The following is a 111,198-nucleotide window of genomic DNA, read 5'->3' on the forward strand; positions in this document are numbered from 1 at the left end:
TACCAGCGCCTGTGCCTGGAGGTGCTGGAGCGACCCGACCTCGCGAACGACCCGGCGCTGGCCGGGCGCGACGGGCGCATGGAGCGCCGCCTCGAACTGTTCGACATCCTGCAGGACATCTTCAAGACGCTGCCGTGGTCGTATTGGCAGCCGCGCCTCGTGAAGGCCGCCATCCCGAGCGCGGAGATCCGCACGCTGCCCGATGCGCTGCGCTCGCCCGAAGCGCGCGGGCTCGACCTCGTCACCCGCATTCCGCACCCCGTGCTCGGCTGGATCCCGCACGTGCGGCTGCCGCTGCGCATGGGCGCCACGCCCGCGGCCGACCCCCGCCCCGCCCCCTCCGTGGGGCAGGACACCGACGACGTGCTGGCCCGCACGCTCGGCTACCCCGCCGATCGCATCGCGCAGTTGCGCGATGGCGGCGCGCTCGGCTGAACCCACCCATCGCTTCCCTCACCTGGAGACACCATGCACAAGCTGCTGAAATCCGTCCTCATTCCCATCGCCGCGGCGGCGGCGCTGATCGCGACCGGCACCGCGCGAGCGGCCGACGACTACCCCACGAAGCCGATCCGGATGGTGGTCCCCGGGCCGGCCGGCGGCCCGACCGACCTGATGGCGCGCGACCTCGCGGCCAAGCTCTCGGAGTTCCTGCCGCAGCCCATCGTCATCTTCAACCAGGCCGGCGCGGGCGGCATGATCGCTGCCGGCGCCGTGGCCAAGGCCGCGCCCGACGGCTACACGGTGCTGTTCGGCAACCAGGGTCCGCTGGCCGCCAACTACGCGCTCTACGACAAGGTGCCGTACAACGTGCAGACGGACTTCGCGCCGGTGTCGCGCTGGGCGGTGATCCCCAACGTGCTGCTCGTCAACGCCAAGGTTCCGGTCAACACCGTGCAGGAACTGGTGGCGCTGGTGCGCAAGGGCGATCGCGCGTGGAGCTTCGCTTCGGGCGGCAACGGCACCAGCACGCACATCGCGGGCGCGGTGTTCGCCAAGCGCGCCAACCTGAAGATGACCCACGTGCCCTACAAGGGCGCGCCGCCGTCGCTGCAGGACCTGATGGGCGGCCAGATCCCGGTGGCGTTCTCCGGCACCGTGGACTCGCTCGCGCTGATCCGCGCCGGGTCGGTGAAGGCGCTGGCCGTCACGTCGCTGCAACGTGTGCCCTCGCTGCCCAACGTGCCGACGGTGGCCGAAACGGTCATCCCCGGCTACTCGGTGGCTCCGTGGTTCGGCGTGGTCGCGCCGGCCGGCACGCCGCCCGACGTCATCGAGAAGCTGAACGCGGCGATCGCGAAGGCCGGACGCTCGCCCGACCTCGTGAAGAAGATCCAGGACCTCGGCGGCGCGATCGCCACCAGTTCGTCGGCCGAATTCGGCGAGCTGATGAAGAAGGACGTGGAGCACTGGGCCACGCTGATCAACGAGTCGGGCGCGAAAGTCGACTAGGTGCTTTGGATCCCCGCCTTCGCGGGGATGACGAGCTTCTACGCCGGCAGCACGATGCCCCAGCGGGCCCGCAGTTCTTCGGCACCGGCCTCGCGGCCGGGCTCCGGTGTGCCCGCTGGCGTGCGCGTGAACCGCGGCGCCGGCGCGGGCTGCACCACGCCGTCCACGTCCACGAACGTGCCGCGCGCGCGGTTGTGCGGGTGCCGCGGCGCTTCGTCCCAGTCGAGCACCGGCGCGAAACAGGCGTCGCTGCCTTCCAGCAGCGCGCACCACTCGTCGCGCGTGCGCGTGGCGAACACCTCGGCCAACCGGTGCTTCATGAGCGGCCAGCGCTCGCGGTCCGGCTGCGCGTCGAACAGCGGGTCGGCCAGGCCACAGCGCTCGCGCAGCAGCGCGTAGAACTGCGGCTCGATCGCGCCCACGGCGATGGATTTGCCGTCGGCGCAGGCATAGGTGCAATAGAACGGCGCGCCGCCGTCCAGCAGGTTGGTGCCGCGCTCGTTCGTCGCGCGGCCGGCCGCGTGGCTGGCGTACATGTTGGTGCACAGCAGCGCCGCGCCGTCGGTCATCGCCGCGTCCACCACCTGCCCGCGGCCCGAACTGCGCGCTTCCAGCAGCGCGGCGAGCAGGCCCATGCCGAGCACCATCGCGCCACCGCCGTAGTCGCCCACCAGGTTGAGCGGCGGCACGGGCTGCCCGCCGGCAGGGCCGATGGCATGCAGCGCGCCGGAGATGGCGATGTAGTTGATGTCGTGCCCGGCCGCCGTGTGCAGCGGGCCGCCCTGGCCCCAGCCCGTCATGCGGCCGTAGACCAGCCGCGGGTTCGCGGCCAGGCATTCGCCCGGGCCGAAGCCGAGCCGCTCCATCACGCCCGGGCGAAAACCTTCGATCAGTGCGTCGGCGCCGGCAATGGCCGGCATCAGCGCCGCCACGGCGCCCGGTGCGCGCAGGTCGACCTGGACGGTGGCGCGGTTGCGGCAATTCACGTCGAACCGGCCGGGAGCAGCGCCGGGCCGCGCGATGCGCAGCACCTCGGCGCCCATGTCGGCAAGCACCATCGCGCAGAAAGGCGCCGGGCCGAGGCCCGCGAACTCGACGACCTTGATGCCCTGCAGCGGTCCGGCCATGGCGTTGCCTCCTTCGCGATTCAAAGCGCCCGCGCGATCACTTCCTTCATGATCTCGCTGGTGCCGCCGTAGATGCGCTGCACGCGCGCGTCGGCGTACATGCGGCTGATCGGATACTCGTCCATGTACCCGTACCCGCCGAAGAGCTGCAGGCATTCGTCGACGACGCGCCCCTGCGTCTCGGACGCCCAGAGCTTGGCCATCGACGCCGTGGCGGTATCGAGCTTGCCGACAAGCAGCTTCTCGACGCACTGGTCGACAAAGGCGCGCCCGGCCATGATCTGCGTGGCCACCTCGGCCAGCTTGAACCGCGTGTTCTGCTGCTCGATGAGCGGCTTGCCGAACACCTGGCGTTCGCGCACGTACTGCAAGGTCGATTCGTAGGCCCCCTCCATCGCCGCGAGCGCCATGACGCCGATGATCAGCCGCTCGTACGGCAAGTCACCCATCAGCTGGTAGAAGCCCTTGCCCTCTTCGCCCCCGAGAAGGTTCTCCGCCGGCACTTCGACGCCGTCGAAGAACAGCTCGGACGTGTCCTGCGCCTTCAGCCCCATCTTGGGCAGCACGCGGCTGACGCTGTAGCCTTTGGCCTCGGCCGCCTCCACGATCAGGATCGACGTGCCTTTCGCGCGCTGCGCAGGGTCGGTCTTGCAAACCACGAGCACCAGGCCCGCGAGGAAGCCATTGCTGATGAAGGTCTTGCTGCCGTCGATGCGGTAACCCAGCTCGGTCCGGACGGCACGTGCACGGATCGCCTGCAGGTCCGAGCCCGTGCCCGGCTCCGTCATTGCAATGGCGCCGACGAGCTCGCCGCGCGCCATGCGCGGCAGGTACTTGCGCTTCTGCGCCTCGGTGCCATGGTTCAGGATGTAGTGCGCAACGATCGCGTGCACCGACGTGTTCATGCCCGTGAGGCTGCGCCGTAGCATCTCCTCGTACACGACGGCTTCGTGGCGGAAGTCGCCACCGCCGCCGCCGTACTCGTCGGGGATGTCGGCGCACAGCAGGCCGAGCTCGCCGGCCTTGCGCCACACCGCGTGGCCCACGTGGCCGCGCTTGCGGGCCTCTTCGTCACCCGGCGCGAGTTCTTCCTCGATGAAGCGCACCACCGTGTCGCGGTACAGCTCCAGCTCGGGGTCGGACCAGCTGCGCTCGAACCTCACCGGCATCGCGTCAGGCCTCGGCACGCGCCGTTTCGGCCGCGCCCCACGCGCGCAGGGCGTCCGCTGCCGCTTGCGGCGCGGCAGGCTCCGGCTGGGCGTTCGGCGTGCGCGAGAAGCGCGGCGCGGGCGCCGGCTGCACAACGCCCTGCACCGTGACGAAGGTGCCGCGTGCCTGGTTGTGCACGTGCTGCGGCGCCTCCTCGAAATCCAGCACCGGCGCGAAGCACGCGTCGGTGCCCTCCAGCAGCGCGCACCACTCCTCGCGCGTGCGGGTGCGGAACACATCCGCCAGCCGCAGCTTCATCATCGGCCAGCGCGAGCGGTCCATCTGGCCTTGGGTGAATTCCGCTTCCAGGCCGCACAGCTCGCACAGCTGCGCGAAGAACTTGGGCTCGATCGCGCCGATGGCGACGAACTTGCCGTCCGCGCAGGCATAGGTGTCGTAGAAGTGCGCCGCGCCGTCGAGCAGGTTGTCGGCGCGCTGCGCGGTCCAGCGGCCCGCGGCCTTCATGCCGTAGAACACCGACGACAGCAGCGCGGCGCCATCCGTCATCGCCGCATCGACCACCTGCCCCTGGCCCGAGCGGCGCGCCTCGTGCAGCGCGGCCAGCAGGCCCACGGCGAGCAGCATCGCGCCGCCGCCGTAGTCGCCCACGTAGTTCAGCGGCGGAGGCGGCGCGTCGCCGGCGCGGCCGATCGCATGCAGCGCACCCGTGACGGCGATGTAGTTGATGTCGTGGCCGGCCGCGGCGGAGAGCGGCCCCGTCTGGCCCCAGCCCGTCATGCGGCCGTAGACCAGCTTCGGGTTGAGCTTCATGCAGGCCGTGGGGCCCAGGCCCAGCCGCTCCATCACGCCGGGGCGGTAGCCCTCGATCAGGACGTCCGCCTTCACGATCAGGCCGAGCGCGGCTTCCACGCCTGGCGCCGTCTGCAGGTCGAGCGCGACGTGGCGCTTGCCGCGAGCGGTGACGTCGGTGGCGGCATGCGTGGTGCCGGGGCGTGCGATGCACACGACGTCCGCGCCGAGATCCGCCAGCACCATCCCGCAGAACGGCCCCGGGCCCATGCCCGCCATCTCCACCACGCGCAATCCATCCAATGGGCCGGGCATGTCGATCTCCCTGTGAGTTTGGTTGTCCAGATGCTAGGGGGCGGGCCCGCGCGGTGAATCGTCCGTTCGGACGAAACGGTTCAGGCCCCGCGCCCCGGTTGGGACGCCTTGCCGCGTGCCTGCACGGCTTCGCGCCGGGCGGCGATGGCGGAACGGTCCAGCGATGCCGCCCACTCACGCGAGCGCTGGCCTTCGAGGCGAAGGCCCTGCTCCAGCGTGCCGGCGAGGCCGTCGTCCACCAGGCGCTTGTACTGCGCGAGCATCCCCGGCGCGGCGGACAGCATGTCGCCCGCGAGACCCAGCGCGGTGGCGAGCAGCTCCTCGTGCGGCACGACGCGATTCGCCAGCCCCCACGCCTGCGCCTGCTGCGCACTGACGAAATTGCCCGTCAAGGACATCTCCAGCGCGCGGGCGCGGCCGATCAGGCGCGGCATCCGCTGCGACATGCCCCAGCTGGGGATCACGCCGACGCGCGCGTGCGTGTCCGCGAACGTCGCGCGGTCCGACGCGATGAGCAGGTCGCACGCGAGCGCCAGTTCGAGCCCGCCCGTGACGGCCGGCCCGTTCACGGCCGCGACCACCGGGCCGGGGAAGCCGAGCACGGCATGCACGGGGTCGTCCACCGCACCGCTGACGGCCAGCTCGGCCAGGTTCTCCGACGTGGAGAGCTCGCGCAGGTCGAGGCCCGCGCAGAACGCCCGGCCGGCGCCCGTGAGCACCACCACCTGCGTGCCCTCGGCCGCGAGCTGCGCGAATGCACGGGCGAGCTGGGTGCGCATCGAGCGAGTCAGTGCATTCAGCGCCTGCGGCCGCTGCAGCGTGACGACGGCGCAGCCGTCGTCACGCATCTCGACGGTGACCAGGGATTCGGCGGTGTCCATCGCAACCCTCAGGCGTGAAAGCGCGGCTCGCGCTTCTCGAGGAACGCGCGCACGCCCTCGTCGAACTCGGGCCGGTCGAGCAGCTCGCGCTGGCGGTCGGCTTCGTATTGCAGCTGCGCGCGCAGGTCGTTGCGCGACGCGGCCTCGTAGGCACGGCGCGTTTCGAGCGCGGCGCCGGCGGGCAGCTTGGCCAATTGGCGCGCGAGCTGCGTGGCCTTGTCGGCCAGGTCGGCGTCGTCCATGCACGCCCACACCACGCCCCACTGCTCCGCCTTTTCCGCGCTCAGGCGGTCGCCGAGCAGCGTGAGCGCCGCGGCGCGGCCGCGGCCCACCAGCTGCTGCAGGAACCACGTGGTGCCGAGGTCGGGCACGATGCCCAGCTTGGGGATGAAGGGCAGGTAGAAGTACGCGGAGCGGGCCGCGACCACGATGTCGGCCGCGAGCGCGATGCCCACGCCAGCACCGGCTGCAACGCCGGGGATGGCGCACACCACCGGCACCGGCAGCTCGCGCAGGCCGGTGATGATGGGGTTGGAGACCTCTTCCATCACCTTCTGCGTCGCTTCGCCGCGCGACAGGTGCTCATGCCCGGCGGGGATGGCGTTGCCCGCGAGATCGGCGCCCGCGCAGAACGCGTTGCCGCTCGCCGTGAGCAGCACAGCGCGGACGGATTTGTCTTCGCGCAGCTCGTGGATGATGGCGAGCAGCCCGTGCTGCATGTCGCGGCTGAGCGCGTTGCGGCGGGCGGGGTTGTCGAGGGTGACGACGGCGATGTCGCCGTCGCGCTTGAGGGTGACGTGCCGGTGTTCCATGGTGATTCTTCTCAGCTCAGGATCGTCTTGGCGAGCACGTCCTTCTGCACCTCGCTCGTGCCGCCGTAGATCGACGAGGCGCGGGTGAAGAAGTAGCGCGTGGCGGGCACGCCATTCTCATCGTCGTGGCGCGCGAGCGCTGAGGGCCCGGCGACGCGCAGCATGAGCTGCGCGATCTGCTGCTGGATCGCCACGCCCTTGAGCTTCAGCACCGAGGCGAAGGCGGGGTTCTCGTGCTGCGCCTGCGCGGACAGCAGCAGCCGCAGGTTGGTGACCTCGAGGCCGCGCAGTTCCGCATCGAGCCACGCGATCTCGGACTGGATGAGCGGGTCGCGGTCCACACCCAGCTCGCGCGCAAGTTCGATCGTGCGGTCCAGGCGATCGCGGCTTGCGCCCACGTAAGCGAGACCCGTGCGTTCGCTGCCGAGCAGCGTCTTCGTCACGTCCCAGCCCTTGTTCTCTTCACCCACGATGTTGGCCGCGGGAACCTTCACGTCGTCGAAGAACACCTCGTTGAGGTGGTGCTCGCCGTCGATTGTGTGGATGGGCCGGATGGTGATGCCCGGCGTTTTCAGGTCGATCAGCAGGAAGCTGATGCCCTCCTGCTTGCGCGCCGCGTCGGGGTTCGTGCGTACGAGGCAGAAGATCCAGTCCGCCATGTGCGCGTACGTGGTCCAGATCTTCTGGCCGTTGACGATGTAGTTGTCGCCTTCGCGGCGCGCGCTGGTGCGCAGCGAAGCGAGGTCGGAGCCGGCGCCGGGCTCGGAGAAGCCCTGGCAGAACCAGACGTCGAGGCGCGCGAGCCGCGGTAACCAGTCGCGCTTCTGCTCGGGCGTGCCGTACTTCAGGAGCACGGGCCCGAGCATCGTGACGTTGAAGTGCAGCGGCAGCGGCGCGGGCGCGAGCTGCAGCTCGTCCATCAGGATGAGGCGCTCCATCTGCCCGAGGTCCGCCCCGCCGAATTCGCGCGGCCAATGTGGCGCGGCCCAGCCGCGCTCGTGCAGCACGCGCTGCCACTGGACGACCTGTTCGCGCGAAGGGCGCAGCCCCTTGCGCATGCGCTCGCGCACCTCGGGCGGCAGGCGCTCGCGCAGGAAGGCGCGGACCTCTTCGCGGAAGGCCGTTTGGCCCGGATCGAGCTGCAATTCCATGTCAATCCGCTTTGATGCCCGTGATCTGCACGACGCGCTTCCAGTACTCGATGTCCGCGCGCATGTTGCCCGCGACGTCCTCGCGCTCCGCGGGCGCGGGGTCGATGCCCATCGAGATGAGCTGCTCCTGCACCTCCGGCGCCTTCAGCACGTTCAGGATCGACGTGCGGATCTTCTCCACCGTCGCGGGCGGCGTGCCCTTGGGCAGCATCAGCCAGTAGCGGCCGGGTTGCGAGACTTCGCTGTAGCCCAGCTCGGCGAAGGTCGGCACGTCGGGCACCAGCTTGTTGCGCTTGTTGCCCGTGATGGCCAGAGCCTTCAGCTTGCCGGCCTTCACCTGGCCCATCGTGTTGCCGAGGTCCACGACGGCGGTGTTGATCTGGCCGCCGATCAGGTCGGTGATCAGCGGCGGCGTGCCCTTGTACGCGGCGTGGACCATGTCCAGGTTGTTGCGCTTGTTCACCAGCTCGCTGTAGATGTGCGAGGTGGTGGCGTTTCCATAGCTGCCGTAGCTGCCTTTGGCCCCCTTGAGCCTGGCCACGGCGTCCGCCATCGTCTTCACCGAAGGGTCGGCCGTCAGGTACAGCATCGGCAAGTCGCAGATGCGGGCCACCGGGATGAGGTCGTTCAGCGCGTCGTACGGGCGCTTCTGGTTGAACGCAATGGCCTGTGTCAGGTGGCTGTAGCCGAGCAGGATGGTGTGGCCATCCGGCGCGGCGTTGACGCCGTGCACCGTGCCGACCACGCCGGCCGCTCCCGGCTTGGCGTCGACGATCACCGGCACCTTCCAGTCTTCCTTCAGGCGCTCCGCGAACATGCGCAGCACGCGGTCGCCCGTGGAGCCGCCGATGGCGGGCAGGATCAGCGTGACCGGCTTGTTCGCGATCGGGAACGCGTCCTGCGCTTGCGTTCCGAATGCGGCCGCGAAGGCGAGCGTCGCCATGCAGGCGCGGCGGGTGAAGCGGAAGTTCATGGGCGGTGTCTCCTGGGGCGTTGGTGAGAGTTGGATGCGGCCCATGCTAGGCAGCGGTGGCAAGGCGGCCATCGTCGCTTGCGACGATTCCCGCGCCGAGCCGCGCTGCATGGCTGGCGCCGTCGCCGAACAGCATCTCGAGGACGGTCATGCGGCGCAGGCAGTGGCCGGCGGCGTATTCGACGGTCATGCCGATGCCGCCGTGCAGCTGGATCGCCTGCTGGGTGATGAAGGTGCCGTGGCGCGAGGCGAGCATCTTGGCGCGAGAGAGTTCACGGGCGCGCTCCGTCTCGTCGTCGATCTCCAGCGCGAGCAGCGCGATCATGGCGGCGCTGCGCAGCGTGTCGAGCGACACCCGCATCTCGGCGATGCGGTGGCGCAGCGACTGGTTGGCGCCGATTGCGCGTCCGAACTGCTGGCGGGTCTGGACGTATTCGGTGGTGAGTTCGTACGCGCGTTCGGCGACGCCGAGGGCTTCGGCGCAGGCGGCGGCGGTGCCGGCATCGATCGTCGCTTTCAGGGCGGCGAGGCCGTCGCCCGCCAGGCGTTCGGCGCGCGCGCCGGCCAGCGTGATGTCTGCTGCCGGGGTGTCGTCGACGAGGCGGGTCGGCGCGATGCGCACGGGTGCTTGCGATGGATCCACCAGGAACAGCATCACGGTGTCGTTCTCGCCTCGCGCGCTGACCACCAGCGTGGCGGCATCGGCACCGAAGAGCACGTTCTGCTTGCGGCCATCGAGCAGCCATTGCCCGTCGACGCACCGGGCGCGCGTGCCGATCGACAGCGGGTCGTGGCGCGCGGCACGTTCATCGTGGGCGAAGGCGACGATTCGCGTGCCCTGCGCAATGGAAGGCAGGTGCGCTTCGCGCTGGGCGTCGGTGCCCGCGCGCGCGATCGCCGACGATGCCAGCACCGCCGTGGCAAGGAAGGGTTGCACGGCGAGTGCATGGCCCAGCGCTTCGAGAACCGGCAACAGGGCGACCGGCCGCTGCCCGAAGCCGCCATCCGACTCGGGCAGCGTGAGCGCGGTCACGCCGAGCCCGGCCAGCGCGGGCCAGAGGTTCACGTCCCAGCCGCTCTCGGTGGCGACGGACTTGCGGCGCTGCTCGAAGCTGGCTTGCGATTGCAGCAGGCGTGCGACGCTGTCCTGCAGCGCCACCTGGTCGTTGTCGAGTTCGAAATTCATGCTCAGAGCCCACTCACGAGGTGACCGCCATCGGCGGCGATGGCCGTGCCGGTCATGTACCGGCCTGCGTCGCTGGCGAGCAGCAGCAGCGGGCCGTCGAGGTCGCGCGCCTCGCCGAAGCGGCGCTGCGGGATGCGCTTGCGCATGCGGTCGCCGTCTTCGCTGGCGAGGAAGTCGCGGTTGATGTCGGTGGCGATGTAGCCCGGGCAAAGCGCGTTGACGCGGATGCCGTGGCGGGCCCATTCGAGCGCGAGCGCTTTGGTGAGGTGCGTCAGGCCGGCCTTCGACGCCGCGTACGGCGCGACGAAGGCGCCCACGCGCTCGCCGAGGATCGAGGCGATGTTGACGATGCTGCCCTTGCGTTCGGCTGCGACGAGCCGGCGGGCGGCTTCCGTGGCGGCGAGCCACGCGCCCTTGAGGTTGGTGTCGACCACCTGGTCCCAGTCCTGCTCGGAGGTCGAAAGCGCGGGCGTGCCGAGGCCGACGCCGGCGTTGTTGACGACGATGTCGGGCACGGCGCCGGCTTCGCGCATCGTGTCGAAGGCGTGCTGCACCGAGGCGGCGTCGGTGACGTCGAGTGCGACGGTTTCCGCTTTGCCGCCTTTGGCTCGAAGTTCGGATTGCAGCGCTTGCAGCTTGTCGACGCGGCGCGCCCCGAGCCAGACCTGCGCACCTGCGTCGGCAAGCACTTCGGCGAAATGCGCCCCGAGGCCGGCCGACGCGCCGGTTACCAGCGCAATCCGCCCGTCAAGCGAAAACAGTTCATTCATTCGTGATGCCCTTCCTCGGCGTCATTGCGGGCTTGACCCGCAATCCATGCCAGCGCTTCGACGCGCCAACATGGATCCCGGGTCGAGCCCGGGAAGACACCACTCATGACACGCGGTAGAAACGGCGGCCCCTCGCCGCCATCTCGCGCAGGAGCGGCGGCGATTGCAAGCCGAGCGCCTCGCAGCGCGCCAGCACCTTGTCCAGCCCCAGCCAGTCGGCGTACTGCAACGGCCCGCCCAGGTACTGCGGAAAGCCCACCCCGAGCAGCATCGCCATGTCGAGCTCGGCGGCACTCCCCACCACGCTCTCTTCGATGCAGCGGACTGCTTCCAGCAGCATCGGCAGCATCATGCGTTCGACGATCTGCCCGTCCGTGAACTTCGCGGAAGCACCGCCTTGCACCTGCGCGATCAACTCACGCGCAGCGGGCGAAGAACTGCGCTTGGGCTTGCCGCCGGCCGCGTCGTAATCGTAGAAACCGCCACCACTCTTCTGGCCCAGCCGCTTTGCGGCAACGAGCGCACGAATCGCGTTGCGCTCCGGCGGCCGCATGCGGCCCGGATACCCTGCTGAGATCACGTCGATCACGTGGCTGCCCGTGTCCATGCCCACGACGTCCTCGAGGTACGCAGGACCCATGGGCCAGCCGAACGCTTCCATCGCGCGGTCGACCTGCTCGTAGTCGGCGCCTTCCGCGACCAAGTCGCAGAACGCAATGATGTACGGCGTGAGGATGCGGTTCACCAGAAAGCCCGGGCAGTCCTTCACCACGATGGGTGTCTTGCCGAGGCCACTCGCGTACGCCGTGGCGGTCGCCACCGCTTCTGCGCTGCTGCGCGAACCACGCACCACTTCCACGAGCGGCATCACCGGCACCGGGTTGAAGAAGTGCAGGCCCGCCACATCCTCGGGACGCGGCAGCGGCGCAGCGATGTCGTCGATGCGCAGGCTCGACGTGTTGGAGGCCAGCACGGTGCCGGGCCGCAGCGCCTGCTGGAGGGCAGCCATCACCTCGTGCTTGACGCCGAGGTTTTCCACGACGGCTTCGACGGCGAGTTCCACCTCGCCAAAACCGCTGTCGTCGGTTTGCGGCGTGATGGCTGCGAGCACCTTGTCGGCCTTTTCCTGCGCGAGTCGGCCGGACTCGACCTGCTTCGCCAGCTGGCGCCGTGCCTCGCCCATGCCGAGGTCGAGCGCGCCCTGCGCGATGTCCTTCATGCGCACCGGCGTGCCGCGCAGCGCCGTGGTGTACGCGATGCCGCCACCCATGATGCCGGCGCCGATGACCGCGGTTTGCGCTGGCTTGCGCCCGCCCTCCGCATGACGGCGCGCGAACTTCTTGACCGTCTGCTCGTTGAGGAAGGTCTGCACCATCGAACGGGCAGCTTGCGTCTGCGTGACCGCGCCGAAAGCCGCGGCCTCCAGCTCCAGCGCGCGCGTACGGTCGCACTGCGCCGCTTCGCGCATCATGCGCACGGCGATCTCGGCCGCGGGCTGGTGCTTGCTGGCTTGCCTTGCCAGCTGCGCGAGCATGTCGTCGAACACTTTCGCGTCGAAGGGGCTGACGGCAGTGCGCTTGCGCTCCTGTGCCGCACGCCAATCCACCTGGCCTTCCACGCAACGCCACAGCAGGGCCAGCGCTTCCTCGCGCAGCTTCTCGGGCGCAGCCACGGCATCGACAACGCCGGCACGCTGCGCATCGGCAGCCTTCGCAGGCTTGCCACTCACCACCCAATCCACAGCTACCTTCGGGCTCGCCACGCGCGCGAGACGAACGGTACCGCCGAACCCCGGGAACAGACCCAGCTTCACTTCCGGCACGCCCACCTGCGCGACTTCGGACATCACGCGCTGCGACGCCGAGAGGGCCAGCTCCAGCCCTCCGCCCAGCGCGAATCCGTTGATGGCCACCACCGTTGGCACGTCGAGGTCTTCAAACGCGACGAAAATCTGGTTGGACTGCAGCACGCCGCGCGCAACCTCTTGTGCGGCCTGCTGGAACTTGCGCCCGAACTCCGTGATGTCCGCGCCGACGATGAACACGTCTTTCGCGCTCGTCACCAGCACGCCGCGCACGTTGCCGTCGGCGGCGATGGCCTGCACCGCCTGCCCGAATTGCGCGACCGCCTTGTCGTCCAGCTTGTTGATCGCCTCGCCCGCGCGGTCGAAGCACAGCTCGACGAGGCCGCCTTCGAGCGGCGTGACCCGCACGCAATCAGCCGCGAACAAAGGGGCGGCCGTCCCCATGCTGCGATCAGCCGCGGCCATTGCCTGCCCCCTCGGCCCAGCCGGATGCGATGTGCAGCCGCTGGCGGCAATCGGCCACCATGCGCTCGATGAGTTCGGCGCAGGTCGGGATGTCGTCGATCAGGCCGATGCTCTGGCCGGCGCTGACGATGCCGTTGTCCACTTCGCCGCTCTGCAGCGCCGCGCGCCCGCGCGTGCCGATCACCAGCGGCTTGATGTCCTCGAACTGGCAGCCGCCCGGGCGGTACTCCAGCTCGCGCACTTCGTGGGCGATCTGGTTGCGGAACACGCGCGCGGTGTTCTTCATCGTGCGGAAGATCAGCGCCGTGTCGCGCTCGGTGCCCTTCACCAGCGCCTGCTTGATGTTGTCGTGGATGGGCGCTTCCTTCGTCGCGCAAAAGCGCGTGCCCATGTTGATGCCCTCGGCGCCCAGCGCCATCGCACCGGCCATGCCGCGGCCATCGGCGATGCCGCCGGAGGCGATCACCGGGATCTTCAGCGCGCGTGCCGCAGCCGGGATGAGCACCAGGCCGCCCACGTCGTCCTCGCCGGGGTGGCCGGCGCATTCGAGGCCGTCGATGGAGACCATGTCCACGCCGTTGCGCTCGGCCGAGAGGGCGTGGCGCACCGTCGTGCACTTGTGGATGATCGTGATGCCGTGGTCCTTGAAGGTCTTGATGAAGTCCTTCGGGCTGTTGCCCGCGGTCTCGACGATGCGCACGCCGCTGTCCACGATGGCCTGCACGTACTCGGCGTACGGGCGCGGCGTGGCCGAGGGCAGGATGGTGAGGTTGACGCCGAACGGCTTGTTCGTCATCGAGCGGCAGCGCTCGATCTCTCGCCGGAGGTCGTCGGGGGTGGGCTGGGTCAGGCCCGTGAGGATGCCCAGGCCGCCGGCGTTGGAGACGGCTGAGGCCAGCTCGGCGAGGCCGACCCATTGCATGCCGCCCTGGATGATGGGGTAGGCGATGGCCAGTTGTTCGGTGACGCGGGTTTTCATCATGCTGGGCATTCTTTCGCCGCGTCACGGCGGGGGCATCGTCGCATGCGACGAATTTGTTTTTTTGGGGGGGCGTCCGTAAGCGTAGTCTCGGTTTCGACTGGCGTCGGGCCGTTGTTCTCCCCATTCCTCCCCCCGCCCTCCTCTCCCCTCCGGGGAGAAGAGGGAGCTAAATCGGACAGCCGATTTGGGCTCGTCCTCGTGGACAGGGCCGAATCGGGAGACGTCGGGGGGTACTCAAGCGCCGTTGGCGCTATCGTCGAGAGACGGGTCCACCCGTTGCTGGGTGCTACCCAGCCCAAGAAGATGATGAGGTGATGGTGTGGCGGTGGTTTGGGCTGCGTAGCACGCAGCAAACTGTCCGCTCGGGTCTGGACGATAGCGCTGGCAGCGTTCGCCCGCCACCCGACGTCCCCGAATTGGGCCCTCACAGTTCGGACGAGCCCAAATCGGCTGTCCGGCTTAGCTCCCTCTCTTTCCCGGAGGGGAAGGGAGGGCGGGGGGAGGGATGGGGAGAGCAACGCACTTAAGAGTGGCGAGCTCGAGACTACGCTTACGGACGCCCCCAAAAACAAATTCGTCGCAACCGACGATTGCCCACGGCCAGGTGCTACCTAGACTGCACAACCATGGCCACAGAGCACATCACCACCGCCCTCTCCGAGGGCATCCTCACCATCACCCTCAATCGCCCCGAGGCGTACAACGCGTACACGACCCAGATGGGTCAAGAAATCGGCGGAGCGCTCGACCGCGCCGACCGCGACGACGAAGTCCGCGTGGTCATCTTCACGGGCGCCGGCAAAGGCTTTTGCGGCGGCGCGGACATCGCCACCGGTTCGGTGAGCGCCGGTTCCGGCATGGAGCGCAAGGGCCTGCCGCCCGGCGGCATCGGCCAGCGCCTGTTCGAATCGCACAAGCCCATCATTGCCGCAATTCATGGCTCGGCCGTGGGCGTCGGCGTGACAATGACGCTCCCCATGGACTTCCGCATCTGCGCCGAAGGCAGCAAGTTCGGCTTCGTCTTCACGCGCCGCGGGCTGGTGCCCGAGGCCGGCAGCTCATGGTTCCTGCCGCGCATCGTGGGCATGACCAAGGCGCTGGAGTGGGTGTACGCGGCGAAGACGGTCACGGCTGAGGAAGCCAAGGCCGCCGGCCTCGTCAACGATGTCGTCCCCGCGGACAAACTGCTCGACCGCGCCCGCGAGATCGCGCGCGAGATCGCGCAGAACACCTCGCCGATCGCCACGGTCGTCACGCGCCAGCTCATGTGGCGTGCGTCCGCCGCGCCCGACCCTTTCGGTGCGCTGAAGGTGGATTCGGCGCTGAACCTCGAACTCTCCAAGGGCCCCGACGTGAAGGAAGGCTTCACCGCCTTCCGCGAAAAGCGCGCCCCCGACTTCCCGGGCCGTCCCAGCAAGGACCTGCCCGCCCTCTTCCCCTGGTGGTGAAACCATGACGACCCATGACCTCGTGATCCGCGGCGGCCGCATCGCCGACGGCCTCGGCTCGCCCCTGTTCGAAGCCGACGTCGCCATCAAGGACGGCCGCATCGTCGCGGTCGGCAAGATCGAAGGCGACGCACGCGAAGTGCTCGATGCGAAAGGCGCGATCGTCGCGCCCGGCTTCGTCGACATCCACACCCACTACGACGGCCAGGCCGTGTGGGACTCGCAGCTCGCATCGTCCAGCTGGCACGGCGTGACCACGGTGGTGATGGGCAACTGCGGCGTGGGCTTCGCGCCCGTGAAGCAGCACGACCGCCAGCGCCTCATCGAGCTGATGGAAGGCGTGGAGGACATCCCCGGCGTCGCGCTGCACGAGGGCCTGGACTGGGCCTGGGAAAGCTTCGCCGACTACCTGCAGGCGCTGGAGCGCCGCCCGCACGACGTGGACCTGTGCGCGCAGCTGCCGCACGGCGCGCTGCGCGTTTACGTGATGGGCGAGCGCGCCGCACGGCTCGAACCCGCGACCGAGGACGACATCGCCCGCATGCGCGAGATCGCCGCCACGGCGATGCGCGCGGGTGCACTGGGTTTCAGCACCTCGCGCTCGATCAACCACCGCACCATCAAGGGCGACCCGACGCCGTCGCTGCGCGCAAGCGAAGCCGAGCTCACCGGCATTGCCATGGGCCTGAAGGATGCGGGCCGCGGCGTGCTGCAGCTACTGTCGGACTTCGACACGCCTTCGCTGGAAGAAGAGTTCGCGATGCTGCGCCGCGTGGTCGAGAAGTCCGGCCGCCCGTTGTCGTTCACCCTCGCGCAGAAGCACGACGACCCGCAGGGCTGGCGCAAGCTGCTCAAGCTGGTCGACCAGGCGGTGAAGGACGGCCTGCCGATCCGCGCGCAAGTCGCCCCGCGCCCCATCGGCATGCTGCTGGGCCTGCAGGCCAGCCTGAACCCGTTCACCGGCTCGCCGATGGTGCGCGAGATCGCCGACAAGCCGCTTGCCGAGCGCTATGCCATCATGCGCGACCCGGCGTTCAAGGCCTCGGTGCTGGAGCACCTGGCGAAGGGCACTCGCAAGCGCCTGGACCTGAAGCTGCTGTTCCCCTTCGGCGACCCGCCGAACTACGAGCCCGATCCTTCCACGTCCATCGCCGCGCAGGCCGAGCGCACGGGCCGCAGCGCGGACGACCTCGCCTACGAGCTGACGCTGCAGGACGAAGGCCGTGCCTTCCTCTACACGCCGTTCGCCAACTATTCCGACGGCAACCTCGAAGCCTGCCGCGAGATGATGGCCGACCCCAACACCGTGATCGGCCTGGGCGACGGCGGTGCGCACGTGGGCATGATCTCAGACGCGAGTTTCCCCACCTTCCTGATGACGCACTGGGCCAAGGAGTGCGGCCGCGACGACGGCTTCGACATCAGCTGGCTGATCAAGCGCCAGACGTCGGACACGGCGCGCACGGTGGGCCTGCTGGACCGCGGCGTGATAAAACCCGGCATGAAAGCGGACATCAACGTGATCGACGTCGACAAGCTCGTCCTGCCCGCGCCCCGCATGGCTTTCGACCTGCCGGCCGGTGGCAAGCGCTTGCTGCAGAAGGCCGAGGGCTATCGTGCGACGGTGCTGTCGGGCGTCGTGACGTATCGCGACGGTGAGGCCACCGGTAATTTCCCGGGCAGGCTGGTGCGTGGGCCGCAACAGCCTGCTGTGACCGAGGCGGAGGCCGTGACCCAGTGAGCTCAGGAGCGCTCCAAGGCAAGGTCGTCGTCGTCACCGGCGCTTTCGGGCAGCTCGGGCGTGCGGTGGCCGAAGAGGTGCGTGCGCAAGGTGGCCGTGTTGCGATGCTCGACGTCGCAGCGGGCAACGCACCCGAGGGTTCGCGGGCCTGGAAGGTCGACCTCACCTCGCTGGCCGACACGACGCGCGTCTTCGAAGAGATTGCCGACCACTTCGGGCGCATCGACGGCCTGGCCAACATCGCCGGCGGCTTCCGCTGGCAGACGCTGGGCGAGAGCGAAGACTTGCACGAGTGGGCCGCGTTGCATGCGATGAACGTGCAGACGTGTGTGACCGCTTCCAAGGCTGTGCTGCCGTGGCTGCAGCGCTCCGGCGCCGGCCGCATCGTCAACGTCGGTGCAATGGGTGCGGTCAAGGGCGCGAGCGGCATGGGCGCCTACGCGGCTTCGAAGGCCGGCGTGATGCGCTTCACCGAAGCGCTGGCCGATGAGGTGAAGCTGCAGGGCATCACTGTCAACGCGGTGTTACCAAGCATCATCGACACGCCGGCCAACCGCGCCGACATGCCGAAAGCGAACCACGACCGCTGGGTCAAGCCGCAGCAGATCGCCGGCGTGATTGCTTTCCTGCTTTCGGATGCGTCCGCCGTCGTGACGGGCGCGCTGATTCCGGTCACCGGCCAGACCTGAGGCGGCGCGATGGCGCACCTCATGTTCTGCCTGCGCCGCCTGCCGCACCTCACGCGCGAGCAGTTCCAGGATTACTGGCGCAACGTGCATGGGCCGCTGGTGCGGTCGCATGCGGAGGCCATGGGCTTGTCCGCCTACGTGCAGAGCCATTCGCTGCCGGAAGCTACGCAGACACGGCTGGCTCAGGTTCGTGGGTCGCCGCTTGCATTCGACGGGATCGCGCAGCTGTGGTGGCATGACCGCGTGCTGACGCCGGAGCAGAAGGACGCCGCGCGCCGCGCGAATGCGGAGTTGCTGGAGGACGAGCGCAAGTTCATCGACCTCGCCGCGTCGCCGATCTTCCTGGTGGAGGACCACGAGATCCTGCGGCTGTTCACGGAGACCCGTGCATGAGCGAGTTCATCATTGTGGCGCGCGAAGGCGCGCTCACGATCGTCACCATCAACCGCCCCGAGGTGATGAATGCCATGCACCCACCGGCGCAGGACGAACTGTCCGCAGCGCTCGATGCTTTCGCTGCGGACGACTCGCAGTGGGTCGCCATCCTCACCGGTGCCGGCGACCGTGCCTTCAGCGCCGGCAACGACCTCAAGTACCAGGCCTCCGGCGCGCGGATGTGGCGGCTGGACAAGGGCTTCGGCGGCCTCACGTCACGCTTCGACCTCGACAAGCCGCTGATTGCGGCCGTGAACGGCATCGCGATGGGTGCCGGGCTGGAGATGGCCTTGGCTTGCGACCTGATCATCGCTTCGGAGAACGCCAAGTTTGCGTTGCCGGAGCCGAAGGTGGGTCTCGCCGCGTTGGCCGGCGGCATCCAGCGTCTCGGGCGGCAGATCGGGGCGAAGCGGGCGATGGGGATGATCCTGACGGGCCGGCATGTTGACGCTCGCGAGGCTCTCTCGCTGGGCTTCGTCAACGAAGTCGTTCCCGCCGGCGAGGCGCTTGCCGCTGCGAAGCGCCGGGCCGCACAGATCCTCGAGTGCAGCCCGCTTTCGATCCGCGCGTCGAAACAGGCAATGATGCGCGGCTTCGACGAGCCGTCGCTGGCAGACGCCATTCGCAATGGCCGCGAATACCCCGCGTCGAGAGCGATGTATGAGTCGCAGGATTACATCGAAGGCCCGAAGGCCTTTGCCGAGAAGCGCAAGCCGAAATGGCTCGGACGCTAGGCCTCGCCGCGTCCCAGCGCCGTCGTCAGCACGATTTTCCCGATCGCCTCCCGCGCAGCAACAACCCGCAGCGCCTCAGCCGCTTCCTCGAGCGGATAACGCGCAGTGATCGCCGGGCGAACGCGCCCTTCCGCCAGCCACTCGACAAGTTCAGCGCGCAGCTCGGCATACCGCTGCGGAAACCTCTTCGCGAAAGCTCCGTAGAACACACCGACGATGCTGCAACCCTTCAGCAGCGGCAGGTTCAACGGCAGCTTCGGAATCCCGGCCGTGAACCCGATCACCAGGTACCTTCCGCCCCACGCCATCCCGCGCAGTGCAGGTTCGGCGTAGTCGCCACCAACAGGGTCGTAAACGACATCGACACCGTCCGGCGCAAGCCGCTTGATCTCTTCCTTCAAATTCTGCGGCGTGTACAGGATCGTCACATCCGCACCGCGCTCGCGGCACAGCGCCAGCTTCTCCTCGCTCGACGCGGCAGCGATCACGCGCGCGCCCATGAGCTTGCCCAGCTCGATGGCGGACAACCCCGTGCCACCGGCGGCGCCGAGCACGAGCAAGGTTTCACCGCGAGCCAGATGCGCGCAATCCTGCAACGCATACTGCGTCGTGCCGTAGGTCATCATCAGCGACGCGGCCGCTTCCATGCTCACCCCACGCGGCACCGGCACCAGCCGGTCGGGCGTGATCCGCACTTCCTCGGCGAACCCACCCCAGCGGCAAGCCGCGATCACGGGGTCACCCACCGCAAAACCGGTGACGCCCTCGCCCAGCGCCTTGACCACACCGGCCACTTCGCCCCCGGGAGAAAAAGGCAACTCGGGCTTCAGCTGGTACTTGTCCTCGATGATCAGCGTGTCGGGGAAATTCACCGCCGCGGCATGCACGGCGACGATCACTTCGCCCGCGAGCGGTTTCAGCGACGGCAGGTCCTCGACCGTCAACGATTCAGGCGGCCCATGGCGCCGCGCCAGCACAGCCCGCATCGACTCAAGCGCCCTTGACCTCGAGCCCGGCCTTGGTCAGCAACTGCTTCCACACCGGCTTCTCGTTCTGGTACGTCGCGAAGAACTGCTCGCCGGTGCTGCCCACCGGGTCCATGCCGTTGTCCACGATCTTGTCGTAGACCTCCTGCGTCTTCAGCGCCGCCTGGTACTCGGCCGACAGGCGATGCACGATCGCGGCCGGCGTCTTGGCCGGAGCGATCACGCCCACCCAGCCCGGGTTCATCTTGAACACCGGCGCGGCCCAGCCCTGCTCGGCCAGCGTCGGCACGTTGGGCAGGTTCTTCAGGCGCTTGGTGCCCGACACGCCGATCATGCGCAGCTTGCCGCCGTCGGCCTGCGGCTTGGCGGTGGAAGGCGCGAAGAACGCGAAGTTGATCTGGCCGCCCAGGAAGTCCTGCATCAGCGGCGTCTCGCCCTTGTACGGCGAATGCACCATGCCGGCGTTGAGCGAGTCGCTCACTTCCATCAGCGCAACGTGGGCATAGTGGCCGACCGCCGTCGAGCCGTAGCTGAGCTTGCCCTTGTTGGCCTGCACGAACTTCAGGAACTCGGCCGCGTCCTTCACGGACGAGGAAGCGGGCACGCACAGCACCATCGGCACGGTGGCCAGCAGGCTGATGTACGCGAAATCCGTGGCCGCGTTGTACGGCACGTCGGCGTTGAGCAGCGGGCTCGCGATGATGCTGGACGACGCCGTGGCGCCGATGGTGTAGCCGGTGGGCTGCGCCTTCGCCACCGCCGTCACGCCGAGCATGCCGCCGGCACCCGCGCGGTTGTCGATGACGATGCTCTGGCCGATCTTCGACTCCACCTGCTTGCTGACGGTGCGCATGACCAGGTCGGTCACGCCGCCGGGGGCGTAGGGCACGATGAACTTGATCGGCTGGTTGGGGAAGTCGGCCTGCGCGAAGGCGGCGCGGGGGCCCAGGCCCAGCAGCGCGCCGCCGGCGGCGGCCCCGAGCAGTTGGCGGCGATTGAGGTGGTCCATGGTGTCTCCTGTGGTTGATCGCATCCTAGGAAGCACCCGCCCCGCGGCCATCGTCGCTTAAGACGATTTGGCGGATTCGTCGGTTGCGACGATGCCCCGGAAGACCCCGGTTCCTAGCATTGACCCCAATAGCAGGAGACCGACTTTGGATTTCGACATCCCCGAGGACATCCGCAGCAAGCTGCGCGAAATCGACGCCTTCGTCGAGCGCGAGCTGGTGCCGCTGGAGCAGGCCCACCCCCAGTTCTTCGACCACCGCCGCGAATTCGCCCGCACGGACTGGGAACGCGACGGCATCCCCAGCGCCGAGTACGAGGCCGTGTGCCGCGAGGCGCGCAACCGCTGCGACCGCGCCGGCTTCCTGCGCATGGGCTTGCCCAAGTCGGTGGGCGGGCAGGAAGCGTCCAACCTCACCGTCGTGATCATCCGCGAACACCTGTCGGCGCGCGGCATCGGCCTGCAGGGCAACCTGCACGACGAGCAGTCGGTGGTGCCCAGCATCCCGATGGTCCACCTGATGAACAAGTACGGCACGGCCGAGCAGAAGGCGCGCTACCTCGAAGGGCTCGTCACCGGCGACGACTTCCTGGCGTTCGGCCTGACCGAGCCGGACCACGGCAGCGACGCGACGTGGCTCGAATCGACGGCTGTCCGTGATGGCGACCACTGGGTCATCAACGGCAAGAAGCGCTTCAACAGCGGCGTGCACAAGGCCACCGCCGACCTGATCTTCGCGCGCACGTCGGGCCAGCCGGGCGACGCCGACGGCATCACGGCCTTCCTGGTGCCGATGAAGACGCCCGGCCTCGACATCGACTACTACCACTGGTGCTTCAACATGCCCAGCGACCATGCCGAGGTGAGCGTCAACAGCGTGCGCGTGCCGCACACCGCCATCGTGGGCGAGGAGGGCAAGGGCCTGGCCGTCGCGCAGAACTTCGTGCACCAGAACCGCATCCGCCAGGCCGCGCAGAGCGTGGGCGTGGCCCGCTACTGCGTGCAGGAATCGGTGAAGTACGCCCGCGAGCGCAAGACCTTCGGCAAGCCGCTGGCCACCCACCAGGCCATCCAGTTCCCCATCGCCGAGATGCATGCGGAAGTGGAGATGGTGCGCAATTACGTGTTCAAGGCCGCTCGCGAGCTGGACCGCAAGCCGGCCGAGAGCGTGAGCGACATGGTCGCCATCGCCAACTTCCGCGCCAACCGCCTTGCGTGCAATGCCGCCGACATGGCGATCCAGGTGCACGGCGGCATCGGCTACACGCGCGGCAAGCCGTTCGAGCACATCTACCGGCACTTCCGCCGCTACCGCATCACGGAGGGGTCGGACGAGGTGCAGATCCGCAAGGTCGCTGCCTACCTGTTCGGCTACGCCGGGCCGAACAAGAAGTCGAAGAAAGCCGAAGCATGAAGGACACCACCCAGCGCGGCCCGCTCACCGGCATCAAGGTGCTGGACCTGGCCTCGGTGATCATGGGCCCGGTGGCCTGCCAGCACCTGGCCGACATGGGCGCCGACGTCATCAAGGTCGAGGCGCCCGAAGGCGACCTCACCCGCTCGCTCGGCCCGCGCAAGTCCAAGGACATGGGCGCCGTGTTCATCACGTGCAACCGCAACAAGCGCAGCGTGGTGCTGGACCTGAAGAAGCCCGACGCGCGCGCGGTGCTGCACCGCCTGGTGGCAGGCAGCGACGTGCTGGTCCACTCGGTGCGCACGGAACCCGCGCGCAAGATCGGCCTGACCTACGAGGACCTGCGCAAGTTCAACGAGCGGCTCGTCTACTGCCACGTCAAGGGCTACTCGGACGACGGCGCCTATGCAGGCCAGCCCGCATTCGACGACACGATGCAGGCCGAGAGCGGCCTCGCGATGCTGCAGACGGCGGTGGCGGGCGAGCCGCGCTATGTGCCCTCGTCCATCGTCGACAAGATCTGCGCGATCCACGCGGCGTATGCGGTGGTGTTGGCCCTCTTCGAGCGCGCGCAAAGCGGCAAGGGGCAGGAGGTGGAGCTGCCGATGTTCGAGACGATCACGGCGTTCAACCTCACCGAGCACCTGTGGGGCCAGGCTTTCCAGCCGCCGCTGGGCAACATGGGTTACGACAGCGTGCGCCGCGGCGTGCGCAAGCCGTACCCGACGAAGGACGGGCACCTCGCCTTCCTGCCGTATTCCGACCTGCACTGGGGCAAGTTCTTCCGCGTGGTCGGCAAGCCCGAGCTGGTGGACGACCCGCGTTTCTCCACGTTCGCTGCGCGCCAGAACAACTACGACGCCGTCTTCGGCTTCGTGCGCGACACGCTGAAGGAGCGCACCACGGCCGAATGGGTGGCGCTCTTCAAGGACATCGACATCCCGATGGCCGCGGTGAACCAGATCGACGACATGATCGAGCACCCGCACCTGAAGAGCGTGAACTTCTGGAACGAGATGGAGCACCCCACCGAGGGGGCGCTGCGCATGATGTCCAACCCCATCGGCCTGAAGCGCACGCCGCCTTCCATCCGGCGCCTGCCGCCGCGGCTGGGCGAGCACACGCGCGAAGTGCTGCGCGAGTTCGAATACCGCGGCGACGAGATCGACGGCCTGCTGGCCGGCGGTGTGGCGAGGCAATGGACCTGAGTTTCGAACAGCAGGTCGATGCGCTCGCGCGTCGCCGCCTCGGCACGACGGGCGTGGAAGCGCTCGAGACGCTGACCGCGGGCGCCAACAAGGGCACGTGGGCGTTTCGCGCCGACGGCCAGGGCTTCATCCTGCAAAGGCAGGCACCCTCGGGCGCGCCCGATCCCGATGCGGGCCCCGACGACTGGGTGCCCCACCTCGACGGCACCGAAGAATTCAAGGTGATGCTCGCCGCGCAAGCCGCGGACGTGCCGGTGCCGCACGTGCGGCACATCCTGGTCGAGGAAGACGGCCTCGGCGAAGGCGCTGTCACCGAACGCGTGGAGGGCGAGACGATTCCCGCGCGCGTGCTGCGCCAGCCCGAGCTGGTCGAGGCGCGCAAGCGCATGGCCGGGCAGTGCGGCCGCATCCTCGCGCAGATCCATCGCGTGCCGACCGGCCAGCTCGGCTTCCTGCGCCACTTCGACGCGGCCGAGACGCTGGCGCTCTTCGAGCGCACGCTCGACCGCGTGGGCCTGCCGCTGCCACCGCTCGAGCTGGCGCTGCGCTGGGCGCGCGAGCGCCTGCCGAGGCAGGCGCGCACGACGCTCGTGCATGGCGACTTCCGCACTGGCAACTTCATCGTCGGGCCGGAAGGGATCCGCGCCGTGCTCGACTGGGAGATCGCGCACGTCGGCGACCCCATGGAGGACCTCGGTTACCTCTGCATGCGCACGTGGCGCTTCGGCGGCGCGGGCGCCGTGGGTGGCTTCGGCGCACGCGAGGACCTGTATGCCGCCTACGAGAAGGCCTCGGGCCTGGCCGTAGACCCGGAGGCAGCGCGCTTCTGGGAAGTGGCCGGCGCGATGCGCTGGGCGCTCGGCTGCGTGCGGCGCGCGCATGCGTGGCGCCACCAGCAGGGGCGCAAGCTGGAATTCGCCGCCGTCGGGCGGCGCATCGAAGAGCCGGTCTACGATCTGCTCAATGTCATCGAAGGGCTCGATTGAAGCCCGCCGCAGGAGACAACATGCACAGCACTCACTCTCGCCGCCAGTTCCTCGCGCAGGCCGCCGCCGGCGGAGCCGCACTCACGCTGGGCCCCGCCGTCTTCGCGCAATCGGACTGGCCGAAGCAGCCGATCAAGCTGATCGTGCCCTACGCGGCCGGCGGCGCGAACGACGTCACGCTGCGCCTCGTGAGCAAGCACGTTTCCGAAAAGCTCGGCCAGCCCATCGTCATCGACAACCGCCCTGGCGCGGGTGGCGTGGTCGGCACCAGCGTCATCGCGAAAGCGGCGCCCGACGGCTACACCATCGGTGTGGGCGCCACGTCGACGCTCATCGCCACGCCGCTGACGAACCCGCAGTCCACCGTGGACGTGACCAAGGACCTCGTCTTCGTGTCGCTGCTCGCGGCGGCCCCGATGGTGCTGGCCGTGAACACGTCCGTGCCGGTGAACAGCGCGAAGGACCTGCCGAAGTACCTGCGCGACAACAAGGGCAAGCTCAATTACGGCTCGATGGCCGTGGGCCACTTCGGCCACGTCGTCATCAAGGAGCTGAGCGACCTCTATGGCGCCGCGATGGTGCACTCGCCGTACAAGGGCGAGGCGCCGCTGGTGCAGGACCTGGTGGGCGGCCAGATCCAGATGGCGATGGTCACGCCCCCGGGCATCCGCGGAATGGCCGAAGCCGGGCGCGTGAAGCTGCTGGCGGCGACGGGCACCAAGCGCATCAAGGTGTTCCCCAACGTGCCGACTTTTGCGGAGCAGGGTTTCGACGACCCGGTGCTCAAGATGTATGCCGGCTGGATCGGCATCATCGCGCCGGCGGGCACACCCGCTGCCGCCGTGAAGCGCCTCGAGGCCGAGTACGCGGCGGCGATCCACGACCCCGAGGTGAACCAGAAGCTCGGCGAGATCGGCATGGAGCCGATCGGCGCCAATGCCGAGACGTTCGCGGCGACCTACGCGCGCGAGCGCCCGGTGTGGCGCGACCTGCTCGTGAAGGCCGGCGTGGAAGTCAGGAGCTGACCAGCAGTTGCTGCTGGAGCTTCGCGCGGCGCTCGGGTGAGAGCGCCGCTGCTTTTTGCAGGTAGGAATCCGTGCCGCCGAATTCGGTGTCGATGGTGTGGAAGGCCGCTTCGAGGAATTCGGGTCGGACGGTGCCGAGGACTTCCATCACCTCGCGCGGATAGCGGTCGCTCTCCTTCACCTTCATGCGCTGGTTGGTGAGCAGGTAGTCGTCGATGATGGCTTCGCGTGGCACGTCCAGGGCCGACAGCAGCATCGCGACCATGAAACCGGTGCGGTCCTTGCCGGCCGTGCAGTGCACGAGCAGCGGACGTCCTTCGCGGGCCAGTGCGTGCTCGAACAGGGCGGCGAGATAGCCGAGCGAATTGCGCGCGAAATTGCGGTAGGCCTCGGCCATGAGTTGCGCGGTGATCGGGGCCAGGCGTGTTTCGCCGTTGGCGATGAGTCCGTCGAGTTTCTGCGCGACGGAGGGTTCGATCGGCAGCGAGTGCACGGTGGCCCTCGGCCATGCGCAGACGCGCTTGGCGCGCTCGGTGGTACCGCGCAGGTCGATCACGCAGACGTCGGTGCCGAGCCATCGTTCGAGGGCTGCGATGTCTTCTTCGTGCAGCTCGGCCAGATGGCCGGAGCGCAGGATGCGGCCACGCGCGATGACCCGGCCGTCACTCGTGCGCAGGCCGCCGACGTCGCGGAAGTTGGGTGCACCGAGCAACCTCATCGCGTGCGATTCACCAGCCACTTCGGGTTGTTGATTCGCAGCGCGTCCTCGATCGAGGTGCGCAGATGCGCAAGAAGCGTCGGGTTGTCAACCGCGATGTCGCCCGCGCGAATCGCCTTGGCCAACGCGGTGTTCAGCTCGTCGAAGGAGCCTTCGCGGCGCAGCAGCGCCTTCAGGCGTTCGGTCTCGGCCGAGTTCAGCTGAGGCGCCAGCTCCATCTCCCGCTTCACCGTCGAAAGCACGCGCGCGACGATCTTCAGCTGGAACTGGTGCACCGGCGAAACCTGCGGCGAGATCTCGTTCTCCAGGTACTCCTGCACGATGGCGAGCAGGTCGGTCGCGAGGGGTCGGCTGTTGGGCATGTCGTCAATCCTTCCACTGGTACAGCGCGGGCTGCTTCTCCACGAACCGGCGCGCGGCCTCCTTGTGGAACTCGCTCTGCGCGCACAGCGCCTGCGCCAGCGCCTCCTGCGCGTACACCTCGCGGCGTTCGCTCTCGAACGCATGGTTCATCACGGTCTTCGCAATGCCGATGGCAGCCGTCGGCGCATCGCGATAGCGGTCCGCATGCTCCACCGCGGCCTGCAGCACGTCACCTTCGCAGATGCGCTGCACGAGGCCGATGGAGAGCGCCTCCTGCGCCTCGACCACACGTGCGCTGAACACCATGTCCTTGGCGCGCGGCAGGCCGATAGCGCGCGGCAGCAGGTACATGCCGCCGGCATCGGGCACGAAGCCCAGCCGTGCGAACACGCAGCAGAAGCGCGCACGCGGCGTGGCGAAGATGAAGTCGGCCGCAAGTGCCAGAGACAGGCCGGCGCCGAACACGGAGCCGTCGACGGCCGCGATCACGGGCTTCTCCAGGTCCACGAGCTCGTCGAACCAGCGGTCGAGGTTGAGCAGGCGCTCGCGCGTGCCGAACACCTTGTCCTGCGCGGGGCTGGACGGCTTCATCGCCTTGACGTCGCCGCCCGCGCAGAAGTGGCCGCCCGCGCCGGTGATGACGATGGCCTTCACTTCCGGGTCCTCACGCAGCTGCGGGATCGCGGCGGCAAAGGCCTCGCGCAGCGTCGGGTCGAGCGCGTTGCGGGCCTCGGGCCGGTTGAGGGTGAGCACGGCCGTGGTGCCGCGGCGTTCGATGAGCAGGACGTCCATGGTTGCCGAGTCTGGCGCGGCGCGACCGCTTGCGCGTCGTCGCAACCGACGATGCCGGTTCACGGGCAGGCCCCTAGAGTGGCCGCATGATCCCCCAGACCGTCGAAGTCCCACCCCAGAACCGGCTGGACGAAGCCGCGCTCGACGCTTTCCTGGCCGAGCACCTGCCCGAATACGCCGGCGGGCTGCGCGTGGCCCAGTTCCCCAACGGCTACTCGAACCCGACCTACGCGCTCGACGCTATCGACAAGGACGGCCGCACGCGCCAGTACGTGCTGCGCAAGCGGCCCGCTTCCGCCACCCTGCCCTCGGCGCATCGCGTGGACCGCGAGTTCCGCGTGCTGTCCGCGCTGCAGGCAACCGACGTCCCCGTGCCACGCGCCCGCGCCTTCTGCGACGACCCACAGGTGCTCGGCTCCATGTTCTTCGTGATGGACCGTGTGCAGGGCCGCCTGTTCTCCGACCCCACGTTGCCGGGCTGCACGCCCGAGCAGCGCAAGGCGATCTACGCGAGCATGGTCGACGTGCTCGCGCGCCTGCACGCTGTCGACTACAAGGACATCGGCCTGGCCGACTACGGCAAGCCCGGCGACTACCTCCAGCGGCAGGTGGAGCTGTGGACTCGGCAGTTCCAGGCCGCGCAGACGGAGGACCTGCGCCCGATGCAGCAGCTGGGTGACTGGCTCGCCGCCAACGTGCCCGCCGAGGGCCGCACGAGCATCGTGCACGGCGACTACCGCCCCAACAACCTGCTCGTCCACCCCACCGAGCCGCACGTGCTGGCCGTGCTGGACTGGGAACTGAGCACGCTGGGTGACCCGCTCTGCGACCTGGCCTACACCTGCTTTTGCTACTACATCCACGAGAAGCCCGTGGGCTTCGGCGGGGCGGACCCGGTGGCGCTGGGCATCCCGGCCGAAGACGAGTACATCCGGCTCTATTGCGAGCGCACGGGCACTTCGGTGCGCGACTGGACCTTCTACCTCGCGCTGCAGCTTTACAAGAGCTCGTCGATCCTGCAAGGCGTGGTCAAGCGCGCGCTGCAGGGCGCGGGGCCGGCGGCGTGGCTGGAGAAGCGGCCCGTGGTGGCGCAGCGGGCGGAGCTCGCGCTGGCCTTGATCGAGAAGTCGAAGCAGTAGGCTGCGGCGCCGCGGCCCGGTACGATCCGGGGCGAGAGCCATGCCCTACCGAATCGCCGTCCTCGACGACTGGCAGCGCAACGCGCTGCTACTAGCCGACTGGTCCGCCGTGCAGGCGCGCGCGGACGTGGTTGTTTTCCACGATCACATGCAAGACGACGAAGCCGCGCAGCGGTTGCGCGACTTCGATGCCTTGTGCCTGATGCGCGAGCGCATGGCGATGCCGCGCGCGCTGATCGAAGCGCTGCCGCGGCTGAAGCTGCTGTGCACGACGGGGCCGCGCCATCGCACGCTCGACTACGACGCCGCGGCCGAACGCGGCATTCCGGTCCTGGCCGCAGCCGGCACGGAAGACGGCAACTCCTCCACCATCGAGCTGGCGTGGGGGCTGATCCTCTCGCTCGCGCGACGCCTGCCCGACGAAGTGCAAACCATGCGCAGCGGCGGCTGGCAGACGCGCCCCGGCCGCGTGCTGCGCGGCAAGACGATCGGGCTCGTTGGGCTCGGGCGGCAAGGCAAGCAGATGGTGCCGGTCGCGCAGGCCTTCGGCATGAAGGTGCTGGCGTGGAGCACCAACCTCACGCCGGAGGATGCGGCCGCTGCCGGGGCCGAGTACGCGACGAAGGAGGAGCTGTTCTCGCGCAGCGATGTGGTGAGCCTGCATCTCGTCCTGAGCCAGCGCTCGCGCGGCATCATCGGCCGCGACGACCTGCAGCGCATGAAGCCGGACGCAGTCCTCGTGAACACCGCTCGGGCCGCGCTCGTAGATGGCGACGCGCTCTACGAGCATCTCTCGCAGTCGCGCATCGCCGGCGTGGCCATCGACGTGTTCGAGCAGGAGCCGCTGGCCGCCGATCACCGCTTGCGCGCGCTGCCCAACGTGATCCTCACGCCGCACCTGGGCTATGCGACCCAGGAGCAGCTGGCCGGCTTCTACCGCGGCACCGTCGCGAACCTGCTCGCGCACCTGCCCTGAGTCACCACCCGATCGCGGCGCCGTCGCTGCGCGGGTCCGAGCCGCCGCTGAGGGCGCCCGTCCGCGGGTCGATCGTGATGCCGTGTGCATGGCCCGCCAGCTCGTTCCAGTCGCCCCAGCGGTCGAGCAGGTGGCCTCGCGCCTCGAGCTCGCGCAGCGTGTCGGCTGGGAATCGTGCCTCGATATGCAAGGTATCGCGCTCTTCGCCGAGCGCGAAGCGGCCGGAGAGAAAGCGCGGCATCTCGATGGCTTCCTGGATGTCCAGCCCGAAATCCACCAGCGCGGAATACAGCTGCAACTGGATCTGCGGCTGCCCGTCGGCGCCCATGCAACCGAGCACGGCCCACAGCTTGCCGTCTCGCTTGGCCATGGAGGCGATGAGCGTGTGCAGCGGGATCTTGCCGGGCTCCAGCCGATTGGGGTGCGCCGGGTCGAGCGAGAAATACGAACCGCGGTTCTGCAACACCACGCCCGTGCTGCCTGCCACGCGGCACGAGCCGAAGATGCCGTAGAGGCTCTGGATCAGCGACACCGCATTGCCATCGCGGTCCACCACCGCCATGTAGACCGTGTCGCCCGCGAGACTGCCCCACGACGGCAGCTCGTCCCAGCGCAGGGCGCGGCGCATGTCGATGAGGCGGCCGCGCTCGCGAGCGTGCTCTTTGGAGATCAACCGCTCGATCGGCACGTCGGCGAATGCGGGATCGGCCAGCACGCGGTCGCGGTCGTGATACGCCACCTGCTTGGCCTGCACGAGCAAGTGAACGTGGTCGGCGCCGAGGTGCTGCATGCGGTGCGGCTCGTGCGGCTCGATCAGGTTCAGCATCTCGACGACGGTGAAGCCCTGCGTCGGCGGCGGCGTGTTGTAGATCGTGACGTCGCGATAGTGGCCTTCGAGCGGCGCGCCCCACGCCGCGCGCTGCTTCGCGAAGTCTTCGCGGCGGAAGAAGCCGCCTGATTCCCGCGCATAGCGCTCCATCTCGGTTGCGACGGCGCCTTCGTAATAACCGGACCAGCCATCGCGCGCGATGGACTCGAGCGTGGCGGCGAGTCCCGGATTGCGCAGCGTCGCGCCGGCGCGCAGTGGCGTGCCGCCCGGCAGGAAGAGCGCCGCGGCTTCGGGTTGCTGCGCGAGCTCGTCGCGCATCACCTCGATGAAGCCAGCGAGGCGCCGCCCGATGGGGAAGCCGTCGCGTGCATAGCCGACGGCGCTTGCGAGCACGCGCGCAAGAGGCAAGCGCCCATGTGCTTCGTGCGCCGAGATCCAGCTCGCGACCGCGCCCGGCACCGTCAACGTCGCCGGCAGTTCGCCGATGAGGGGAATCTCCGGCAAACCCCGTTGCGCAAAGGCTTCGAGCGTCGAGCCCGCCGCAGCCTTGCCGCCGCCATTGAGGTACTTCACCGCGCCGCTCGCACCGTCGTGCACCAGCCAGAAGGCGTCCCCGCCCAAGCCCGTCATGTGCGGGTAGACGACGGCGAGCACGGCGCTGGTCGCAATCGCCGCATCGACTGCGCTACCGCCCGCGCGCAGCACGTCGACACCCGCCGCTGTTGCGAGCGAATGCGGCGAGGTGACCATGCCATTGGAGGCCAGCGTGGCCGGCCGGCCCGTTCGGATCTGGTGGTACTTCGTTCGATCCATGTCCTTTTTTCCTTCTCCTAAGCCTGTGCGGCGCGCACGCGCCCCGCGACCACGCGCACGCTGCCGGGCGCAGCACGCCAGATGGCGAATGCCGACACCACGCAGCACCCGATGGCGACCCAGAACGCCGGCGCGTAGCTGCCGGTGCGGTCGTACACGAAACCCATGAACCACGGGCCCGCGGCACCGCCGGCGAGTGCACTGAGCATCAGCGTGCCGAAGATCGGCCCGTAGTGCTTGCTCTCGAAGATCTCCGCCGGGATCGCACCCACAACCGACGTGAGGCCGTAGCCGAGCGCGCCTTGCGCAATGACCATCGCGTAAAGCAGCGGCAGGCCCGGGTACGAGGGCAAGGCGAGCAGCGCAACGTACGTGAGCAGGAAGCCGAGGCTGCCGATCGCCCACACGGGCTCGCGCCCGATGCGGTCCGAGAGCCACCCCAGCGCGATCTGCCCCGGCACGCCCGCCAGGCTCACCGCGCCGAGCGCCCAGGCGGCCTGCTGCGCGTCGAAGCCCGTCTCGATGAGGTACTTGGTCTGGTGCACCTGCACCGCGTACCAGGCGAAGAGCGCCGCGAAGTACGCCACGGCGACCCACCAGAAGCGGGCGGTGCGCATCGCGCGTACGAGTGTCCAGTCGATGGCGGCCCAGGCGGGGTCCACCACATTGACGCGGCGCGCTTGCGCGGCAGCCGGCGTGTCGGCATCGCCGTCCGGCGCGAGGCCGATGTCCTCCGGCCGCCTGCGCAGCAGCAGGTTGAGCGGCACGAGCACCACGAGCGCGACCACGCCCAGCAGCGTGCACCCCGCACGCCAGCCGCTGCGCTCCACGAAGGTCTGCAACGCGGGCAGCATCACGATCGAGCCGAAGCCCACGCCGGCGAACGCGATGCTCATCGCGAGCGCCCGGCGCCGCACGAACCAGTTCGGCAGGAACAGCGCCTGGCCCGTGTAGCCGGTGAACGTGGTACCTGCGCCGACCAGCATGCCGAGCGTGAGGTAGATGTGCCACGGCTGCCCCGCAAAGGTGGCGAGCAGCAGACCCGCGGCGGTGGTGACGACCCCGACCTCCATTACGAACCGCGGCCCGCGGCGGTCCATCACGCGCCCCAGCAGGGGGCTGAGCACCGCGGACACGACGAAGCCGAACGAGAACGCGCCCGCCGTCACGCCCCGCTCCCAGCCGAATTCGCCCAGGATCGGCGGGAACAGCAGCGAGAAGGCCGTGCGGGCGTTGACGCAGATGGCCATCGTCACGAAGACGACGCCGACGACGAGCCAGCCGTAGAAGAACGGCAGGCGGCGTGCGAGTTTCTCGACCAAGCGGTACTTCCTTCCTGGGCGGGCTGACGGGGTGTGATCGTATACCGGCCGAGCCGCACTGCTATGCTGGGCCGATGTTCCTCGGGCACTTCGCAGTTGCGTACGCCGCCAAGCCGCTCGCGGCGCGTATCTCGCTGGGCACCGCCTTCCTCTGCGCCCAGTTCCTCGACCTGCTCTGGCCGACACTGCTGCTGGCAGGTGTCGAGACCGTTCGCATCGCGCCGGCCGGTTCAACGGTGCCGCTGGTCTTCGAAAGCTATCCGTACTCCCACAGCCTGGTCGCCGCGCTCTTCTGGGCGGCACTCGTGGCCCTGGTGCACTTCGCGTTCAGGCGCAGCAAGGTCGGCGCGCTGGTCGTCGGTGCACTCGTCGTGAGCCATTGGCTGCTTGACCTGGTCGTCCATGTGCCCGACCTTCCGCTGGTGCCGGGTGGCGACGTGAAGTGGGGGTTCGGGCTCTGGCAGTGGAAGGGCGCGGCACTCGCCGTGGAACTCGCGCTCTTCGGATGCGGGGTGTACCTCTATACCCGCGCCACGCGGCCGCTGGACGGCACCGGCCGCTGGGCGCACGTCGCGCTCGTCGCCTTCCTGGCCGTCATCCAGTTCGCCAACGTGTTCGGCCCGCCCCCACCCGGCGTGTCGCCCATCGCGTGGGTCGGCCAGGCGCAGTGGCTGCTCGTGGCGTGGGCGTATTGGGTGGACTCGAGGCGCAGGCCGGTTGCCGCCGCGCCGGCCTGCCCAGGCGCGCCGACCCTCACTCCTGCTGGATACCCGCCTCCTGCACCGCATGCCCCCACGCCGAGTCCTCGGCGAGCGCCCTGAGCAGCAGCTGCGATCTTTCTCGCAGGCAATGGACACGCAATTGCCTCAGCGGGCCCGGCTCCTCGTCGAGGGCGCGCTCGGTCTGCGCCCAGAGCGCGCGGATCTGGTCCCAGTCGGCGCAAAGGCGCGCCGCATCGTCGTGGTGTTCCATGTCCCGGCTTCCTCGCGTTGCGTCAAGCAGCGCGAATGGTGGGCGAGGCGCACCGCCCGCTTATGAAGCCCGTGTAAACCGCCGGCGAGGCGAGCGGGTGCGTGATTTATTACGCCACGCCGCCAGCGCTTGTATGCGGCTGCGCGCACAGCACTGAACTTCCTTTCACGTTGACAACCACGCGCGCGTGTCCTTAAAACAGCCGTCATCGAGGAAAGGAGGCTGAGCATGGAACGACGTGCCATCCTGGCCGGCGCCGCCGCGCTGGCATGGGCGCCCGGCGTCCTGGCGCGGACGCCGGTGCTCGGCATCATCTTCACGCGCCCCCGGTCTTCGCCGGACATGATCGCGTTCCTTCGCGAGCTGCAACGCCTGGGCTATGAAGAAGGCCGCACCATCCACATCGAATACCTCGAAGGCGAGCCGGCGCGCGTGGCGGAGATGGCGCACGAGATGGTTGCGCGCAAACCCGACATCCTGTTCGCGGGCAACACGGCGTCCGCTGTCGCGCTGAGGAAGGAAACCAGCACGCTGCCCATCGTGTTCGGCAGCGCCCACGACCCGGTCGAAGCGGGTCTCGTCGACTCGCTGCCCAAGCCCGGCGGAAACGTCACCGGCGTCACGGTGTTCGCGTCCGAGCTCCCCGGCAAGCGCCTGCAGCTGTTCCGCGACCTCGTGCCGCAGCTTGCGCGCGCCGCTGTGCTGCGCAGCCCGTTGAACCGGCAGACACAACCCGCGTGGGACGCGCTGGTAGCGGGCGCGCGCAGCGTCGGCGTGGCGCTGCAGCCCTTCGACGTGCCCTCCCGCGCGGACCTCCCCGCCGCCTTCCAGGCGATGCGCTCCGCCGGCTTGCACAACATGCTGGTCCACGACGACGCGTTCACCGGCTCGCTGTGGCGCGCCATCGCGCCGCTGGCGATCGAGCACGGCATCGCTTCGAACACCACGTGGGACGAAGCGGTGCGCATCGGCCTGCTGTTCTCGTACGGGCCGAGCCTTGTCGGCAACTACACCCGCGCGGCGCAGTACGTGGACAAGATTCTGAAGGGCGCGAAACCGGCCGCGATACCGGTGGAACAGCCTTCGAAGTTCCGGCTGGTCCTCAACCGCAAGACCGCCCAGGCGCTGCGGCTGACGCCGCCGGACTCGTTCCTCGCCTTCGTCGACGAAGTGATCGAGGCCTGACCTCGCCGGCTAACCGGCCTGCAGCACCCGGATCAACGCATCGATCACGTCGTCGCCGTCGGGCGACTTCAACCGGTGTTGCTTGAGCGACCGCGACAGTTCCCCCTGGCCCAGCACGCGGTGGTCGGCGCGGATCAACAGCGCGGCGATCGCGCGCTGCACCTGCAGCGACTTCGCCTGCGGGAACAGGCGCGCGATCTCGCGCAGGCTCTCGGGGTCGGACACGCGCTGCTGCGCGAGCGTCTCGATCGCGCGGACCTGCGCGCCGCTCGCGGGCATGCGGCCGATGGCGGTGGCGACAGCGCGCACTTCGGACGCATCGGCCAGCGGGCGCTGGCGCAGGTAGGCGCGTGCGATGGTGATCTCGTCGGTGTCGTCGCTCGTGACGGCTTTCACCACGCGAGCACGCGCCTGCGCGCTGCCCAGGCAGGCGAGCGCCGCAGCGGGGCCGACCTTCGCGTAGCGCAGCGCGCCACCCACGAGCGGTTGCACCGTCGGGTCGCGCTCGCCGTCGCCGCCGCGCGCGCAGGCGAGGTTGACTTCCTCCATGCCGACGGAGTCGCGCGCCATGCGCTCGGCGATCATGCGCACGAACTCGGCCTGCTCCTGCGCGGGGGTGAGCCAACCGAGTTTCGTGGCCAGCGCCATCATGCGCGTGCGGATCGCCGGTTCGTCGGCATCGCGTGCGAAGGTGAGGTAGCGCTCGCGCGTCGCCTGGTCGCCGGCGATGGCGTTGAATCCGGAGGCAATCTCGGGTTGCAGCCGCTGCGCCAGCGGGAACGACGACGTGAAGCGCTCCAGGTCGCCGATGAACATCCGCACCTCGGACATGTCGCGCTTGAGCATCTGGTGAACGAAGTCCACCTTCTGCGTCGGCGACACGCGGTCATCGACGAAGCGGCACGCATCGACGCGCGCACTCGCCTGCATCTCGGAGTCGCGCAGGCCCGTGGTCACCGTCATGGAGCTCGGGCCGAACAGTTGCAGCAGCTTCTGGCTCACCTGCCCGCTGCCCACCTCACCCGCCGGCGCGGTCTGGAAATACTTCTCCAGCAGCGGCCCGGCGTACTTGCCCAGCGGCGCCTTCGACGAGAAGCCGTAGATCACCGGCACGTCCTTGAAGATGTGCCGCATGCGGTCCCTGTTGCTGCGCGCGTGCTTCTCGCCGAGCAGCGCGGACAGCTTCGCCGCCTCCGCCGGCGACTGGCCGGCGCGCAGCAGTGCGCGCGTGATCTCGCCGCCGGCCACCTGCCGCGGCTCCGTCTTGAGCGTGTTGCAGCCGAAGAGGTAGACCTCCTTCAGCTGCGAGAACACGCCGGGGCACGAGTCGCTGCACGACGCGCGTTCCATCTCCAGCACGGTGAGGTACTCGCTGACGTCGAAGCGGTCGGTGTAGAACTCGTCGCCGTCGTCGAAGTGGCCGGAGATGATGAGCGAGTCGCACTGCACCTTCTGCTCGCACGCGGAGCGCAGCCAGTCCTTGCGGCCGCGCTCGACGAGTTCGACGAAGCGGTAGTCGCCGGGCGGCAGGTTGCGGCGAAAGACCGCCTGCTCGTCCGGCGAGTTGACCGTGATGGTGCAGATGGTCTTGGGCGCGGCGGTTGCCGCGAAGGGCAAGGCACCGAAGCACGCGCCCAGGAGGGCGAGGCGGAGAAACGACTTCGTGATGGACATGGACTGCTATGTGCAACAACTGCTGCGCTGGAGCGCGCGGGCAGTATTGCACGGCTGCAGCCCGTGGCCCAGCTGTTACACGGATGTGCCGGTAAACGGCTGAGCCTGCGGAGAATTCCTCAGGAAGATTCCTGCAGGCGCGAGATCAGCGCGTCGACCATGTTGTCGCCAGGCGACGCGCGCAGGCGATTTTCACGCAGCGTGCGCAGCAGGTCCGGCGAGCGCACGGAGCGGTCGGCGCGGATCAGCACGCCGGCGATCGCGTTCTGCACGGCCATGGACCGCGTACGCGCGAAGAGCTGCTTGAGCGTGTCGACGCTCTCGCGGTCGGAGACGTAGTGGCGCGCGAGCACGTCGAGCGCGCGGGTCTGCGCCTCGGGCGCGCTCATCTTTGCGATCGCACGCGTCACCACCCGCAGTTCGTTGGGGTCGGTGATCGGGCGCTGGCGCAGGTACGCCTGCGCGATGCGCACTTCGGCGTCCGAAGCGCTGACGAGCCCCTCCAGCACGCGCTCGCGCGCTTCGGTGTGGCCAAGGCACGCCAGCACCGCGGCCCGGCCGACGTCCTGCGTCACGTCGCCGCGCACCGCCAGCTTGGCGGCAGCGCCGTGCAGCTCGCCGTTCTTGTTCAAGGTGCAGGCCAGGTCCACGTCCGGCGCGCCGATGTCCTTGCGCGCGATCATGTCGGCGAGCATGCGCGTGTTCTCCTCCCGGCGCTGCTCGGGCGTCAGCCACGTCAGGTCCTGCGCCACTTCCGTCATGCGCGCGCGGGTGATGAACTGGTCCGCGTCGCGCGCGTAGGAGAGGTAGCGTTCACGCGTGCCGTTGTCGGCGGCGATGCGCTCCAGCGCCTGCGCCACTTCGGGCTGCTTGCGCGTGTCGGCGGTGAGTGTGTCCGTGAAGCGCTCCATGCGATCGAGCAGCAGGCGCGACTCGGCCACCGGGCGCTGCAGCAGCTTGTGCACGGAGTCGAGCCGCTTCGCCGTCGTCATGCGGTCGTCCGCGAACATGCAGATGTCCTGCCGCAGCGGCATGAGCGCGTCGTTCGCACCGATGCCGGACACGGCCACGAGGCCGTGCTGCGAGAACTGGCGCAGCAGGCTGCCGTTGACGCCGCCCGTGCCCACGTGGCCCGCACCCGAGCTGCGGAAGTGGCGGTCGAGCACCGAGCCCGCAACCGGGCCGAGCGGTGCGACACCCGAGAAACCGTAGATCGCCGGCACGTCCTTGAACAGCAGGCGCATGCGGTCGCGGCTGCTTTCGCCGCGTGCCTGCCCGAGCAGGCGGGCGAGCCTTGCGGCTTCATCGGGCGACTTGCCGTCGCGCACGAGGCTGCGCACCGCCTCGCCGGAGACCGAATGGAACGGCTGCGCATTGAGCGTGTTGCAACCGAAGAGGTAGACCTCTTTCAGGTTCGCGAACAGGCTGTCGCAGGAGCCCGAGCACGACGCGCGCTCCAGCTCCTTGATGTCCAGGTGCTCGCCGCGGTCCAGCGCGTCGGAGAAGAAGACGTTGCCCTCGCCGTGGTGGCCCGAGACGATGAGCACGTCGCAAGAGACCTTGGCCTGGCACGCGGACTCGAGCCAGTCGGAGCGCTTGCGGTCCACCAGCTCGACGAAGCGGTACTTGTCTTGCGGCAGGAAGCGCCGGAAGCTCTGCTTTTCGTCGGCGGAGTTGACGGTGACGGTGCACACCGTCTGCTGCTGCTGCGCCGCGAACAGCGGTGCAACGGCGCAAACGGCCAACAGGCCGGCGAACCGGCGGATACGCCTGGCAATGCGCATGGCGCGGACCTCCCTACTTCGAAGGCCCAACTGTGCGACGCGGCAATGGTTCAGGTGTGTAGGAACGCGCGCGATGGCGCGTGTCGGCATGGATGCCGATGCGTGGAAGGCGGATCACGACGTGCCTTGCCCGTCCGCGCGAGCCCGGCTCGGCTGTACGCAGGGGCGTCGTGCTACGCCGCGAGCAGGGAGTCGAGGAGCTCGTCCTTCTCCTGCCAAAGCTGCGCCAGCCACTGCTGGAAGCGCGCGCGATAGGCGGCGTCGCTCGACCAGTCGCCCGTGCACAGCGCCTCGGGGACCGGCAGCTCGCGGATGTTCACGCCGATGCGCTCGACGCGGCCGCAAAGGAAGTCCCAGAAGCCGGGCACGCCCGGCGAGTAGGCGATGGTCACGTCGATCATCGAATCGAACTTGCTGCCCATCGATTGCAGCGTCAGCGCCAGCGCGCCCGCCTTCGGCTTGAGGAGGTGCCGGTACGGCGAGTGCTGCTTGCGCTGCTTGTCCCGCGTGAAGCGCGTGCCCTCCGCGAAATTCATCACGCTGGTGGGCACCAGCTCGAACTTGCGGCAGGCGCGCCGGGTGGCCAGTGCATCATCGGCGCGCCGCTCGGGGTTGCGGCGAAGCGTCGCCTTGCCGTGGCGCTTCATGAAAGGGAAGTCGAGCGACCACCAGGCGAGGCCGATCACCGGCACGTAGATCAGCTCCTGCTTCAGGAAGAATTTCAGCATCGGCACGCGCCGGTTCAGCAGGTGCTGCAGCACGAAGATGTCGGCCCACGACTGGTGGTTGCAATTCACGAGGAACCACCCGTTGCGGCGCTTGCCTGCCGGCAGGCCGTGGACGTGCCACACGCTCGACTGGGTCAGGCGCATCCAGCCGCTGTTGCAGGCGATCCAGCAGCTGGCGATCGAGTTGAGCAGCGGGTCGATGCGCTTGCGCACCGGCGCGAGCGGCAATGCCAGCTTCACGAGTGCGAGCGCGACCAGCGGGATCGTCCAGAAGAGCGTGTTGGTGCAAAGCAGCGCGAGCGCGATGGCGCCGCGGATGGGAGCGGGAAGGAAGGAGAGAGGGGCGCGTGGGTTCACCACGCGGATGGTAGGTTTGGGAATGCGAGACGACTTTGGTCGAGATCAAGGCTTGAACGGATCGACGATCCGCAGGCGCTTTTCCAGCAGCAGCCCGTGCTGCATATCCTCCGAATAGAGCACGTTGCATCCGGCCAGCAGCGCCGAGGCGGCGATCATCGCGTCATAGACGTTCAACGAGTAGCGCTGAGCGAGCCTGCAACCCGTCTCATGCGTTTCCTCCGTGAGCGATTCCATCGCGCAGCTCGCCTTGATGGCTGCGAGCGACTCGTCGACCTCGTCCCAACCCATCGAAAGCTTTCGCAGCGCGACGCTCGTGAACTCGTTGAGAACCTGCACGCTGATAGTGGGCCGCTCCAGCAGCAGTGCCTCCGCGCGGTCCGCCTTGCCGGTTTCGCCGGAGAACAAGTAGAGCAGGACGTTCGTATCGAGGAAGAACCTAGCGGCGGGCGTTGGCTTCGTCACGGTCGAACTTGAAATCGGCTGGAAGCCGCCCACGGAAGCGCCGCACGCGCGCGAGGAGCGCAGCCGCGCCGGGCTTCTTCTTCAACTCGAAAGCACGTTCACCTGCCACGATGACCTCCACGTCATCCCCCTCCTGGAGCTGTAGAACCTCCACGACTGCCGCGGGAAGCCTGATGGCCAGGCTGTTGCCCCATTTGGAGACCTGCATCGAAACCGCCGATGGATATACAACGCTTGCAATGTATATCCGAGAGGCAGCGCTGTCAAGCAGGCCGGGTCACGCGTGTTCGGCGTCCCAGACCCCGTCCACATTGCGCGGCAAGTCCTTTTTCCGGATCCGCTGCGTCGGCGTCTTCGGGAACTCGTCGATGAACGCCACATACCGCGGCACCTGGAAGTGCGGCAGCCGCGGCTTGCACCATTCGACGAGCGCGGCGGGATCGAGGCTCACGCCGTCGGCGACGCGCACGAAGAGCTTCAGCTCCTCGTCGCCCAACTCGCTGGGAACACCCACCAGCGCGCATTCGGCGATGGCTTCGTGTTCGCCGACCACGCGCTCCACTTCCCACGCCGAGATGTTGATGCCGCGGCGGCGCACGACGTCCTTCGCGCGGCCCGCGAAGTAGTAGAAGCCCTGCTCGTCACGCCGCGCGAGGTCTCCGGTGCAGTACCAGTCGCCCTTCATCGCGCCGCGCGTTGCTTCCTCGTTGCGGAAATAGCCGAGGAAGTGCAGTCCCGGCACGCGCGAGCGGAACTGCATCTCGCCCGATTGCCCCACGGGGACGTCGTTGCCCTCCTCATCGACCAAGCGCATGTCGTACCAGGACAGCGGCTTGCCGATGGAGAACTTCGGCCCTTCAGGGTTGATCGTGGTGAACGTGAGCAGCTCGGACATGCCATAGCCCTCGCGGATCTCCACGCCGAAGCGTTTCGCGAACACTTCCCAGATCTCCGGCGGGCAGCCGCCGCCCCACGCGATGCGCACCTTGTGGTCTCGGTCGTCGGGTTTGGGAGGTTGCCTGAGCAGCATCGCGAGCACACCACCGAGATAGTGGATGTGCGTGACGCCGAAGCGGCGGCACTGGTCCCAGAACTGCGAGGCGCTGAACTTCTCGACCATCGCAAGCGTGAGCTTCTGCAGGATGGCGGCCGTCACGACGCCGACGCCGGCGCTGTGATGCAACGACTCCCACAGCAGGAACACGTCGCCCGGTTGCGCGCCCGTGAGGCGCAGCGTGGCCATCGGGCCCGCACGCTGGTTGCGGTCCGACTTCTTCACGCCCTTGGACGGGCCGGTCGTGCCGGAGCTCGGGGTGAGAGCGGTGATGTCGTCGGCCTTCGGCCTGGCCTTCGGTGGCGACGCATCGGCGAATTCGAGCAGCGCTTCGAAGGCATGGTCGCCGCCGCTGCGCCAGAGCACCTGCTCCACGCCCGACTTCGGCAGCACTTCTTCCAGCACCTCGCGGTACTCCGCATCCGCGATGAGCGCACGCGGCGAGAACGCCTCGAACGGGTACGCCAGCGACGCACCCTTGAACGCCGTGTTGATCGGCACGCGCACCATGCCCACCTTCGCCAGCGCGAGGATCGCGATGATGTGGTCCGGATGGCTGGGCAGCATCAGCGCCACGCGGTCACCTGGCTGCAGCCCGCGCGCGAGCAGGCCATTGGCGACGCGGTTGATCAGCACGTCGATGTCGCCGAACGTGAAGTCGCGGCCCTGGAATTTCAGGAAGACGTGCTGCGCGTCTTCGACCGCGCGGCGGTCGAGGATGTCGCGCAGCGTCTCGTCGCCCACCACCGGCATGTCGATCACGTCGCTCACCATAGCCATTGCCCCATGTCCTCGACTTCCCAGATTTCCTGCTCCACAGGGCCCAGCGCCGGCATCACCGACCGCGAGATCTTCAGGCGGCCGTTCAGGATGCGGCCACCCATGCGATGGAATTCGAAGTACGCATCGCGCACGCGCTCCGGCACTTCCCAGTCGAACGGCTTGTAGCTGTGCAGCACGATGCGCGCGCGTGTCGGCGACACCTTCTCCAGCTCGAAGTCCTGCCGGCAGGCGGTGAGGATGCGGGCATACAGGGCAGCAACCGAATGGACGTCGTTGCCTTCGATGCCCGCGTCGGCCTTGAGCTCGTGGATGTACTGGATGGCGATGCCGCGCATCGTGTGGCCCACGAGATACGCCGCGACGTCGACGCCGAAGCGGTCGACCAGCACGCGGATCGAGCGGCTCACATAGCCCGCGGAGTAATTCGCGCGCGCCTTGAGCAGCCGCTCCTCGGGCCAGAGCTCCGGGTCGAGCTTCGGCGCTTTCGCGGGGTCGAATTCCGGCGACCGGTTCACGGCCTTGTCGATGAAGGCCTCGTCCGGCGGCACGGGCTTGTCGTGCTCGATGAAGTAGCCCTCGTCGTACGGCTCGCCCTCGGTGATCGTCTTGGTCTTGACGTACTGCAGCCGGTCGTTGCCCAGCAGCAGCCCGTTGCGCGCATGCCAGGAGCGGCCGTTGTACCGGCGCACGTGGCTGGGCACGGCCAGCATCGCGATGCCGGGGTAAGTCCACATCGGCGCGAGGTAGCGCACCCAGCACTTCTTCGGCGACTCCTCGATGTACTCCATCTTCAGCCCGCCGATCATGTTGGTGAAGTAGTGGTACTTGCACGCCTTCACCGCGGCCGGCTCGTCGTCGCGGATGCCCAGCTTGCGCAGGCCCTCTAGAAAGTTCGCGTCCTGGTGCGTGCGCAGCGTGTCCGCCCAGAGCTCGGCCAGCGCGCGTTCGCCGCGCTCGCGGTTCGTGACGGCGGCAAGCCCGCCGAAGGTGCGGCCCCAGTACTTGCCGGCCAGCGCCGTGTCGGCGCGCAGTTTCTCGAGGGGGGTCATGTCAGTACATCGATTCGCCACCGTTCAGGTGGATCAGCTGCCCGGTCACCCAGGACTCGGGGCTTGCGAGGAACAGGCAGCACTGCGCGGCGTCCTCGTCGGTGCCCAGGCGGCGCAGCGGCATCGTCTTGACGGCCTCCGCCCACAGGGCCTTGTAGTTGGGGTAGTTCTTCTCGTCGCGCACCGTGTCCATCTTGCCGGGCGCGATGGTGTTCGCGGTGATGTTGTATTCGCCGAACTCCACCGCGATCGCCTTGGCCAGCGCATGCAGGCCCGCCTTGGCGGTGACGTTGTGAGCGCGGTTCGCGTACGTGAAGAAACCGTCGCGGCCCGACATGTGGATGATGCGGCCCCAGCGCTTGTCGCGCATGCCGGGCAGCACGCAGCGCGCCAGGTAGAAGGCGGAGCTCAGGCTCGTCTCGATCACGCGCTTCCAGTCGTCGGGCGTGATCTCGAGGAAAGACTGGCGCGGCCGCAAGCCGACGTTCTGCACCGAGATGTCGATGCTGCCGAAGCGGTCCACCGCCTCGTCAACCATGCGCTGCACGTCGTCCGGATTGGACACATCCGCCAGGACCCAGTGCGCCTTGACGCCGTAGCTTTCCGCTTCGGCAGCGACCGCCTTCAGGGCATCGACGTCGTTGCGGCCATTGAGCACCACATTAGCGCCCGCTTTCGCGAATGCGAGCGCGATGCCCTTGCCGAGGTTACGGCCCGAACCGGTGACGAGCGCCGTGCGCCCGACGTGCGGGCGCGGATCGATCGTGTACGCCACTCGCTCAGTTCTCCGCCTTGATGTCGGCCGCCTTGATGATGGCGCCCCAGCGCGGGATGTCCGCCGACAGGCGCTGCGTCATGTCTTCGGACGTGGAGCTGACCGCGTCTACACCGAGGCTGCGGAACTTCGCCTTCACGTCCGCGTTGCCGAGGATCTTGACGAGCTCGTCGTTCAGCTTCTTGACGATGGCGGGCGGCGTGCCCGTCGGCGCGAGCAGCCCGTAGGTGGAGCGCACCTCCAGGTTCTGCAGGCCCACTTCCTTGGGCGTGGGCAGGTTCGCGAGAGCGGGGTTGCGCTCCGGCGTGGTCACCATCAGCGTCTTCACGCGGCCGGTGTTCATGTGCTGCACCACCGTCGGGGCCGTGGCGAAGTACACCTGGATCTGCCCGCCGATCAGGTCCGTCATCGCGGGGCCGCTGCCGCGGTAGGGCACGTGCACCATCGAAATGCCGGCGCTGCGCTTGAACATCTCGCCCGCGATGTGCTCGAGCGAACCCGGGCCGGTGGAGCCGAACGTCAGCGCGCCGGGCTTCGATTTCGCATACGCGATGAGCTCCTGAACGGTGTTGGCCGGCACGGCGGGGTTGATCATCAGCGCCATCGGCTGGAAACCCAGCGTGGAGATGCCCACGAAGTCCTTGTCGAGCGCGTAGCCCACGCGCTGCGTGCCGTACAGCACGGTGTTGATCGCGTACGTGGTCCAAGGCGCGACTAGCAGCGTGTAGCCGTCGGGCGCGGACTTGGCGACGTACTGCGCGCCGATGTTCCCCGAGAAGCCGGGGCGGTTGTCGATGACGAACGCCTTGCCCATGCTTTCCTGCAGCTTCTCGCCGATGAGGCGGCCGATCGCATCGGCACCGCCGCCGGGCGGGTAGGCCACGACGAGCGTCACGGGCTTGGTGGGGTAGTCCTGCGCGACGGCGGCCGCCGGTACAACCAGCGAAGCGACGAGGGAGAGGAGAAGAAGCGTCTTTTTCAACTGCGGCTCCTGGGGGTGGGACGAAGGAAGTCGTTGGATAATATCAGCTAATGTTAAGGATTAGCAATACTTAAACTCAGGCGCCCTCGGTGATGTCCGCCCAGGGCGCGAGCTTGTGCAGCACCGGGATCCACTGGTGCTTGAGGATCGTGCGCGCGGTCGCTGCGACACGCTCCCACAGCGCCGAGTGCTCGTCCTTGTACGCAACCACACGCAAGGTGCGCGACGAAGAGGCGGGCTTCAGGGGAAGGAACTGGTAGTCCGCGGGCGCGGCCTGTGTCTTGGCCACGCACAGCGGCGTGGTCATCGTCCAGCCCATGCCGGCGCGCACCATCGCGAGCACCGCGTCGGAAGTGTCGAACTCGTACTCGCGCGGCAGGTCGAGCTCGTGGTGCCGCAGGAACGTGTCCACGTGCCGCCCGATGAACGCACCCGGGCTGTAGCGCACCAGCGGCAGCTCGCCCGCGAGCGCCTTGAGGTCGCGCAGGCCGAGCCCGTTGGCAGGCACCTTGAACTTCTTCGGCGCGACGACGATCAGCGGCTCGCGCAGCAGCGGCAGCGACAGCATCTCCGCGCCGCGGCCCATCTCCTCGGAAGTGATCATCAGGTCCACGCGCTTTTCCTCCAGCGCGCGCATGCTGGTCTCCTTCACGCCCGAGACCACGGCCCAGCGCGTGGCGAGCGACGAGATCTCGCGCAGCAGGTGTGGCCCGACCGTGCTGGCGAACGAATCGACCATGCCGATGCGCAAGAGCGGCAGCTTCGCGTTCTGCTGCATCTCCACCAGGTGCTCCAGCTCGCGGGCGCGGCGCAGCAGCTCCTGCGCGCGCGTGTAGAACGTGCTGCCGAAGAGAGTGAGCTGCATCGGGCGTGTCGAACGGTCGATCAGCTGCGCACCCAGGCCCGTCTCGATGGCGGTGATCGTCTGCGAGACGGCCGATTGCGTCATGCCCAGGTGGTTGGCCGCATTCGTCATGCCGTCCTGCTGCACGACGGCGACGAAGACCTCCATCATCCGCAGGTTGAGCCAGCTGCGGCCGTTCGGTTCGGTGTGTTTGGGCGTGGGCATCGTTTGACAGGGCGCGGAAACGGCCTCTAGAATAACTAATAGTGTGCATCAGCACAACTAATTCAGGAGTACCGCACCGATGGCCACCCCCGTCACCGAAACCCTCGCCGCGTTCGTGGCGCAACTGCGCTACGAGCAGCTTCCCGCCGACGTGGCGCAGGAAGCGAAGCTGGCGATCGCCGACACGGTCGGCAGTGCGCTGGCGGCCGCGAAGGAGAGCGTCACCACTGCGGCCCTCGCGACGGTGGACTCGCATGGCCCCGCATCCGTGTGGGGGCTCGGGCGCAAAGTCGGCGTGCGCGACGCCGCATTCGTCAACGGCACGATGGCGCACGCGCACGACATCGACGACACCAACCCGTCGATGCGCGGGCACCCGTCGGCGCCCGTGGTCCCCGCCGTCTTCGCGCTTGCCGCGCAGCAGGGTGCGAGCGGCAAGGAGGCCATCGCGGCGTACGTCGCCGGCGTGGAGATCGAGACCAAGATCGGCCGCGCGGTCAACATGGCCCACTACAACAAGGGCTGGCACACGACCTTGACGCTCGGCTCGCTCGGCACGGCGGCCGCGGCGGCCAACCTGCTGAAGCTCGACGCCCACCAGACCGCGATTGCGCTGGCCATCTCCGCATCCACCGCGGGCGGGCTGGTGGCCAACTTCGGCACGATGACCAAGCCCGTGCACTCCGGTTTCGCCGCCGACAACGGCGTGAAGGCGGCACTGCTCGCTCGTGCCGGTATCACGGCCAACCCGAAAGCGCTCGAAGCGAAGACGGGTTTCTTCGAACTCTTCGCCGGCAACGAGGTGCACCCCGAGCTCGCGCTGGAGAAGCTCGGCGAGCGCTGGGACATCGTGGACCCCGGCAACATCTACAAGCTGTACCCCACCTGCTCGCTCACGCACTGCGCGGTCGACATGATCCTCGACGGCATTGCCGACGGCAGCATCCGGCCGAAGGAGGTGGAGGCCATCGAGTGTGCCGTGGGCTACCGCTGCGAGAACACCCTGCCCTACCACGACGCGAAGACCGGCCTCGAAGGCAAGTTCAGCATGGAGTACTGCCTGGCCGCCGCGCTCGTCTACGGCAAGCTGGGCTTCGCGCAGTTCGAGGACGACGCCGTCACCACGCCCGAGATCGCGGCGATGCACAAGCGCATCCGCCTCTACACGCACCCGGACCTGCGCACGCCCGAGTCGGTGCCCTACGACTTCACGGACCTCACCATCGTGCACCGCGACGGCCGCAAGTTCCACGGCCGCGAGTCGTATGCCAAGGGCGACCCGCACAAGCGCTGGAGCCTCGCGCAGTTCAAGGGCAAGTTCGTCGAGTGCGCCGAACCGCTGATGGGCGGCGCGCAGTCCGGCGCACTGTGGGATCGGTTGCAGCAGCTCGAAGCACTCTCCGGCGAGCAGCTGGCCGGCCTGGTCTGACATGGACATCACGGATACCCTGCTGGTCGAGGTGAAGGACCGCGTCGCGACGCTGACGCTGAACCGGCCGCAGGTGCTCAACGCGATCAACCACCAGCAGCGGCAGAACCTCGAGACGGCTTTCAAGGCCCTCGATGCGGACGAGGACGTGCGCGCCATCGTCATCCGCGGCAACGGCCGCGCCTTCTGCGCCGGGCAGGACCAGAAGGAAAGCGCGGCGATGGACGCGCAAGGCGCGAGCCGCCGTATCGAGGGCTATGCGTCGCTTTACACCACGATGCGCAAGGTGTCCAAGCCGATCATCTCGCGCGTGCACGGATTCTCGACCGGTGCAGGGCTGCAGATCCCCTTGCTGTCGGACCTGCGCATCGCCACCGACGACGCGAAGTTCGGCATGACGGAGCTGAACGTCGGCTCCGCGGCCATCATGGGCAGCGCGTTCCTGTTGCCCTTGATCGGCGAGGCGAACATGCGAAGGCTGGTGCTGCTGTCCGACTTCATTTCGGCGGCGCAGGCGCGTGAGATGAACCTCGTGCACGAAGTCTGGCCGGCGGACGCCATCGACGGCCGCATCGCAGAGATCACCTCGGGCCTCGCCAAGCGTGCGCCGCTGGGCGTTGCGCTGACGAAGGAGTGGTGGCGCGTCCTCGGCGACGATGTCTTCAACGCCGCAATGGACCACGCGCGGCAGGCGCACGCGCGCAATTTCGCGGCGGGCGGGCTGTCGGCGGGTGCGAAGAACTTCGTGGCGCGCGAGAAGGACGCGAACCCGGCGCGGCACGAAGCGCCGTGATCCCGCGTCAGCGGATTTCGCGCCCCACGCCCTGCAGCCGCATGAACGCGCGATAGCGCGCCTCATGCAGCGCCGCGATCGCGCCTTGCGCGGGCTCGTAGGTGCGGCCCACGTGCGACATGCCGGCCATCGCCGAGGCGACATCCGGCGCGAGCCCCCCGGCCACGGCGCCGAGCATGGCCGCGCCCAGCAGCACGGGCTCCTCGGCCTGCGTCGCGAGCACCGGTTTGGCCGTCACGTCGGCCAGCAGCTGGCGCACGAGGTCTGCGCGGCCCGCGCCGCCGCTGATGACCACGCGATCGACCGGGGCGCCGGCTTCGGCCTGGGTTTCGATGATCTGCCGCAGCCCGCAGCCGATGCCGCACAAGCCCGCGACGTAGAGCGCGACGAGGCTGTCGAGCCCGCTTTCCATGTCGAGGCCGGCGATGATCGCGCGCGCCTGCGGGTCGGCGAAGGGAGCGCGGTTGCCGAGGAATTCGGGCACGACGTGCAGGCCGCCCAGCAGCTGGACCGTCTGCGAAAGGCCGCCGCTGCGCTGCACGGCCAGCGCGCCCAGCATCTCCGGCACCGTCTGGCCGGCTGCCTCGGCGCGCGACCGCGCCTCGGCCGCGGCCGGATGCATCGCCACCAGCCGGTCGATCGCGGCGCCGGCGGCCGACTGGCCGCCCTCGTTGAGCCACAGGTCGGGCACCATCGCCGAGAAGTAAGGGCCCCACACGCCCGGCACGAACACCGGCTCCCGCGTGCTGGTCATCGTGCAGGAGGAAGTGCCGAACACATACGCCATGCACGCCGTCGCGCCGCCGCCGGCCCCGACGGTGCCGATGCCCCCCGCGTGCGCGTCGATCAGCCCCGCGGCCACCGGCGTGCCCGCACGCAAGCCCAGCTCGCGCGCGGCCTGCGGCGTGAGGCCTTCGCCCAGCGGCGTGCCCGGGTCCACCACGTTGGCCCCGATCCGCGAGAAGCCTTCCTCGGCGAGCACGCCCAGGCCCACTTCGCGAAAGTAGCTCGCGTCCCAGCGCCGCTCGTGCGCGAGGTAGGTCCACTTGCACGTGACCGTGCAGGTCGAGCGCGCGAGATCGCCCGTGGCGCGCCACGTGAGGAAGTCGGCGAGGTCGAAGAACTGCCAGGCCGCATCGAACTGCGCGCGCCGGTTCTCCAGCAGCCACACCAGCTTGGGCGTCTCCATCTCGGGCGAGATGCGGCCGCCGACGTACTTCAGCACGGGGTGCGCGGTGGCGTTGATTCGCTCGGCCTGCGCAACCGCGCGGTGGTCCATCCACACGACGATGTTGCGTTCGTCATCGCCCGAGGGGCCGACGGCCAGCGGCCGGCCGCCCTCGCCGACCACCACGAGCGAACACGTCGCGTCGAAGCCGAGGCCCACCACCTCGTGGGCGCCGACCGCGGCCTGCGCCAGCGCCCGCTGCACCGCCGCGCACACCGCGCGCCAGATGTCGTTGCCCGACTGCTCCACGATCGAGCCCGGCTCGTGGAACAGCGCGATGTCGTGCTTCGCCGACGCCAGCATGCGGCCCGCCGCATCGAAGACGCCGGCGCGCGCGCTGGCGGTGCCGACGTCGACGCCGATGACGTAGCCTGGTTTCGAAGGAGCCATCAGAGGTCGACGCTGTTGGGAAGGATCACGAGGTCGCGGATCGTCACGTTGCGCGGCCGCGTCAGCATGAACAGCACCGCCTCGGCCACTTCGTTCGGCTGCATCAGGCTGCCGTTGGCCAGCGCCTCGTCCATCTTCGCCTTCGGCCAGTCGTCCAGCAGCGCGGTGACCACCGGCCCCGGCAGCACCGCGCCCACGCGCACGCCGTGCTTCGCGAGCTGGCGCCGCGTGGTGTGCACGAAGGCCTGCACCGCGAACTTCGACGCGGTGTAGACCGGCTCCCACACCACCGGCACCACGCCCGCGACGGAACTGGTGAAGAGGATGTCGCCCGTCTTCTGCGCCACCATGTGCGGGATGACCGCATGCACCGACCGGAACGCGGCGTTCACGTTCAGGTTGAGCATGCGGTCCCACGCGTCGGGGTCGCCCTCGGTGACGTCGCCGCCGATGTAGGCGCCCGCGTTGGCGTGGAAGATGTGCAGCCCGCCGGCGAGCTGCAGGATGCGCGGCAGCATCGTCTTCACCTCGCCGGGCTGCAGCAGGTCCACCACCAGCGGGAACGCGTCCGGGCCCAGCTCGGCGCACAGCCGCTCCAGCCGGTCGTGCGCGCGGTCCACCAGCACGACCTTCGCGCCTTCGGCCAGCAGCGCGCGCGCGCACGCCAGGCCGATGCCGGAGGCGGCCCCCGTGACGGCCGCCACCTTGCCCTTCATTGCCTGCGCCATGTTATTTGCGCAGCTTCTTCGCCGCCTCGAGGATCGGCAGGCCCGCCGCGACGGCGCCCTTGAGGTCCGGCACCTTGTCGTAGGCGCCGCCGGCCACGAACACCTGCGCCGTCTCGGTCAACGCTTTCTCGGTCGCGCCCTGGCGCGCGTCGGCCAGGGCCTGGTCGAGCGTCTGGTAGTCGCGGTAGGCGAGCGTGTAGCGCGCCTTCTTCTCGTCGCCGTCGATGCCGGCGTCCTTGTAGTAGTCGAGCAGCATGGCCACCGCCTTCTCGCGGTCCTTCATGATCAGCTCGCTCGCGCGGAAGCCCGCCTCGACGAACGCGGCCGCCGCGGCGGGGTTCTCGGTGGCGAACTTCTTCGTGACGATCCACGGGTCGATCACGGACGTGCCCGCGATCGCGCCGTCGCACACCACCTCGAAATTCGCCTTGTCGTTCACCAGGTCGATGTCCGGCGACGAGTCCGTGGTGCCCGCGGCCACTTCGCCCGAGCGCAGCGACTGGCGCGTCACCGGCGGCTCCAGCGGCACCACCTTCATCTTCGTCGGGTCCACCTTGAAGTGCTTCGCGCACGCGAAGAGCACCTGGCTCCACGTGCTGTTGGGCACCGAGCCGATCTTGCCCGTGGCCAGCACCTGCGCGGGGCTGGAGCCCTTGATGGCGTCCTTGCGCATGATGAGCTTGATGTTGCGGTCTTCCTTCATCATCGTGCCCACCGGCGTCAGGCCGAACTTCGCCCAGCCGGTGATGGCCGGCGGCGAGCCGATCCAGCCGCCCTGCCAGTCGCCCGCCGCGCCCGACGCGAGCGCCGCGCCGCCGTTGGGGAAGTACTTGATCGTCACGTCCAGCCCGTTGTTCGCGAAGTAGTTCAGCTTCTTGGCCAGCCACAGCGGAAAGCCGCCCTCGTTGGACTGGCTGATGGCCACCATCTTCACCGGCGCCGCGCCCTGCGCCTGCGCGAGCGCCGGCCATGCGCTCGCGGTGATGCCTGCGATGGCCAGCGCCGAGGCCGCCACCCGTCTTGCCAACTTCGTCATGACTTGTCTCCTTCGGTTGATGAAATGCCGGCCGTGCGCCGGCCCTAGTGCCGCACGATCTCGCCGCGAAGCAGCTCCCAGATTTCGCGCTTGACCTGCATGAAACCGGCGTGTTCCCCCGCCTGCTCGATGTCCAGGCCGCGCCAGGCGGCATCGCGCGGTATCGCGATCTCGCGCAGGATGCGACCCGGCCCCCTGGACATGACGACGACGCGGTCGCTCAGGTAGACCGCCTCCTCGACGCTGTGCGTGATGAAGAGCACCGTGTAGTGCAGCTCGCGCTGCAGGCGCGACACCTCCTCCTGCAGCACCGTGCGCGTCTGCGCGTCCAGCGCGCCGAAGGGCTCGTCCATCAGCAGGATCTCGGGCCGCACCGCCATCGCGCGCGCGATGGCCACGCGCTGCTGCATGCCGCCGGACAGCTCGTGCGGGAAGGCGTCGCGAAAGCGCTCCAGGCCCATGAGGCGCAGCAGCTCGCCGATACGCTGCTCGCATTCGGCGCGCGGCGTGCCGGCCACGCGCAGGCCGAAGCCGATGTTCTGCGCCACCGTCTCCGACGGGAACAGCGCGAAGCGCTGGAACACCACCGTGCGCTTCGGCCCGGCGGGGCCCGCCGGGCGGCCATCCACCAGCACGTCCCCGCTCGTGGGCGCCTCCAGCCCCGCGGCGATCATCATCAGCGTCGACTTGCCGCAGCCCGATGGGCCGACGACCGAGACGAACTCGCCCTTGGCGACGGCCAGGTCGCAGCGCTCGAGCGCGGCGGTCTGCCCGCCGCGCGCGTGGAAGGTCTTCGAAACCCCCCGGATTTCCATCTTGTTCGTGGTCATGGCGGTTGTCATTCGAGCGGCCGGGCCGGCGGCGGTTGCCAGGGCAGTGCGAGCCGCTGCAGGCGCTGCAGCGCGGCGTCGATGAGCACGCCGAGCACGCCGATGCTGATCATCCCCACGAGGATCGTGGCGGCGGAGTCGTTGATCTGGCCCTGCGAGATGAGGAAGCCCAGGCCCTGCTTGCCCACGACCAGTTCGGCGCCCACCAGCGCCATCCAGCCGTTGCCGAAGGCGATGCGCACGCCCGTGAAGACCGTGGGCGCGGCCACCGGCAGCACGACGCGGCCCAGCGTCGTCATCGACCGCGTGCCCAGCATGCGGGCGGCGCGCACGAGGATCGTGTCGACCTGCGCCACCGCCAGCTGCGTGTTGATGATGCAGGCGGGGAAGGCCGCGATGAAGACGATCAGCGCCTGCGTCACGGTCGAAGCGCCGAACCACAGCACCGCGATCGGCACCCACGCGAACGGCGGGATGTAGCGCAGCAGCTCGAACACCGGCGTGACCACGGCGCGCAGCGGCGGCAGCCACGCGAGCGCGATGCCCAGCGGCAGGCCCAGCGCGAGCGCGCCAAACACCCCCAGGCCCCAGCGCTGCAGCGACACCGCCGCATGGCCCACCAGCGTGGCGCCGCTGAAAGGCTCCGCCAGCAGCGAGCCGAAGCGCGCCACCACGTCGGGCGGCGACGGCAGCACGCGCGGCGGCACCAGCCCCGGGATCGCGGTGGCCACCCACCACGCAAGCAGCAGCACGCCCAGCGCGCAGGCACCCCACAGCGTGGCTTCGTGCAGCGGCCGCGGCGGGCGCTGGGGTGATTCAACAGGTGTTGCCATGGCCCCGTTCACGACTGCGCCCCGGCGGCGGCCCACGGCGCGACCCAGCGGGTCAGCAACTGCATGCCGATGGAGAACAGCGCGCCGAGCACGCCGATGATGGCCATGGCCACGAGCAGGATGCCGACCTCGAGCGTGCGCGATGCGTTGACCGCGATGTAGCCCAGGCCCGCGCTGGCGGCCAGCAGCTCCGCGGCCACGAGCGTGGTCCATGCATTGCCCAGCGCGATGCGCGCGCCGGCCACGAGCGTGGGCAGCGCCGTGCGGCAGACCACGCGCGTGAGCACCTGCATGTCGCTCGCGCCGAGCGTGGTGGCGGCGCGCACGAGCAGGTTGTCGATGGAATAGACGGCCTGCATCGAGTTGAGCACCCACGGAACGATGGCCGCGATGAACACGACGAAGATGCGCGCGGAGTCGCCGATGCCCAGCCACAAAATGGCCAGCGGGATCCACGCGAGCGGCGGCACCGGCCGCAGCAGCTGGAACACCGGGAAGGCGATCCAGCGCACGCGCTTCCACCAGCCCATCGCGATGCCCAGGGGCAGGCCGATGGCGCCGGCCAGCAGCCAGCCGCCCGCGACGATGCGCAGGCTGGCGCCGACGTGCTCGCCCAGCGAGCTGCCCAGGTAAGGCCGCGACCACAGCCGCACGAAAGCGTCCCACACCTCCCGCGGCGGCGGCAGGAAGAGCTGCGGCACCCAGCCGCCCTCGCGCGTCGCGAACCACCACAGCCCGAACATCGCGCCCAGCGACGCGCACGCGATCAGCAGCCACTGCCGGCGCCCCGGCTCGCGCCGCCAGAACGGCAGCGTCTCGTCGGCGCCTTCCGCGGGGCCGAAGAAACGCAGGGCGGATCGCGTCGCGGGCGCCATGTCAGTCCATCGGCTGGTGGTCGACCGGGTGCTGCATCGGCTCCAGCTCGATCTCGACCCGCTCGAGCGCGCCCGGCGTGAAGGCGAATTCGTCGCTGTACGCGTCGCTCACCCGCGACAGCGAGTCGCGGCCCACGTCGAGCGCGGACCACGAGATGAACCAGCGCGCGCTGCGCGGGATGACGCCCTCGCCGACCTGCTTGCCGTCGACGAACACGCGCCCGACGCCCTGGTAGTCGGCCGTGCGCTCGAAGGCGAACTCCAGCGTGCGCGATTGCGCCGTCACGGCGCCGGCCGCGCTCTCGATGCGAAAGGGTGTGCCCTCGTGGTTGTATTCGAAGCAGAGGCGCCCACCCTGCACGTACATCGTGAAGCCGCCGCTCAGGTCGCCCAGCGACACCAGCACGCCCTGGGGCGCCTGCGCGATGTCGGCCAGGCGCGCCGTGATACGGAAGGACCGGTTGATGACCAGCGGCGCCGCGCCGCTGGGGATGCGCGCCATGCCCGGGTACAGCACGAGCCGCGTGCGCAGCCTGGGCGAGCCGTGGCTCTGGTACTTGACCGCGCGCTCGGGAAAGCCGCGGTCGTCCAGCGGCAGCACGCCGAAGCGGCCGGCCTCGGCCCACCAGCGGCCCACCAGCTCCTTCAGCTTCTCCGGGTGCTTCGCCGCGAGGTCGTTGCACTCCGAGAAGTCCTCGTCGAGATTGAACAGCTCCCACGTGTCCTGGTCGTAGCTGTTGCCGCGCTGGTGGAACGACACGGCCTTCCAGCCGTCATGCCAGATCGCGCGGTGCGTGAACATCTCGAAGTACTGCGTCTGCCGGCGCGTGGGCGCCGCGGCATCCTCGAACGAGTAGCGCATGCTCACGCCGTGCACCGGCATCTGCGGCACGCCGTTGTAGACCTGCGGCGGCTGGATGCCGGCCAGGTCCAGCAGCGTCGGCGCGATGTCGATGACGTGGTGGAACTGCTGGCGCACGCCCCCGCGCGCCTTCAGGCCGTCGCGCCACGACACGATCAGCGGCGCGCGCACGCCGCCGGCATGCGTGTTCTGCTTGTAGCGGCGCAGCGGCGTGTTGCCCACCTGCGCCCAGCCCTGCGGGTAGTTGGTCTGGCTGCGCGGCCCGCCGATCTGCTCCAGGCGCGCGAGGTTGTACGCGAGGTCGGGCTGGTTGCCGTTCTCGTAGGCGACGATGTTGGTCGTGCCCCCCGCGCCGCCCTCCTGGCTGGCGCCGTTGTCGGCGAGGATGACGAAGATCGTGTTGTCGAACTTGCCGATCTCCTTGAGGTAATCGACGAAGCGGCCGAGCTCGTGGTCGGTGTGGTCCACCATCGCCGCGAACGCCTCCTGCAGGCGCGCGGACACCTTCTTCTCGTCGGCGGACAGGCTGTCCCACGGCTGCACGCCCGCGTTGCGCGGCGCGAGCGTGGTGCCCGGCGGGATGATGCCCAGCTCCAGCTGGCGCTGGTGGCGCCGCTCGCGCACCACGTCCCAGCCCTCGTCGTAGCGGCCGCGGTACTTGTCCAGGAAAGCCTGCGGCGCCTGGTGCGGGCAGTGCGCCGCGCCGAACGCGAGGTACGCGAAGAACGGCTTCTCGCCCGACGCCGACACCTGGTCGCGCACGAAGCCGATGGCGTGGTCGATGAGGTCCTCGGTGAGGTGGTAGCCCTCCTGCGGCGTCTTCGGCGGGTCGACCCGGTGGTTGTCGTGCACGAGGTCCGGGTAGAAGTGGTCGGTCAGGGCATCGAGGAAGCCGTAGTAGCGCTCGAAGCCGCGGCCCAGCGGCCACTGGTCGTAGGGGCCGGCGGCACTGGTCTGGTCGATGGGCGCCACGTGCCACTTGCCGACGCACATCGTGTTGTAGCCGCTGGCGCGCAACATCTCGGCCAGCGTCGCCGCCTGCTTGCTCACGTGCCCGCGCGTGCCGGGAAAGCCGCTGTCCGCATTGGCCAGGAACGCCATGCCGACGCTGTGGTGGTTGCGGCCGGTGAGCAGCGACGCGCGCGTGGGCGAGCACAGCGGCGTGACGTGGAAGTTGTTGTAGCGCAGGCCCTCGCTCGCGAGGTGGTCCATCGTGGGCGTGGCGATCTCGGCGCCGTAGCAGCCGAAGCTGCCGAAGCCCACGTCGTCGTACAGCACGAGCACGATGTTCGGCGCGCCGTCGCGCGGGCGCACCGCGTCGGGCCACCAGGGCGTGGACTCCTGCCAGGTGGCGCCGATCTTTCCCTTGAATTCGAAGTCGCTCATCGAAATCTTCTTGAGTTTGCGCAATCGATTGCGCTAACATTCTAGGCACACACCCCCGCGCCGCCCGAGCGCGTTTACCCTTTAATGCCAAAGAACAAGTCCACCATCTACGACCTCGCGCGGATGGCGGACGTCTCCGCCACCACGGTGAGCGCCGTGCTCAGCGGCAACTGGCGCGCGCGGCGCATCGGCGAGGAGACGGCGCAGCGCGTGCTCGCGCTGGCGGACAAGCACAGCTTCAGCGTCAACCGGCAGGCCAGCGGGCTGCGCACCAGCCGCTCGGGGCTGATCGGCATGATCATCCCGCTGCACGACAACCGCTTCTTCAGCGGCATGGCGCAGACCTTCGAGAAGCTCGCGCGACAGCGCCACCTCTACCCCATCGTGGTCAGCACGCTGCGCGACACCGCGCTGGAGGTGGAGACGGCGCGCACGCTCATCTCCTACCGCGTGGAAAGCCTGATCGTGGCGGGCGCCACCGACCCCGACGCGATCAGCGCCGTGTGCCGCTCGCACGGCGTCGCGCACGTCAACGTCGACCTGCCGGGCACCAAGGCCACGTCCGTGATCAGCGACAACTTCTGGGGCGCGCAGCAGCTCACCGAGGCGCTGATCGCGAAGGCGAAACCGCTGCGCGCCGCGGCCCGCAACCGGCCGTACTTCGTCGGCGGCCTGGCCACCGACTACGCGACGCAGCGGCGCATGGAAGGTTTCTCGCAAGCCGTGCGCGAGCGGCTCGGCGAGCTGCGGCCGGACCAGCTGGATGCGTGCGGCTACGAACCCGACCTGGCCGAAGCCCACGTGGCGGCGTTGCACGAGCGGCTCAAGGGGCTGCCGAGCGCGCTCTTCGTCAATTCGACGATCGCGCTGGAAGGCGTGGTGCGTTTCCTGAAGACGCTGCCGCACGAGGAACTGGCCGCGTGCACCTTCGGCTGCTACGACTGGGACCCGTTCGCCGGCATGCTGGCCTTTCCGCTGATGATGGTGCGGCAGAACGTGGACGGCCTGCTGGAAGAGGCGTTCGCGGTGCTCGACGCCGGGCCGCCCCGCGAGCCGAGCGTGATCGAGATCCGGCCGATCCTGATGTTCGGCGTCAATCCAGCTTGACGCCCAGGTCCACCGCCAGCTTGACCCACACGGGCACGTCCCGCTCCCAGTCCTGGCGCGTCTCCGCCAGGTTCTTCGGCTTGTTCGGGATCGCGAAGCTCTCGCGCAGCTTCGCGGCCGTGGGCGTGTTGGACCACTCCACCGCGGCACGCGACAGCGCCTGCAGCACAGCCTCCGGCGTCCCGCTCGGCGCCATCAGCGGCAGCCCGCCTTCCAGCTCGACGAGGCGGCTTTCGATGCCCTGCTCCACGAGCGTGGGCACGTCGGGCAGCTTGGGGCTGCGGTAGTTGCCCGTCACGCCGATCGGGCGCACGCCGCGCGTGGACACGGTGTTGAACGCCTGGTAGCTGCCGACCGCAACCTGCAACTGGCCGCCGGCCACGTCGACCCACATGGGCGCTTCGCCGCGGTAGTGCACCGACTGGATCTTCGTGCCTTCGGTCCGGTTGATCTGGTCGGCCACCATGTGCGGGTACGAGCCGGGCGCGTACGTGCCCATCGACGTCGGGTTCTTCTTCGCGTAGGCGATGAACTCCTTGAAATTGCGCACGCCGATCTTCTCGGGCACGCCCACCACCAGCGGGCCGGAGGGGAACACCGCGATGGGCGTGAGGTCCTTGTCGAGGTTGTAGGGCAGCTTGCTGTACAGCACGCGGTTCTGCCACACGGTGCCGGAGGTCGTCATCAGCAGCGTGTAGCCATCGGGCGGCGACTTCGCGACGGCGTCGATGCCGATGATGGCGCCCGCGCCCGGCTTGTTCTCGACGACGACCTGCTGGCCCACCTTGGTGCCGAGGAATTCGGCGTAGTGGCGCGCGTACGCGTCGGTGAGCCCGCCGGGCGGGAACGCGACGATGATGCGGATCTGCTTGCTGGGCCACTTGGCTGCCTGGCCGAACGCAGCGGCCGCGCCGAACGCACCGGCGGCCACGAGGAAACTGCGGCGCTTGGCGCCTTTTTTGAAGTCCATGGGCGCTCCTGGGATGAGGTGGGGGCATTGTGCCCATCGGCAGCCGCTGCGTCATCACGCGCTGCAGCGGGACGGCAGCCGTGACTATGATCGGCCGGATGACCCGACCCACCCGCGGCGCCGATGTACTGGCCGCAAGCCTTCGCAACGCAGGCGTCACGCGCGTCTTCGCGCTCTCCGGCAACCACGTCATGTCGCTCTTCGACGCCCTGCAGGACGTCGGCATCGCCATCGTCCATACGCGGCACGAAGCGGCGGCCGTGCACATGGCCGAAGGCTGGGCGCGCGTGAGCGGGCAGCCGGGCATCGCACTCGTCACCGGCGGGCCGGGGCACGCGAACGCGGTGGGTGCGCTCTACACCGCGCTGATGGCCGAGTCGCCCGTGGTGCTGCTGTCGGGGCATGCACCGCTGCGCGAGCTGGGGCGTGGTGCATTCCAGGAGATGGCGCAGGCCGAGATGGCGGCACCCGTGGTGAAGCGCGCGTTCACGAGCGAGCGTGCGGATGCGCTCGGGCGCGACTTCGCGGCGGCGGTGCGCACGGCGATGACGTGGCCGCGTGGCCCGGTCAACCTGAACCTGCCGTCGGACCTGCTGGAAGAAGACTGCGCAGCCGATGCGGCGGCCGGCGCCAGGGAATTCGCTGTGAGGCCCAAGCCGCTCGACGGGCAGCTGCAATCCGCCTTTGCGCAGCGGCTTGCAGCGGCGAAGCGTCCGCTCGTGCTGGCGGGTGCGGGCTTCGCCACGCGTGCGGGCCGCGCCGTGGCTCGCCGCTTCGAGCAAGCCACGGGCGTGCCCGTGCTCGTGATGAACAGCCCGCGTGGCCTGGCCGACCCGGCCCTCGGCTCACTGCGCGAAGTGGTAGCGCAGGCGGATTGCATCCTGCTTGCGGGCAAGCGTCTCGATTTCACGCTGGACTTCGGGCGCGCGTTTGCTTCGGGCTGCGAAGTGCTGGCGTTCGACGCGGATGCGCCCGCGGCGCTCGACGCGATCGCAGTTGGCTTGCGCACGTCGGCATCGCAGTGGCAACGCGAAGTGCACGATGCAACCACTTACCGGCCCGCGGCATGGGACGCGGCAACCTCATCACTGCCCGGCCGCCTGCATCCCGTGCAGGCCTTGCGGCCGCTGCAGTCGATCCTCGACTCGCATCCGGATTCCGTGCTCGTCATCGACGGCGGCGAGTTCGGCCAGTGGGCCCAGGCGTGCCTGCACGCACCGCACCTGCTCGTGAACGGCGTCGCCGGCTCCATCGGGTCCGCGTTGCCGATGGCGATCGGCGCGCGTTGCGCGCAACCCGGTGCACCGGTCGTTGCGATCATGGGCGACGGCACCTTCGGCTTCCACATGGCCGAGTACGACACCGCCGTCACCAACGCCCTGCCCTTCGCGGCCGTCGTCGGCGTGGACGGCCGCTGGAACGCGGAATTCCAGATCCAGTTGCGCCAGTACGGCGCGGCTCGTGCCAAGGGTTGCGAGATGCGGCCCTTGCGGTACGACCTCATTGCCGCGGCGATGGGTGCGCATGGCGAGCACGTCACCGCGCCGCCAGAGCTGTTGCCGGCTGTGCAGCGGGCGCTGGCGAGCGGGCAACCTGCTTGCGTGAACGTGGCCATCGAAGGCGTGGCCGCGCCGCGCGTGGCGCGCTGACCCATGTTCGACTGGTCCATCCTCTTTCTCGCCGAGCCGACTTTCGTCGCGGCGTACACCGTCTTCGGCATGGTCGGCTTCGGTGCCACGCTCGTCGCCGCGCCGGTGCTCGCGCATGTGCTGCCTGTCTCCACGCTCATCCCGGCGCAGTCGCTGCTGGACTTTGCGGCAGCATCCTCCAATGGCCTGAGACTCGGGGCGCACCTGGACAAGCGCGAGCTCAAGCGCCTGCTGCCGCCGATCGTGATCGGCTGCGTCATCGGCGCTTACGCGCTGCTCGCGGTCCCGGTCAGGACGATGATGCTGCTGCTCGGCATCTTCGTCGTCGGGTATGCGCTCAATGGGTTGCGGCCCAAGCCGGAGCGCCCGCCCATCTCGTCGCGCTGGGCATGGTGGTACGGCGCCACGGGCGGCGTGCTCAGCGCGATGTTCGGCGCGGGCGGCTGGGTGTACTCCATCTACCTGGCCCGCCGGCTGGAAGACCCGCAGGCGATCCGTGCGACACAGGTCGCCGTGCTCACGGCCACGTCGTTCATCCGCGTCTCGCTGTTCGCGATTGCCGGCCGCTACTTCGACCTCAACCTGCTGCTGCTTTCGCTGTGCCTCGCGCCCGCGATGCTGCTCGGGCTGTGGATGGGCAACCGCATCACGCTGGGCATGGACAAGAAGCGGTTCATGCAGGTGCTGTATGTCGTGCTGCTGCTGACGGGCGTGAGCCTCGTGGCGAGGACGCTCGCGTCGTGATCGGGCTTCACGCCCGCACCGCCACCCACAGCAACGAAGCCCCCGAGCAAACCATCAGGGTGTCGATCAGCGACCGGTACGCTGCAGCCGACAGCTTCAGCACCACGAACTTGCCGATGAACGAGCCGGCCATCAGCGTCGCGCCGACACCGATGCCGCGCGCGGCCACTTCCCACGTCAACGCGCCGAACGCCTGGAAGGTACCGACCTTGGCAACGTACATGCCGATGGAAGACGCAGCTTCAGTGCCAAGAAATGCACCGCGCTCCAGGCCGTAGAAGGTGAAGAGCGGCACCGTGAGCGGGCCGGTCGAAGCAACCACGCCGGTCAGCACGCCCAGAGGCGCGCCAAGCAGCATCAGGTGCGTCACGGTGATGCGGAACTCGCGCCGAGCCAGCCAGCGCCGCACCGGGATGAGGGAGAGAAAGAAGAGGCCGAGTGCAGTTTCCGCGACGCCGGGTGGGATCGTGAGCAGCAGCCGTGCGCCGAGCATCGCGCCCGGCACGGCCGTCACGCAGAACGCGCCGCACGCGCGCCAGTCGATTTCGCGGCGCCACGCGAGCACGCGGCCGAGGTTGCCCATGATGGCGGCGATCGCCATGATCGGGATCGCCTGCCGCGGCCCGAACAGGACCACGAGAATCGGCATCATCACCAGCGACGAGCCGGTGCCGACGATGCCGCCCAGCGTGCCCGCGAACAAACCGAAGGCAAGCAGCAGGGCGTAGTCCATCGCGCCGAGTCTAGATCACCTTGCGTTCGCGCAAATCCGCCAGCTGCGACTCGGTGAGACCCAACGCGCCGTAGACCTCGACGTTGTCCTGGCCGGTGTCCGGGCCCACACAGGGCACCGGCGCCACACGCCCGGTGAAGCGCGGCACCGCGGCGGGCGCAGGGATAGCGCCGAGCTTCGGGTCCTGCAGCTCGATCATCGTGCCGCGCGCGCGGAAATGCGGGTCGCTCAGCACGTCCTCGATGGAATAGACCTTGGTGAAAGGCACTTCCTCGCGGTCGAGCTTCGCGGAGATCTCTTCGAGCGACAGGCTCGCACACCACGCGGCCACCGTCTCGTCCAGTTCAACGAGGTTGGCGGTGCGCTGGACGTTGGTCGAGAAGCGCTCGTCGGTCGCGAGCTCTTCGCGGCCCATCGCGCGGCACAGGCGCGCGAAGATCGCATCGGACGAACCCACGAGCGTGATCCAGGCGCCGTCGCGCGTCTTGTAGACGTTGGACGGCGCCGTGTACCCGGCGCGCGAGCCCGTGCGGCTGCGCACCAGGCCGCCGATGCGGTGCTCCGCGGCCAGCGGGTCCAGCAGGCGGATCATCGCTTCGGTGGCGGAAAGGTCGATCTCCACGCCGCGCTGCTCTTCGCGCGGCATCGCGTTGCGCTCCACCAGTGCTGTCGCAATGGAGAACGCGCCATAGAGCGCGGACACCGCGTCACCCAGCGGGAAGTTCATGTGCTGTGGCGGCCCGTCCGCCTCACCCGTGAGGTGCGTGAAGCCGCTCATGGCCTCGAAGATGCGCGCGAAGCCCGGTCGGCGCGCATACGGGCCGGTCTGGCCGAAGCCGGTGAGGCGCAGCACGATCAGCCGCGGGTTGCGCGCGTGCAGCGTCGCGAGGTCCAGCCCCCACTGGTCGAGCGTGCCGGTGCGGAAGTTCTCCACGAGCACGTCGAAGTCTTCGATGAGCTGCAGGAACAGCGCCTTGCCCTCGGGCTTGCGCACGTCCAGCGAGATGCCCTTCTTGCCGCGGTTCGCCGTCTTCCAGAAGAGCGCGTGGCCCTCGTGGACCGGCGCCAGGCCGCGCAGCGTGTCGTTGCCCTGCGGCAGCTCCAGCTTCACCACCTCCGCGCCCATGTCGCCGCACAACGTGGCCGCGAACGGCGCGGCCAGCACGGTGGCCATGTCGAGGATGCGCACGCCGCGCAGCGGGTAGCCCTGTGTTTCCATGGCGATCAGTTCGTCGTCTTCAGGTCGACCGTCCTGAGCACGGCATCCCACGCGCGGCGGTCGGTCTTGATGCGCTCGTCGAAAGCGGCGGGGCTCGGGCTGAGCGGCGCGGCGCCCAGCCTGGCGAGCTTCTCCTTCGTCGCGGGAGAGTTCATCACCTTGGTGAGCGCCGCGTTCAGCGTGGCCACCACGTCCTTGGGCGTGTTCTTCGGCACCATCAGGCCCATCCACAAGCCGGTGTCGAGGCCGGGGACGCTCAGCTCGGAGAACGTCGGCACGTCGGGCACGGCGGGCGAACGCGTCTTGCCGGTCTGCGCGAGGATGCGAATGTTGCCGCTGTTCATGTACGGCAGCGTGCCGCCGAGGTTGTTGCACATCACCGGGATGTGGCCGGCCATCAGGTCGTTCACCGCGGGCGCGTTGCCCTTGTACGGCACGTGCTGCAGCTTGATCTTCTGCTGGTGGTTGACCATCTCGCAGACGAGGTGCGACGGCGTGGCGACACCGGCGGAGCCGAACGAGAGCGAACCGGGCTTGGCCTTGTCGGCGGCGACGAGGTCGGCCAGCGTCTTGTACGGCGTCTTCGCGTTGACGGCGAGGACGTTCGGCAGGTCCGCGACCAGGCCCACCGGCACGAAGTCGTCGATCGGGTGGAAGCGCAGGTCCTTGTGCGCGTACGGCAGGAACACGTTGGTGAGGCCCGCCATCAGGATCGTGTAGCCGTCGGCCGGGGCCTTGGCGACGAACTCGCTGCCGATCAGGCTGCCGGCACCGGCCTTGTTCTCGACGACGACCTGCTGGCCAAGGGCGGCACCCAGGTCCACGGCGACGGCGCGCGTGACAAGGTCCGTGCTGCCCGCGGCCGGGAACGGCACGATGATCTTGATCGGCTGGTCCGGGAAGGCAGCCAAGGCCACGGAAGTGGCGGATGCGATGGCGAGCGCAACGGCGGCGCGGCGGAAGTGGCGAGCGAGTGTCATTGTGTAGCTCCTTGGGAAGACTTGAGGAAGCGGCGGCCGAGCGTGGCGCGATGCAGCTCGGAGGCGCCGTCGTAAATGCGGAAAGGGCGCAGTTCGCGCAGGATCAGTGCGACAGGCGCGTCCTCGGACATGCCGAGCGCGCCCATCAGCTGCGCGGCGCGGTCGGCGACGCGGTTGAGCGCTTCGGACACGAAGACCTTGGCCATCGCCGACTCGGTTTTCACCGGCTGGCCTGCGTCCATCTTCGCGGCGCAGTCGAGCGTCATGAGGCGGCTGGCATGCAGGTCGATGTGGCAGTCGGCCACCATGGCCTGCACCTGTTGCAGGTCGGCGAGGCGGTCGCCGAAGGACTGGCGTTCGTTGACGTAGGCCTGCGCGAGTTCGAGCGCGCGGCGCGCGCGGCCCATGAGGCGCATGCAGTGCGACAGGCGCGCGGGCTCCAGGCGCTGCTGTGCGTACACGAAGCCCTGGCCCACTTCGCCGAGCACGGCATCGGCCGCGACGCGGCAGTTCTCGAACACGATCTCGCCGTGGCCGCCGATGGCAAAGGGATCGATGGCCTTGATGTTGCGCACGAGCCGGAAGCCCGGGTTGTCCGTGTGCACGATGAACTGCGTGGGTCCCTCGTCCGTCTGCGCCAGCACGATGCCGAACGTGGCGCCCACCGCGCCGGTGATGAACCACTTGTGGCCGTCGATCACCCAACCGTCGCCTTCGCGGCGCGCGGTTGTGCGCAGCATCGACGGGTCGGAGCCGGCGCCTGGCGCGGGTTCGGTCATCGCGAAGCAGGAGCGGATCCGGCCGGCGGCCAGCGGCTGCAGGTAAGCGCGCTGCTGCGCGGGCGTGCCCTGGCGAAGCAGGCTGATCATGTTGGGCTGATCCGGCGCGGCGCAGTTCATCGCACCGGGGCCGAGGTAGCTGCGGCCTGCCTCTTCCAGCACGCTCGCACGCTCCACCCACGTGAGGCCGAGGCCGCCGTGCTCCACCGGCAGTTGCGGCAGGTACAGGCCCATGTCGCGCGCGATGGGGCGCAGCTCGCCGAGCACGCGATCCAGTGCCGCCGGGTCGTGCACGTGCGCTGCGTCCTCGCGCGGGATGCAGTGCTGCAGGACGAATTCGCGCACGCGCGCGATGTCGACCTGGGTCATGACGCACCCTTGCCGCGCAGCACCAGCTTGGCGATGTTCAACTGGTGGATCTGGCTGGTGCCCTCGTACAGGCGGAACAGGCGCACGTCGCGGTAATAGCGCTCGATGGGGCTGAAGTCGGCGACGTAGCCCGAGCCGCCGAACATCTGCACGGCGCGGTCCGCCACGCGGCCGCACATCTCGGAGGCGAAGAACTTGCACATGGACGCGGCCAGCGCGACGTCTTCGCCGCGGTCGCGCGCGCGCGCCGCTTCGAGGATCATCGATCGCGCCGCGTAGATCTCGGTCTGGCTGTCCGCCACCATCGCCTGCAGCAGCTGGAAGTTGCCCACTGGCTGGCCGAACTGCGTGCGCTTCTGCGTGTGGTCGATGGCGAGGTCCAGCATGCGGATGGCGGGACCGGTGCACAGCGCGGCCAGGTGCATGCGCTGCTTGTTCAGCACCTTCATCACGGTCTGGAAGCCCACGCCTTCCTTGCCGCCGATCAGGTTGGCGGCGCTCACGCGGCAGTTCTCGAAGTACACGTCCGACACGGGCGAGCCCGCCTGCCCCATCTTGCGGTACGCATCGCCGGCACGCACGCCGGGCGTGGTGCGCTCGACGATGAAGGCCGACAGGCCCGTGTTGCCGCGCGTGCCTTCCTCCGTGCGCGCGATCACGGTGTAGAGGTCGGCGAGCGGTGCGTTGGTGATGAAGCGCTTGGTGCCGTTGAGGATGTAGTGGTCGCCCTCGCGCCGTGCCGTGGTCTGCACGTTGGTGGCTTCGGAGCCGGCATCGGGCTCGGTCAGTGCGAGCGCACCGGTGAATTCGCCCCTCGCCATGCGCGGCAGCCAGCGCTGCTTCTGCTCTTCGGTGCCGTCGGCGACGAGCGCCTCGGAGCCGATGCCGGTATTGGTGCCGACGCGAGCGCGCAGCGCCACGGATGCCTGCGACAACTCCATCGCGCACAGCACGAGCTCTTCGGTGGTGAGCCCGAGGCCGCCGTATTGCTCCGGAATGCTCCAGCCGAAGTAGCCCTTGCGGCGCAGCTCGTCGACCACCTCTTCGGGAATGACGCCTTCGCGGTCGATGCGGTCTTCCAGCGGGTGCCAGCGCTCGCGCACGAAGGCGCGGATGTCGGCAAGGAGTGCGTCGAGTCGGGCTGTGTCGCGGATCATGGGGCGGACTGTAGGCGCCGGGTGCCGCGATGTCGAACACGCGTTTCAAATATTGAAACGACGATGCGCAACAATCAGGGCTCGCCACCACAATCGGCCCCCATGCGACAAGCGCGCCCAGTTCACCAGCTCAAGGACCAGGACGACCTGCGCAAGGTGCGCGAGGACGACCCCAACTTCTCGGGCACATTGGCGAAGGGTTTGATGATCCTGCAGAGCTTCGTCACGGACCCGCGCGCGCACGCCAACAGCGAGTTCGCGCAGCGGCTGGGCCTGCCGAGGCCGACCGTTTCGCGCCTTTGCCGCAGCCTGCAGGCGCTGGGCTTCCTCGACCATGACGACCGGCTGGACCGCTACTTCATCGGTCCCGCTGCCGTCACGCTCGGCTATCCCTACGTCATCAACACGCCGCTGCTGCCCCAGTTGCGCTCCGCGATGCAGCAGCTGGCCGACCGGTTCGAAGGCGCGGTGTCGGTGGGCGTGACGATGGAGCTCGACGTGGTCTACGTCGAAACCTGCGCGCACGAACACGGCACGCTCAAGCGCCCCGGCGTCGGCGCGGTGCGCGGCATCGTCGAAACGGCGATGGGCCGCGCGTGGCTCGCGCAGCTCACGGCCACGGAGCGCAACCAGTTCCTCGCGCGGGCGCGCAAGGAACGGCCCGACGAATACGAGCGCAGCACCGAGGGCCTGAAGGACAGCCTCGCCAACTACGCGAAGCGCGGCTTCTCCATCAACATGGGTGACGCAGGCTTGGGCGTGCTCGCGGTGGGCGTCGCGTCGAGCATCCGCTACGGGCCGCGCAAGCTGCTCTTCAATTGCGCCGTGCCGGGGTATCGCTCGAAGCCCAATGACCTGGTCAAGACGATCGGCCCGGCGCTCGTGCAGCTGGTAAACCTCGCGGACCGGCAGGTGGGTTTGCGCTGAAGCCGCTCAGTCGCCCAGCAAGTGGCGCAGCTTGATGAAGGCGAGTGCCGCCATCACGGCGTCGCCCAAGGCGTCGTGCAGGGACTCGAGCGGCAGCTGCAGCTCGCGCATCATCGTCGCGAAGCGCAGGTCGATCTGTGCCGGCTCCTGGTACGGGGGCAGCTGCCGCCGCTTCCAGTCGTAGAACATCGCGGAGACGTCGATCTTCGGCTGCGGCAGGCCCACGCCCAGCCGCGGGAAGATCGCTCGGTCGATCATCGCGACGTCGAACTCGAGGTAGTAGCCCACGAGCGGGCGGCTGCCGATGAAGCGCATGAGCTGCATCGTCGCCTCGTCGGGGTCGCAACCCTCGCGCACGTCGCGCTCGCGCAGCCCGTGCACGCGCACGCTGTCGGCGGAGATGCGGCGGCTCGGGCGCACCAACAATTCCAGCCGCTCGCTTGTGAGGATGCGGTCGCCCCGGATGCGCACGGCGCCGATGGAAATGATCTCGTCGCGGTGCACGCTCAGGCCCGTCGTCTCGCAGTCGAGCGACACCCATTCGCCTGCGGGCGGCGCGTCCCACATGAAGCGGAAGCGCTCGTCGCCCAGGTGGTACAGCAGCCACTCGCGCTTGAGGGCGCCCAGCCAGTGGGCCGGCGACAGCGCGCTCACATCAGGTCCAGCCGGTAGCGGTGGCGCAGCATGGCCTTGAAGCGCTTCACCACCGCGAGGGCGTCCTTGAGCAGGTCGCGCTCCAGCGCCGTGAGCGCGTCGAGGTGCACGACGCGGCCGTTGCCCGTGCCCTGCCCCTGCAGGCCGGCCTGCAGCTTCAGGCCCATGAGGAAGTGCAGCGTGGTCACCAGTTCATCGGCGGTCGTTGCCGGCAACCGGCCCGCGTCGCGCAGCGCCTCGATGCGCTCGACGGTGTTGGTGACGCGCAGCCGCGCCTCCAGCGCCATGCTGCGCACGCCGTGCACCAGCGGGAAGATGCCGGCCTTCTTCAAATCGAGCGTGGCCTTGCCCGCATCGCCCAGCGCGAGCAGCCGCGTCCACCAGCCGCCCTCGTGCTCGAACGCATCGATGGCCGCGGCAAAGCGCGCCATCAGCGCGTCGTTGTCGTTGAGCAGCTGGTCCACTTCGCCCCGCACCTGCTCGAGCAGGCTGGCGTCACCGGCAACGGCGCGTGCATCGATGAAGATCGCCAGCGCCATCAGGCTGTCCGCATCGGGCATCAGCAGCCAGCGCCGCACCGTCTCGCCGAACGCCCGCGCCGGCTGGCGCCAGGCCGCGTTGCTCACCATGATGCCGCCCGGGCACTCCGGATAGCCGAACGATGCGAGGGCCTCGGAGAAGCGGCGGCAGATCGCATCGAGCTCCGCCGGCGCTTCGTAGCCGTCGCGCAGCACGAGGCCGTTGTCCTGGTCGGTCTTGAGCAGCTGTTCGTCGCGGCCCTCGCTGCCCATCACGAAGAGGCAGCTGTTGGCCACGAGCTCCGCCGGCGCGATGAGCTGCCACGCCCGCTCGAACAGCTTGGCGTTCAGCTCGCCGACCAGCCGCGCGATCGCGCCCACCTTGGCGCCACCGCGCCAGAGCAGCTCGATCAGGCGCGTGACTTCTCCCGCGGCGCGAGCCAGTGCCGCCACGTCCCGCGCCTGCACGATCTGCACCGAGATCAGGTAGGAGTGGTTCGACAGGAAGCTCAGGAGGTCGAGCTGTTCGAGGAAGCCGAGCACCCGCTCGCCCTCCACAACGACGAGCCGGTGCACCTCGTGGCGGATCATCAGCGCGAGCGCGTCGACCAGCGTGTCCTGCGGCGTCACCGTCACGAGCTCGAAGGTGGAGAAGTCGCGCACCGGCAGCGCATCGAGCGGCGAGCCATGCAGCACGGCGCGCTGCAGGCCGGTGGTGGTGAACACGCCCGTTTGCGGCGGCTGCATGCGTGTGTCTCGCACCAGCACGTTGCCCGTGTGGTTCTGCTGGAACACCCGGACCACCGACACCACGTCGTCGTCGGCGTCCACCGTGAGCGCGGGGCGCAGGTACGCCTCGCCCACTCGGCCGAGCGCCATCGCCTGGCGCTGCTGCATGCCGGCGCGCTCCGAGATCGCGCCGAGCTTCCGCGTGAGGTCGGCAAACAGCAACGCACCGAAAGTGGCGTTGCTCGAGATGAGCTCGGTCACGGCCTCGCGCGCCACGAGATGCGCGAGCACCTCCTCCTGCGCCACGAAACGGCTGGCGGCCTTACCCGCCACGAGCGCACGGCCGTCGAAGCAGTCGTCGGGGCCGTACGCGGCGACCATCTCGTCGCTTTCGAACTGCTGCACGCGGCCCTTGATGACGACGAAGAGGTGGGCGGGCTCGTCGCCTGGCGCGAGCAGCGTCGCACCTTCGCGCCAATAGCCGATGTCCACGTGGTCGCGCACCAGCCGCTGCTCGCCCTGCGAGAGGCAGTCGAAGGGCGAGACGGAGAAATCGAAGGACGCAGTCACGGCGCCGATGATGCGGGTGCATCCCCCGCGGGATTTGCGCTGGCTCAATGTTGCAGCACGTGCCGCGAGGCCGCCGCACACGAGGGTCAGATTCGCGTCAGTGCCGGGTCAGTGATCGGTCAGCGTCGCCCAAGACACTGCGCGCCATCCCGAAATAGCCAAGGACCCACCATGAGCGTCGACGACGTGACAGCGCGCATTCAGGCCAACCCCCGCTACCAGGAACTTCGCCGCAAGCGCAGCCGCTTCGGCTGGGCGCTCACGTTCGCGATGCTGGTGGTGTATTACGGCTACATCTCGCTGATCGCCTTCAACAAGCCTTTCCTGTCGCAGCCCGTGGACACGGGCGTGACCACCATCGGCGTGCCGCTCGGCATGGGCGTGATCGTGTTCACGATCCTCGTCACCGGCATCTACGTTCGCCGCGCCAACAAGGAGTTCGACGCGCTCACGCGCGCCATCCTCGAGCAGGAAGTGAAGCAATGAACCGCATGCAACGCACCCTCGCCGCCTGCGCGGCCCTCGCGCTGCCGCTGGCCGCCTTCGCCGCGGGCGACGGCCCCGGACAGGCCGCCAAGCAGACCACCAACTGGACGGCGATCACGATGTTCGCCGTGTTCGTGCTGGCCACCTTGTGGATCACGAAGTGGGCCGCCGCGCGCACGCGTTCCGCCGCCGACTTCTACACCGCGGGCGGCGGCATCACCGGCTTCCAGAACGGCCTCGCGATCGCCGGCGACTACATGTCGGCGGCTTCCTTCCTCGGCATCTCCGCGGCCGTGATGGCCACCGGCTACGACGGCCTGATCTACTCCATCGGCTTCCTCGTCGGCTGGCCCGTCATCACCTTCCTGATGGCCGAGCGCCTGCGCAACCTCGGCAAGTTCACGTTTGCCGACGTGGCGGGCTACCGCTTCAAGCAGACGCCGATCCGCGCGTTCGCGGCCTCGGGCACGCTGGTCGTGGTGGCCTTCTACCTGATCGCGCAGATGGTCGGCGCCGGCCAGCTGATCAAGCTGCTGTTCGGCCTGGACTACTGGATCGCCGTGGTGCTGGTGGGCGCGCTGATGATGATCTACGTGCTGTTCGGCGGCATGACCGCCACGACGTGGGTGCAGATCATCAAGGCGGTGCTGCTCCTCGCGGGCGTGAGCTTCATGGCGTTCATGGTGCTGGCGCAGTACGGCTTCAGCCCCGAGGCGCTTTTCGCCAAGGGCGTGGAAGTGAAGAACGCCATCGCGCGCAACGCCGGCAAGTCGCCCGAAGAGGCCGCGAAGATCGGCCTGTCGATCATGCAGCCCGGTGGCTTCGTGAAAGACCCGATCTCGGCCATCAGCTTCGGCATGGCGCTCATGTTCGGCACCGCGGGCCTGCCGCACATCCTGATGCGCTTCTTCACGGTGCCGGATGCGAAGGAAGCGCGCAAGTCCGTCTTCTGGGCGACGACGTGGATCGGCTACTTCTACGTGCTGATCTTCATCATCGGCTTCGGCGCGATCACGCTGGTGCTGACGAACCCCGAGTTCGCCGACGTCGCCAAGGGCATCATCAAGGGCGGCGCGGGCACCTCCAACATGGCCGCGGTGCTCGTGGCCAAGAGCGTGGGCGGCGACGTGTTCTTCGGCTTCATCTCCGCGGTGGCGTTCGCGACAATCCTCGCCGTGGTGGCCGGCCTCACGCTCTCGGGCGCATCCGCTGTGTCGCACGACCTGTATGCGACGGTCTGGAAGAAGGGCAAGGCCGACAGCGTGTCCGAGCTCAAGGTGTCGCGCATCACGACGCTCGCCCTTGGCCTCGTGGCCGTGGCGCTGGGTGTCGCGTTCGAGAAGCAGAACATCGCCTTCATGGTGTCGCTCGCCTTCGCCATCGCGGCGTCCGCGAACTTCCCGGTGCTGTTCATGTCGGTGCTGTGGAAGGACTGCACGACCAAGGGCGCCGTGATCGGCGGCTTCCTCGGCCTGGTGTCCTCCGTCGCGCTGACCGTGGTGTCGCCCTCGGTGTGGGAAGTGACGCTCGGCAACCCGAAGGGCAGCGCGTGGTTCCCGTACACGTCGCCCGCGCTCTTCTCGATGACGATCGGCTTCGTGGGGATCTGGCTGTTCTCGCTGCTCGACCGCAGCGAGCAGGCGGCGCGCGAGCGGCGTGCCTTCGCGGCGCAGCAGGTGCGGTCGGAGACCGGGCTCGGCGCCGCGGGTGCGTCGGGGCACTGACCCCGCGCGGCTGCGCTACAAGCCGACACCGCCCGACACCTTGTCGCGGGAGCATCGGCCCCTCCTGCATGTCCAACAGGCATCCGCCCCTGTGGGCATGCAAGGAGTTGACGAATGAAACCGCTCTATGTGTTGGCACCGCTGGGCCTGGCCGCCCTGCTCGCCGGCTGCAGCACCACCACCTACACACCCGTTGCGGTGTCGCCCGCCTATGTCGTGCCGGCGTCCCCGACCATCGTGATGGGCGCGGGCCCGGCGTGGCTCGACTCGGACGGCGACGGCGTGCCGAACCACCTGGACGCGCGCCCGTACGACTCGCGCTTCCGCTGACCGCTACGGGTGCGGCCCCGGCCGCGACTCGATCAGCCCCAGCGCGAGCAGGCTCTCGATGGCGCGGCTCAGGGGCCCGTGCGGCATGAATTGCCGCAGCTGCGTCTCGGCCACGCCGTGGCCGGACGACTGCAGCAGCTCGAGCAGGTCGACGATGTGCCGCGTGCGCTCGTTGCAGTGCTCCCAGGCGGCCACCGCCTTGCCGGCGGAGGTGATCCGGTAGCAGTTGACGTCGGACATACAGCCTCCGCGCGCATCACTTGAGGAACTTCAGCGCGCTGGACACCACCGTGAGCTCGACGAAGGTGGATGCGCTGCGCGTCTCGGCGCTGAACGCCAGGGGGAAGCCGCCCAGGTTCAGCGGCGGCATCTTCTCCAGCGCGGCCTCGATCACGCCGGGGCCGACGTCGCGCGCCTTCGCCCGCTTGAGCGCCTCCGTCAGCCAGCGCGCGGCCACGTAGCCTTCCATGCTCGCGAAGTCGGGCGCGATCTTGCGCTCGCTGCAGAACGCGAGGAACTCGCGCGAGATCGCCGTGCCGCCGTTCCACGGGAAGGGCACGACCTGCGCGACGGAGATGCCGACGGCCAGCGGCCCCAGCTGTTCGACCAGTGCCTGGCCACCCACCGTGGACACCGTGTAGAAGGTGCCGCCGAAGCCCGCCTTGCGCGCGGCCCGCACGAACGCGGCGCTTGCGCTCGTGTTCGCGGCCAGCACGATCGCATGCGGGTTGCCGCCCACGAGTGCCGGCACGGCCGCGGTCACGTCGGCGCTACCGCGCGACACGCTGGCGCTCACGTTGCTTTCCAGCTTGGCCACTTCGGCGGCTTGCGCGAACGAGTCGCGAATTTCCCAGCCGGCCGACTCGTACTCGAACAGCAGGCCGATGCGGCTCATGCCGATGGAGCTGGTGTGGCGCACGATCTGGCGGATCTCGTCGCGATGCCCGGCGCGCAGCAGGTAGACATTGGCGTTTCCCTTCTGCCGCAGCACGTCCATGCCGCTCACCGGCGCGATGAACGGGACGTTCTCCGCCTGCGCGGCCTGCATGCCTTCGCGGTTGGCGCCGGGCCCCGCGAAGCCGAAGAAGGCCTGCGCGCCGTGCGAGCTGGTGAGCAGCTTGGCGTTGGTGGTGGCGCGCTCCACCACGCCGCCGTCGTCGAGCGTGATGAGCTCGATCTTCAGGCCGCCCTCGGCATTGCTCTGTTCGAACCAGCCGTTCGCCGCGTCGCGGAACTGGCGGCCGACGGCGCCGTTCGGTCCGCTCAGCGCGGTGGATTGCCCGAGCTTGAGGATTCCCGGCGCACCGGGTCTCTTCACGGGGGCGGCGAACAAGGCGCCGGGCAAAGCGAAGCCACAGGCGCAGGCGAGCGCCTTCCTACGGTCCAACATGGGTGTCTCCTCGGGCTGGGGTCCTACCAGCGAAGTGCCGCCGTATGGACGGGCGCGTCCCACAGCGATTTCATCTCCCCGTCGAATTGCGTGACAGTCAGGGACGCGCCGGCCATCTCCAGCGCCGTCGTGTAGTTACCCACCAGCGAGCGGCCGATGCGGATGCCTTCGCGCTCCAGCACCTTCTGCGCGCAGTGGTACAGCAAATAGAGCTCCACCAGCGGCGTGCCGCCGAAGCCGTTGACGTGCAGCAGCACCTCGCTGCCGCGCTCGGGCTTCAGGTCGGCCAGGATGGCGGCGAGCAGGTCGTCCACCAGCTCGCGGGCCGGCTTCATCGGGCCGCGCCTGCGGCCGGGCTCGCCGTGGATGCCGACGCCGAACTCCATCTCGCCGTCGCCGATGTCGAAAGTGGGCCGGCCGGCCGCGGGCACGGTGCAGCTCGTGAGCGCCACGCCCATCGACGCGGTGCGGCTGTTGACGCGGTCGCCCAGCGCCTTGCATTGCTCCAGGCTCGCGCCGGCCTCGGCGGCTGCGCCGACGAGTTTCTCGACGATGAGCGTGCCGGCCACGCCGCGGCGGCCGGTGGTGTGCTGCGAGCGCTCCACCGCCACGTCGTCGTTCACGAGCACGGTGGCGCAGGGCCGGTCCATCATCTCGGCGGCCATCTGGAAATTCATCACGTCGCCGGCGTAGTTCTTCACGATGAAGAGCACGCCCTGCCCGTTGTCCACGGCTTGCGCGGCGGCGAGCATCTGGTCCGGCGTCGGCGACGTGAACACCTGGCCGGGGCAGGCCGCGTCGAGCATGCCCTTGCCGATCAGGCCGCAGTGCAGCGGCTCGTGGCCCGAGCCGCCACCCGAGATGAGCGCGACCTTCTTCTTCGCGGGCTGCTTGCGCGTGACGTAGTTCGGGTCGAGGTGCAGTTCCAGCAGGTCCGAGTGCGCGGCCTGCAGGCCCTGGAGCGCTTCGACCAGCAGCTGGTCGACGTCGTTGACGAACTTCTTCACGATGCGGCTCCTTCGGTCAGCATGTCGCAGACGGCGAACACCGCCACCTGGCTGGTCTTCGCCCCGGGGTCGATGTGGCCCAGCGCCCGCTCGCCGAGGAAATGCGCGCGCCCCTTGGTGGCGATCATGTCGCGCGTGGCGAGCATGTTGGCTTCGGCCTCCTGCTTGATCTTCATGCACAGCGACTCGCGGTCCGCGCCTTCGGCGGCCAGGCGCTGCAGCAGGCGCGACGTGGGGATCAGCACGTCGAGCATCGTCTTCTCGCCGACGTCGGCCTTGCCGCGCTTCTTGATGGCCTCCACGCCGGCCGCGAGCGCCTGCGCGAACTCGCGCGTGTCGGGCTGCTCGATGCCGGCCAGCTCGCGGCCCATCGACATGAAGAAGCTCGCGATCAGCGGGCCGGAGGCGCCGCCGATGGTCGACAGCAGCTTCATGCCGATGCGCTCGAACGCCGCGGCCGGCGGCAGCTGCGACAGCTCGGGCCGCATGGCCACGATGGCTTCGCAGCCGCGCCGCACGTTGATGAAGTGGTCGCCGTCGCCGATGGCGCGGTCCAGCGACTCGATGTGCGCCTCGTTGGCGAGGATCGCGGCCTGCACCGCTTCCACGGCGCTGACGATGTCTTGGGTGTTCATGGCTGTCTCGTGTCGTTGTGGATATCAGGCGGGCACGCGGTGGCCGGCGGTGTCGAACAGCAGCCGGTGCTCGCGCGGGAAGTGCAGGCGGATGCGCGACTGCGGTGCCGGCGCGGTGTCCTGCACCAGGCGCGCGCGCACCTCGATGCCCGCGTATTCGGCGATGACGTGGTGCTTGAGCAGCGAGGACTCGATCACGGTGCACTCGAAGCCATCGCGGCCCTGCGCGAGCTGCACGTCTTCCGGGCGCACCGCGATGCTCGTCACCGCCGCGTCGTGCTCGCCGGCAAACCACGTTGCGGGCAGCACGTTCACCTGCGGCGAGCCGAGGCGCTGCGCGACGTGCAGTGATTGCGGCTGGCCGTACACCTGCTCGGGCGTGCCCACCTGCAGGATGCGGCCGGCTTCGAGGATGGCGATGCGGTCGGCGAGCGTGGTGGCTTCCACCTGGTCGTGCGTGACGTAGACGACCGTGGCGCCGGTTTCGCGCTGCACGCGCTTGAGCTCCACGCGCAGCTCCTCGCGCAGCTTGGCGTCCAGCGACGACAGCGGCTCGTCCATCAGGTACACGCGCGGCCGGCGCACCAGCGCGCGGCCGATGGCGACGCGCTGCATTTCGCCACCGGACAGCTGCGTGGGCTTGTTGGCGAGCTTGTTCTCGATGTGCAGCGTGGCGGCCACGCGCTCGATGCGCCTGGCGATCTCGTCCTCGGCGATGCGCCGCGACGGTGCGCGCAGCGGGAAGGCCAGGTTGTCGTAGACGCTCAGGTGCGGGTACAGCGAGTACTGCTGGAACACGAACGAGCAGTCGCGCTCGGCCGGCGCCGCCGGCGTCACGTTCTGCCCGTTCATCAGCACGAGGCCGGTGTCGGGCTTCTCGAGCCCGGCGATCACGCGCAGCGTCGTCGTCTTGCCCGCGCCGCTCGGGCCGAGCAGGACGAAGAATTCGCCGTCCTTCACGTCGAGGTCGATGCCGCCGAGCGCGGCCACCGCGCCGAAGTTCTTGTGGATGCCCTGCAGGGTGATGCTAGCCATGGCGCATTCCCGGTTGGTGGGCGAGCGTGGTTTCGCTCGCCAGCAGTTTTTCGGTGCCGGCGTCGAACAGCACGACGCGGCGCGTGTCGAAGCGCAGGCCCACCTGCAGGCCCTGCTCGGGCCGGGCCGACTTGTCGGCCAGGGCTTTGAGTGCGCCGGCCTCGGTCTCCACTTCGACGACCCAGTGCGAGCCGAAGTACTCGACGTGCTTCACGCGCCCGCCGAGGCAGCCCTCGTCGCTGCCGCACAGGCGCACGTGCTCCGGCCGGATACCCAGCACCACCTGCGTTGACGTGGCATCGACCCTGGGCACGGCGATGTTGCGGCGCGCGATGCGCACGCTCGTGTCGCCGGGCACCACCGGCGCGTCGGCGCCGATGAGGTTCATCGGCGGGCGGCCGATGAAGCGCGCGACGAACAGCGTGGCCGGGAAGTTGTAGATGCCGTGCGGGTCGTCGGCCTGCAGGATCTCGCCCTTGTCCATCACCACGATGTGGTCCGCCAGCGCCATCGCCTCGTTCTGGTCGTGCGTGACGAACACGGTGGTGGTCTTCAGGCGGTCGTGCAGCTTGCGCAGCTCCACGCACATCAGCTCGCGGAACTCCGCGTCCAGCGTGCCCAGCGGCTCGTCCATCAGGAAGGCCTTGGGCTGGCGCACGATCGCGCGGCCCAGCGCCACGCGCTGGCGGTCGCCGCCCGAGAGGCCGTTGACGGAGGAGTCGAGCAGGTGGCCGATGCGCAGGATCGCGGCGGTCTCCTCCACGCGCTTGTCGATCTCGATGCGCGGCACGCCCTCGTTGCGCAGCGGGAACTCCAGGTTGCCGCGCACGCCCAGGTGCGGGTACAGCGCGAACAGCTGGAACACCATCGCGATGTCTCTTTCGCGAGGTCTGAGGTAAGTGACATCGTCGCCGTCGAGGGTGATCTGGCCGGAGGTGGGGTACTCCAGGCCGGCGATCATGCGCAGCGTGGTCGTCTTGCCGCAGCCCGAGGGGCCGAGCAGCACGACGAACTTGCCGTCTTCGAGCACGAGGCTTGAGTTCTTCACCGCGGTGAAATCGGTGAACTGCTTGTGCAGGTTTCTGATGCGGATTTCTGCCATGTTCAGATGCTCCGAACGGAGGCGTCCGTAAGCGTAGTCACGGTTTCGCCGTTCTTGTGTGCGTTGCTCTCCCCATCCCTCCCCCCGCCCTCCCCTCCCCTCCGGGGAGAAGAGGGAGCTAAATCGGACAGCCGATTTGGGCTCGTCGTCCTGGACGCGGCCGAATCGGGAGACGTCGGGGGGTGCTCTAACGCCGTTAGCGCTATCGGCGAGAGAGGGGTCCACGGGTTGCTGGGTGCTACCCAGCCCAAGAAGATGATGCGGTGACGTGATGACGATGTTTCAGGCTGCGTAGCACGCAGCAAACTGTCGGCTCGGTTCCTGCCGATAGCGCTAGCAGTGTTCGCCCGCCCCCCGACGTCTCCCGATTCGGCCTTCACAGTTCGGACGAGCCCAAATCGGCTGTCCGGCTTAGCTCCCTCTCTTTCCCGGAGGGGAAGGGAGGGCGGGGGGAGGGATGGGGAGAGCAACGCACATAGGAGTGGCGAGCTCGAGACTACGCTTACGGACGGTGAATATTCCATTTCAGTCCCCCACGGGCAACTTGCCCGCAACGGAGTACCCAACAACGCCAGCCAGCAGCACGACGAAGCTGTAGCTGAAGGCGTCCAGCGACCAGGGCTGCATCAGCATGGCCAGGCCGATGCCGATCAGCGCGGTGGTCGTGCGCTCCCAAGGCGCGCGCCGGAAGAAGCGTCGGATGTTCATTTGCGGATCGCTCCGAAGGTGACCCCACGCAGCAGGTGCTTGCGCAGCAGCACGGTGAACACCAGCACCGGCAACAGGAAGAGCGTGGTGCCCGCGGCCATGGCCGGCCAGTCGAGCCCGCCCTCGCCGATGATGGTGGGGATGAAGGGCGGCGAGGTCTGCGCGGTGCCGCTGGTGAGCAGCAGCGCGAAGGCGTACTCGTTCCAGGCGAAGATCAGGCAGAAGATCGCGGTGGTCGCGATGCCCGTGGCGGCCTGGGGCAGCACCACGCGCAGGAAGGCTTGCCACCGCGTGTAGCCGTCCACCATCGCCGCCTCCTCGTACTCGCGCGGGATCTCGTCCATGAAGCCTTGCAGCAGCCACACCGCGAGCGACAGGTTGACCACGGTGTAGAGCAGGATCAGCCCCACGTGCGTGTCGTTCAGACCCAAGTGGCGGAACATCAGGTAGACCGGGATCGCGATGGCGATCGGCGGCATCATCCGCGTGGACAGGATGAAGAACAGCAGGTCGTTCTTGCCCGGCACGCGGAAGCGCGAGAACGCGTAGGCCGCGAGCGTGCCCAGGACGATCGACACCAGCGTGGAGCCGAAGCCGATGACCAGCGAGTTGCTGTAGCGGTCGGTGAACCTCGAGGGCCCGGCCAGGATCATCTGCTGGTCGCGCACCAGCGACTCGTACCAGGTGGCCGGCGGCGGCAGCGCCTTCAGTTCCTCGGCGCCGACGCGCGAGCGCGTGGTGAACAGGTTGACGTAGCCGATCAGCGAAGGCTCGGCGATGACCTTTGGCGGGTAGGCGATCGCATCGGTCGGCGTGCGGAAGCTGGTCATGAAGATCCACACGAGCGGGATCAGCGACAGCACCGCATACGCGATGACGACGGAGCCGGCGAACCACTTCGCGCGCGGCGTGGGCTCCAGGGGGCTGTGGACGGTGGCTTTCATCTCTGCTTCACCTTGTCGAGGTAGCGCACGGTCACGAGCGACAGCCCATAGATCGCGACGAAAAGGATGATGGCGAGCGCCGAGGCATAGCCGGTGCGCCATTTCTCGAAGGCCTCGCGCTTGAGGTGGATCGAGGCGACCTCGGTGACGGAGCCCGGCCCGCCGTTGGTGAGCTGGTCCACGAGGTCGAACATCTTGAAGTTCTCGATGGTGCGGAACAAGAGCGCCAGCAGGATGAAGGGCAGCACCATCGGCAACGTGATGCGCCAGAACTTGGTCCACTCCGAGGCGCGGTCGATCTCGGCGGCCTCGTAGAGGTACGGCGGGATGGAGCGCAGGCCGGCCAGCAGCAGCAGCATCACGTAGGGCGTCCACATCCACGTGTCCACGAGGATGATGGCCCAGGGCGAGAGCTGCACGTCGCCCAGCATCGAGAACTTGTCCGGCCCGCCGAAGAACGAGACGATGTAGTTGAAGATGCCGTACTGCGGCTCGAAGAAGTACTTCCAGAACGTGCCCACCACCGCGGGCGCCAGCATCATGGGCAGCAGGATGGCGGTGCTCCAGAAGCCGTGGCCGCGGAAGCGCCGGTTCAGCAGCAGCGCCAGGCCGAAGCCGATGAGCAGCTGCAGCGTGATGGACCAGCACAGGAAGTGCGCGGTGGCCCGCATGTTCTCCCAGATCGCCTCGTCGTTCAGCACGCGCTGGTAGTTGGCGATGCCCACCCACACGCTGCCGGCACCGGGCCGGTTGGCGCGGTAGTTGGTGAACGACAGCCAGATCGTCCACAGCAGCGGGAAGATGTTGAACGCGAGGAGCAGGAGCACGGTCGGGCCGACGAAGAGCCACGCCAGGGCGCGGTCGCCGAGTCCCCGCCCCGGCGCGGCGGCGCTGGGCGCCGCGGCCGGGACCTGCATCCACTGGGAGGACACACGGGCTTTCATCACTTCACCTTGCCGTCTTCCTTGAACACCTCGGACCAGTCCTTGACCAGTGCGTCGAGCGCGGCGTTGGGCGTGCCCTTGCCGGCGACCACGTAGTCATGCACGCGGTTCTGCATGGCCAGCAGCAGCTGCGCGTAGGACGGCTCGGCCCAGAAGTCCTTGACGATCTTCATGGAGTCGAGGAACACCTTCGCGTACGGCGTGCTCTTGTCGAAGCCCGGTGCGTTGAGGATCTGCTGGTGGCAGGTGAAGCCGCCCGAGTCCCACCACTTCTTCTGCACCGTGGGCTGCGCGAACCACTTCAGGTACTCCAGGGCCATGTCCTTCTTGTCGGAGTACTTCACCACCGAGATGCCCTGGCCGCCCAGCTGCGCGAAGTGCTTGTCGCCCTTCGGGATCGGGAAGAAGCCGGTCTTCTCGCCGCCCACCGCCGGGTCCTTGGAGATGCCGGGGAAGAAGGCGATGAAGTTCATCTGCATCGCGACCTGGCCCGACTTGTACGCGTCGAGGTTCTCCGTCATGTACGCGTTGCTGTGGCCCGGGGGCGTGACGGTGTCGTACAGCTCCTTGTAGAGCTTCAGTCCCTTGACCGCGCCGGGGCTGTTGACGAAGCCTTTCATGTCGTACGCCTTGGCGGGGTTCTGGTAGTCGAACCCGTAGGCGTACAGGGTGTTGGTCACGCCCATGGTGATGCCCTCGGAGCCGCGCTCGGTGTAGAGCGCCGCGCCGTAGACCTTCTTGCCGTCGACGTTGCGGTTCTGGAAGAACTGCGCCACCTGCCTGAACTCGTCCCACGTGGTGGGCGGGGCCAGGTCGCGGTTGAACTTCTGCTTGAACTCGGCGCGCAGCTCCGGCCTGGCGAACCAGTCCTTGCGGTAGGTGAACGCCACCGCGTCGCCCATCGCCGGCAGGGCCCAGTAGTTCTTCGAGCCCTTGGGCCACGTCGAGTAGCCCTCGACGGTGGCGGGCATGAAGTCGCCCATCTTGATGCCGTTCCTGTCGAAGAACTCGTTGAGCTTGATGTAGTGGCCTTCGGTGGCGGCCGAGCCGATCCACTGGCTGTCGCCGATCAGCAGGTCGCACAGCTTGCCCTTCGAGTTGAGCTCGTTGAGCATGCGCTGCGCGAAGTTCGGCCACGGCACGAACTCGTACTTCATGTTGATGCCGGTCTTGGCCGTGAAGTCCTTGGACAGCTCGACCAGGGCGTTGGCGGGGTCCCAGGCCGCCCAGCAGAGCGTCAGGGTCTTGTCCTGGGCGTGGGCCGAGAGGCCCGTCATGCCCAGCGCGGCGCCGGCCAGCAGGCACCGCAGGGTGGTTTTCAGCTTCATCGATGCGTCTCCATGCGTAAGGGAAAGGGGTTTCCGCGGCGTCCTGCTCATGCCGATCAGCCGGAGCTGATGGGATTGATGTTAATTACATCAATAAAGCAATCAATCAATACAAACCCTGAGATGGAGTACATTTCGCTGGAGCTGATTGATTTAGCTGAGGGGAATGGCCGCCACCATCCAGCAGATCGCGGAAGCAGCGGGGGTCAGCACGGCCACCGTGGACCGCGTCCTGAACAACCGCCCCGGGGTGAACCCGGCGACGGTGGACAAGGTGCGCGCGGTCATGGCGCAGCTGGGCGCCGGCATGCCCGCGCGCGGCCGCCCGCGCTCGACGCCCAACTACAAGTTCGCCTTCGTGCTGCCGGCCGCGCGGCGCGGTTTCTTCGACATGATCGACCGCGTGGTGGCCCAGGCCGCGGGCGACTTCCGCCACCAGCACATCACCGAGATCACGCACCGGCTGCCCAACACCGATGGCGCGGACTTCGCGGCGGAGCTCGCGAAGATGACGGACCTCGACGGCATCGCACTGCTCGCACCCGATGTGCCGCAGGTCAAGCTCGCGATCAACGAGCTCGTGAGGAGCGGCGTGCATGTGGTGACGTTGTTCTCCGACGTGCCGGGTTCGCTGCGCGAAACCTTCGTCGGCGCCGACAACCGCGCGGCGGGCCGCACCGCGGGCCTGCTGCTCGGGCGCGGGCTGCCGCACGGCGAGGAGGGGCGCTGCCTGATGCTGTCGCCGCCCACGCGGTTCGCGTCGGAGATCGACCGGCGCATCGGCTTCGCGCAGGTGCTGGAGGAGCGCTTCCCGTCGTCGCGGCTCGTGGAGCTGCCCGACCTGCCCGAAGCGGAGGACCAGGCCTACGCGTTCGCGCGCGAGTTCCTCGACCCGGCCCGCATGGGCGGCAAGGTCCACGCCATCTACAACATCGGTCCGGGCTCGCACGGCGTAAGCCGCGCCTTGCAGGAGTACGGCTACGACAGCTCGCTGGGCTTCGTGGTGCACGACCTGCTGGAGATGCACCGCCAGCTGCTGGTGGCCAACGTGGTGTCCTACGTGCTGCAGCAGGACGTGCACTACGCCGTGATGACGGCCGCGCGCGTGCTGCGCCTGCTGTGCGAGGAGGTGCGCGGCGCGCTCGCGGTGAGCAACCCGCGCATCGAAATCCTCACCGCAGAGAACCTTGCGTAGGCGGCGGGGCTGACCATAATGGTGCATCCGGCCGCGACCCCATGAAGAAGTTCACCAACCTCCCGAGCGACCTCGTGTACGAGGCGGCGCTGGGCTTCGCGGCGGCGCACTCGAACCTCGTCGCGCTCAACGAAGACCCGCTCTTCGTGCGCCGGAAAGCGCCGAACCGCTCGAAGGTGGCGCTCATCTCCGGCGGCGGCTCGGGGCACGAGCCGCTGCACATCGGCTTCGTCGGCGAGGGCATGCTGGATGCGGCCTGCCCCGGCGCGGTGTTCACTTCCCCAACGCCCAACCAGATGCTGGCGGCCGCGCGTGCTGTTGCCAGCGACGCGGGCGTGCTCTTCATCGTGAAGAACTACGCGGGCGACGTGATGAACTTCCAGATGGCCATGGACATGATGGACATCGAGTACGCGTCGATCCTGGTCAACGACGACGTGTCGGTGGACTCGGGTGGGCACGGGCCGGGCCGGCGCGGCGTCGCAGGGACCGTGGTCGTCGAGAAGATCGTTGGCGCAGCCGCGGAGCAAGGCATGGACCTCGCCGCGTGCAAGCGCCTCGCGGACAAGGTGAACGCCTGCACCGCGTCGATGGGTGTCGCTTTCACGAGCTGCACCGTGCCCGAAGCCGGGGTGGCGACGTTCGAGATCGGCCCCGACGAGATGGAGGTCGGCGTCGGCATCCACGGCGAGCCGGGCCGGCGCCGCGCGAGCGTGCGGCCCGCGGCGGAGATCGTCGACGAGTTGATGACGCCGATCCTCAAGGACGTCGCCGCCAAGGCGGGCGACGAGGTGCTGCTGTTCGTCAACGGCCTGGGCGGCACCCCGCTGCTCGAGCAGTACCTGCTGTACCACGAGGCCGCGCAGCGCCTGTCGCGCGAAGGGCTCGAGCCGGTGCGCTCCCTGGTCGGCAACTACACCACGTCGCTCGAGATGCAGGGCGCGTCGATCACGGTGACGGTCCTCAACGAGGAGCTCAAGTCACTCTGGGACGCGCGCGCCGTCACGCCGGCCTTCAAGACCTGAGGTCTACAGCAGGTCCGCCGGCACCTTGCCGCCGTTGGCGGCGAGTTTCTGCATCACCGTCTTGTGCAGCCACATGTTCATCTTCGCGGAGTCGGCCATCAGGTCGGCGGGGCAGCCCAGCTCGGTGGCGAGTTCCTTGCGGGCATTGAAGCTGCTGTCGATGTCCAGCAGCTTGAGCAGGTCGACGATGGAGGTGCGCCAATTGAGCTTCTGCGGGTTGGCGGCGGCTTTGGCTTCGAGTTGCGCGGTGACGTCCACCTGGCTCACCGGCTGCACCGCAGGGGCTGCGGGCGCGCCCGCCGGGGCCTTGGGCGGCACGGGTGCGTTGAGCATCGCCTCCACCTTGCTTGCGCCTGCGTCGAAACCGAGTTTGTCGAGGATCTTGCTGAAGAAGCTCATCGTGTTCTCCTTGTTGGCGAGCCCGCATGATGCGCTTCGCCTCGAGGGCTGGCAACCAGCTCACTGGCTGTCATTGCGGGCTTGACCCGCAATCCATCGCCGCGCGCCGGTGCTGTTACCCTGCAACCCAGCCATGGCCGAGCTCGCTTCCCCCACCCCGCCGAAAGGCACGCCGAAGTCCCTCTCCGGGCTGCTGCCCTTCCTGCGCCCCTACCGCGGGCACATCGCGGCAGCGGGCGTGTTCCTCGTGCTCGCCGCCGCCGCCACGTTGCTGTTCCCCGTCGCCCTGCGCGGCATGATCGACGAGGGCATTGCCGCGGGCGGCCACGGCGAGCGGCTCGTCGCGCTGCAAGACAACTTCCTCGCGTTGTTCGCGGTGGCGGTTGCCCTCGGCGTGTTCTCCGCGGCGCGCTTCTACTTCGTCAGCTGGCTCGGCGAGCGCGTGACGGCGGACCTGCGCACCGCCGTCTATGCCCACGTGCTCGAACAGAGCCCGGAGTTCTTCGAGACGACGCAGACCGGTGAAGTGCTCTCGCGCCTGACCACCGACACGACGCTGGTGCAAACCGTCGTGGGCTCTTCGTTCTCGCTCGGCCTGCGCAACGTGGTGATGGGCGTCGGCGCACTCGCGATGCTGGTCTACACGCATCCGTATGTGATGTCGCTGGTCCTCGCGGCGGTGCTGCTGGTGGTGCTGCCCGCAATGGCTTTCGGGCGACGCGTGCGCAAGCTCTCGCGCGCAAGCCAGGACCGCGTGGCCGATTCGAGCGCGATCGCGGCGGAAGTGCTCAACGCCATTCCGGTCGTGCAAAGCTACACGGCGGAGGCTCGCGAGGCGCGGCGCTTCGGCGACGCGACGGAGAACGCGTTTCGCACCGGCATCCGGCGCACGCGCGCACGGGCCGTGCTGGTGGCGTTCATCATCATCGCGAACGCGGCCCTGATGCTGTGGGGCTTGTACAAGGGCACGCAGGCGGTGATGGCGGGGCAGTTGACCGCCGGCCAGCTCGGGCAGGCGGCGCTGTACGTGATCATCTTCGCGGGGGCCGTGGGTGTGCTCGGCGAGGTGTATGGCGATCTCTTGCGTGCCGCCGGTGCGACCGAGCGGTTGATGGAGCTGCTGGCCAGCCGCTCGCCCGTGACCTCGCCTGTGGACGCGGTTGCAGCGCCACGGCCCGCCGGCGGCAGCGCGGTCGCCTTCGACAACGTGACGTTCCACTACCCGTCGCGTCCCGCCGCGCCCTCGCTCAGGGACTTCCAGCTCACCGTCGCGCCCGGTGAGACCGTGGCTCTCGTTGGAGCCAGCGGCGCCGGCAAGACAACCGTTTTCTCCTTGCTGCTGCGGTTCTACGACCCGTCCAGCGGCGAGATCGCCATCGACGGCACGCCGATCCGCGCGATGGCGCTCGCGGACCTGCGCTCGCGCATCGCGCTCGTGCCGCAGGACGCGGTGATCTTCTCGGCCAATGCACTGGAGAACATCCGGTACGGCCGGCCCGGGGCAACCGACGAAGAGGTGCACGCGGCGGCGCGCGCTGCCTTCGCCGACGACTTCATCCGCGCCCTGCCCCAGGGCTACGACACCTTCCTTGGCGAACGTGGCGTGCGCATCTCGGGCGGGCAGCGCCAGCGCATCGCGATCGCACGCGCGATGCTCAAGAACGCACCCTTGCTGCTGCTGGACGAAGCGACGAGCGCACTCGACGCCGAGAGCGAGCGGATGGTGCAGGCGGCTCTTGAGTCCGCGATGAAGGGGCGCACGACGCTCGTCATCGCGCACCGGTTGGCGACGGTGCAGCGGGCGGATCGCATCGTGGTGATGGACCTCGGACGGATCGTCGAAGTGGGCCGGCACGAAGAGCTCGTCGCGTCGGGTGGGACGTACGCACGGCTTGCTTCGCTGCAGTTCCTCGACTGACTAGGACGCCCCCAACCGCCTCACGCGCTCCTCGATGCGCGCGCGCAGGCGCCAACGACCGGCATCCGCGAGCATCCGCCCCGCCCACCGGAACACGTTGAACTCGCGCACCGTGCTGCGCAGGCTGGCCATGCGCTCGCGCTGTTCGGCCGGCGGCATGACAGCCGCGCGATGCAGCGCATCCGCCGTCTCCTCGACGTGGTAGGGGTTGACGATCAGCGCCTCCGGCATCTCGCGCGCCGCCCCCGCGAAGCGGCTGAGGATCAGCACGCCCTGCTGGTCGTCGCGCGCGGCGACGAACTCCTTGCACACGAGGTTCATGCCGTCGTGCAGGCTGGTCACGAGGCAGATGTCCGCGGCGCGGAAGAGCTCCATCACGGCATCGTGCTCGTGGTGCTTCGCGAGCAGCACGATGGGCGCATACGTGCCGTTGCCGAAGCGCGCGTTGATGCGGTCGGCCAGCTCCTGCACGCGCAGGCTGAAGTTGCGGTATTCGTCCAGCGCCGCGCGCGTAGGCGCCGCCACTTGCACGAGCACGAAGCGGCCCACCCACTCCGGGTGCTTCTCGAGGAAGCGCTCCACCGCGTTCATGCGCTCCAGGATGCCCTTGGTGTAGTCGAAGCGGTCGATGCCCACCGCGATGCACGCCTGCTGCGGCAGCGCCAGGCGCGCAACGACATTGGCGCGGCACTGCGCCACCGGCGGCATGGACTCGTCCTCGCGCGGCCACTCGATGGAGATGGGGTAGCTCTCCACCAGCGTGTCCTTCTCGCGGTAGGAGATCGTGGAGTGCTCGTGCTCGATGCGCGCTTCCAGGTAACGGTCCACCGTCTCGATGAAGTTCTTGCAGTGGTAGCGCGTGTGGAAGCCGAGGATGGTGCTGCCCAGCATGCCCTGCAGGATCTCGCGGCGCCACGGGCAGATGCCGAAGGACTCCGGGTTCGGCCACGGGATGTGCCAGAAGGTGAGGATCGTGGCGCGCGGCAGCTTCTCGCGAATCAACGCGGGCAGCAGCGCGAAGTGGTAGTCCTGCACCAGCACGACGGGGTCGTCGCCGCGCGCTTCGGCCACCACCGCATCGGCAAAGCGCCGGTTCACCTCCTTGTAGGCCTGCCAGTCGGATTCGCGGAACACAGGCCGCACGTGCGCCACGTGGCACAGCGGCCAGAGGCCCTCGTTGGCGAAGCCGTAGTAGTAGCCCTGCTCTTCCTCCGGCGTGAGCCAGATGCGGCGCAGCCAGTAATCGTCGTGGCCGGGCGGGACGGCCACGCGGTCGGCTGCGTCCACCACGTCGCGGTCGGCCGAGCCGCTGCCGTGCGCGATCCAAGTGCCGGAGCACGCCCGCATCACGGGCTCCACCGCCGTGACAAGCCCGCTTGCAGGGCGCTTGACCACGATGCCGGTCTCGGTCTTCTCGTGGATGTAGGGCTCGCGGTTGGAGACCACGATCACCTGGTCGCCGCTCAATTGCGTCTTGAGCAACTGTCGCAGGCGCCCGGCGTTCCACTCCGTCTCGGGACCTTGCGAGCGGCGGTACTCGTCCTCGAGGTCGCGCAACCGTCCGCGCAGGTCGGCGGCGAGCGGCGCCAGTTCCGGCGACGACGTGATCGGCGCGAGCAGCACCTCGCCGCGCATGAGCGCACGTGCGCCATTCACCCAGCCGCGCCAGCTGAGCTGCGCCACGACGACGGTGATGAACGAGATGACGAGGCCGAGCGCCGCGATCATCCCGATCAGGTAGCGGCGAGTGTCCTGGCTGCGGCGCTCGATGAAGCTCAGGTCGTGCAGCAGCACGATGCGCGCGAGCACGAGCGGCTCCGAGGTCGTCGCCGGTTCTTCGGCCGGCGGCAGTTGCGGCAGCGGCAAGCCGAACTCGGCACCAGTGCCCGGCGTGCGTGGCCGGCGGTCGAGCACGTCGCGCACAGCCACGTGCACCGAGCCGCCTTCAAGGGCGAGGTGCGGCTGCGCCTCCTGCGCCACTTCCGCTGCGCGTTCGCAGTCGAGCGTCGCGGGGTAGCGGTCCGTCTTCGTGAGCAAAGCGCCGGACGGGCTGCACACGCCGACCGCGAACAGGCGCTCGTCCTCCACCGCGCGGTTGAACAGCGGCTTGAGGCGCTGCACGCGGTCGTACAGGACGGCGTCGGCCACGGAATCCGAGAGCGCATTCGCGACCAGGATGCCGCGGCTGGTGAGGTCGCGGCTGAACCACCGCAGCGTGAGCTTGTCGAATACGGGGGCTGCGAGCCACGCCGCCGCGATGAGCGTGGCAACGAGGGGCAGCAGGAAGCGGAGCTGGAGCCGGTAGGTCTTCATCGGGGGAGAAGACCATCATATTCGTACGAATATGGTCGAGCAGCCCGCTTACTGGAGGGGACCTTTCAGTGCGTCCGGGATCGGCAGCGGCATGACGCCGATGCCTTCTTCGAGCAGCGCCTCGGTCTGCTCGCGCGAGGCCTTGCCGCGGATGCCGCGCTCCTCGCTTTCGCCGTAGTGGATCTTGCGGGCTTCATCGGCGAAGCGCTCGCCGACGTCCTCGGTGTTGGCCATGACGTGGCGCACCATCTTCAGGTACGCGGCCTGCATGGCGGCGTCGGGCGTGGCCATCACTTCGCGCTTGGGCTCTTCACGCGCGGCGCCGAGGTTCAGGCGCGGCGCGCTGGGCAGCTTCTGGACATGCTGGTCGCCGCACATCGGGCACTCCACCAGCCCGCGCGCATGCTGCCCCTGGAAGTCGTCTTCCGAGGCGAACCAGCCTTCGAAGGCGTGGCCGCTGCTGCACTGGAGGTTCAGGACCTTCATGGTCCTTCAATTATGCTCGCCAGTCCAATTTCCAAGCCCCGGACAGGATGTTCTGCAGCCAAAGGGCCGCGACCAGGGTCTTGGAGTCGTTCACCTTGCCGTCGCGGCACCACGCGAGGAACTCCTCCGGGGTTGCGAGGATGGTGTCGAGGAACTCGCCCTCGTCCAGCTGCGCCGCGCCGGCCGTGAGCCCCCGGGCGAAGAAGATGTGGATGTACTCGTCGGAGTAGCCGATGCAGTGGGCGATCTTGCCCGCGTACGCCCACTCGGCGCCGCTGTAGCCGGTCTCTTCCAGCAGCTCGCGTTTGGCGCAGGACAGCAGGTCCTCGCCCGGGTCGATCTTGCCGGCCGGCACTTCGATCATCACCTGCCGCACCGGGTAGCGGTACTGCCGCTCCAGCACGATGCGGCCGTCGGGCAGCAGCGGCACAACCAGCACGGCGCCGGGGTGCAGCACGTACTCGCGCGTGGCGAGCTTGCCGTCCGGCAGCCGCACGGTGTCCTTCACCGCGTGCAGCAAGCGGCCTTTGTAGACCTCCTCGCGGGAGACCTGCTCCTCGATGAGGTGCTTGTCATCCATCATTCGCCGCCGGGCCGCCCCAAGGCGAATGAAGCCCCCTCGGGGGGCAGCGAACCACACGAAGTGGGGAGCGTGGGGGTCGTCATTTGTTTTTGCGCAAGTAGCGCCAGGTGAAGCCGGGGAAGGCGAGCGTGATGAAGAGCGCGCCCGTGATCGCGTAGAACTCCCAGCCCTGCGGCGCGATCTGGCCCAGCCGCTTCTCGAGCAGCAGGCCCATGCCGATCACGAGGAAATACAGCGCCACGAGTTCGCCCACGTGCATGGCGAAGTTCTTGCCCCGCTTGAGGGGCACGATGCCGAACAGCCGGCCGGTGAGGAAGGGCAGGTTCGCCGCGATGACCGCGGCGATCAACACCGCCCAGACCGATGCCGACTGCGACACGTCAGCCCTTCGCCGGGCCGCCCCAAGAAGGGCTGCGCCCCCTCGGGGGGCAGCGACGACACGCAGTGCGGAGCGTGGGGGCCAACATTCCTAGGTGCCCAGGGTCTTGACGATCGCGTCCATGCACAACGTGAGCAGTCCGCCGGGCACGATGCCGAGCACGAGCACCAGCGCACCGTTGATGGACAGCACCACGCGCACGTCGGTGGGCGCGGCCACCGTGGTGGCGGTGAGCGGCTCGTCGAAGTACATGACCTTCACGACGCGCAGGTAGTAGAACGCCGCGATCAGCGACATGATCACCGCGTAGATCGCCAGCCCCACGTACAGGCCCTGCCCCGACGCGACCAGCGCCTGCAGCACGGTGAGCTTGGCGTAGAACCCCACCATCGGCGGGATGCCGGCCAGCGAGAAGAGGCAGATCGACATGATGGCCGCGTAGAGCGGGCTGCGCTGGTTGAGGCCGGCGAGGTCGGTGATCTCCTCGCTCTCGAAGCCTTCGCGCGCCAGCAGCAGGATGATGCCGAAGCTGCCCAGCGTGGTAAGCACGTAGGTGACGATGTAGAACATCGCCGCGCTGTACGCGTTGGCGCCGTTCTCGGTATTGCCGTTCACCACGCCGACCGCGAGGCCGAGGACCACGAAGCCCATCTGGCCGATGGTCGAATAGGCCAGCATGCGCTTGAGGTTGCTCTGCGCGATGGCCGCGAGGTTGCCGATGGCCAGCGAGCAGACAGCGAGCACGATCAGCATCTTCTGCCAGTCGATCGCGAGCGGGATCAGGCCTTCGACCAGCAGGCGCATCGTCATCGCGAAGGCCGCCAGCTCCGGCGCGCTGCCGATCATCAGCGTGACGGCCGTGGGCGCCCCCTGGTAAACATCGGGGATCCACATGTGGAACGGCGCGGCACCCAGCTTGAACGCGAGGCCGGACACGATGAACACGAGGCCGAACACCAGCACCTGGTGGTTGATGCGGCCCGTGCCGACGGCCTTGAACACCTGCTCGATGTCCAGCGAACCGGTGGCGCCGTACAGCATCGACAGGCCGTAGAGCAGGAAGCCGCTGGCCATCGCACCGAGCACGAAGTACTTCATCGCCGCTTCGGTGGACACGGTGTGGTCGCGGCGCAGCGCCACGAGCGCGTAGCTGGAGAGCGTGAGCAGTTCCAGGCCCAGGTACAGCACGAGGAAGTTGCTGCCCGAGATCATGATGAAGATGCCCATGAGCGCGAACATCGCGAGCGTGAACATCTCGCCGCCGCGCAGCATGTCGCGGTCGCCGGCGTAGGGGCGGCCATAGACGAGGCACACCATCATGGCGATGGTGGAGAAGCACTTGAGCCAGTTGCCCATGGGGTCGGCCACCACCATGCGGCCGAAGCCGTAGATGGTGTCGCCGTCGAGCGCCGCGTTGGCGGTGGTGAACGCGACGAAGCCCAGCGTGAGCAGCGTGAGCACGTAGGTGACCGTGCGGCGCGCGGACGTCACGCCCAGGTCGATCATCGCGATCAGGCAGGAAGCGACGAGCAGCACCAGCTCCGGGTGCACGGACGTCCAGCTGTTGGAATCGATCATTTCTGCAGCCTCCGACGAGCCGCCTCTAGGAGGCTGAAGCCCCCTCGGGGGGCAGAGAACGTAGTGAACGTGGGGGTTAACATTTCTTCACTGCAGCTTGGAGACCGCGACGTGCTTCAGGAAGTCCGCCACCGACGCGTTCATGATGTCCGTGAAGGGCTTCGGGTGCAGGCCCATGTACAGGACGGCGATCGCCAGCAGGCCCAGCATCAGGAACTCGCGGGCGTTGATGTCCGTGAGCTCGCGCACTTCCTCGTTGGCGACGGCGCCGAAGTACACGCGCTTGACCATCCACAGCGTGTACGCCGCGCCGAAGATCAGCGCCGTGGCGGCCAGCAGGCCGATCCAGAAGTTGAACTTCACCGCGCCCAGGATCACCATCCACTCGCCCACGAAACCGGCGGTGGCGGGCAGGCCGCAGTTGGCCATCGCGAACAGCACGGCGAACGCCGTGAAGTTCGGCATGGTGTTCACCACTCCGCCGTAGCTGGAGATCATGCGCGAGTGCACCCGGTCGTACAGCACGCCCACGCAGAGGAACATGGCGCCCGAGACGAAGCCGTGCGCGATCATCTGCACGATGCCGCCCGACACGCCGAGGTCATTGAAGATGAAGAAGCCGAGCGTGACGAAACCCATGTGCGCCACGGACGAATAGGCGATCAGCTTCTTCATGTCCTGCTGCACCATCGCAACGAGGCCCACGTAGATCACGGCGATCAACGACAGCGCGATGATGAACCACGCCCATTCACGCGACGCGTCGGGCGCGATCGGCATCGAGAACCGCAGGAAGCCGTAGGCACCCAGTTTCAGCATGATGGCCGCCAGCACCGCGGAGCCGCCCGTGGGCGCCTCGACGTGCACGTCGGGCAGCCAGGTGTGCACCGGCCACATCGGCACCTTCACCGCGAAGGCCGCGAAGAATCCGAAGAACAGAAGCACCTGCGCCGACATCGGGATCGGCAGCTTGTGCCACGTCGCGATGTCGAAGCTGCCGCCGGACTTGGTGTAGAGGTACACCAAGGCGATCAGCATCAGCAGCGAGCCGAGCAGCGTGTACAGGAAGAACTTGAACGCCGCGTAGATCTTGTTGGGGCCGCCCCAGATACCGATGATCAAATACATCGGGATCAGCGTGGCCTCGAAGAACACGTAGAACAGCACCGCGTCGAGCGCGCAGAACACGCCGATCATCAGGCCCGAGAGGATCAGGAACGCGCCCATGTACTGGTTGACGCGCTCGGTGATCACTTCCCAGGCGGAGATGACCACCACCACGGTGATGAACGCCGTGAGCAGCACGAACCAGAACGAGATGCCGTCGATGCCGAGGTGGTAGTTGACGTGGAAGCGGTCGATCCACGGCGACTTCTCGACGAACTGGAAGGCGGACGTGGCGCGGTCGAATTTCGAGAACAGCGGCAGCGTGACGAGGAAGCTGGCGACGGAGCCGATCAGCGCGATCCAGCGCACCACGCGCGCCTGGTCGTCGCGGCCCAGCGCCAGCAGGATGGCGCCGAACACGATCGGCGTCCAGATGGCAAGACTCAAGAGTCCCATTCTTCTTGTTCTCCTACTTGAGCCAGATCTGTTTGAGCGTCGGCCACGTGACGAAGTACGTCATGAGCACGATCACGCCGAGCAGCATCGCGAAGGCGTAGTGGTAGATGTAGCCGGACTGCACCCAGCGGATGACGCCCGCGAACCAGCCGACCGCGCGCGCGCTGCCGTTGACGAACACGCCCTCGATGACGCCCTGGTCGCCGCCCTTCCACAGGCCGGTGCCGAGTGCGCGCGCCGCGCGGGCGATGACGTTCTCGTTGATCCAGTCCATGTAGTACTTGTTGTCCAGCAGCTTGTACAGCGGCTCCACGCGCGCCTTGATCGCCGCGGGCAGCGCCGGGTTCTTCATGTACATGTACCAGGCGGTCACGACGCCCGCGAGCGCCAGCCAGAACACCGGCGTGGTCAGCCCGTGCAGCGCCATCTGCGCCGCGCCATGGAACTCGTGCTTGAGCATCGACATCGCGGGGTGCTTGTCCGAGTCGACGACGATCGCGTCCTTGAAGAAGTCGCCGAACAGCATCGGCTGCACGGTGAGGAAGCCGATCACCACCGAGGGGAAGGCCAGCAGGATCAGCGGCGCGGTGACGACCCAGGGCGACTCGTGCGGCTTGGCGTGGTCCGCATGGTGGCCATGGTCGGGCTCCTCGTGCGCGTCGTGGTGGTGGTGCGCGTCCGGGTTCTGGTCGTAGCGCTCCGCGCCGTGGAACACCAGGAAGTACATGCGGAACGAGTAGAACGCCGTCACGAAGACGCCCGCCATCACCGCGAAATACGCGAAGCCGCGGCCCCACACCGTCGACAGGTGCACCGCCTCGATGATCATGTCCTTGGAATAGAACCCGGCGAAGAGGGGCGTGCCGATCAGCGCCAGCGAGCCCAGCAGCGACGTGATCCACGTGATGGGCATGTACTTGCGCACGTTGCCCATGTAGCGGATGTCCTGGTTGTGGTGCATGCCGATGATCACCGAGCCGGCCGCGAGGAACAGCAGCGCCTTGAAGAACGCGTGCGTCATCAGGTGGAACACGGCCACCGAGTAGGCGGACGCGCCCAGCGCCACGGTCATGTAACCCAGCTGCGACAGCGTGGAATACGCCACCACGCGCTTGATGTCGTTCTGGATGATGCCGAGGAAGCCCATGAACAGGGCCGTGATCGCGCCGATGATCATCACGAAGGACAGCGCGGTCTCCGACAGCTCGAACAGCGGCGACATGCGCGCCACCATGAAGATGCCGGCCGTCACCATCGTGGCGGCGTGGATCAGCGCGGAGATCGGCGTCGGGCCTTCCATCGAGTCGGGCAGCCACACGTGCAGCGGGAACTGCGCGCTCTTGCCCATGGCGCCGATGAAGAGGCAGATGCAGATGACGGTGATCAGCTGCCACTCGGTGCCCGGCAGGAAGCCGGCCTTGGCCAGCTCGTGGGCCTTGCCGAACACCTCGCCGTACGCGAGCGAGCCGCTGTACGCGACGATCAGGCCGATGCCGAGGATGAAGCCGAAGTCGCCGACGCGGTTGACCAGGAAGGCCTTGAGGTTGGCGAAGATGGCCGTCGGCTTGGTGTACCAGAAGCCGATCAGCAGGTAGGAAACGAGGCCCACCGCCTCCCAGCCGAAGAACAGCTGCAGGAAGTTGTTGCTCATGACCAGCATGAGCATCGAGAAGGTGAAGAGCGAGATGTAGCCGAAGAAGCGGTTGTAGCCCTCGTCCTCTTCCATGTAGCCGATGGTGTAGATGTGCACCATCAGCGACACGAACGTCACCACGCACATCATCATCGCGGTGAGGCCGTCGACGAGGAAGCCCACCTCCATCTTCAGGCCGCCCACCACCATCCACTCGTAGAGGGTCTGGTTGAAGCGCGCGCCGTCCACGGCCACGCTCTTGAGCGTCATCACGGAGATGACGAAGGCGATGAACACGCCCAGGATGGTGAGCGTGTGCGAGAGGCGCCGGCCGAAGATGCGGCCGCCGAAGGTGGTGCCGAAGATGCCGGCCGCGATCGCGCCCGCCAGGGGCGCGAGCGGTACGGCGAGCAGCGTCGATGCGTTCAGTGTTGAAGCCATGTTTCTTGTCGCCTCGTGGCGCTCAGCCCTTCAGGGCGTTCAGTTCTTCGACGTTGATGTTTTCTTTGTTGCGGAACAGCAGCACCAAAATCGCAAGCCCGATCGCCGACTCCGCCGCGGCGACCGTGAGGATGAAGAACACGAACACCTGCCCGTGCATGTCGTTCAGGTAGTACGAGAACGCCACGAAGTTCATGTTCACCGCCAGCAGCATCAGCTCGATGCACATCAGCAGCACGATGAGGTTGCGGCGGTTCAGGAAGATGCCGATCACCGACAGCGCAAACAGGATGGCGCCGAGCGTGAGGAAGTGGCCGAGGGTGATGGTCATGCCTTGCCCTCCGGGGCGGCTTCAGGGGCAACAGGCGCCGGGGCCTGCTGCACGGAAGGCAGCTTGACGATGGAAACGCGGTCGCGCGCCTTCACGCGCACCTGCAGCGACGGGTCGATGTGCTTGCTGTCCTTGCGCGTGCGCAGCGTGAGCGCGATGGCGGCGACGATGGCCACGAGCAGGATGACGGCGGCGATCTCCAGCGGGTACAGGTACTGCGTGTACAGCAGCTTGCCCAGCTCCTTGGTGTTGGAGTACTGCACCGCCGCGGCAGCCGCCGGCTGCGCCGTGGCGGAAGCCGTGCCCTCGCCGATCGGGAAGCCGCCCAGCAGCACGGCGGCCATCTCCAGCGCGATCAGCGCGCCGATGCTGGCCGCCAGCGGGAAGTGCTTCCAGAAGCCCTGGCGGATGCTGTCGACGTTGATGTCCAGCATCATCACGACGAACAGGAACAGCACCATCACGGCGCCGACGTAGACGAGCACCAGCGAGATCGCCAGGAACTCCGCCTTCAGCAGCAGCCACACGGCCGACGCCTGGAAGAACGCCAGCACCAGGAACAGCGCGGCGTACACCGGGTTGCGGGCGGTGATGACGCGGAAGGCCGCGATCAGCAGGATCGCGGAGAAGAGGTAGAAGAAGCCGGTGCGGATATCCATGTCTTACCTGTATTTCGCGTCGGCCGCCTTGCGCTCGGCGATCTCCGCCTCGTAGCGGTCGCCCACGGCCAGCAGCATGTCCTTGGTGAAGTACAGGTCGCCGCGCTTCTCGCCGTGGTACTCGAGGATGTGCGTCTCGACGATGGAGTCCACCGGGCAGCTTTCCTCGCAGAAGCCGCAGAAGATGCACTTGGTCAGGTCGATGTCGTAGCGCGTGGTGCGGCGCGTGCCGTCGTCGCGCTGCTCGCTCTCGATGGTGATGGCCAGCGCGGGGCACACGGCCTCGCACAGCTTGCAGGCGATGCAGCGCTCTTCGCCGTTCTCGTAGCGGCGCAGGGCGTGCAGGCCGCGGAAGCGCGGGGACAGCGGCGTCTTCTCTTCCGGGAACTGCACGGTGATCTTGCGGGCGAAGAAGTACTTGCCCGTGACGCGCAGGCCCTTGAACAGCTCCACGAGCATGAAGGACGACAGGAAGTCCTTCAGGCTGAAGCCGGGTTGGTGTGCGAGTGTCTGTGCCATTGCTGGCTCACTTCCAGATGTTGTAGGGGGTCTGCATCCACAGGCCCACCACGACCAGCCACACCAGCGTGACCGGGATGAAGATCTTCCAGCCCAGGCGCATGATCTGGTCGTAGCGGTAGCGCGGGAAGGTCGAGCGGATCCACAGGAACATCGTGACCATCACGAAGGTCTTCAGGCCCAGCCAGATCCAGCCGGGGATCCACGAGATGAGCGGCGCTTCCACCGGGGGCAGCCAGCCGCCGAGGAACATCACCACCGCGAGGATGGAGACGAGCCACATGTTGGCGTACTCCGCCAGGAAGAACATGGCGAAGCTCATGCCCGAGTACTCGATCATGTGGCCGGCGACGATCTCCGATTCGCCTTCCACCACGTCGAAGGGGTGGCGGTTGGTCTCAGCCAGGCCCGAGACGAAGTACACGACGAAGATCGGCAGCAGCGGCAGCCAGTTCCACGACAGGATGTTCAGGCCCTTCGATGCGAAGTAGCCCTTGTCCTGCTGCAGCACGATGTCGGTCATGTTCAGGCTGCCGGTGACCATGAGCACCACCACGAGCGCAAAGCCCATGGCGATTTCGTAGCTCACCATCTGCGCCGACGCGCGCAGCGCGCCGAGGAAGGCGTACTTGGAGTTGGACGCCCAGCCCGCGATGATCACGCCGTACACCTCCAGCGAGGTGATGGCCATCAGGAACAGCAGGCCCGCGTTGATGTTGGCGAGCGCGACGTCGGGGCCGAAGGGGATGACCACCCATGCGGCCAGCGCCGGCATGATCGTCATGATCGGGCCCAGGTAGAACAGGCCCTTGTTCGCCACCGTCGGGAGGATGATCTCCTTCGTCAGCAGCTTCAGCGCGTCGGCGATCGGCTGCAGCAGGCCGAACGGGCCGATGCGGTTGGGTCCCGGGCGCACCTGCGTGAAGCCGATGGCCTTGCGCTCCCACAGCGTGAGGTAAGCGACGGCTCCCATCAGGGGCAGCACGACGAGGATGATCTTGATCAGGGTCCAGATCACCGGCCAGCCGGCGCCGGTCCACCAGGGCGCGGCGATCAGGTTGTTGCCGTAGCCGTAGATCGTGTCGATCATGCGAGGGCCTCCTCGGCTTGCTGCACCGGCGCGCCGGCCTTGCCGTCGGCGGTGAGCTGCAGGCTGGGCGCACGGCGCACGATGGGGTCGAGCTGGTAGATCGCGGCGCTGGCGGGCTTGCCGGCTTGCGCGTTCAGGTCGATCGAAGCCGTCGTGCGGTTGGAGAGCTTGTCGCCCTGCGCCATCGGCTGCTGCGCATCGGCGGCACCACGTGCGGCGAGGAGCACTTCCTGCGCCGACTCGAACTCGAAGCCCGGCAGGCCGAGCATGTTGCCCAGCACGCGCAGCACCTTCCACGCGGGGCGCGTCTCGGCCAGCGGCTTCACGACCGCATGGAACGTCTGCACGCGGCCTTCGGCATTGACGAACGTGCCGGGCGTTTCCGTCCAGGGGGCGATCGGCAGGATGACGTCGCTGAATTCGAGGTTGCTCTTGAACGGGCTGAGCGTGACGACCATGTCGGTGTTCTCGAGGCCTGCCACCGCATTGCGGCCGGCGGCACTGTCGAACTCGGGCTCGACGTTCAGCAGGATCGCGGCCTTCAGGCCACCGGCGAGCATCTGCGCGGCGTTCTTGCCGCCGTTGCCGGGGACGGCGCCCACGAGTTGCGCGCCAACCGTGTTGGCGGCTTCCGTGAGGTAGCCGACGGTCGCGCCGGTCTGCTCGCCGATCCACTGCGCGAGCACGAGCAGCGACGATGCATTCGCGTGGTGCGCGGCGGCGTTGCCCAGCAGGATGGCCTTGCGCTCGCCGGACAGCAGCGCGGCGGCGACGGCCTTGGCGGCGTCGGTCGCATTGCCTTGCGCGGGCGGGTCCGAGCCTTTCTCGGCGCCGACCGCGGCGGCGACATCGGCCAGCGCCTGCACCCACTGGCCGGCGGCCACGATGTGCTTGCCGGCGATGGGCATGGCCCAGTCGTTGTCGGTGTCGTTGATGACGGACACGAGCGCGCCCTTGCGCGTCGCCGCGCGCACGCGCAGCGCGAAGAGCGGATGGTCCTTGCGCAGGTTGGAGCCGACGACCAGCGCGCCCTGCAGGTTCGAGAGCGACGCGATGCTCGTGCCCAGCCAGCGCACGCCCTCGCCTTCCGGGAACTGCGCGTGACGGAGGCGGTAGTCGACGTTCTGGCTGCCCATCGCGTTGACGAGCTGCTTCGCGAGGAAGATCTCTTCCACCGTGCTGTGCGGGCTCACCAGCGCGCCGATGGCGGAAGCACCGTGGTCCTGCTTGATGTGCTTGAGGCCGTGCACGATGTATTCGAGCGCGGTCTGCCAGTCCACCTGCTTCCACTCGCCGCCCTGCTTGATCATCGGCGCGGTGAGGCGCTCGTCGCCGTTCAGCGCTTCATAGGAGAAGCGGTCGCGGTCGGCGATCCAGCACTCGTTGACCTCCTCGTTCTCGAGGGGCAGCACGCGCATGACCTTGTTGTTCTTCACCTGCACGATCAGGTTGGCGCCGCTGGAGTCGTGCGGGGCCACCGACTTGCGGCGCGACAGCTCCCACGGGCGCGCGCTGTAGCGGAACGGCTTGCTCGTGAGCGCGCCCACCGGGCACAGGTCGATCATGTTGCCGGAGACTTCGGAATCGACAGTGTCGCCCAGCACCGTCGTGATCTCGCTGTGCTCGCCGCGGTGGATCATGCCCAGCTCCATCACGCCGGCCACTTCCTGGCCGAAGCGCACGCAGCGGGTGCAGTGGATGCAGCGGCTCATCTCCTCCATGGAGATCAGCGGGCCCACGTCCTTGTGCAGCACGACGCGCTTTTCTTCCTCGTAGCGCGAGGCGCCGGGGCCGTAGCCCACGGCCAGGTCCTGCAGCTGGCACTCGCCGCCCTGGTCGCAGATCGGGCAGTCGAGCGGGTGGTTGATCAGCAGGAACTCCATCACCGACTGCTGGGCCTTCACGGCCTTGTCGCTCTTGGTGCGCACGATCATCCCGTTGGTGACGGGCGTGGCGCAGGCGGGCATCGGCTTGGGCGCCTTCTCCACGTCCACCAGGCACATGCGGCAGTTGGCGGCGATGGAGAGCTTCTTGTGGTAGCAGAAGTGCGGGATGTAGGTGCCGGCCTTCTCGGCGGCATGCATGATCATGCTGCCTTCGGTCACCGAGACATTCTGGCCGTCGAGGTTGATCTCGATCATGACGTCACAGTCGCTTTCTGGATCTTCGCCTCGAACTCGTGGCGGAAGTGCTTGATCATGGCGCGCACCGGCATCGCGGCGGCGTCGCCCAGCGCGCAGATGGTGCGGCCCTGGATGTTGTCGGCCACCGAGTTCAGCAGGTCGATGTCGGCTTGCCGCCCGTGCCCGTGGTGGATGCGGTCCACCACGCGCCACAGCCAGCCCGTGCCCTCGCGGCACGGCGTGCACTGGCCGCAGGACTCGTGCATGTAGAAGTACGACAGGCGCAGCAGGCTCTCGACCATGTCGCGCGTCTCGTCCATCACGATCACCGCGCCCGAGCCGAGCATGGAGCCCGCCTTGGCGATGGAGTCGTAGTCCATCGTGCAGTTCATCATGATGTCGGCGGGCAGCACCGGGGCGGAGGAGCCGCCGGGGATCACGGCCTTGAGCTTCTTGCCGCCGCGCACGCCGCCACAGAGTTCGAGCAGCTTGCTGAAAGGCGTGCCGAGCGGGATCTCGTAATTGCCGGGCAGCTCCACGTCACCGGACACCGAGAAAATCTTGGTGCCGCCGTTGTTCGGCTTGCCGCATTCGAGGTAGGCCTGGCCGCCGTTGCGGATGATCCAGGGCACTGCCGCGAAGGTCTCGGTGTTGTTGATCGTCGTGGGCTTGCCGTACACGCCGAAGCTGGCCGGGAACGGCGGCTTGAAGCGCGGCTGGCCCTTCTTGCCTTCGAGCGATTCGAGCAGCGCCGTCTCCTCGCCGCAGATGTACGCGCCGAAGCCGTGGAAGGCATGCAGCTGGAAATTGAAGTTGCTGCCGAGGATCTTGTCGCCGAGGTAGCCGGCCGCACGGGCTTCTTCCAGCGCCTCTTCGAAGCGCTCGTACACCTGGAAGATCTCGCCGTGGATGTAGTTGTAGCCGACGGTGATGCCCATCGCGTAGGCCGCGATGATCATGCCCTCGATGACGATGTGCGGGTTGTACGCGAGGATGTCGCGGTCCTTGCACGTGCCCGGCTCGCCCTCGTCGGAGTTGCACACCAGGTACTTCTGGCCCGGGAACTGGCGGGGCATGAAGGACCACTTCAGGCCCGTCGGGAAGCCCGCGCCGCCGCGGCCGCGAAGCGCCGATTCCTTGACGGTGGCGATCACCTGGTCCGGCGTGAGGCCGTCGGCGATGATCTTCTTCAGCGCCGCATAGCCGTCGCGCGCCTCGTAGTCCTTCAGGCGCCAGTTCGTGCCGTCCAGGCCCACGTAGATCTGCGGGTTGATGTGGCGGTTGTGGAAGCAGGTCTGCACGCCGGTGGCGGCGAACTGCTGGAGGACTTGCTCGGGCGTCATTGGCTCGCCCCTTCCGCTGACTTCAGGCCGTCGATGAGTTGATCGAGCTTGTCCTGCGACATGAAGCTGCACATCGTGCGGTCGTTCACCAGCATCACCGGCGAGTCGGCGCACGCGCCGAGGCATTCGCTTTGCTGCAGCGTGAACAGGCCGTCGGCCGTGGTCTCGCCCATCGCGATGCCCAGCTTCTTTTCCAGGTACTGCAGCGCGTTCACGCCGTCACGCAGCTTGCACGGCAGGTTGGTGCAGACGTTCAGCTTGTACTTGCCCACCGGCTTCTGGTTGTACATGTTGTAGAACGTGGTGACCTCGTGCACGGCGATCGGCGCCATGCCCAGGTACTCGGCCACCTGCTCTTCGCTCTCGGGGCTCACCCAGCCGAACTCGTGCTGCACGATGGCGAGGCACGCCATCACGGCGCTCTGGCGCTGCTCCCACGGGTACTTCGCGACTTCCTTTGCGAAGCGCGTCTTCATGTCTTCAGTGATCATCGATCGATCTCTCCGAACACGATGTCCATCGTGCCGATGATGGCCACGGCGTCGGCGATCATGTGGCCGCGGCCCATTTCGTCCAGCGCCGAGAGGTGCGCGAAGCCCGGCGCGCGGATCTTCAGGCGGTACGGCTTGTTGGCGCCGTCGCTCACGATGTAGATGCCGAACTCGCCCTTGGGGTGCTCCACGCCCGCATACGCCTCGCCCTCGGGCACGCGCATGCCTTCGGAGAAGAGCTTGAAGTGGTGGATCAGCTCCTCCATGTTGCTCTTCATGCTCTCGCGCGACGGCGGCGCCACTTTGTGGTTGTCGGTGATCACCGGGCCGGGGTTGGCGCGCAGCCAGTCCACGCACTGCTTGATGATGCGATTGGATTGGCGCAGTTCTTCCACGCGCACGAGGTAGCGGTCGTACGAATCGCCCGTCTTGCCGACGGGGATGTCGAAGTCCATCTGGTCGTACACCTCGTAGGGCTGCGTCTTGCGCAGGTCCCACGCGATGCCGCTGCCGCGCAGCATCGGGCCGGTGAAGCCCATGTTCAGCGCGCGCTCGGGCGTGACCACGCCGATGCCCACGGTGCGCTGCTTCCAGATGCGGTTGTCGGTGAGCAGCGTCTCGTACTCGTCGACGTAGCCGGGGAAGCGCTTCGTGAAGTCCTCGATGAAGTCCAGCAGCGTGCCCTGGCGGTTCTCGTTCAGGCGGTCGATGGCGCGCTGGTTCTTGATCTTGCTGACCTTGTACTGCGGCATCACGTCCGGCAGGTCGCGGTACACGCCACCCGGGCGGAAGTACGCAGCGTGCATGCGCGCGCCGGACACCGCCTCGTACATGTCGAAGAGATCCTCCCGCTCGCGGAAGCAGTAGATCAGCATGTTCATCGCGCCGCAGTCGAGGCCGTGCGCGCCGAGCCACAGCAGGTGGTTCAGCAGGCGCGTGATCTCGCTGAACATCACGCGGATGTACTGCGCGCGGATCGGCACCTCGATGCCCACCAGCTTCTCGATGGCCAGGCAGTACGCATGCTCGTTGGACATCATCGACACGTAGTCGAGGCGGTCCATGTAGGGCAGCGACTGGATGTAAGTGCGCGTCTCCGCGAGCTTCTCGGTGGCGCGGTGCAGCAGGCCGATGTGCGGGTCGGCGCGCTGGATCACTTCGCCGTCCAGCTCCAGCACCAGGCGCAGCACGCCGTGCGCCGCCGGGTGCTGCGGGCCGAAGTTGAGGGTGTAGTTCTTGATTTCGGCCATCGTTTACTCCGCGAACCCGCCGTACTTTTCTTCGCGAATGATGCGCGGCGTGATCTCGCGCGGCTCGATCGTCACCGGCTGGTAGATGACGCGCTGGCGCTCGGGGTCGTAGCGCATCTCCACGTGGCCGGAGACGGGGAAGTCCTTGCGGAACGGGTGGCCGATGAAGCCGTAGTCGGTCAGGATGCGGCGCAGGTCCGCATGGCCCTCGAACACGATGCCGAACAGGTCGAAGGCTTCGCGCTCGAACCAGTTGGCGGAGTTCCAGAGCGGCGTCACCGAGTCCACCACCGGCAGGTCGTCGTCGGGGCAGAACACGCGCACGCGGATGCGCTGGTTCAGGCTGACGGAAAGCAGGTGCGTGACCACGGCGTAACGCGGGCCGTCCCACTCGCCGGCGCGGTATTCGGAATAGTCCACGCCGCACAGGTCGATGAGCTGCTCGAACTTGCAGCCCTCGGTGTCCTTGAGCGTGCGGCAGGCTTCGAGGTAGTTCTGCGCCGTGACGATGACCGTCACTTCACCCAGCTTCACGTCGATGCGCTTGGCCCGGTCGCCAAGCGCGGCTGCAACGGTGTCCTTGAGCGTGTCGGGGTGGACGGCGGACGAGGGAGGGAAGTGCATCTGTCTCGTCCCCTCAGGCGCGCGCGATGGTCTGCGTGCGGCGGATCTTCTGCTGCAGCTGGATGATGCCGTACAGCAGCGCCTCGGCCGTCGGCGGGCAGCCGGGCACGTACACGTCCACCGGCACGATGCGGTCGCAGCCGCGCACCACGGAATAGCTGTAGTGGTAGTAGCCGCCGCCGTTGGCGCAGGTGCCCATCGAGAGCACCCAGCGCGGCTCCGCCATCTGGTCATACACCTTGCGCAGCGCCGGCGCCATCTTGTTGCACAGCGTGCCGGCAACGATCATCAAATCGCTCTGGCGCGGGCTGGGGCGGAACAGCATGCCGAAGCGGTCGATGTCGTAGCGGGCCGCGCCCGCATGCATCATTTCCACCGCGCAGCACGCGAGGCCGAAGGTCATGGGCCACAGCGAGCCCGTCTTGGCCCAGTTGATGACCGTGTCCACGGTGGTGGTCACGACACCTTTGTCGAGGATGCCTTGGTTGTTCATGGATTGCTTTCCGGTGCGCCGGGGATCACTCCCAGTCCAGCGCGCCCTTCTTCCACTCGTAGACGAAGCCCACGACCAGGATGGCCAGGAAGATCATCATGGCCCAGAAGCCAACGGGGCCGATCTCCTTGAGCGCCACGGCCCACGGGAAGAGGAACGCGATCTCCAGGTCGAACAGGATGAAGAGGATGGCGACGAGGTAGTAGCGCACGTCGAACTTCATGCGCGCGTCTTCGAAAGCCTCGAAGCCGCATTCGTAAGGGGAGTTCTTGGCCGCGTCGGGCTTCTGGAAACCGAGGAACTTGGCCGCGGTCCACCCGATGACCTGGGGCGCGACGCCGACGCCGATGCCCACGAGGATGAACAGGAGGACAGGTAGGTACTGGTCTAAGTTCATCTTGTGGCAGGGTCCGCATGCCGCCTGTAGCGGCGCTGCGCTACAGGCTCTTGTTATGGTGCCGACGGCGAGACTCGAACTCGCACAGCTTTCGCCACTACCCCCTCAAGATAGCGTGTCTACCAATTTCACCACGTCGGCGTTTGCTCACGCCCGGACAGGCATGAGGAGTGCGTTGCAATGGTTTTGCCAATGCAGCGCGGCTATCCGGACAACCGCTAAGTGTACTCGCATTCGAGGGGCCTACTGCACCGCAGCAGGGCCCCCGCGCACTTACTTGGTCGGGATTTGACCTGCGCCAGATGCCGGCGTTGCAGGCACGGCCGGCACCGCCGCCGCACTGGCGGCCGGGGCCGCGGGCGTGGCAGGGATCTGCGCCGCGGCGCCCGATGCCGCGGAGGCTGCGGGTGCCGGCACGCTGACGCTCGCGCGCTCGAGCACGCTGCCGGACTCGGTGGGGCGCAGGTTGCTGAAATAGGCCAGCGCCAGCGTGCACACGAAGAACACGCCCGCGAGCACGGCGGTCGTGCGCGAGAGGAAGTTCGCGCCGCCGGTGGCGCCGAAGAGGCTGCCGGAGGCGCCGCTGCCGAAGGCCGCGCCCATGTCCGCGCCCTTGCCGTGCTGGATGAGGATCAGGCCGATCATGCCCAGCGCCGACAGCATCTGTACGGCGAGCAGGACGGTCATCAATACTTTCATTCTTCGTAGCTCCTGAATTACTGGGCCGCGGCGACGATGGTGAGGAAGTCCGCCGCCTTGAGCGACGCGCCGCCGATGAGGCCGCCGTCGATGTCCGGCTGGGCCAGCAATGACGCGGCGTTGCCCGCGTTCATGCTGCCGCCGTAGAGGATGTTCACGCGCTCGGCGTGCGCGGTGGCCGCGGCCAGCTGCTTGCGCAGCAGCGCGTGCACTTCCTGCGCCTGCTCCGGCGTGGCCGTCTTGCCGGTGCCGATGGCCCACACGGGCTCGTACGCGACGACGATCTCGCTGATGCAGTGGCCGTTGGTGTGGATCACGGCGGCCATCTGGCGCTTGACCACCTCTTCGGTCTTGCCGCTCTCGCGGTCGGCCAGTGTCTCGCCCACGCACACGATCGGCGTGATGCCGTTGGCGAGCGCGGTCTTGGCCTTCTCGGCCACCAGCGCATCGGTCTCGCCGTGGTACTGGCGGCGCTCGGAGTGGCCGACGATGGCGTAGCGCACGCCGAACTCGCGCAGCATGGGCGCGCTCACCTCGCCGGTGTAGGCGCCCTGGGTGTGCTGCGACACGTCCTGCGCGCCCAGCTCCAGCGCGGAGCCCGACTTGAGCATCTGCACCTGCGCGAAATAAGGCGCGGGCACGCACACCGCGACGGTGCACTTCGCGTCCTTGATGCCGGCCACGACGGCGCGCACGAGGGCGTCGTTCGCCTCGAGCGTACCGTTCATCTTCCAGTTGCCGGCGATGAGTTTCTTCTTCTCGGTCATTGCCAGGTCAGCACGATCTTGCCGACGTGCTGGTTGCTTTCCATCAGCGCATGCGCCTTCGCGGCCTCGGCCGCGGGGAACGTGCTGTGGATGATGGGCTTGATCTTGCCGTTTTCAATGAGGGGCCACACCTTCGCTTTCAAGGAATCCGCAATGGCGGCCTTGAAGGCGATGGGGCGCGGGCGCAGCGTCGAGCCGGTGATCGTGATGCGCCTGCGCAGCACGAGCCCCGCGTTGAACTCGCTCTTCGTGCCGCCCTGCACGGCGATGATCACGATGCGGCCGTCTTCGGCCACGCACTCCACCTCGCGCGCGACGTAGCTGCCGGCCACCATGTCCAGGATGACGTCCACGCCCTTGCCGCCGGTGAACTCCTTCGCTTTCTCCGCGAAGTCCTGCGTCTTGTAGTTGATGGCGTGGTCGGCGCCCAGCTCGAGGCAGGCCTTGCACTTGTCGTCGCTGCCGGCGGTGGCTATCACCTTCGCACCCATGGCCTTGGCCATCTGGATCGCGGTGACGCCGATGCCGCTGGTGCCGCCTTGCACCATGAAGCTCTCGCCGGCCTGCAGGCGGCCGCGGTCGAACACGTTGCTCCACACCGTGAAGAACGTCTCCGGCAGCGAAGCCGCCTCGATGTCGCTCAGGCCCTTGGGCACCGGCAGGCACTGGCCGACGGGCGCCACGCACAGCTGCGCGTAGCCGCCACCGGCCACGAGCGCGCAGACGCGGTCACCCTTCTTGAAGCCTGCGGCGGCCATCGCCTGCTCGTCGCCGCCGATGATTTCACCGGCGACTTCGAGGCCCGGGATGTCCGAGGCACCCGGCGGCACGGGGTAGTGGCCCATGCGCTGGAGCACGTCGGGGCGGTTCACACCGCTGGCCGCAACGCGGATCAACACCTCGCCGGGACCGGGCACCGGGTCGGGGCGCTCGCCCTCGACCAGCACCTCCGGCGCGCCGTATTGCCTGATCTCGATCGCTTTCATGCGCGTCGTGCCCGGCGGGCTCAGCTTTGCTGCGGCTCGTTGTTGTTGCCGGCCAGCGGCAGCTGCTGCTGCGACTGCTGGTCGGGCGACGCGGCGGCCGCCACTTCGGGGTTCTGCTGCTGCGGGCGCGGCGGGCGCTCGCCACGGTCGCCGCGGTCGCCGCGGTCGCCGCGGTCGCCACGGTCACCGCGGTCGCCACGATCACCGCGATCCCCACGGTCCCCGCGGTACTCGCCACGCGGCTCGCGCTCGCGGCGCTCGCGCGGCTGCTCTTCGGGCATGCCGGCGGGACGCTCGGTCAGCGCCTTCATGGACAGCTTGACGCGGCCCTTGTCGTCCGTCTCCAGCACCTTGACCTTCACCACCTGGCCTTCGCTCAGGTAGTCGGTGACCTTCTCCACGCGCTCGTGCGCGATCTGGCTGATGTGCAGCAGGCCGTCCTTGCCGGGCAGCAGGTTGACCAGCGCGCCGAAGTCGAGGATCTTGGTGATGGGGCCTTCGTAGACCTTGCCCACTTCCACGTCGGCGGTGATCGCCTCGATGCGCTTCTTGGCCTCTTCGGCCTTCACGCTGTCGGTGGACGCGATCGTGATGGTGCCGTCTTCCGCGATGTCGATCTGCGTGCCCGTCTCCTCGGTCAGCGCGCGGATGACCGCGCCGCCCTTGCCGATGACGTCGCGGATCTTCTCCGGGTTGATCTTCATCGTGTACAGGCGCGGCGCGAAGTTGCTGATGTCGGCCTTGGCGCCGCCCAGCGCTTCCTGCATCTTGCCCAGGATGTGCATGCGCGCTTCCTTGGCCTGCGCCAGCGCGACCTGCATGATCTCCTTGGTGATGCCCTGGATCTTGATGTCCATCTGCAGGGCCGTGATGCCGTTGGTGGTGCCGGCCACCTTGAAGTCCATGTCGCCGAGGTGGTCCTCGTCGCCCAGGATGTCGGTGAGCACCGCGAAGCGGTTGCCTTCCTTGATCAGGCCCATGGCGATGCCCGCCACGTGCGCCTTCATCGGCACGCCGGCGTCCATCAGCGACAGGCAGCCGCCGCACACGGATGCCATCGACGAGGAACCGTTGGACTCGGTGATCTCGGAGACCACGCGCATCACGTACGGGAACTCTTCCTTAGACGGCAGCGCGGCGATCAGCGCGCGCTTGGCCAGGCGCCCGTGGCCCACTTCGCGGCGCTTGGTGCTGCCCATGCGGCCCACTTCACCGGTGGCGAAGGGAGGCATGTTGTAGTGGAACAGGAAGCGGTCGTGGAACTCGCCGGCCAGCGCGTCGATGCGCTGCGCGTCCTGCTCGGTGCCGAGCGTGGTGACCACGAGGGCCTGCGTCTCGCCGCGCGTGAACAGCGCGCTGCCGTGCGTGCGGGGCAGCACGCCGGTGCGGATCTCGATCGGGCGCACGGTGCGCGTGTCGCGGCCGTCGATGCGCGGCTCGCCATTGAGGATCTGGCTGCGCACGATGCGCGCCTCGATGTCGAACAGCAGGCCTTCGACCTTGATCGGGTCGAACTCGATGCCTTCTTCCTTGAGCGACTGCATGACGCTGGCGGTGGCGTCGCGCAGGGCCTGCGTGCGGGCCTGCTTGCTGCGGATCTGGTAGGCGGCGCGGAACTTCTCTTCGGCGATCTGCGTGACCTTGGCGATGAACGCCTCGTCCTTCGCGGGCGGCTGCCAGTCCCACACCGGCTTGCCGGCTTCGCGCACCAGCTCGTGGATGGCGTTGATGGCGATGTTGCCCTGCTCGTGGCCGTACACCACGGCACCCAGCATCACTTCCTCGGACAGGCCCGAGGCTTCGGACTCGACCATCAGCACGGCGCTTTCGGTGCCGGCGACGACGAGGTCCAGGTCGGACATCTTGCGGGCGGTGGGGCCCGGGTTCAGCACGTACTCGCCGTTGACGTAGCCCACGCGCGCCGCGCCGATGGGGCCGGCGAACGGGATGCCGGAGATGGCCAGCGCGGCCGACGTGCCGATCATGGCCGCGATGTCGGCGTCCACCTCGGGGTTCAGCGAGATGGTGTGGATGACCACGTGCACTTCGTTGAAGAAGCCCTCGGGGAACAGCGGGCGGATCGGGCGGTCGATGAGGCGGCTGGTCAGGGTTTCAAGCTCGCTCGGCTTGGCTTCCCGCTTGAAGAAGCTGCCGGGGATCTTGCCGGCGGCGTAGGTCTTCTCGATGTAGTCGACGGTCAGCGGGAAGAAGTCCTGCCCCGGCTTGGCGTTCCTGGATGCGACGACGGTGGCCAGCACCACGGTGTCGTCGATGTCCACCAGCACGGCGCCGGAGGCCTGGCGCGCGATCTCGCCGGTTTCCAGCTTGACGGTGTGGTTGCCCCACTGGAAGATCTTGGTGACTTTGTTGAAGATGCTCATGTTCGGCTCTCTTGTTCTAGGTTGAGAGAAGGAGCTTCGGGAATCGAACACGATGCCATTCCATCAGGGTCCCGGGTGCTGCCGGAGGGCCTTGGTGGAATGACACAGCGCGCGTTCTTTTCCTTTGGCTCGAAATGACAACGCCTGAGCTAGCTGCGGGCCAACCCAGGCGTGCTTGTCATGTGCGGTGCGCTTACTTGCGCAGGCCCAGTTTGCCGATCAGGGCCGTGTAGCGCTCGGCGTCCTTGTTCTTCAGGTAGGCCAGCAGGCGCTTGCGCTGGTTGACCATGTTCAGCAGGCCGCGGCGACCGTGGTGGTCCTTGGCGTGCGTCTTGAAGTGGGGCGTGAGCTCGTTGATGCGGGCGGTGAGAAGCGCGACTTGCACTTCGGGGCTGCCGGTATCGGTGGCGGAGCGGGCGTGGGCCTTGACGACCTCGGCCTTGTTGATGGCGGTCATAGTCTTCCTTGGGGTTACTTGCGAATGGCCCGGGAATGCGGGCCACCGTGTGTGGCTGCGGGAGTGCAGAACCGGGCGATTATAACGGAAGCGGTCATCCCGGGCTTGGCCCGGGATCCATCTAGCCCAGCCAGCGGCGCAGCCGGTGGACGCCTTCTTCCAGGCGATGGACGTCCCTGGAAGCGAAGCACCAGCGCAGCCAGCCATTGGCTTCCGGCGCGAAGGCGTTGCCCGGGGCAATGCCGACGCCCGCCTCGCGAACGAGCCGCTTGGCGAGGTCGAGCGAGTCACCGAAGCCGTCGAGCTTGAAGAACGCGTACATGCCGCCTTTCGCGGACTCCACCTCGATGCCGGGCACCTTCCGGAGCAAAGGCACCAGCGTGTCGCGGCAGAGCTTGAGGTGCTGCACGACGCGGGGCGTCACGTCGTCGGTCCGCTCGACCGCCACCACGCCCGCGCGCTGCGTGAACACGCTCGCGCACGAGGTGTTGAACTCGATCAGCTTGCCCATCGCATGCGTCATGCTGGGCGGCATGACCAGCCAGCCGAGGCGCCAGCCCGTCATGAGGAAGCTCTTGGAGAAGCTGTGCGCGACGACGAGGCGGTCTTCCGGCTCGGCGATGTCGAGGAACGACGGCGCGCAGCGGTTAGGCGTTTCTTCGTAATAGAGGCGCTCGTAGACCTCGTCCGCGAGGATCCACGTGCCGGTGCGGCGGCAGTGCTCGAGGATGGCGCGCTGCTCCTCGTGCGTGAGGGTCCAGCCCGTCGGGTTGTTCGGGGCATTCACCACCAGCAGCTTCGTGCCGGGCGTCACGGCGGCCAGCAGCTCCTGCAGGTCCAGCTTCCATGCGCCGCCGTGCGGATGCAGCGACACACGCCTTAGCTTCGCGCCCAGGATCAGCGGCTGCGCGGTGAGGTTGGGCCACACCGGCGTGACGCACACGACCTCGTCGCCCGCGTCCACCAGCGCCTGCACCGCGAGCATCAGCGCGTTGACGCCGCCCGAGGTGATCGCGATGCGGTCCGGGGACACCGGCTTGTGCAGCCGGCTCGTGTACTTCGCCACGGCCTCGCGCAGCTCGGGCAGCCCCAGGTTGTGCGCGTAGAAGGTCTCCCCCTGGCGCAGCGATTCGATGGCCGCCTCGCGAATGAACTCCGGCGTGACCTCGTCGCTCTCGCCGAACCAGAAGGCCAGCACGTCGCTGCGGCCGATGCCGGCGTTGGCGACTTCACGGATCTTGGACTCTTCGAGGTTCTGGATGGCGGTGCGCATCCCGCGATTGTGCTCAGGGCTGCTTCATCGTGCAGTTGTGGGGCATTTCGGCCTGCGCGGGCGCAATGTTCTTGACCACGCGGAAGCCGTAACCCGAGCCTTCGACGTCGAACTTCACGCCGGGCGTGCCCTGCCTGTCCATCACGCCAACGACGAGCGACTGCTGGAACTGGTGGTCGGCCGCGCGCATCGCGCCGCCCTGCCCGGCGAATTTCACGCTCGACTTCTCGAGCGCGGCCGCGAGCGGGCCCGCTTCCACCGTGCCGGCCTTCTCGATGGACTGCGCCAGCGTCTCGATGAGGAGTTGCATGCGCATGTGCACGTAGTCGTCGGCGGGCTTCGGAAACTTCTGGCGGAAGGACTGGTAGAACGCTTCGCTCTCCTGGGTCGGCACGTTGGGCAGCCAGTCGGCCACGGCAACCACCTTGCCGATGCCCGCGTCACCGATGGCCGCCGGCGCGCCCAGCGCGTTGCCGTAGAACGTGTAGAACTTGCCCTCGAAACCGGCCTCGCGCGCGGCCTTCACCAGCAGCGTGAGGTCGTTGCTGAAGTTGCCCGTGATCACCGCGTCGGCGCCGCTCGCCTTGATCTTGGCCGCGTACGGCGCGAAGTCCTTGATGCGCATCAGCGGGTGCAATTCGTCCGCGGCCACGCGCACGTCGGGGCGCTGCTCCGCGAGCTGCCGCTTCGCCTCGCGCGTGACGGCATGGCCGAAGCTGTAGTCGGGATTGATGAGGTAGACCGACTTCACGGCCTTGTCCTCGCGCAGCACGGACATCAGCGCCGTCATGCGCATGTCGGCGTGCGCATCGAAGCGGAAGTGCCAGTAGCTGCACTTCTCGTTGGTGAGGATGGGGTCGACGGCCGAATAGTTGAGGAACACGACGCGGCGCGCAGGCTCGCGTTCGTTGTGCTTGTTGACGGCTTCGATGATCGATGCCGCCACCGCCGACGAATTGCCCTGCAGGATGACGCGTGCGCCGTCGTCGATGGCGGACTTCAGCGCCGAGAGCGCTTCCTCGCTCTGGCCCTTGCTGTCGTAGCGCACCAGTTCCAGCGCGCGGGCACCTTCACGCGTCTTGACGCCGCCGCGCTGGTTGACGCGCTCCACGGCCCACGCGAGGTTGCGGAAGACCGCTTCGCCGCCGTTGGCGTTGCCGCCGGACAGGCCCTCGATCATCGCCAGCTTCACGGGCGCCTGCGCGAACGCGAAAGCGGGAACAAATAGGGCTGCGCCCAGGGCTTTCAAGAGCCCTTTTTTCAGGATTTTCACGGAGGTCCTTCCCCTTGAATTGC

The 111,198-nt window shown here is 68.2% G+C and carries 107 protein-coding genes and 1 tRNA gene (1 of these 108 cut by a window edge); 27 read left to right on the top strand and 81 right to left on the bottom strand.

Annotated elements, in window-relative coordinates:
* Positions 1–435, top strand: the end of a protein-coding gene (locus tag H8R02_RS21545) for a CaiB/BaiF CoA transferase family protein (protein ID WP_187083560.1). Its footprint begins 813 nt before the window's first position; the window shows 435 of its 1,248 coding nt (coding positions 814–1,248); its start codon lies beyond the left edge, outside the window; it ends in the stop codon at positions 433–435.
* 33 nt (positions 436–468) lie between these two features.
* A complete protein-coding gene (locus H8R02_RS21550) occupies positions 469–1,452 on the top strand; it encodes a Bug family tripartite tricarboxylate transporter substrate binding protein (RefSeq protein ID WP_187083561.1) in 984 nt (327 codons plus the stop codon).
* A 38-nt stretch (positions 1,453–1,490) separates the two neighbouring features.
* Here the strand turns inward: H8R02_RS21550 and H8R02_RS21555 are convergent, their stop codons facing one another.
* The 11 genes from H8R02_RS21555 to H8R02_RS21605 form a co-directional block, all read right to left on the bottom strand.
* Positions 1,491–2,579 (bottom strand): CaiB/BaiF CoA transferase family protein, encoded by a 1,089-nt coding sequence (locus H8R02_RS21555; protein ID WP_187083562.1) that lies wholly within the window; start codon positions 2,577–2,579, stop codon positions 1,491–1,493.
* A 20-nt stretch (positions 2,580–2,599) separates the two neighbouring features.
* Positions 2,600–3,748 (bottom strand): acyl-CoA dehydrogenase family protein, encoded by a 1,149-nt coding sequence (locus H8R02_RS21560; RefSeq protein ID WP_187083563.1) that lies wholly within the window; start codon positions 3,746–3,748, stop codon positions 2,600–2,602.
* A 4-nt stretch (positions 3,749–3,752) separates the two neighbouring features.
* Complete coding sequence (locus H8R02_RS21565) at positions 3,753–4,853, bottom strand: CaiB/BaiF CoA transferase family protein (RefSeq protein WP_187083564.1); 1,101 nt, start codon at positions 4,851–4,853, stop codon at positions 3,753–3,755.
* 80 nt (positions 4,854–4,933) lie between these two features.
* Positions 4,934–5,734: an enoyl-CoA hydratase gene (locus H8R02_RS21570; RefSeq protein ID WP_187083565.1), complete on the bottom strand. Its 801-nt coding sequence runs from the start codon at positions 5,732–5,734 to the stop codon at positions 4,934–4,936.
* An 8-nt stretch (positions 5,735–5,742) separates the two neighbouring features.
* Complete coding sequence (locus H8R02_RS21575) at positions 5,743–6,546, bottom strand: enoyl-CoA hydratase-related protein (protein ID WP_187083566.1); 804 nt, start codon at positions 6,544–6,546, stop codon at positions 5,743–5,745.
* A gap of 11 nt (positions 6,547–6,557) precedes the next feature.
* Positions 6,558–7,697, bottom strand: coding sequence for an acyl-CoA dehydrogenase family protein (locus H8R02_RS21580; protein WP_187083567.1), 1,140 nt, complete (start codon positions 7,695–7,697; stop codon positions 6,558–6,560).
* A gap of 1 nt (position 7,698) precedes the next feature.
* Positions 7,699–8,670 carry a Bug family tripartite tricarboxylate transporter substrate binding protein gene (locus H8R02_RS21585; protein WP_187083568.1) on the bottom strand — a complete coding sequence of 324 codons (972 nt, stop codon included), beginning with the start codon at positions 8,668–8,670 and terminating at the stop codon, positions 7,699–7,701.
* Between the two features lie 46 nt (positions 8,671–8,716).
* A complete protein-coding gene (locus H8R02_RS21590) occupies positions 8,717–9,856 on the bottom strand; it encodes an acyl-CoA dehydrogenase family protein (RefSeq protein ID WP_187083569.1) in 1,140 nt (379 codons plus the stop codon).
* Positions 9,857–9,858: 2 nt separating this feature from the next.
* Complete coding sequence (locus tag H8R02_RS21595) at positions 9,859–10,626, bottom strand: SDR family NAD(P)-dependent oxidoreductase (protein ID WP_187083570.1); 768 nt, start codon at positions 10,624–10,626, stop codon at positions 9,859–9,861.
* 103 nt (positions 10,627–10,729) lie between these two features.
* A complete protein-coding gene (fadB, locus tag H8R02_RS21600) occupies positions 10,730–12,895 on the bottom strand; it encodes a fatty acid oxidation complex subunit alpha FadB (protein ID WP_255429485.1) in 2,166 nt (721 codons plus the stop codon).
* A complete protein-coding gene (locus tag H8R02_RS21605; protein WP_187083717.1) occupies positions 12,882–13,874 on the bottom strand; it encodes an NAD(P)H-dependent flavin oxidoreductase in 993 nt (330 codons plus the stop codon). Before H8R02_RS21605 ends, fadB begins: the two co-directional genes overlap by 14 nt.
* Positions 13,875–14,503: 629 nt before the next feature.
* Here H8R02_RS21605 and H8R02_RS21610 point away from each other — a divergent pair.
* The 5 genes from H8R02_RS21610 to H8R02_RS21630 are packed head-to-tail and all read left to right on the top strand — an operon-like array spanning position 14,504 to position 18,924.
* Positions 14,504–15,325 carry an enoyl-CoA hydratase-related protein gene (locus tag H8R02_RS21610; protein WP_187083571.1) on the top strand — a complete coding sequence of 274 codons (822 nt, stop codon included), beginning with the start codon at positions 14,504–14,506 and terminating at the stop codon, positions 15,323–15,325.
* A gap of 4 nt (positions 15,326–15,329) precedes the next feature.
* A complete protein-coding gene (locus tag H8R02_RS21615; RefSeq protein ID WP_187083572.1) occupies positions 15,330–17,066 on the top strand; it encodes an N-acyl-D-amino-acid deacylase family protein in 1,737 nt (578 codons plus the stop codon).
* Positions 17,063–17,755, top strand: coding sequence for an SDR family NAD(P)-dependent oxidoreductase (locus H8R02_RS21620; protein WP_187083573.1), 693 nt, complete (start codon positions 17,063–17,065; stop codon positions 17,753–17,755). The genes H8R02_RS21615 and H8R02_RS21620 overlap by 4 nt, the downstream gene beginning before the upstream one ends.
* A 9-nt stretch (positions 17,756–17,764) precedes the next feature.
* A complete protein-coding gene (locus tag H8R02_RS21625) occupies positions 17,765–18,148 on the top strand; it encodes an EthD domain-containing protein (protein ID WP_187083574.1) in 384 nt (127 codons plus the stop codon).
* Positions 18,145–18,924, top strand: a complete 780-nt coding sequence (locus H8R02_RS21630; RefSeq protein ID WP_187083575.1) for an enoyl-CoA hydratase-related protein — start codon at positions 18,145–18,147, stop codon at positions 18,922–18,924. The genes H8R02_RS21625 and H8R02_RS21630 overlap by 4 nt, the downstream gene beginning before the upstream one ends.
* On the opposite strand, the gene H8R02_RS21635 is transcribed toward H8R02_RS21630, so the two are convergent.
* Both H8R02_RS21635 and H8R02_RS21640 read right to left on the bottom strand, forming a co-directional pair.
* The gene (locus tag H8R02_RS21635) at positions 18,921–19,910 is read right to left on the bottom strand and encodes an NADPH:quinone oxidoreductase family protein (protein WP_187083576.1); all 990 of its coding nucleotides are present in this window, start codon (positions 19,908–19,910) and stop codon (positions 18,921–18,923) included. The genes H8R02_RS21630 and H8R02_RS21635 overlap by 4 nt on opposite strands.
* 4 nt (positions 19,911–19,914) lie before the next feature.
* Positions 19,915–20,919, bottom strand: coding sequence for a Bug family tripartite tricarboxylate transporter substrate binding protein (locus H8R02_RS21640; protein ID WP_187083577.1), 1,005 nt, complete (start codon positions 20,917–20,919; stop codon positions 19,915–19,917).
* Between the two features lie 145 nt (positions 20,920–21,064).
* On the opposite strand from H8R02_RS21640, the gene H8R02_RS21645 reads away from it, so the two are divergent.
* From H8R02_RS21645 to H8R02_RS21660, 4 genes are read left to right on the top strand one after another with little or no spacing between them, the layout of a single operon-like run.
* Positions 21,065–22,330 carry an acyl-CoA dehydrogenase family protein gene (locus tag H8R02_RS21645; RefSeq protein WP_187083578.1) on the top strand — a complete coding sequence of 422 codons (1,266 nt, stop codon included), beginning with the start codon at positions 21,065–21,067 and terminating at the stop codon, positions 22,328–22,330.
* Positions 22,327–23,538: a CaiB/BaiF CoA transferase family protein gene (locus H8R02_RS21650; protein WP_187083579.1), complete on the top strand. Its 1,212-nt coding sequence runs from the start codon at positions 22,327–22,329 to the stop codon at positions 23,536–23,538. The genes H8R02_RS21645 and H8R02_RS21650 overlap by 4 nt, the downstream gene beginning before the upstream one ends.
* Complete coding sequence (locus tag H8R02_RS21655) at positions 23,529–24,524, top strand: phosphotransferase family protein (RefSeq protein WP_187083580.1); 996 nt, start codon at positions 23,529–23,531, stop codon at positions 24,522–24,524. Before H8R02_RS21650 ends, H8R02_RS21655 begins: the two co-directional genes overlap by 10 nt.
* Before the next feature lie 20 nt (positions 24,525–24,544).
* Positions 24,545–25,549: a Bug family tripartite tricarboxylate transporter substrate binding protein gene (locus H8R02_RS21660; protein ID WP_187083581.1), complete on the top strand. Its 1,005-nt coding sequence runs from the start codon at positions 24,545–24,547 to the stop codon at positions 25,547–25,549.
* Here H8R02_RS21660 and H8R02_RS21665 read toward each other — a convergent pair.
* From H8R02_RS21665 to H8R02_RS21675, 3 genes are read right to left on the bottom strand one after another with little or no spacing between them, the layout of a single operon-like run.
* The gene (locus tag H8R02_RS21665; RefSeq protein ID WP_187083582.1) at positions 25,539–26,267 is read right to left on the bottom strand and encodes a tyrosine-protein phosphatase; all 729 of its coding nucleotides are present in this window, start codon (positions 26,265–26,267) and stop codon (positions 25,539–25,541) included. The genes H8R02_RS21660 and H8R02_RS21665 overlap by 11 nt on opposite strands.
* The gene (locus H8R02_RS21670) at positions 26,264–26,629 is read right to left on the bottom strand and encodes a DUF6285 domain-containing protein (protein WP_187083583.1); all 366 of its coding nucleotides are present in this window, start codon (positions 26,627–26,629) and stop codon (positions 26,264–26,266) included. Before H8R02_RS21670 ends, H8R02_RS21665 begins: the two co-directional genes overlap by 4 nt.
* Before the next feature lie 4 nt (positions 26,630–26,633).
* On the bottom strand, positions 26,634–27,422 hold the full coding sequence (locus tag H8R02_RS21675) for an enoyl-CoA hydratase/isomerase family protein (RefSeq protein WP_187083584.1): 789 nt from the start codon (positions 27,420–27,422) through the stop codon (positions 26,634–26,636).
* A gap of 86 nt (positions 27,423–27,508) precedes the next feature.
* On the opposite strand from H8R02_RS21675, the gene H8R02_RS21680 reads away from it, so the two are divergent.
* On the top strand, positions 27,509–28,561 hold the full coding sequence (locus tag H8R02_RS21680; protein ID WP_187083585.1) for a phosphotransferase family protein: 1,053 nt from the start codon (positions 27,509–27,511) through the stop codon (positions 28,559–28,561).
* A gap of 40 nt (positions 28,562–28,601) precedes the next feature.
* A complete protein-coding gene (locus H8R02_RS21685; RefSeq protein ID WP_187083586.1) occupies positions 28,602–29,537 on the top strand; it encodes a D-2-hydroxyacid dehydrogenase family protein in 936 nt (311 codons plus the stop codon).
* A 1-nt stretch (position 29,538) separates the two neighbouring features.
* Here the strand turns inward: H8R02_RS21685 and ggt are convergent, their stop codons facing one another.
* Together ggt and H8R02_RS21695 are read right to left on the bottom strand one after the other, a co-directional pair.
* Positions 29,539–31,179 carry a gamma-glutamyltransferase gene (gene ggt / locus H8R02_RS21690; RefSeq protein ID WP_187083587.1) on the bottom strand — a complete coding sequence of 547 codons (1,641 nt, stop codon included), beginning with the start codon at positions 31,177–31,179 and terminating at the stop codon, positions 29,539–29,541.
* Between the two features lie 17 nt (positions 31,180–31,196).
* Positions 31,197–32,501: an MFS transporter gene (locus tag H8R02_RS21695; protein WP_222622595.1), complete on the bottom strand. Its 1,305-nt coding sequence runs from the start codon at positions 32,499–32,501 to the stop codon at positions 31,197–31,199.
* A gap of 74 nt (positions 32,502–32,575) precedes the next feature.
* On the opposite strand from H8R02_RS21695, the gene H8R02_RS21700 reads away from it, so the two are divergent.
* Positions 32,576–33,322 (top strand): hypothetical protein, encoded by a 747-nt coding sequence (locus H8R02_RS21700; RefSeq protein WP_187083588.1) that lies wholly within the window; start codon positions 32,576–32,578, stop codon positions 33,320–33,322.
* Here H8R02_RS21700 and H8R02_RS21705 read toward each other — a convergent pair.
* Entirely contained in the window at positions 33,255–33,473 is a 219-nt protein-coding gene (locus tag H8R02_RS21705; protein ID WP_187083589.1) for a hypothetical protein, read from the bottom strand. The genes H8R02_RS21700 and H8R02_RS21705 overlap by 68 nt on opposite strands.
* Positions 33,474–33,701: 228 nt before the next feature.
* On the opposite strand from H8R02_RS21705, the gene H8R02_RS21710 reads away from it, so the two are divergent.
* Positions 33,702–34,658, top strand: a complete 957-nt coding sequence (locus H8R02_RS21710) for an ABC transporter substrate-binding protein (RefSeq protein ID WP_187083590.1) — start codon at positions 33,702–33,704, stop codon at positions 34,656–34,658.
* Positions 34,659–34,667: 9 nt separating this feature from the next.
* On the opposite strand, the gene H8R02_RS21715 is transcribed toward H8R02_RS21710, so the two are convergent.
* The 10 genes from H8R02_RS21715 to H8R02_RS21760 form a co-directional block, all read right to left on the bottom strand.
* A complete protein-coding gene (locus tag H8R02_RS21715) occupies positions 34,668–36,332 on the bottom strand; it encodes a hypothetical protein (RefSeq protein WP_187083591.1) in 1,665 nt (554 codons plus the stop codon).
* Between the two features lie 119 nt (positions 36,333–36,451).
* The gene (locus H8R02_RS21720; protein WP_187083592.1) at positions 36,452–38,116 is read right to left on the bottom strand and encodes a hypothetical protein; all 1,665 of its coding nucleotides are present in this window, start codon (positions 38,114–38,116) and stop codon (positions 36,452–36,454) included.
* A 173-nt stretch (positions 38,117–38,289) separates the two neighbouring features.
* Positions 38,290–39,201, bottom strand: coding sequence for a 1-acylglycerol-3-phosphate O-acyltransferase, YihG family (gene yihG / locus H8R02_RS21725; RefSeq protein ID WP_187083593.1), 912 nt, complete (start codon positions 39,199–39,201; stop codon positions 38,290–38,292).
* Positions 39,202–39,246: 45 nt separating this feature from the next.
* The gene (locus H8R02_RS21730) at positions 39,247–39,699 is read right to left on the bottom strand and encodes a PIN domain-containing protein (protein ID WP_435531295.1); all 453 of its coding nucleotides are present in this window, start codon (positions 39,697–39,699) and stop codon (positions 39,247–39,249) included.
* Complete coding sequence (locus H8R02_RS21735) at positions 39,641–39,874, bottom strand: AbrB/MazE/SpoVT family DNA-binding domain-containing protein (protein ID WP_187083594.1); 234 nt, start codon at positions 39,872–39,874, stop codon at positions 39,641–39,643. The genes H8R02_RS21730 and H8R02_RS21735 overlap by 59 nt, the downstream gene beginning before the upstream one ends.
* Positions 39,875–39,943: 69 nt before the next feature.
* Positions 39,944–41,500: an AMP-binding protein gene (locus H8R02_RS21740; RefSeq protein WP_255429486.1), complete on the bottom strand. Its 1,557-nt coding sequence runs from the start codon at positions 41,498–41,500 to the stop codon at positions 39,944–39,946.
* Positions 41,488–42,552 (bottom strand): hypothetical protein, encoded by a 1,065-nt coding sequence (locus H8R02_RS21745; RefSeq protein WP_187083595.1) that lies wholly within the window; start codon positions 42,550–42,552, stop codon positions 41,488–41,490. Before H8R02_RS21745 ends, H8R02_RS21740 begins: the two co-directional genes overlap by 13 nt.
* A gap of 1 nt (position 42,553) precedes the next feature.
* Positions 42,554–43,327, bottom strand: coding sequence for an SDR family NAD(P)-dependent oxidoreductase (locus tag H8R02_RS21750; RefSeq protein ID WP_187083596.1), 774 nt, complete (start codon positions 43,325–43,327; stop codon positions 42,554–42,556).
* Between the two features lie 4 nt (positions 43,328–43,331).
* The gene (locus H8R02_RS21755) at positions 43,332–44,309 is read right to left on the bottom strand and encodes a Bug family tripartite tricarboxylate transporter substrate binding protein (protein ID WP_187083597.1); all 978 of its coding nucleotides are present in this window, start codon (positions 44,307–44,309) and stop codon (positions 43,332–43,334) included.
* Positions 44,310–44,385: 76 nt separating this feature from the next.
* The gene (locus tag H8R02_RS21760) at positions 44,386–45,378 is read right to left on the bottom strand and encodes a LysR family transcriptional regulator (RefSeq protein WP_187083598.1); all 993 of its coding nucleotides are present in this window, start codon (positions 45,376–45,378) and stop codon (positions 44,386–44,388) included.
* 79 nt (positions 45,379–45,457) lie between these two features.
* On the opposite strand from H8R02_RS21760, the gene H8R02_RS21765 reads away from it, so the two are divergent.
* Together H8R02_RS21765 and H8R02_RS21770 are read left to right on the top strand one after the other, a co-directional pair.
* Positions 45,458–46,807: an MmgE/PrpD family protein gene (locus H8R02_RS21765; protein WP_187083599.1), complete on the top strand. Its 1,350-nt coding sequence runs from the start codon at positions 45,458–45,460 to the stop codon at positions 46,805–46,807.
* Between the two features lies 1 nt (position 46,808).
* The gene (locus H8R02_RS21770; RefSeq protein WP_187083600.1) at positions 46,809–47,600 is read left to right on the top strand and encodes an enoyl-CoA hydratase/isomerase family protein; all 792 of its coding nucleotides are present in this window, start codon (positions 46,809–46,811) and stop codon (positions 47,598–47,600) included.
* 7 nt (positions 47,601–47,607) lie between these two features.
* On the opposite strand, the gene H8R02_RS21775 is transcribed toward H8R02_RS21770, so the two are convergent.
* From H8R02_RS21775 to H8R02_RS21805, 7 genes are read right to left on the bottom strand one after another with little or no spacing between them, the layout of a single operon-like run.
* Positions 47,608–49,218: an FGGY-family carbohydrate kinase gene (locus H8R02_RS21775; protein WP_187083601.1), complete on the bottom strand. Its 1,611-nt coding sequence runs from the start codon at positions 49,216–49,218 to the stop codon at positions 47,608–47,610.
* A complete protein-coding gene (locus H8R02_RS21780) occupies positions 49,218–49,946 on the bottom strand; it encodes an SDR family oxidoreductase (protein ID WP_187083602.1) in 729 nt (242 codons plus the stop codon). Before H8R02_RS21780 ends, H8R02_RS21775 begins: the two co-directional genes overlap by 1 nt.
* Before the next feature lies 1 nt (position 49,947).
* On the bottom strand, positions 49,948–50,982 hold the full coding sequence (locus tag H8R02_RS21785; protein WP_187083603.1) for an ABC transporter substrate-binding protein: 1,035 nt from the start codon (positions 50,980–50,982) through the stop codon (positions 49,948–49,950).
* 44 nt (positions 50,983–51,026) lie between these two features.
* Positions 51,027–51,812 (bottom strand): ABC transporter ATP-binding protein, encoded by a 786-nt coding sequence (locus tag H8R02_RS21790; protein WP_255429487.1) that lies wholly within the window; start codon positions 51,810–51,812, stop codon positions 51,027–51,029.
* An 8-nt stretch (positions 51,813–51,820) separates the two neighbouring features.
* On the bottom strand, positions 51,821–52,645 hold the full coding sequence (locus H8R02_RS21795; protein WP_187083604.1) for an ABC transporter permease: 825 nt from the start codon (positions 52,643–52,645) through the stop codon (positions 51,821–51,823).
* Between the two features lie 8 nt (positions 52,646–52,653).
* Complete coding sequence (locus H8R02_RS21800; RefSeq protein ID WP_187083605.1) at positions 52,654–53,520, bottom strand: ABC transporter permease; 867 nt, start codon at positions 53,518–53,520, stop codon at positions 52,654–52,656.
* Between the two features lies 1 nt (position 53,521).
* Positions 53,522–55,768 carry an arylsulfatase gene (locus H8R02_RS21805; protein WP_187083606.1) on the bottom strand — a complete coding sequence of 749 codons (2,247 nt, stop codon included), beginning with the start codon at positions 55,766–55,768 and terminating at the stop codon, positions 53,522–53,524.
* Between the two features lie 84 nt (positions 55,769–55,852).
* Between H8R02_RS21805 and H8R02_RS21810 the strand changes: the two genes are divergently transcribed.
* Positions 55,853–56,875: a LacI family DNA-binding transcriptional regulator gene (locus H8R02_RS21810; protein ID WP_187083607.1), complete on the top strand. Its 1,023-nt coding sequence runs from the start codon at positions 55,853–55,855 to the stop codon at positions 56,873–56,875.
* On the opposite strand, the gene H8R02_RS21815 is transcribed toward H8R02_RS21810, so the two are convergent.
* Positions 56,862–57,845: a Bug family tripartite tricarboxylate transporter substrate binding protein gene (locus H8R02_RS21815; RefSeq protein WP_187083608.1), complete on the bottom strand. Its 984-nt coding sequence runs from the start codon at positions 57,843–57,845 to the stop codon at positions 56,862–56,864. The two genes, H8R02_RS21810 and H8R02_RS21815, sit on opposite strands and share 14 nt — an antisense overlap.
* A 98-nt stretch (positions 57,846–57,943) precedes the next feature.
* Here H8R02_RS21815 and H8R02_RS21820 point away from each other — a divergent pair, with 98 nt between their 5' ends.
* Positions 57,944–59,494 (top strand): thiamine pyrophosphate-binding protein, encoded by a 1,551-nt coding sequence (locus H8R02_RS21820; RefSeq protein WP_187083609.1) that lies wholly within the window; start codon positions 57,944–57,946, stop codon positions 59,492–59,494.
* A gap of 3 nt (positions 59,495–59,497) precedes the next feature.
* Entirely contained in the window at positions 59,498–60,238 is a 741-nt protein-coding gene (locus H8R02_RS21825) for a sulfite exporter TauE/SafE family protein (protein ID WP_187083610.1), read from the top strand.
* Between the two features lie 7 nt (positions 60,239–60,245).
* Here H8R02_RS21825 and H8R02_RS21830 read toward each other — a convergent pair whose 3' ends face one another.
* The 5 genes from H8R02_RS21830 to H8R02_RS21850 are packed head-to-tail and all read right to left on the bottom strand — an operon-like array spanning position 60,246 to position 65,475.
* On the bottom strand, positions 60,246–60,971 hold the full coding sequence (locus tag H8R02_RS21830; RefSeq protein ID WP_187083611.1) for a sulfite exporter TauE/SafE family protein: 726 nt from the start codon (positions 60,969–60,971) through the stop codon (positions 60,246–60,248).
* A 10-nt stretch (positions 60,972–60,981) separates the two neighbouring features.
* Positions 60,982–62,190, bottom strand: coding sequence for a CaiB/BaiF CoA transferase family protein (locus H8R02_RS21835; protein WP_187083612.1), 1,209 nt, complete (start codon positions 62,188–62,190; stop codon positions 60,982–60,984).
* A 5-nt stretch (positions 62,191–62,195) separates the two neighbouring features.
* Entirely contained in the window at positions 62,196–63,170 is a 975-nt protein-coding gene (locus H8R02_RS21840) for a Bug family tripartite tricarboxylate transporter substrate binding protein (protein ID WP_187083613.1), read from the bottom strand.
* The gene (locus H8R02_RS21845) at positions 63,167–64,318 is read right to left on the bottom strand and encodes an acyl-CoA dehydrogenase family protein (RefSeq protein WP_187083614.1); all 1,152 of its coding nucleotides are present in this window, start codon (positions 64,316–64,318) and stop codon (positions 63,167–63,169) included. Before H8R02_RS21845 ends, H8R02_RS21840 begins: the two co-directional genes overlap by 4 nt.
* Complete coding sequence (locus H8R02_RS21850) at positions 64,315–65,475, bottom strand: acyl-CoA dehydrogenase family protein (protein WP_187083615.1); 1,161 nt, start codon at positions 65,473–65,475, stop codon at positions 64,315–64,317. The genes H8R02_RS21845 and H8R02_RS21850 overlap by 4 nt, the downstream gene beginning before the upstream one ends.
* A gap of 102 nt (positions 65,476–65,577) precedes the next feature.
* Between H8R02_RS21850 and H8R02_RS21855 the strand changes: the two genes are divergently transcribed.
* The gene (locus H8R02_RS21855; RefSeq protein ID WP_255429488.1) at positions 65,578–66,402 is read left to right on the top strand and encodes an IclR family transcriptional regulator; all 825 of its coding nucleotides are present in this window, start codon (positions 65,578–65,580) and stop codon (positions 66,400–66,402) included.
* A 6-nt stretch (positions 66,403–66,408) separates the two neighbouring features.
* On the opposite strand, the gene H8R02_RS21860 is transcribed toward H8R02_RS21855, so the two are convergent.
* Both H8R02_RS21860 and H8R02_RS21865 read right to left on the bottom strand, forming a co-directional pair.
* Positions 66,409–67,056 carry a 3'-5' exonuclease gene (locus H8R02_RS21860; RefSeq protein WP_187083617.1) on the bottom strand — a complete coding sequence of 216 codons (648 nt, stop codon included), beginning with the start codon at positions 67,054–67,056 and terminating at the stop codon, positions 66,409–66,411.
* Positions 67,053–68,873 (bottom strand): DUF294 nucleotidyltransferase-like domain-containing protein, encoded by a 1,821-nt coding sequence (locus H8R02_RS21865; protein ID WP_187083618.1) that lies wholly within the window; start codon positions 68,871–68,873, stop codon positions 67,053–67,055. Before H8R02_RS21865 ends, H8R02_RS21860 begins: the two co-directional genes overlap by 4 nt.
* 171 nt (positions 68,874–69,044) lie before the next feature.
* Between H8R02_RS21865 and H8R02_RS21870 the strand changes: the two genes are divergently transcribed.
* The 3 genes from H8R02_RS21870 to H8R02_RS21880 all read left to right on the top strand — a co-directional run bounded on the left by H8R02_RS21870 (position 69,045) and on the right by H8R02_RS21880 (position 71,413).
* Positions 69,045–69,359 (top strand): DUF485 domain-containing protein, encoded by a 315-nt coding sequence (locus H8R02_RS21870; RefSeq protein ID WP_187083619.1) that lies wholly within the window; start codon positions 69,045–69,047, stop codon positions 69,357–69,359.
* Positions 69,356–71,083, top strand: a complete 1,728-nt coding sequence (locus tag H8R02_RS21875; RefSeq protein WP_187083620.1) for a cation acetate symporter — start codon at positions 69,356–69,358, stop codon at positions 71,081–71,083. Before H8R02_RS21870 ends, H8R02_RS21875 begins: the two co-directional genes overlap by 4 nt.
* A 114-nt stretch (positions 71,084–71,197) precedes the next feature.
* Positions 71,198–71,413, top strand: a complete 216-nt coding sequence (locus tag H8R02_RS21880) for a hypothetical protein (protein WP_187083621.1) — start codon at positions 71,198–71,200, stop codon at positions 71,411–71,413.
* Between the two features lie 3 nt (positions 71,414–71,416).
* Here H8R02_RS21880 and H8R02_RS21885 read toward each other — a convergent pair whose 3' ends face one another.
* From H8R02_RS21885 to H8R02_RS21930, 10 genes are all read right to left on the bottom strand, one after another.
* Positions 71,417–71,653, bottom strand: a complete 237-nt coding sequence (locus tag H8R02_RS21885) for a hypothetical protein (protein WP_187083622.1) — start codon at positions 71,651–71,653, stop codon at positions 71,417–71,419.
* 16 nt (positions 71,654–71,669) lie between these two features.
* Positions 71,670–72,803: an ABC transporter substrate-binding protein gene (locus tag H8R02_RS21890; RefSeq protein WP_187083623.1), complete on the bottom strand. Its 1,134-nt coding sequence runs from the start codon at positions 72,801–72,803 to the stop codon at positions 71,670–71,672.
* Between the two features lie 23 nt (positions 72,804–72,826).
* Positions 72,827–73,810, bottom strand: a complete 984-nt coding sequence (dhaK, locus tag H8R02_RS21895) for a dihydroxyacetone kinase subunit DhaK (protein ID WP_187083624.1) — start codon at positions 73,808–73,810, stop codon at positions 72,827–72,829.
* Complete coding sequence (gene dhaL / locus H8R02_RS21900; protein ID WP_187083625.1) at positions 73,807–74,445, bottom strand: dihydroxyacetone kinase subunit DhaL; 639 nt, start codon at positions 74,443–74,445, stop codon at positions 73,807–73,809. Before dhaL ends, dhaK (H8R02_RS21895) begins: the two co-directional genes overlap by 4 nt.
* A gap of 24 nt (positions 74,446–74,469) precedes the next feature.
* Entirely contained in the window at positions 74,470–75,480 is a 1,011-nt protein-coding gene (locus H8R02_RS21905; RefSeq protein ID WP_187083626.1) for an ABC transporter ATP-binding protein, read from the bottom strand.
* A complete protein-coding gene (locus tag H8R02_RS21910; RefSeq protein WP_187083627.1) occupies positions 75,473–76,582 on the bottom strand; it encodes an ABC transporter ATP-binding protein in 1,110 nt (369 codons plus the stop codon). Before H8R02_RS21910 ends, H8R02_RS21905 begins: the two co-directional genes overlap by 8 nt.
* A gap of 525 nt (positions 76,583–77,107) precedes the next feature.
* On the bottom strand, positions 77,108–77,290 hold the full coding sequence (locus tag H8R02_RS21915; protein WP_187083628.1) for a hypothetical protein: 183 nt from the start codon (positions 77,288–77,290) through the stop codon (positions 77,108–77,110).
* Positions 77,287–78,234 (bottom strand): carbohydrate ABC transporter permease, encoded by a 948-nt coding sequence (locus H8R02_RS21920; RefSeq protein ID WP_187083629.1) that lies wholly within the window; start codon positions 78,232–78,234, stop codon positions 77,287–77,289. Before H8R02_RS21920 ends, H8R02_RS21915 begins: the two co-directional genes overlap by 4 nt.
* Complete coding sequence (locus H8R02_RS21925) at positions 78,231–79,178, bottom strand: carbohydrate ABC transporter permease (RefSeq protein WP_187083630.1); 948 nt, start codon at positions 79,176–79,178, stop codon at positions 78,231–78,233. The genes H8R02_RS21920 and H8R02_RS21925 overlap by 4 nt, the downstream gene beginning before the upstream one ends.
* Positions 79,178–80,506 (bottom strand): ABC transporter substrate-binding protein, encoded by a 1,329-nt coding sequence (locus H8R02_RS21930; protein ID WP_187083631.1) that lies wholly within the window; start codon positions 80,504–80,506, stop codon positions 79,178–79,180. The genes H8R02_RS21925 and H8R02_RS21930 overlap by 1 nt, the downstream gene beginning before the upstream one ends.
* 166 nt (positions 80,507–80,672) lie before the next feature.
* Between H8R02_RS21930 and H8R02_RS21935 the strand changes: the two genes are divergently transcribed.
* Positions 80,673–81,701 carry a LacI family DNA-binding transcriptional regulator gene (locus tag H8R02_RS21935; RefSeq protein WP_187083632.1) on the top strand — a complete coding sequence of 343 codons (1,029 nt, stop codon included), beginning with the start codon at positions 80,673–80,675 and terminating at the stop codon, positions 81,699–81,701.
* A 41-nt stretch (positions 81,702–81,742) separates the two neighbouring features.
* Complete coding sequence (gene dhaK, locus H8R02_RS21940; protein ID WP_187083633.1) at positions 81,743–82,726, top strand: dihydroxyacetone kinase subunit DhaK; 984 nt, start codon at positions 81,743–81,745, stop codon at positions 82,724–82,726.
* A 3-nt stretch (positions 82,727–82,729) separates the two neighbouring features.
* On the opposite strand, the gene H8R02_RS21945 is transcribed toward dhaK (H8R02_RS21940), so the two are convergent.
* Entirely contained in the window at positions 82,730–83,125 is a 396-nt protein-coding gene (locus H8R02_RS21945) for a DUF3597 domain-containing protein (RefSeq protein ID WP_187083634.1), read from the bottom strand.
* Positions 83,126–83,258: 133 nt separating this feature from the next.
* Between H8R02_RS21945 and H8R02_RS21950 the strand changes: the two genes are divergently transcribed.
* Positions 83,259–85,043, top strand: a complete 1,785-nt coding sequence (locus tag H8R02_RS21950) for an ABC transporter transmembrane domain-containing protein (RefSeq protein ID WP_187083635.1) — start codon at positions 83,259–83,261, stop codon at positions 85,041–85,043.
* On the opposite strand, the gene H8R02_RS21955 is transcribed toward H8R02_RS21950, so the two are convergent.
* The 26 genes from H8R02_RS21955 to H8R02_RS22080 form a co-directional block, all read right to left on the bottom strand.
* Entirely contained in the window at positions 85,044–87,356 is a 2,313-nt protein-coding gene (locus tag H8R02_RS21955) for a trehalose-6-phosphate synthase (protein ID WP_187083636.1), read from the bottom strand.
* A gap of 48 nt (positions 87,357–87,404) precedes the next feature.
* Positions 87,405–87,842, bottom strand: a complete 438-nt coding sequence (locus H8R02_RS21960) for a DUF1178 family protein (protein WP_187083637.1) — start codon at positions 87,840–87,842, stop codon at positions 87,405–87,407.
* Between the two features lie 10 nt (positions 87,843–87,852).
* On the bottom strand, positions 87,853–88,422 hold the full coding sequence (locus H8R02_RS21965) for an NUDIX domain-containing protein (RefSeq protein WP_187083638.1): 570 nt from the start codon (positions 88,420–88,422) through the stop codon (positions 87,853–87,855).
* 82 nt (positions 88,423–88,504) lie between these two features.
* On the bottom strand, positions 88,505–88,804 hold the full coding sequence (locus tag H8R02_RS21970; protein ID WP_187083639.1) for a DUF2818 family protein: 300 nt from the start codon (positions 88,802–88,804) through the stop codon (positions 88,505–88,507).
* A 90-nt stretch (positions 88,805–88,894) separates the two neighbouring features.
* Positions 88,895–90,382 (bottom strand): NADH-quinone oxidoreductase subunit NuoN, encoded by a 1,488-nt coding sequence (gene nuoN / locus H8R02_RS21975; RefSeq protein ID WP_187083640.1) that lies wholly within the window; start codon positions 90,380–90,382, stop codon positions 88,895–88,897.
* An 87-nt stretch (positions 90,383–90,469) separates the two neighbouring features.
* Positions 90,470–91,945, bottom strand: a complete 1,476-nt coding sequence (locus tag H8R02_RS21980) for an NADH-quinone oxidoreductase subunit M (protein ID WP_187083641.1) — start codon at positions 91,943–91,945, stop codon at positions 90,470–90,472.
* A 13-nt stretch (positions 91,946–91,958) separates the two neighbouring features.
* Positions 91,959–94,019 carry an NADH-quinone oxidoreductase subunit L gene (nuoL, locus tag H8R02_RS21985; protein WP_187083642.1) on the bottom strand — a complete coding sequence of 687 codons (2,061 nt, stop codon included), beginning with the start codon at positions 94,017–94,019 and terminating at the stop codon, positions 91,959–91,961.
* 22 nt (positions 94,020–94,041) lie between these two features.
* Positions 94,042–94,350: an NADH-quinone oxidoreductase subunit NuoK gene (gene nuoK / locus H8R02_RS21990; RefSeq protein ID WP_187083643.1), complete on the bottom strand. Its 309-nt coding sequence runs from the start codon at positions 94,348–94,350 to the stop codon at positions 94,042–94,044.
* A complete protein-coding gene (locus tag H8R02_RS21995; RefSeq protein ID WP_187083644.1) occupies positions 94,347–95,009 on the bottom strand; it encodes an NADH-quinone oxidoreductase subunit J in 663 nt (220 codons plus the stop codon). Before H8R02_RS21995 ends, nuoK begins: the two co-directional genes overlap by 4 nt.
* Positions 95,010–95,012: 3 nt before the next feature.
* Complete coding sequence (gene nuoI, locus H8R02_RS22000) at positions 95,013–95,528, bottom strand: NADH-quinone oxidoreductase subunit NuoI (RefSeq protein WP_187083645.1); 516 nt, start codon at positions 95,526–95,528, stop codon at positions 95,013–95,015.
* 7 nt (positions 95,529–95,535) lie between these two features.
* Positions 95,536–96,618: an NADH-quinone oxidoreductase subunit NuoH gene (gene nuoH, locus H8R02_RS22005; RefSeq protein WP_187083646.1), complete on the bottom strand. Its 1,083-nt coding sequence runs from the start codon at positions 96,616–96,618 to the stop codon at positions 95,536–95,538.
* A complete protein-coding gene (gene nuoG, locus H8R02_RS22010; RefSeq protein WP_187083647.1) occupies positions 96,615–98,759 on the bottom strand; it encodes an NADH-quinone oxidoreductase subunit NuoG in 2,145 nt (714 codons plus the stop codon). The genes nuoH and nuoG overlap by 4 nt, the downstream gene beginning before the upstream one ends.
* Positions 98,756–100,084 carry an NADH-quinone oxidoreductase subunit NuoF gene (gene nuoF, locus H8R02_RS22015; protein ID WP_187083648.1) on the bottom strand — a complete coding sequence of 443 codons (1,329 nt, stop codon included), beginning with the start codon at positions 100,082–100,084 and terminating at the stop codon, positions 98,756–98,758. The genes nuoG and nuoF overlap by 4 nt, the downstream gene beginning before the upstream one ends.
* Positions 100,081–100,575 (bottom strand): NADH-quinone oxidoreductase subunit NuoE, encoded by a 495-nt coding sequence (gene nuoE, locus H8R02_RS22020; protein WP_187083649.1) that lies wholly within the window; start codon positions 100,573–100,575, stop codon positions 100,081–100,083. Before nuoE ends, nuoF begins: the two co-directional genes overlap by 4 nt.
* On the bottom strand, positions 100,572–101,825 hold the full coding sequence (locus H8R02_RS22025; RefSeq protein WP_187083650.1) for an NADH-quinone oxidoreductase subunit D: 1,254 nt from the start codon (positions 101,823–101,825) through the stop codon (positions 100,572–100,574). The genes nuoE and H8R02_RS22025 overlap by 4 nt, the downstream gene beginning before the upstream one ends.
* 3 nt (positions 101,826–101,828) lie before the next feature.
* Positions 101,829–102,449, bottom strand: coding sequence for an NADH-quinone oxidoreductase subunit C (locus tag H8R02_RS22030; protein ID WP_187083651.1), 621 nt, complete (start codon positions 102,447–102,449; stop codon positions 101,829–101,831).
* 13 nt (positions 102,450–102,462) lie between these two features.
* Positions 102,463–102,942 carry a NuoB/complex I 20 kDa subunit family protein gene (locus tag H8R02_RS22035; protein ID WP_187083652.1) on the bottom strand — a complete coding sequence of 160 codons (480 nt, stop codon included), beginning with the start codon at positions 102,940–102,942 and terminating at the stop codon, positions 102,463–102,465.
* A 25-nt stretch (positions 102,943–102,967) separates the two neighbouring features.
* Positions 102,968–103,339 carry an NADH-quinone oxidoreductase subunit A gene (locus H8R02_RS22040; RefSeq protein WP_187083653.1) on the bottom strand — a complete coding sequence of 124 codons (372 nt, stop codon included), beginning with the start codon at positions 103,337–103,339 and terminating at the stop codon, positions 102,968–102,970.
* Positions 103,340–103,395: 56 nt separating this feature from the next.
* Positions 103,396–103,480, bottom strand: a tRNA-Leu gene (locus H8R02_RS22045).
* Positions 103,481–103,612: 132 nt separating this feature from the next.
* Positions 103,613–104,038 (bottom strand): preprotein translocase subunit SecG, encoded by a 426-nt coding sequence (gene secG, locus H8R02_RS22050; RefSeq protein ID WP_187083654.1) that lies wholly within the window; start codon positions 104,036–104,038, stop codon positions 103,613–103,615.
* A 17-nt stretch (positions 104,039–104,055) separates the two neighbouring features.
* Positions 104,056–104,805, bottom strand: a complete 750-nt coding sequence (tpiA, locus tag H8R02_RS22055; RefSeq protein ID WP_187083655.1) for a triose-phosphate isomerase — start codon at positions 104,803–104,805, stop codon at positions 104,056–104,058.
* The gene (locus tag H8R02_RS22060) at positions 104,802–105,791 is read right to left on the bottom strand and encodes an NAD(P)H-quinone oxidoreductase (protein ID WP_187083656.1); all 990 of its coding nucleotides are present in this window, start codon (positions 105,789–105,791) and stop codon (positions 104,802–104,804) included. The genes tpiA and H8R02_RS22060 overlap by 4 nt, the downstream gene beginning before the upstream one ends.
* 20 nt (positions 105,792–105,811) lie before the next feature.
* Positions 105,812–108,172: a polyribonucleotide nucleotidyltransferase gene (gene pnp / locus H8R02_RS22065; RefSeq protein WP_187083657.1), complete on the bottom strand. Its 2,361-nt coding sequence runs from the start codon at positions 108,170–108,172 to the stop codon at positions 105,812–105,814.
* 193 nt (positions 108,173–108,365) lie between these two features.
* Positions 108,366–108,629 (bottom strand): 30S ribosomal protein S15, encoded by a 264-nt coding sequence (gene rpsO, locus H8R02_RS22070; RefSeq protein ID WP_187083658.1) that lies wholly within the window; start codon positions 108,627–108,629, stop codon positions 108,366–108,368.
* Positions 108,630–108,750: 121 nt separating this feature from the next.
* A complete protein-coding gene (locus tag H8R02_RS22075; protein WP_187083659.1) occupies positions 108,751–109,902 on the bottom strand; it encodes a pyridoxal phosphate-dependent aminotransferase in 1,152 nt (383 codons plus the stop codon).
* A 13-nt stretch (positions 109,903–109,915) separates the two neighbouring features.
* Entirely contained in the window at positions 109,916–111,166 is a 1,251-nt protein-coding gene (locus tag H8R02_RS22080; RefSeq protein ID WP_435531298.1) for a branched-chain amino acid ABC transporter substrate-binding protein, read from the bottom strand.
* Positions 111,167–111,198 lie beyond the last annotated feature (32 nt).

The sequence above is a fragment of the Ramlibacter albus genome (assembly GCF_014297445.1).
GTDB classification, from domain to species: domain Bacteria; phylum Pseudomonadota; class Gammaproteobacteria; order Burkholderiales; family Burkholderiaceae_C; genus Ramlibacter; species Ramlibacter albus.

What these genes read in the sequence shown, in the direction of transcription:
- H8R02_RS21550 (WP_187083561.1), top strand. Translation starts at nt 469, where the DNA reads ATGCACAAGCTGCTGAAATCCGTCCTCATTCCCATCGCCGCGGCGGCG.
- H8R02_RS21555 (WP_187083562.1), bottom strand. Translation starts at nt 2,579, where the DNA reads ATGGCCGGACCGCTGCAGGGCATCAAGGTCGTCGAGTTCGCGGGCCTC.
- H8R02_RS21560 (WP_187083563.1), bottom strand. Translation starts at nt 3,748, where the DNA reads ATGCCGGTGAGGTTCGAGCGCAGCTGGTCCGACCCCGAGCTGGAGCTG.
- H8R02_RS21565 (WP_187083564.1), bottom strand. Translation starts at nt 4,853, where the DNA reads ATGCCCGGCCCATTGGATGGATTGCGCGTGGTGGAGATGGCGGGCATG.
- H8R02_RS21570 (WP_187083565.1), bottom strand. Translation starts at nt 5,734, where the DNA reads ATGGACACCGCCGAATCCCTGGTCACCGTCGAGATGCGTGACGACGGC.
- H8R02_RS21575 (WP_187083566.1), bottom strand. Translation starts at nt 6,546, where the DNA reads ATGGAACACCGGCACGTCACCCTCAAGCGCGACGGCGACATCGCCGTC.
- H8R02_RS21580 (WP_187083567.1), bottom strand. Translation starts at nt 7,697, where the DNA reads ATGGAATTGCAGCTCGATCCGGGCCAAACGGCCTTCCGCGAAGAGGTC.
- H8R02_RS21585 (WP_187083568.1), bottom strand. Translation starts at nt 8,670, where the DNA reads ATGAACTTCCGCTTCACCCGCCGCGCCTGCATGGCGACGCTCGCCTTC.
- H8R02_RS21590 (WP_187083569.1), bottom strand. Translation starts at nt 9,856, where the DNA reads ATGAATTTCGAACTCGACAACGACCAGGTGGCGCTGCAGGACAGCGTC.
- H8R02_RS21595 (WP_187083570.1), bottom strand. Translation starts at nt 10,626, where the DNA reads ATGAATGAACTGTTTTCGCTTGACGGGCGGATTGCGCTGGTAACCGGC.
- fadB (WP_255429485.1), bottom strand. Translation starts at nt 12,895, where the DNA reads ATGGCCGCGGCTGATCGCAGCATGGGGACGGCCGCCCCTTTGTTCGCG.
- H8R02_RS21605 (WP_187083717.1), bottom strand. Translation starts at nt 13,874, where the DNA reads ATGAAAACCCGCGTCACCGAACAACTGGCCATCGCCTACCCCATCATC.
- H8R02_RS21610 (WP_187083571.1), top strand. Translation starts at nt 14,504, where the DNA reads ATGGCCACAGAGCACATCACCACCGCCCTCTCCGAGGGCATCCTCACC.
- H8R02_RS21615 (WP_187083572.1), top strand. Translation starts at nt 15,330, where the DNA reads ATGACGACCCATGACCTCGTGATCCGCGGCGGCCGCATCGCCGACGGC.
- H8R02_RS21625 (WP_187083574.1), top strand. Translation starts at nt 17,765, where the DNA reads ATGGCGCACCTCATGTTCTGCCTGCGCCGCCTGCCGCACCTCACGCGC.
- H8R02_RS21630 (WP_187083575.1), top strand. Translation starts at nt 18,145, where the DNA reads ATGAGCGAGTTCATCATTGTGGCGCGCGAAGGCGCGCTCACGATCGTC.
- H8R02_RS21635 (WP_187083576.1), bottom strand. Translation starts at nt 19,910, where the DNA reads ATGCGGGCTGTGCTGGCGCGGCGCCATGGGCCGCCTGAATCGTTGACG.
- H8R02_RS21640 (WP_187083577.1), bottom strand. Translation starts at nt 20,919, where the DNA reads ATGGACCACCTCAATCGCCGCCAACTGCTCGGGGCCGCCGCCGGCGGC.
- H8R02_RS21650 (WP_187083579.1), top strand. Translation starts at nt 22,327, where the DNA reads ATGAAGGACACCACCCAGCGCGGCCCGCTCACCGGCATCAAGGTGCTG.
- H8R02_RS21655 (WP_187083580.1), top strand. Translation starts at nt 23,529, where the DNA reads ATGGACCTGAGTTTCGAACAGCAGGTCGATGCGCTCGCGCGTCGCCGC.
- H8R02_RS21660 (WP_187083581.1), top strand. Translation starts at nt 24,545, where the DNA reads ATGCACAGCACTCACTCTCGCCGCCAGTTCCTCGCGCAGGCCGCCGCC.
- H8R02_RS21665 (WP_187083582.1), bottom strand. Translation starts at nt 26,267, where the DNA reads ATGAGGTTGCTCGGTGCACCCAACTTCCGCGACGTCGGCGGCCTGCGC.
- H8R02_RS21670 (WP_187083583.1), bottom strand. Translation starts at nt 26,629, where the DNA reads ATGCCCAACAGCCGACCCCTCGCGACCGACCTGCTCGCCATCGTGCAG.
- H8R02_RS21675 (WP_187083584.1), bottom strand. Translation starts at nt 27,422, where the DNA reads ATGGACGTCCTGCTCATCGAACGCCGCGGCACCACGGCCGTGCTCACC.
- H8R02_RS21680 (WP_187083585.1), top strand. Translation starts at nt 27,509, where the DNA reads ATGATCCCCCAGACCGTCGAAGTCCCACCCCAGAACCGGCTGGACGAA.
- H8R02_RS21685 (WP_187083586.1), top strand. Translation starts at nt 28,602, where the DNA reads ATGCCCTACCGAATCGCCGTCCTCGACGACTGGCAGCGCAACGCGCTG.
- ggt (WP_187083587.1), bottom strand. Translation starts at nt 31,179, where the DNA reads ATGGATCGAACGAAGTACCACCAGATCCGAACGGGCCGGCCGGCCACG.
- H8R02_RS21700 (WP_187083588.1), top strand. Translation starts at nt 32,576, where the DNA reads ATGTTCCTCGGGCACTTCGCAGTTGCGTACGCCGCCAAGCCGCTCGCG.
- H8R02_RS21705 (WP_187083589.1), bottom strand. Translation starts at nt 33,473, where the DNA reads ATGGAACACCACGACGATGCGGCGCGCCTTTGCGCCGACTGGGACCAG.
- H8R02_RS21710 (WP_187083590.1), top strand. Translation starts at nt 33,702, where the DNA reads ATGGAACGACGTGCCATCCTGGCCGGCGCCGCCGCGCTGGCATGGGCG.
- H8R02_RS21715 (WP_187083591.1), bottom strand. Translation starts at nt 36,332, where the DNA reads ATGTCCATCACGAAGTCGTTTCTCCGCCTCGCCCTCCTGGGCGCGTGC.
- H8R02_RS21720 (WP_187083592.1), bottom strand. Translation starts at nt 38,116, where the DNA reads ATGCGCATTGCCAGGCGTATCCGCCGGTTCGCCGGCCTGTTGGCCGTT.
- H8R02_RS21735 (WP_187083594.1), bottom strand. Translation starts at nt 39,874, where the DNA reads ATGCAGGTCTCCAAATGGGGCAACAGCCTGGCCATCAGGCTTCCCGCG.
- H8R02_RS21740 (WP_255429486.1), bottom strand. Translation starts at nt 41,500, where the DNA reads ATGGCTATGGTGAGCGACGTGATCGACATGCCGGTGGTGGGCGACGAG.
- H8R02_RS21745 (WP_187083595.1), bottom strand. Translation starts at nt 42,552, where the DNA reads ATGACCCCCCTCGAGAAACTGCGCGCCGACACGGCGCTGGCCGGCAAG.
- H8R02_RS21760 (WP_187083598.1), bottom strand. Translation starts at nt 45,378, where the DNA reads ATGCCCACGCCCAAACACACCGAACCGAACGGCCGCAGCTGGCTCAAC.
- H8R02_RS21765 (WP_187083599.1), top strand. Translation starts at nt 45,458, where the DNA reads ATGGCCACCCCCGTCACCGAAACCCTCGCCGCGTTCGTGGCGCAACTG.
- H8R02_RS21770 (WP_187083600.1), top strand. Translation starts at nt 46,809, where the DNA reads ATGGACATCACGGATACCCTGCTGGTCGAGGTGAAGGACCGCGTCGCG.
- H8R02_RS21775 (WP_187083601.1), bottom strand. Translation starts at nt 49,218, where the DNA reads ATGGCTCCTTCGAAACCAGGCTACGTCATCGGCGTCGACGTCGGCACC.
- H8R02_RS21780 (WP_187083602.1), bottom strand. Translation starts at nt 49,946, where the DNA reads ATGGCGCAGGCAATGAAGGGCAAGGTGGCGGCCGTCACGGGGGCCGCC.
- H8R02_RS21785 (WP_187083603.1), bottom strand. Translation starts at nt 50,982, where the DNA reads ATGACGAAGTTGGCAAGACGGGTGGCGGCCTCGGCGCTGGCCATCGCA.
- H8R02_RS21790 (WP_255429487.1), bottom strand. Translation starts at nt 51,812, where the DNA reads ATGACCACGAACAAGATGGAAATCCGGGGGGTTTCGAAGACCTTCCAC.
- H8R02_RS21795 (WP_187083604.1), bottom strand. Translation starts at nt 52,645, where the DNA reads ATGGCAACACCTGTTGAATCACCCCAGCGCCCGCCGCGGCCGCTGCAC.
- H8R02_RS21800 (WP_187083605.1), bottom strand. Translation starts at nt 53,520, where the DNA reads ATGGCGCCCGCGACGCGATCCGCCCTGCGTTTCTTCGGCCCCGCGGAA.
- H8R02_RS21805 (WP_187083606.1), bottom strand. Translation starts at nt 55,768, where the DNA reads ATGAGCGACTTCGAATTCAAGGGAAAGATCGGCGCCACCTGGCAGGAG.
- H8R02_RS21810 (WP_187083607.1), top strand. Translation starts at nt 55,853, where the DNA reads ATGCCAAAGAACAAGTCCACCATCTACGACCTCGCGCGGATGGCGGAC.
- H8R02_RS21815 (WP_187083608.1), bottom strand. Translation starts at nt 57,845, where the DNA reads ATGGACTTCAAAAAAGGCGCCAAGCGCCGCAGTTTCCTCGTGGCCGCC.
- H8R02_RS21820 (WP_187083609.1), top strand. Translation starts at nt 57,944, where the DNA reads ATGACCCGACCCACCCGCGGCGCCGATGTACTGGCCGCAAGCCTTCGC.
- H8R02_RS21825 (WP_187083610.1), top strand. Translation starts at nt 59,498, where the DNA reads ATGTTCGACTGGTCCATCCTCTTTCTCGCCGAGCCGACTTTCGTCGCG.
- H8R02_RS21830 (WP_187083611.1), bottom strand. Translation starts at nt 60,971, where the DNA reads ATGGACTACGCCCTGCTGCTTGCCTTCGGTTTGTTCGCGGGCACGCTG.
- H8R02_RS21835 (WP_187083612.1), bottom strand. Translation starts at nt 62,190, where the DNA reads ATGGAAACACAGGGCTACCCGCTGCGCGGCGTGCGCATCCTCGACATG.
- H8R02_RS21840 (WP_187083613.1), bottom strand. Translation starts at nt 63,170, where the DNA reads ATGACACTCGCTCGCCACTTCCGCCGCGCCGCCGTTGCGCTCGCCATC.
- H8R02_RS21845 (WP_187083614.1), bottom strand. Translation starts at nt 64,318, where the DNA reads ATGACCCAGGTCGACATCGCGCGCGTGCGCGAATTCGTCCTGCAGCAC.
- H8R02_RS21850 (WP_187083615.1), bottom strand. Translation starts at nt 65,475, where the DNA reads ATGATCCGCGACACAGCCCGACTCGACGCACTCCTTGCCGACATCCGC.
- H8R02_RS21855 (WP_255429488.1), top strand. Translation starts at nt 65,578, where the DNA reads ATGCGACAAGCGCGCCCAGTTCACCAGCTCAAGGACCAGGACGACCTG.
- H8R02_RS21870 (WP_187083619.1), top strand. Translation starts at nt 69,045, where the DNA reads ATGAGCGTCGACGACGTGACAGCGCGCATTCAGGCCAACCCCCGCTAC.
- H8R02_RS21875 (WP_187083620.1), top strand. Translation starts at nt 69,356, where the DNA reads ATGAACCGCATGCAACGCACCCTCGCCGCCTGCGCGGCCCTCGCGCTG.
- H8R02_RS21880 (WP_187083621.1), top strand. Translation starts at nt 71,198, where the DNA reads ATGAAACCGCTCTATGTGTTGGCACCGCTGGGCCTGGCCGCCCTGCTC.
- H8R02_RS21885 (WP_187083622.1), bottom strand. Translation starts at nt 71,653, where the DNA reads ATGTCCGACGTCAACTGCTACCGGATCACCTCCGCCGGCAAGGCGGTG.
- H8R02_RS21890 (WP_187083623.1), bottom strand. Translation starts at nt 72,803, where the DNA reads ATGTTGGACCGTAGGAAGGCGCTCGCCTGCGCCTGTGGCTTCGCTTTG.
- dhaL (WP_187083625.1), bottom strand. Translation starts at nt 74,445, where the DNA reads ATGAACACCCAAGACATCGTCAGCGCCGTGGAAGCGGTGCAGGCCGCG.
- H8R02_RS21905 (WP_187083626.1), bottom strand. Translation starts at nt 75,480, where the DNA reads ATGGCTAGCATCACCCTGCAGGGCATCCACAAGAACTTCGGCGCGGTG.
- H8R02_RS21910 (WP_187083627.1), bottom strand. Translation starts at nt 76,582, where the DNA reads ATGGCAGAAATCCGCATCAGAAACCTGCACAAGCAGTTCACCGATTTC.
- H8R02_RS21915 (WP_187083628.1), bottom strand. Translation starts at nt 77,290, where the DNA reads ATGAACATCCGACGCTTCTTCCGGCGCGCGCCTTGGGAGCGCACGACC.
- H8R02_RS21920 (WP_187083629.1), bottom strand. Translation starts at nt 78,234, where the DNA reads ATGAAAGCCACCGTCCACAGCCCCCTGGAGCCCACGCCGCGCGCGAAG.
- H8R02_RS21925 (WP_187083630.1), bottom strand. Translation starts at nt 79,178, where the DNA reads ATGAAAGCCCGTGTGTCCTCCCAGTGGATGCAGGTCCCGGCCGCGGCG.
- H8R02_RS21930 (WP_187083631.1), bottom strand. Translation starts at nt 80,506, where the DNA reads ATGAAGCTGAAAACCACCCTGCGGTGCCTGCTGGCCGGCGCCGCGCTG.
- H8R02_RS21935 (WP_187083632.1), top strand. Translation starts at nt 80,673, where the DNA reads ATGGCCGCCACCATCCAGCAGATCGCGGAAGCAGCGGGGGTCAGCACG.
- dhaK (WP_187083633.1), top strand. Translation starts at nt 81,743, where the DNA reads ATGAAGAAGTTCACCAACCTCCCGAGCGACCTCGTGTACGAGGCGGCG.
- H8R02_RS21945 (WP_187083634.1), bottom strand. Translation starts at nt 83,125, where the DNA reads ATGAGCTTCTTCAGCAAGATCCTCGACAAACTCGGTTTCGACGCAGGC.
- H8R02_RS21950 (WP_187083635.1), top strand. Translation starts at nt 83,259, where the DNA reads ATGGCCGAGCTCGCTTCCCCCACCCCGCCGAAAGGCACGCCGAAGTCC.
- H8R02_RS21955 (WP_187083636.1), bottom strand. Translation starts at nt 87,356, where the DNA reads ATGAAGACCTACCGGCTCCAGCTCCGCTTCCTGCTGCCCCTCGTTGCC.
- H8R02_RS21960 (WP_187083637.1), bottom strand. Translation starts at nt 87,842, where the DNA reads ATGAAGGTCCTGAACCTCCAGTGCAGCAGCGGCCACGCCTTCGAAGGC.
- H8R02_RS21965 (WP_187083638.1), bottom strand. Translation starts at nt 88,422, where the DNA reads ATGGATGACAAGCACCTCATCGAGGAGCAGGTCTCCCGCGAGGAGGTC.
- nuoN (WP_187083640.1), bottom strand. Translation starts at nt 90,382, where the DNA reads ATGATCGATTCCAACAGCTGGACGTCCGTGCACCCGGAGCTGGTGCTG.
- H8R02_RS21980 (WP_187083641.1), bottom strand. Translation starts at nt 91,945, where the DNA reads ATGGGACTCTTGAGTCTTGCCATCTGGACGCCGATCGTGTTCGGCGCC.
- nuoL (WP_187083642.1), bottom strand. Translation starts at nt 94,019, where the DNA reads ATGGCTTCAACACTGAACGCATCGACGCTGCTCGCCGTACCGCTCGCG.
- nuoK (WP_187083643.1), bottom strand. Translation starts at nt 94,350, where the DNA reads ATGACCATCACCCTCGGCCACTTCCTCACGCTCGGCGCCATCCTGTTT.
- H8R02_RS21995 (WP_187083644.1), bottom strand. Translation starts at nt 95,009, where the DNA reads ATGGATATCCGCACCGGCTTCTTCTACCTCTTCTCCGCGATCCTGCTG.
- nuoI (WP_187083645.1), bottom strand. Translation starts at nt 95,528, where the DNA reads ATGGCACAGACACTCGCACACCAACCCGGCTTCAGCCTGAAGGACTTC.
- nuoH (WP_187083646.1), bottom strand. Translation starts at nt 96,618, where the DNA reads ATGATCGACACGATCTACGGCTACGGCAACAACCTGATCGCCGCGCCC.
- nuoG (WP_187083647.1), bottom strand. Translation starts at nt 98,759, where the DNA reads ATGATCGAGATCAACCTCGACGGCCAGAATGTCTCGGTGACCGAAGGC.
- nuoF (WP_187083648.1), bottom strand. Translation starts at nt 100,084, where the DNA reads ATGACGCCCGAGCAAGTCCTCCAGCAGTTCGCCGCCACCGGCGTGCAG.
- nuoE (WP_187083649.1), bottom strand. Translation starts at nt 100,575, where the DNA reads ATGATCACTGAAGACATGAAGACGCGCTTCGCAAAGGAAGTCGCGAAG.
- H8R02_RS22025 (WP_187083650.1), bottom strand. Translation starts at nt 101,825, where the DNA reads ATGGCCGAAATCAAGAACTACACCCTCAACTTCGGCCCGCAGCACCCG.
- H8R02_RS22030 (WP_187083651.1), bottom strand. Translation starts at nt 102,449, where the DNA reads ATGCACTTCCCTCCCTCGTCCGCCGTCCACCCCGACACGCTCAAGGAC.
- H8R02_RS22035 (WP_187083652.1), bottom strand. Translation starts at nt 102,942, where the DNA reads ATGAACAACCAAGGCATCCTCGACAAAGGTGTCGTGACCACCACCGTG.
- H8R02_RS22040 (WP_187083653.1), bottom strand. Translation starts at nt 103,339, where the DNA reads ATGAACTTAGACCAGTACCTACCTGTCCTCCTGTTCATCCTCGTGGGC.
- secG (WP_187083654.1), bottom strand. Translation starts at nt 104,038, where the DNA reads ATGAAAGTATTGATGACCGTCCTGCTCGCCGTACAGATGCTGTCGGCG.
- tpiA (WP_187083655.1), bottom strand. Translation starts at nt 104,805, where the DNA reads ATGACCGAGAAGAAGAAACTCATCGCCGGCAACTGGAAGATGAACGGT.
- H8R02_RS22060 (WP_187083656.1), bottom strand. Translation starts at nt 105,791, where the DNA reads ATGAAAGCGATCGAGATCAGGCAATACGGCGCGCCGGAGGTGCTGGTC.
- pnp (WP_187083657.1), bottom strand. Translation starts at nt 108,172, where the DNA reads ATGAGCATCTTCAACAAAGTCACCAAGATCTTCCAGTGGGGCAACCAC.
- rpsO (WP_187083658.1), bottom strand. Translation starts at nt 108,629, where the DNA reads ATGACCGCCATCAACAAGGCCGAGGTCGTCAAGGCCCACGCCCGCTCC.
- H8R02_RS22075 (WP_187083659.1), bottom strand. Translation starts at nt 109,902, where the DNA reads ATGCGCACCGCCATCCAGAACCTCGAAGAGTCCAAGATCCGTGAAGTC.